This window comes from Aeromonas sp. s3 (genome assembly GCF_040907805.1).
Taxonomy (GTDB): domain Bacteria; phylum Pseudomonadota; class Gammaproteobacteria; order Enterobacterales; family Aeromonadaceae; genus Aeromonas; species Aeromonas dhakensis.
The window spans coordinates 1-115,343 of the sequence record NZ_JBFOCQ010000013.1; the positions used below are offsets into that span (position 1 = coordinate 1).

The window sequence follows — 115,343 nt, forward strand, 5'->3', positions numbered from 1 at the left end:
GGGGCCGGATTTGAACCGACGACCTTCGGGTTATGAGCCCGACGAGCTACCGAGCTGCTCCACCCCGCGTCCGAATTGTATTGCCACCACAAGAGACAGAGCAGTTGCCCCTTGCTGTCTTCGTCTCCACCGCAGAGCATTGCCTGCCATGGATACAAATAGTTGGTTGCGGGGGCCGGATTTGAACCGACGACCTTCGGGTTATGAGCCCGACGAGCTACCGAGCTGCTCCACCCCGCGTCCGTATTCTTTCGTTCAGGCTGAGCAGTAGCCTGTTCGAATTCTCTTGTTTATCAACACATTATGAAACAAGGCTGATGCAAGAACTCAGATGGTTGCGGGGGCCAGATTTGAACTGACGACCTTCGGGTTATGAGCCCGACGAGCTACCGGGCTGCTCCACCCCGCGTCTGAGGTCGCCAATAATAGGCGCCGGCGCTCAGATTGCAAGTAAATATCCTAAAAAAACTTCATTCGTAGATTAAACCGGCATAAATCGCAGGAATTTGCAACAGAGCGCGGTTTTTTCAGGCAAGCAGCTTGTGGGCCAAGCTGGCGCACTACACTCAGATGGTTTGTAACTCCTCGTTTTGGGTAGGTTTATCATGCGTATCTCCGCCGGTCATTGCCGTCAATTGGGGGCCACACCCGAGCACGACGGCGTCAACTTCGCCATCTGGGCCCGTCTTGCCAGTCGGGTCGAACTGCTGCTGTTTGCCAGCGCCGACGATGCCACGCCGGAAGTGATCCCCCTCTCCCCCCGCCTCAACCGCACCGCCTACTACTGGCACATCCATATAGAGGGGATCGGGCTGGGTCAGCGCTACGCCTATCACATCCAGGGCCCCTGGCGCCCCTACTACGGCACCCGCTTCGATGCCGACAAGGTGCTGCTGGACCCTTATGGCCGCAGCATCGAGCTGGGCGCCAACTACGATCGCTGGGCGGCGGCCCGCCCCGGCAGCAACCTGGCCTGCTGCGCCAAGAACCGGGTGGTGGATACCCGAAACTACGACTGGGAGGGGGACAAGCTGCCTGCCCACTCCCTCTCCCGCTCGGTGATCTACGAGCTGCACCTGGGGGGCTTTACCAAGTCGCCGGACTCGGGGGTCGACCCCGCCCTGCGTGGCACCTACCTCGGCCTTATCGAGAAGATCCCCTACCTGCAATCCCTCGGCGTCACCGCGGTCGAGCTGCTGCCGGTGTTCCAGTTCGATCCCCAGGATGCCCCCAGGGGGCTCTCCAACTACTGGGGCTACAGTCCCATGTCGTTCTTCGCCCCCCACGCCCAGTACGCCAGCGGCGATGATCCCCTCACCGAGTTTCGCGACATGGTCAAGGCGCTGCACCGCGCCAACATAGAAGTGATCCTGGACGTGGTCTACAACCACACCGCCGAGGGGGGCGATGATGGCCCCACCTTCTCCTTTCGCGGCATCGACAACGAGGCCTACTACATCCTCGATGCCAATCAGAAGGACACCAACTACTCGGGCTGCGGCAACACCTTCAACGGCGCCCACCCGGTGGTGCTGCGCATGATCATGGACAGCCTCCACTTCTGGCGACAGGAGATGCACGTGGACGGCTTTCGTTTCGACCTGGCGGCCATCCTGTCGCGGGACGAATCGGGCCAGCCCCAGGCCAATGCACCGACCCTGCGCACCATCGACACCGATCCCCGCATCGCCGACATCAAGCTCATCGCCGAGGCCTGGGATGCGGGGGGCCTCTATCAGGTGGGCAGCCTGGCCGGCGCCCGCTGGCGCGAGTGGAACGGCCAGTTCAGGGACGACGTGCGCCGCTTCCTGCGCGGGGATGACAACGCGGTGATGGCGTTCGTGGAGCGGCTGTGCGGCAGCCCGGACATCTACCACTACCACCACGCCGATCCGGAGAAGAGCATCAACTTCGTCACCTGCCACGACGGCTTCACCCTGTGGGACTGGACCAGCTACAACGGCAAGCACAACGAGGACAATGGCGAGCAGAACCGGGATGGCTGTGATCACAACTTCAGCTGGAACCACGGCCAGGAGGGGCCGAGCGAGGATCCCCAGATCAACGCCCTGCGCACTCGTCAGGCCAAGAACATGATGGTGGCCACCCTGCTCTCGGTGGGCTCCCCCATGCTGCTGATGGGGGATGAGGTGCTGCGCAGCCAGCACGGCAACAACAACGGCTACTGCCAGGACAACGCCACCTGCTGGATGCACTGGCAGCCCGATGCCAGGGGGCAGGAGATGTTCCGCTTCATGAAGGAGCTGATCCAGTATCGCAAGCACCTGTTCCAGCGCCCGGAGCAGGAGAGCATGCCGCTGTCGCTGACCGAGATCCTGCGCCACAGCGAGATCTGCTGGCACGGGGTCAACGCCGCCCAGCCGGACTTCGGCCCCCACTCCCACGCCATCGCCATGTCGGCCCTGTCGAGCGAAACCCGGCTGGCCCTCTACGTGCTGTTCAACGCCTACTGGGAGCCGCTCACCTTCAACCTGCCAAGCCCCCCCAAGGGGGTCGGTGGCTACTGGCGCCGGATCCTGGATACCGCCCTGCCCTCGCCCGAGGACATCAGCACCTTCGGCATGCCGCTCGAAGGGTTGACCCGGGAGTACCTGGCCCAGCCGCGCAGCAGCTGCCTCTTCATCTGCGGCGCCGACGACTTCTACTAGAGGCCGCACACCAGGGCCGCAAACAGCCAGCAAAAAGCCCACCCCGGTTGCCCGGGGTGGGCTTTTTCATGATGCCGGTCGGTCAGGCCAGCTGGTGCAGCACGCTGGTCGCCGCGATCTGGGCGATGATGAGGCCGCACAGGGCGGTGGAGACCACCACCGGCGCCGTCTCCTGCTGGCGATAGAGCGGGCTGAACCAGAGCAGCAGGGCGGCGATCAGCAGGGCCGCCTGGGTCAGTACGCCGGGGATCAGGGCGTCGAGGCCGGCGCCGCTCCCCTGCCAGCCCACCAGCACCGCCAGCCAGAGCAGGCTCAGGATGGCGGCCACCAGCCCGGCCAGCGGCAACAGGGTGTTGAACGCCTGCAGACGGTGACGGGCCCGCAGCAGCATCAGATGGGCGAAGGCCGCCCCCAGCAGCACCATCTGCAGCAGGCCGCCAAGCCAGCCCTGGATCTGCAGCAAGCCGATGCCATAGACCAACAGCGGCACCGCCGGCAGCCAGAACAGGGTGGCCGGGATGGCGCGCTTGCCCTCGAGCCGGGATTGGGCCAGTGACAACACCACTCCCAGGATCAGAGCGGCGCCGCCACTCCAGATCAGCCAGTCGGCCGCCTTGGCCTCCACTGCCAGCATCAGGGAGAGGCCGGTGATCACCCAGACCGAGAAGAGCTGGGTGGTGATCCGCGAGCGCTGGCCCGGGCAGAGATCACCGCGCCAGAGCACCAGGCCCAGGGCGATGAGGGCCCCCAGCGCCATCAGGCCGGTCAGGGGAAAGAGCCAAAAAGGGAGTTGGACGAACATGACGCCTCCAGCAGCAAGAATTCAGAACGCGCCGATGGCGCCGGATGAAGGGGCCGAGTATACCCAAAGCCGCCGTCATCCCCAATCCCTGCCGCGCATCAGCCTGCGACGAAGGGCTCAGCTCTGGCCGCGGGCCAGCGCCACCACCCGGGCGAACATCTGGCGCAGCACCGGCGGGATGTGCTCGCCGCCGAGCCGCTCCGCCTCCTCCACCACCGCCAGCGCCATGCCCGGCTTGCTGCGATGGTGAATCGCCTTGTTGATGATGCGCCCGGCGTTGAGGGTCGAGCGCCCCCCGACGCCAGCTTCACGCCGGAACACCGCCTCGAAGCCGTTGTGGTAGAGGTAGTGCTCTATGTCCGCCGCCGGCAACTGGGTCAGCCGGTCCCGCTCCCGCTCCCCCTTGAGCAGGGAGCGCGCCGAGGTAGCGTATTTGACCCCCGCCTCGTCGCCGTCGGTGAGCAGATGCCACTCGATGCCAAAGTCGCGCGCCACCTTGATAAGGGGTGACTGACCACACTGGGCGAACTCGATGATCCGTACCCCCTCCGCTCGCAGGCTGTAGCCGCAGATCTGGGCGAGCTCGGAGAGCAGCCAGATCTCGGTCTCCCCCTCCACCAGCAGCCAGCAGCGGGCAAACATCGACATGGGGCGGTTGATGCGCACGTGGAAGGCAATCTTGCGCAGATCGTCGCTGCTGTAGCGCTCGCCCCCCAATTGATGACAGAGAATGTCCTGCTGGCGGCGCACCAGCCGGCGGATCTGGTTGAGGGGCAGCGAGGAGAGCAGATCCCCCGAATTGGTGGTGAGCAGCTTCTGCCCCGGCAGCTGTTCCAGCAGGCCCCAGGCCAGCGCCAGCATGGTGGGGTGCAGGCGGCTCTCCGGATCTTCCAGGATCATGATGGGGCGCGCCCCCTGCTCCAGCTCCCGGTTGCCCCGCGCCTGCAGCAGGGTGGCCGCCATGCCCGCCATCGCCAGTTGCAGCGCCCGGTTGTCGGCATTGCGCAGCAGCGCCTGCAGATTGCCGGGATTGCGCAGGGTCATGGGGCGGTTGACGATCTCCCGCTGGCTGCGCGGCTTGTTCTTGATGGGGGCCAGCGCGTTGAAGTAGTGATCCATCAGCTGGCGTACCGCCTGCAGCGCCTCCTTGAGCTCGGGCTCGCCGATGCGCTGGGGCTCGTCGATCAGCTTGTCGGCCAGCTCGCTCAGCCGCAGCTCGGAGAGATCCCCCCACTGCAGGGTCTCCACCCCGTTGCGGGCGGTACGGGCATCTCGCAGCCGGAACACAGGGTTCATGGTGATGAGCAGGCAGACCAGCTCGTGGGCATTGTCGATGGCCAGGCTCTTGCCGATGCCATCGAGAAAGTCGTGGGTGGTGGTGACGGAGCCATCGCTCTGCAGCTCGGCACTGGCGCGGTAGTGAATGCGGTGAAACTTGTCCTTGTGCTTGATCCAAGCTGCGCCGAGGCGGGCCAATCGCTGGGAATGCAGGCACATCTGGGGCCTGTGCTCGCTGAAGGTGAGCACCAGTTGCAGGTGGCGGGCCGGCTCGAGCTCGGGATCTTCGGGCTGATGGAAGTCATCGCTGCTGAACTGGTAGGGCTCGGCATCCTGGCCCAGCAGACACCAGAGGGCGCGCAACAGGCTGGACTTGCCCCAGGCGTTCTCGCCGATGAGCACTGTGGTGTGGTCCAGCCCGAGCGAGAGGCGATTTATTCCGCGAAAACCTTTGACTTCAATGCGTTCCAGAAACATGCGGCCATATCCAGTCCATCCTGATGGCGCAATAGTGGCAAAGTTGTCGGGAAAATCCTATCGGGTCGTGGCGATTTTCAGCGGGAACTGTGAGGAACGAGCGGTTCGGGGACGGTGGCGCCGGCAAGTCGGCCCTGGGGGGCGTTCCAGTGGCTGAACCAGAGGTGGCGGGTGCGAGTCTGACGTTTGCGATGATTCAAGGGCATCTCCTGTGCGGGTTGAAGGAACGAGGCTCCCCCTCGTTGCCAACCAATCTGCCGCTTATCTGTGACAGGAGGATGACAGCTGGCTGCGCCACTGACCCGGGGTGAGGCCAAACGCTTCACGAAAGCGGTTGCCAAGGTGGGCCTGGGACGAGAAACCGCACTGGATGGCGATGCTGGCCAGGGAGTCGGCACCGGCCAGCAGCTGCTTGGCCCGCTTGAGCCGCAGCCCCAGCAGGTAGCGGTGAGGCGGGCAACCCAGGCTCTGGCCGAACATGCGGGCGAAGTGGTATTCGCTGAGACCCGCCTCCTGCGCCAGCTCGGCCAGGGTGACAGGCTCCGCCAGATGGGCCAGCAGGTACTCCTGCACCCGCCGGATCACCGCCGGTGCCAGCCCGCCGCGCACCTCGGGCAGCGGCGGCGCCTCCCGGGTGTGGTGGCGATAGGCGTGCAGCATCAGCATCCAGGCGCCGTGAGAGAGCGCCATCCTGTCCACCTGATGCTGCCAGTCCAGCTGCATCAGCTGGCCCTGCACCAGGCTGGCGGCCAGCGGATCGTCGATGAAGGTCTTGTCCTCCAGCAGCAGGTGGCGCCCCTCCTTGTCGCACACCTCTTCGGCGATGCGGGTCAGGTGGGCCGGGGTGAAGTAGAGGTGGAAGAAGCGAAACTCCTCGCGCACCAGCCACTCGGATCTGTGGTGATCCGGCATGATGCACACCTTGCCAGTGCCGCCGTGACCACCCGGGCCGTCCAGCCGCTCGGTCTGCTCGCCCCCCTGCAGGTAGACGCTCAGGGTATGGTGGCCCGGCTTGTGATAGCGGGTCTGATCGTAACAGTTGCGCCAGCTGGCGACGCCAAGGCCAGGCTCCAGCCAGCAGGCGTTCTCCAGTCGCGCGCCCGTGCTGACCAGTGCATCGAATACTCCCGCCGGCTTAGTCTGCAGCACCCGCTCTGTTCCTCTTGTTGCTTGCCTGATGGCCCCTGTGCGCCATCTTAACGCGGCGCGGCGGCAAAGGCTGCGGCTGCCCGTAAAAAACCGCAAGATGGTGTAAGCCCGCCGCCACCGCCCGCTGCATGCTGATCCCATGTCGTACTCATCTCACCGGATACCCCATGAACCTGATGCTCTATCTTGCCACCGTCCTTATCTGGGGCAGCACCTGGATCGCCATCGCCTGGCAGCTCGGCCCCATTCCCATCGAGGTCTCGGTGCTCTATCGTTTCGCCCTGGCGGCGCTGGCGCTGTTTGCCCTGCTCACGGTGAGCGGCAAGTTCCCGCGCCTGCCCTGGGCGGGCCAGCGTTACGCCGCCCTGCTCGGCGCCCTGCTCTTTTCCACCAACTTTCTCTGCTTCTACCACGCCACCCTCTATATCCCGAGCGGCATGTCAGCGGTGATCTTCGCCAGCGCCAGCATCTTCAACGGCCTCAACCTCTGGCTGTTCGAGGGTAAAAGACCCGGCCTGCGCTGGTTGCAAGGATCCTTGCTGGGGCTCGTCGGCACCCTGTTGCTGTTCTGGCCCGTGCTGGCGGATGCGCAACTGGGTGCAAACGGCTGGAAGGGGCTGCTGTTTGCCTGCGGTGGCACCCTCTGCTTCTCGCTCGGCAACCTGGTCTCGGCCCGCGGCCAGCGCCAGGGCTATCACGTGCTGCAGATGGTGCCCTGGGGCATGGTCTACGGCGTGGCGCTGCTGCTGGGCTGGGTCACCCTGCTCGGTCAGTCACTGACGTTGCCCACCGATCCGCGCTACCTGGCGGCCATGGTCTATCTGGCCATCTTCGGCTCCGTCATCGCCTTCACCGCCTACCTCACCCTGGTGGGGCGCATCGGCCCCAGCAAGGCGGCCTACGCCACCGTGCTGTTCCCTCTGGTGGCGCTGACCCTGTCCACCTTCTACGAGGGGTTCGTCTGGCAGCCGGTGTCGGTGGTCGGCGTGGTGGTGAGCCTCATCGGCAACCTGGTGATCTTCGCCCCACCCGTCAAGGCGTGGCGCTGGCCGCTGGCACGGGCTACAAACGGTACTTGCCCCTGATGCCACCAGCCCCTAAGGTAACCGCTTTCAACAGACGAGGACGGGAGAGAGCATGTTACTGGAAGGGCTGGAGACACTCTGCCTGCTGGCGAGCGAGGGCACCATGGCCAAGGTCGCAAGCCGCCTCTACATCAGCCAGTCGGCGGTCAGCAAGCGCATCGCCCAGCTGGAGCAGCGCCTTGGCAAGAAGCTCATCGAGCCGGATGGGCGCCACACCCGCCTCACCCCCCAGGCCAGGGAGCTGCTCACCCGGGTGGCCCCGAGCCTGGCCGAGATGAAGGGGGTGCTGACGGACAGCCAGATCCTCACCGACCAGACCCCCCTGCCCGTCGCCTGCTCGGAGACCCTGCTGGCGGGCTACCTCGCCCGCTTCATGCACGACTACCTTGGGTGCGATCCCCATATCGCCCTCTCCACCCACCACACTCCGGTCATTCTGGCCCGGGTGCGTGGCGGCGACGCCCTGCTCGGCATCTGTGCCGGGCGCCTGCCCCCCGGCCACGGCCTGTGCACCGAGCGACTGCTGGAGGAGCCCTTCTATCTGGTAGGGGACACGGCGTCCGAGCACCAAGAAGAGAGTGCCGATCGGCTGCAACCCATCCTCACCATGGACCTGGACAACCCCTCCAACCGCTACCTGCGCGAGCCGCTGGCGGCCCTTGGCCTTACCCCGGCCATGGAGCTCGACTCCTACCTGGCGCTGATCGAGCTGGCCAAGGCCGGCATCGGCCCCGTGCTGCTGCCGGCAGGTCTGCTGGCCCTGGTGGGCGAGCAAGGGGCGCAGGCCCGTCCCCTGCCGGGGCTGGGGCGCCCGCTCCACCTGGTCTACCGGCCAAACAGCCTCAAGCGTGAGCGCATTGCCCGCCTGGTGCAGGCCCTGCAGGCCCATTTCCGGCAGCTGACGGCTCAGAGCTGAAAAACAAGAGGGCCCGATCCAGCGGATCGAGCCCTCTCTATATCCCTTATCCCTGGTGCAAGGCGTCAGCCCAGCCAGGCAAAGAGCTCGGGATACTGGCTCCACACCAGCTTGACAGACATCAGCAGGGAGACGGTCACCAGCAGCGGCTTGATGAGCTTGACCCCCTTCTTGAGCACCAGCTTGGAGCCCATGCGGGCCCCGATGAACTGCCCCAGCGCCATGCACAGGCCAACGCTCCACACCACCTTGCCACCCAGGGTGAAGAACAGCAGGGAGGCGATGTTGGAGGTGAAGTTGAGCAGCTTGGTGTGAGCGGTAGCCCGCGCCATGCCAAAACCCGCCAGCGCCACGAAGCCGATGGCAAAGAACGAGCCTGTGCCCGGCCCGAAGAAGCCGTCATAGAAACCCACGCCACCGCCCACCAGCAGGGCGAACGCCATGGGAGTGAGGCGGCGCTGACTCTCCGCATCGCTCACCCGGGGGGAGAAGTAGAAGTAGCAGGCAAACGCCATCAGCAGGAAGGGCAGCAGCCGCTCCAGGATGGCGGCATCTATGGTCTGCACCGCCAGGGTGCCGATGGCCGCGCCGATGAAGGTGCAGATGACCGCCGGCCAGATGATGGCCCACTCCAGCAGCCCCTTGCGGGCATAAAACCAGGTGGCGGAGAAGGAGCCGAAACTGCTCTGCAGCTTGTTGGTGCCAAGCACCAGGGCCGGCGGCATGCCGGTGGCGAGCAGGGCGGGCACCGTCAGCAGGCCCCCGCCGCCGGCAATGGCATCGATGAAGCCGGCCACCAGGGCCACGCCAAACAGGGCAAGCAGGGTAAAGAGTTCCAGTTCCATCCATCGCCTCGCGAAATTGACCGGGGCCCGCAAGGGCCCGCACAGCGCAGGCTCGCCATGAGCCTGATAAACACCGCAGGTCGCTATCCTAATGGGGCTTGGCTCATGACGCCAACGAAACGGTGGCAGGCAATTGATTCCTGATTTTCATCAGTCAACCGCCCCATGGCGTGGCTGGCACGCGTGCGGTCCCCTCGCCCGCCTTGATCAGGCCGCGTCGGGCGCGCAGCAGGTCACTCCATCGGCCTTGAGGTCGGCCAGCGCCTGCTGCAGGTGAGCCTCATCCTCGCCGGGGGCCCGGCTGACCCGGCCCGCCATGTAGCGGCTGCTGAAGAGATTGAACCACAGCTGCAGCGCCTGCCCTGCCGCCAGCTCGCCGGCCACCTCCAGCACGCAGGCCGCCACCTCGGCGGTGCAGAGGTGCTCATCGCAGTGGGCCACTCGCATGCCATAGGTAGAGAGCGCATCCGGCTTGATGGAGAGCACTGGAAAACCGTCCAGATAGGGGCTCTTGTTGAACATCTTGCGCGCCTCGGGCCAGGTGCCGTCCAGCAGGATGAAGAGCGGCTTCTTGCCGGGAACCGGGGTCACCACCGAAGTGAGCCGGGCCGGCTCCTTCTCGCAGGCGGGAAACACCACGTAGGGTTGCCAGGCGGGATCCGCCAGCAGGGCCAGCAGCTCGGGATGGGGCTGGGTGCGCGACCAGAGAAACGCCCAGGTGGTCTGCGGCAGCACATCGGCGATGAGGCGCCCGGTATTGGAGGGCTTCATCGGTTCGCTGTCGTACATCAGCAGGCAGAAGCCGGCCTCCGCCTTGAGCTCGGGGCGCCACTCGCAGGCACACCAGTCGTGGCGCAGCTGACAGGCTTCGCAGCGCGGCACGCTGCCACCACGGGCGAGAAAGGGTCGGGTCGAGACGCTCTTGCGCCAGATGCGCAGGCGATTGACGGCGTGATCGGGGATTGGCTTCATGGAACGCGGCTCTGACGGTGCCTGTGGCAGGACAAAAGGGGGCAGATTGTAACGGCGCGCCCTCTGCGCAGCAAGGCCCCCCATCTGGGGCAAGCCGGGATGCCGCGCCTCTTTAATACTTGGTCGTCAGTCCATGCACCCACGCATGGGACACAGGAGGACGACGATGGCAGAACAAGACATTGCCCGCGAGCACGCCCTGGCCGAAGGCACTACCTTCACCTGGCACGAGCTCTATCTCCCCGATGCCGAGGCCGGGATCCGTTTCTACACCGAGGTGCTCGGCTGGGAGAGCCAGACCATGGCGATGGAAGGCGGCGACTACCCCATGCTGGTTGCCAATGGCAGGCCGATCGCCGGCGTGCAGTCTACCCGGGGCAATCCCGAGATGGCCGGCGTACCACCCCACTGGGCAACCTATATCGCGGTGGATGACGTAGATGCCAGGGTGCTCAGGGTCAACCAGCACGGCGGCACCGTGGTGGTGCCCGCCATGAACATCCCGGGGGTCGGGCGCATGGCCCTGATTGCGGATCCGCAAGGGGCGCACATCTGGCTGTTCACCCCCGACCCCATGTGACATCGCCAACCGCGACAACGACAGAGGGGCCCGCGGGCCCCTCTGTCAAGTTCAGCAAGCCGTCAGACCGCCTTGCGCAGGATCTGCTCCAGATAGTGCGCGAAGCTGTGGCCGTGATGCTCCAGCAGTTTCGGGAACATGGAGATGGAGGTCATGCCCGGGAAGGTGTTGATCTCGTTCAGCAGGATCTCGCCCTCTTCGGTCAGGAAGAAGTCGATGCGCGACAGGTGAGTCAGTTTGAGCTGACGGAACGCCTTGAGGGCGTACTCGTGGATGGCATCGGCCTGGTCCTGGGTCAGCCCCTCGGCACGCAGCGCGGTCTCGGTGTGGCTGGCGCTGCTGTACTTCTCTTCATAGGTGTAGAACTTGTCCTGCGGCACGCAGATCTCGCCCGGGTAGGTGGCCACCAGTTCGTCACCGTACTGGTAGACCGCCACTTCCAGCTCGCGCGGCTTGACCGCTTTTTCGATCAGTACCTGCTCGGAGTAACCGAAGGCATCGGCAATGCCCTTTACCAGATCCGCTTCGTTGCTGGCGGAGTAGCAGCCGACGGAAGAGCCCTGGGAGGCCGCCTTGATGAAGACCTTGCCCCACTTGGCCAGCGCCGCTTTCGCCTCGTTCAGCGCCGCCTCGCCCTGCTCGGTCAGGAACAGATAAGGGGTGTTGGGGATGCCAAGGGCGGTGAGCCACAGCTTGGTGGTGATCTTGTTGAAGCACACCTTGCTCGCCTCGGCGTCGCAGCCCAGATAAGGCAGGCCGGCCAGCTCGAGGAAGGATTGCAGATCGCCGGTCTCACCCGGGTAGCCGTGGATGCAGGGCACCACGTAATCCACCGGACGGGCCACGCTGTCGAACGAGAGCAGCTTGTCCAGCCCCAGCTTGCACTCGCGGCCGTCGGCGCTGAGCCAGCGGTCGGCAAACATCTCGACCCGGGTCACTTCCACGCCGGGCAGGAGAGAGAGCTGTTTTTCGAGGAAATTGGCACTGCGCAGCGAGACTTCGTGTTCGGAGCCACCGCCGCCACACAGCAGCAAGACATGGATGTTCTTCATTAGATGTGATCCCTTGGGAAAAGCGGCTTCGCCATCACCATTTAAAACCCAACCGCATTAAAACCGGACGAAGCCAGATACGAAGATAAGTGCGGGCCAGTGTAGCAAGGGAGATCGAGCCTTGTCAGCCGATGGGCGCCCCATCCGCCGACAAGAGCCATAAAAATTCCCGCCTGTGTCAGAAATTGGATGAAAAGAGCTCAGCGCGGCGGATCGAGCCGGCCATTGCCGCTGCCGTTGACCCGAAACCAGCCGGCGATGCTGTAACGCTCTTGGTTGGCGGGCAGCACCTCGTGGGGGAACTCTTCGGATAGAAACAGCACCAGTCGCCCGCCCCGGGGTGAGACGTCCATCAGAAACTGCTCGTCGTCACCGTACATGCGCAGCACCCCGCCCGCCTCTGGCTGCCAGTCGTTGTTCAAGTAAAACACCGAGGTGAGGCGGCGGTTGGAACGCCCGGCGAAAGCGTCACGATGGGTGGCATAGAAGTCACCGCTGCGGTAGCGGGCAAAGTGGGCCTCATAGTCGAACAACCCGAGCATCAGCATCCGGTTGGCGGCCAGGCGCAGCGCCTCCATGCGGGCCAGGTAGTCGGCCACCGGCGCGCCGAGGGAAGCGTCGAGCCAGTGGATCTGATCCCGGCGAATGTCGCGGTTGTCCTGATGCAGGGTATCGCGGCCGATCCCCGCCGGTCGCCACTCGTCCGGCAGACAGGCTCTGAGGGCATCCACCTCGGCGGCGGTTAAAAAATCATCCACTATCACCCATCCCCGGGTGTATATGGCGTCCATGACGGCTTGATAGTCCAAGATTGACTCGCAACAAGTGGAAAGAGGGCGCTTTTTAGCGACTTCCCGGCCAAGACACAAACCGGTTTGCTTCTCTTGAGAAGTCCCACCATCAATACGCCATCCGGGCCGCCAAGACCCCCATTATCTCGGCGCGATTGCCACTCTGTGATCCGGCGCACTCAATCTGCTCCCACCAAGGGAGCACTCCGGCTTGCTCCCCGCTGCCGCCCCCGTTAACGTGGTGCAATGTGCCCTGAATGGGCCCACTCAAAGGAGTCTTTTATGTCTTTGCCCGAACTCACCCTGCAACGCCTCGACGGCAGTGAACTGCCGCTCGCCTCCCTCGCGGGCCAGGTCATTCTGGTGGTCAACGTGGCCAGCCGCTGCGGCTTTACCCCTCAATACACGGGACTGGAGACACTCTATCGGGAGCTGGGGCCCGAGGGGCTGGTCATCCTGGGCTTCCCCTGCGATCAGTTCGGCCACCAGGAGCCGGGCGATGCCGAGGAGATCGCCCGTTTCTGCTCCCTCGACTATCCGGTCAGCTTCCCCATCATGGCCAAGTGCGAGGTCAACGGCGAACAGGCCCACCCCTTCTATCAGTGGCTCAAGAAGGAGAAGCCGGGTCTGCTGGGGCTGGAGAACGTCAAGTGGAACTTCACCAAGTTCCTGATCGACCGGGACGGCCAGGTGGTGGACCGCTTTGCCCCCACCACCAAACCGGAAAACCTGGTCGCCCCCATCCGCGATCTGCTCTGATTGCCTGAACCCGCCTAATTGAGCGGCCGGTGCGACAGCTACTGCGCAGCGGCCGCGCTTTTGCTATATTACGCCCCCGTTATCACTTTCATCCCGTGGCCGGCCCCGTGCGCCGGTCACCCGCTGAGCCCAAGGCTCACCAGAGGAGTCTCTCTCGAACATGTCATTCAACGAACTGGGTCTGTCCCCGCACATCCTGCGGGCCGTCAAGGAGCTGGGTTACGAACAGCCAACCCCCATCCAGCAGCAAGCCATTCCCGCCATTCTGGCCGGACAGGACGTGCTCGGCGGCGCCCAGACAGGCACAGGCAAGACGGCCGGCTTCACCCTGCCCATGCTGCAGCGGCTGCTGGCCAACCATGGCCGTGGCCGTCGTCAGGTGCGCGCCCTGGTGCTCACCCCGACCCGCGAGCTGGCCGCCCAGGTGGGCGAGAGCATCATCAAATATGCCCACCACCTGCCGTTTCGCACCCTGATCGCCTACGGCGGTGTCAGCATCAAACCCAATCTGGACGCCATCAAGCTCGGCATCGACATCCTGGTGGCCACCCCGGGCCGCTTGCTGGATCTGCTGACCCAGGGCGCCCTGACCCTGACCGAGCTGGAAGTGCTGGTGCTGGATGAGGCGGATCGCATGCTCGACATGGGCTTCATCCACGACATTCGCCGCATCATGAAGGCCCTGCCCACCGAGCGGCAGACCCTGCTCTTCTCCGCCACCTTCTCGGACGACATCAAGGCGCTGGCGGATGACCTGCTGAACGACCCGACCCTGATCGAGGTCGACCCCAGCAACACCGCCGCCGAGCAGGTGACCCAGCGCATCATCCAGGTCGACCGGGAACGTCGCCGCGAGCTGCTCTCCCACATGATTGGCCGCGGCAACTGGCAGCGGGTGCTGGTGTTTGTGCGCACCAAGCAGATTGCCGACAGGCTCGCCCAGCAGATGCAAAAGGATGGCCTGGATACCGTCGCCATTCACGGCGACAAGAGCCAGGGTGCCCGCAACCGGGCGCTGGCGGATTTTCGCGAGGGCAAGGTGCGAGTGCTGGTGGCGACCGACATCGCCGCCCGGGGTCTGGACATCGATCAGCTGCCCCACGTGATCAACTTCGAGCTGCCCCAGATGGCGGAGGATTACATCCACCGCATCGGCCGCACCGGCCGCGCCGGTCGTGGCGGCGAGGCCATCTCGCTGGTGAGCCAGGACGAGCTGGGTCAGCTCAAGGCCATCGAGGCGCTGATCGGCCAATCCCTCTCCGTCGAGATCCTGGACGGCTATGAGCCCAGCGGCAAACCGAGCCGGCAGACCCTGCCCGGCAGCAAGCCGGTACAAAATCCGCCGCGCGCCCGTGGCGCCGCCAATGCCAAGGGTGGCAAGGGCAAGCCCGCCGCCGGCAAAGGCAAGGGGGATGGTGCCAAGAAACCCGCCCCGGCGCGCAAGCGGGAAGTGGTGGGCGAGGATATCGGCTTTGCCCCCATGCGCCGCCTGCCCAAGGCCCAGCGCGGCGACTATCAGGACAACTCCAACGAGGAGTAAGACACAGTCCTGAACCCGTCATAACAAAAAACCGCCCGAGGGCGGTTTTTTTCATGATGGCGTCACTGGCCTGTCAGTGCCCTCTGTCGCAATGGACATGTGCAACAGCGGATAGGGCTTGCCCTGCCCGTCCAGCGCCGAGCGGCCCACCACCGCGAAGCCCAGATGGCGATAAAAGCCGAGCGCCGGTTCATTCTGCTCATTGACGTCCACCCGGGTCGCCCCCAGCCGGGCGATGGCATCGGCCACCAGCAGGCGGCCAACCCCGCCCCCGCGCAGGGCGGGGTCGATGAAGAGCATCTCGATATTGCCCTCGTGTACCCCGCAAAAGCCGGCGGTCCCCTGCTCACTGCGGGCGCAGGTGAGGGTCACTGCGTCAAAGTAATGTTCTAGAATGAGCTCGCGCAGGGTGGCTATCTCCTTCTCCGGCAAAAAGTGGTGAATGGCGCGCACCGACGCCTCCCACAGCGCGATCAGGACCTGATAATCCCCGCGCACGGCCTGCTCCAGTCTCATATCGTGCTCACTCAATCGCTTGATTGTTCGGGGCCTGTCCGGTCGTTGTCATGGCGTCGACCTGCTTGAGGACAAACCCTTTCTCGATGCCGGCCTTGAAGCCCAGCTTTTCATAGAGGCGGTGGGCTTCATCGCGCCCCTCCCCAGACAGCAGCATCACCTTGTAGCAATCCTGCTGCCAGGCAAGCTCAAGCGCATGGGTCAGCAACTGCCGGCTGATGCCCCGGCGCCGAAACGCAGAGGCCGTCACCACGTGCTCTATGATGCCAAACGGCCGGCCACCATTGGTCAGGGTCACGACCACGCCAAGCTGGCAGGTGGCCGCCAGCTGGCCATCCACCTCCGCCACCAGCAGGTGAAGATGCGGCTGGGTCAGCAGGGCCGTCAGCGCCGTGCGGGCAGCGTCCGGCGCAAGCGCGGGGTCATGGGGGCGCAACTCCCGATAGAGTGCCAGCAGGCCGGTCATATCCTGCAGGGTACAGCACCTTATGAGCGTCATCCTTCCTTCTCCTTGAACCATGGCGACACGTCGCCACCCTGGACGAGGGTCGCAAACCTCGGGGGCACCATACCTGCAAATCGGCAAACGCCCCTCAGCGGGTCTTGACCGCCTGCAGCAGCACCGACAGATCCGGCCCAAACTGACGGGTGCGAATGGCCTCACGGATATCACTTTCGCTATAACGGCTGGCCGGATAGAGCAGCACGCAGGCGGTGTCGCCGGGCTTCAGGAAGTGGGTCTCGCCAAACGGGGTATAGCGGGTGGCCCCGATGCTGATGAGGGCATGAGCCGGGCGCCCGGCCTGGGCCAGCAGCCCCTGGATGTGCTCGGCCGGCCCCTCGTCCTGCTGATGGTTGAACTTGTCGATGGCCCATGTCAGCAGCTGGCCGTGGAAGTAGCTGTAATCCACCGCCGCGCTGTCGACCCCGTAGGGGTGCAGCTCACCATCCCGCTCCAGATAGCAGGCGATGCGGTAGTCATCGAGCTCGCAGCCGGCGGCGAAGTGGGACAGGGGCAACAACGCGGGGGCCAGCCCCTTGCTCTCTTCACCCCAGTTTTTCTTCTCGCTGATCTTTTTGGCGTTGGGACGGCGGATGGAGCAGTCGTTGTAGGCACCAAAAGCGCGCGGATGGATGGCCACCACCTGCTCCCCCGCGTACTCCAGCTCGCACCAGAGCGCCACTTCCGGCTCTATCTGCACTTTCTCATCGCCGTTCACCGCCGCCTCCGGCAAAAAGATGGCGTCGCCGCTCAAGGGGAAGACGCCGAGCTGGCCGGGGTGGCCCGGCACGTAGAAGGGGAACAGCGCCTTGGGGGCGCTGGTGTCACGCACCACCACCGCCACGAAATCCGAGGCCTCGCCGGCCTGCTCCAGATGACCGGCGAAATTGCCCGCCACCCCGAGTCCGATAAACTTGCTCTCTGCTGTCACTTGCATCTTGCTCACCTGCATCTTGCCAAAGCGAAGGCAGCGGCCCGGCACGGGGCGGCTGCCGCAAACGTGGCGAGGATTAAAACACAGGGGTCTGCCCTCGCCCAGCCTGCACGCCCCATCCTGTGCGCCAGCGCGAACTTTTGCCGGCCGCTCGGCGAGCTTGTGAGCAACCGCCATGCCCAAACTCACTCGACCGTGTGTGGCGCCTGCCCTTGATCACGGCAACATGCGGCGCATTGATCAACCCTGCGCCCCGGAAACAGATCGTTTCCACATCCTGCCGCCTTGCCCCTTGGGCCGGCCCGCCAACTTTGCTAGGCTGCCCGCCATGCCAATCCGCACATTCAAGGATGCCTGTCGATGTCAGCACAGCACTTTCAGGGCCGCTTCGAGGTCGAGTTCAAATACAGGCTCGGCGATGTCGAGGCCTTCACCACGGCCCTCGCCGCCCTCAATCCTGAGGTGATGCTGGAGCGCAACCAGGAGCAGGACACCTACTTCGACACGCCGGACCGCAGCCTGAACGCGGCGGGCAAGAGCCTGCTGATCCGCGCCATGCACCCCTCCGGCATCCGGCTCTGGATCGTGAAGGGGCCCGAACCCGATCGCTGCGAGGCGGTCAACATCACCGACGCCGACAAGGCCATCAGCATGCTGCACACCCTGGGTTACCAGCCGATACTGACCCTTCGCAAAGTGCGCAGTATCTATTTCGTCGGCCCCTTCCACGTCACCCTGGATCACCTGGCGGGGCTCGGCGATTTTGCCGAGCTGGCCATCATGACCGATGACGAGGCCCTGCTGCCGGGCTATCGCCAGCAACTGCTGGCCCTGGCCGCCCAGCTCGGGCTGGACCCCGCACGGCTGGAAACCCGCTCCTACCGCACCCTGTGCGAACAAGCCACCACCCCATCACCAGAGAGACGTTCATGATCGACAAACTCGCCTGGCTGACCTTCAAGGATCAGCAACTGCTCTGCGCCCGCTCCCATGGCAAGCACATCTACTACATTCCCGGCGGCAAGCGCGAAGCGGGAGAGAGCGACGAGGCGGCGCTGATGCGCGAAATCGAGGAGGAGCTGGCCGTGGCCCTCAAGCCCGACACCCTGGCGTTTGCCTGCGAGTTCAGCGCCCAGGCCGACGGCAAGCCAGACGGGGTCAACGTCAAGCTGCGCTGCTACACCGGCGCGGCTGACGGCACGCCCGTCGCCTCGGCGGAGATCGCCGAGCTGCGCTGGCTCGACAGCCGCCATCTGGCCGAGATCTCCCCGGTTTCCCGGCTGCTGTTTGCCTGGCTGGTCGAACAGAAGCTTATACGCTAGGGGAAACTGCCCGGGTGGCGTGATCGGGCGCACCCGGCGAGTGGCAACGACTTGAAATTGGCGGCGGAAACGGCGAGTCTAGCCAGTCATCCTGCCGCCGGTTCCGTTGTCGGCAGGCGCCGCGGCAGACCGGGCCGGCGGCGTGAACTTCGTTGACAAGGACTCCTGATGGACATAGTTGAGGTTGATACCACCCAGGGCATCAAGCCTGCCCTCATCACTTTGCTGCAAGACAGCGTGGCCAGTGGCGCCTCGGTGGGCTTCCTGCCGCCGCTGACCGAAGAGCAGGGGCTCGTCTATTGGCAGGGCATAGAGACGGAGCTGGCCGCGGGCAGCCGCCGGCTCTGGGTCGCTTTTGAGCAACACCAGCTGGTCGGTGCCCTCCAGCTCTCGCTGTGCACCAAGGCCAATGGCCGTCACCGCGCCGAGGTGGAAAAACTGATGGTGCACAGTCTCCACCGTGGCCAGGGGGTCGGCCGTGCCCTGATGGCCAGCATGGAGCAAGGGGCCAAAGAGGCCGGCCGCAGCCTGCTGGTGCTCGACACCCGGGTGGGCGATGCCGCCTCCCGCCTCTATCGCCAGCTGGGCTACCAGGAAGCGGGCCAGATCCCCGCCTTTGCCCGCAGTGCCGACGGCACCCTGGCGGCCACCCTCTTCTTCTACAAGCAGCTCTGAGCCGCGCACCACACCTCCACTGAACTGCCGCGCCCTCCCCATGGAGGGCGCGTTGCGTTGCCCCACACCTTGCCCTTCAAAAACAATCAAACAGGTCAGATGGATTAATTTTGTTCCAATTGCAGCCCCATTTGAGCATTATTTCTCCTTCACCTCACGCCAGGCGAGGCGTATGGTGTGGCAGAAAGATCCGTTTGCATACCAATCGGGTACCGCTCACTGCCTTGAGGAATATTGCATGTCTATCCTGCCTCGTACCGTCACCTCCCCCAAAAAGTTCATCATCGGCCACGATCTGCTGCCCCAACTCCATGATCACGTCAAAGATTTCGGCGACAACGCCCTGCTCGTCAGCGACGAGTTCATTCTGGAGCGGGTGCGGGAAGAGGCGCTGGCCGGCCTGCTGCAGGCAGGCCTGAAGGGAGCGGTCGAGAAGTTCAACTACGAGTGCACCGACATCGAGATCCGCCGCCTGTGCGATCTGGCCGAACAACAGGGGGCCAACGTCATCGTCGGCATCGGCGGCGGCAAGACCCTGGACGTCGCCAAGGCGGTGGCCTTCTATCTGCGCCGCCCGGTGGTGCTGTTTCCCACCATCGCCTCCACCGATGCCCCCTGCACCGCCCTCGCGGTGATCTACAACCCGGCCGGCGAGTTCGAGCGCTATCTGTTCCTGCCACAAAACCCGGACGTGGTGATCGCCGATACCGCCATCATAGCGGCGGCTCCCGCCCGCTTCTTCGCCGCCGGCGTGGGCGATGCGCTGGCCACCTATTTCGAGGCCCGCGCCTGTTACCGGGCCGACGGCATCAATCTGGTGGGCAAGCGCCCCTCCCGCACCGGCCTCGGGCTGGCCCGGCTCTGCTACGAGCTGCTGGGGGAGAACATCGAGCTGGCGATGGACGCGGTACGCCATCACGTCACCACCCCGGCGCTGGAGCAGACCATCGAGGCCACCATCTATCTGAGTGGCGTAGGCGCCGAGGCGGGCGGCCTGGCGGCTGCCCATGCGGTCAACAACGGTATGTCGGTGGTGCCAGATCTGCACCGGGCCCAGCATGGTGAGAAAGTGGTGTTCGGCCTGCTCACCCAGCTGGTGCTCGAGCACGCCCCCCAGGCCGAGCTCGACGAGGTGATGCGCATCATCCAGCTGGCCGGCCTGCCCATGACCCTGCAGGAGATGGGGCTGAGCCAGTTCGTGGAGAGTGAGTGGCGTCAGGTGGCCAAGCTTGCCTGCGATCCCCTCGACACCATGGGCAACATGCCGATGAGCGTCAGCGAGCAGGATGTCTACCACGCCATGATCGCGGCCAATGCCATGGCCGAGCGCTACCGGGCCCGTCACCCACGCACCTGATCGGCACTCAAGTAATATCGTGATCAAACCGGCAAGGTCGGCCCCTGTGGCCGGCCTTGTCATTCCCCGTCCGACCTGCTGCAATGGCCCTTTTCCCCTTGGGACAAGGAGCCACCATGATATTGGAAGTCGCCCATCTGCAGGTCATCCCCGGTCAGGCTGCCGCCTTCGAGCAGGCATTTTCCCAGGCTCAACGGATCATCAGCACCATGCCGGGCTATGGCGGACACCAGCTCCAGCGCTCGCTGACCGACTCCCACCGCTATCTGCTGCTGGTCAACTGGCAGCGCCTCGAAGATCACACCCAGGGCTTTCGTGGCTCACCCCAGTACCAGCAGTGGAAGGCCCTGCTCCATCACTTCTACGAGCCCTTCCCCACGGTCGAGCACTACCGGCAGGTCACGCTGGATGAGGAAGAACTGCGGGAACAGGCACACGGTCAGAGCTGAAGCGGATGCCCGGTGTCAGGACCAAGAGGATGGCTGAGGCGGCATTGCCTCGTTCGGTGTGCAACCAGATAAGCGGCGTAGGGGTGTACTGTTAACTAAGAGATGAGAAAAGATGATCAGGGGGCCAAGCAGAACGTGGATCATCCGCGCCCAGACTTGGCCCCTGATGGGAAGATCAGGCCAGCCGCTCGGCCCGCGCTTTGATCTCGGGGGTGGCAAAGGCCTCCTGAGCCGCGATCAATTGCAGCTCATAGGCGTCGACCTGCCAGGTGTGCAGCAGTACCGTATCCACCGCCGCATTGGTGCGCTCGAACGCGCTGACGGCATCGTAACCCGCCTGCAGATTGGCCAGCATCAGCGCGCTGATAAGATCCCCCACGCCCACCGGCTGGCGAGCAAACTCGTAGAGCGGACGAGCAATCAGATAATCCCCCTCGGGGGTAGCCAGCAGCATCTCGAAGCGGCCCGGCTCGCGGGCGGCGCGTCCAAGATGCTTGACCAGCACCATCTTCACCCCGCGTGCCAGCAGACGATGGGCGGCGGCTCGGGTCTGCGCCAGATCCGTCAGATGAACGTCGCACAGGGTCTCCAGCTCCAGCAGATTGGGGGCCATGACATCGGCCACCGGCAGCGCCTTCTCGGTCAAAAAGCGGGTCACCCCAGGGGCGACTATGCATCCTTTCTCCGGGTGGCCCATCACGGGATCGCAAAAATAGATGGCGGCAGGATTGGCGGCCTTGACCGCGGCCACCACCGTCAGGATCTCGTCCCCCTGCTCCGCCGAGCCGAGATAACCGCTCAGCACCGCATCGCAGTGTCCCAGCACCCCGATGTCCGAGAGCCCCATGCACAGGGCGCTGATATGCCCTGCAGGCATGGCCATCCCCTGCCAACCGGCCGCATATTGGGTATGGTTGGAGAACTGCACCGTGTTGATGGGCCATACCTCCATACCGAGACGGCGCATGGGGAATACGGCAGCGCTGTTGCCGGCACAGCCGAACACCACGTGGGACTGGATAGAGAGAATGCGTTTCATCGACATCACCGCAGAGAAGAGTCAGGGGAAAGGCGCAATATATCGGATGAAGATATTGAACTTCCACCCTTGATCAGCACCAACTCTTATTTGGTCTACTAAAGCCTCGAGAAGACACGCGTTGTCACCCACATCCCTCCCCCCTCTTTACTGCCATGCCACAGTTCGAGACAGCGGATGCCACCGGTGTGGTCTGAAATGGTGATTAAACACTCTTGTTTGATGGCATATAAGCTGAATAAATCCGCTCTTTTTGTTGATCCGTGCGATGGCATGCGAGCGGACAGATGGCCGGGTGCAGCCCTGGCCTCAGCGAGACAGCAAGGCAGCAAGGCAGCAAGGCAGCAAGGCAGCAAGGCAGCAAGGCAGCAAGGCAGTGTAGTGAAAGGAAGAAACTACGTCAGCGCAAGTGAGGAGCTCACGGCCGACCAAAGGCAGGATCGGGCTGGTCGGCCCGATCCGGTTTATCAGGGGCGAGCGAAGTGGTAGACCCAGCCCTCGTCCAAAGCCATCTCGGCGGGCGGCGGCACCAGAGCAGGCAACAGGGAGACACTCCCCTTGGCGGCGTATTGCAACGCCATCAGAGCGCAGATGGCAGCATCGTAGCGATCGGTCCCCGCCGTCACATCGGCCGGCAGATGCGCCAGCAGCTCGGCGCGCACCGCCGATGCCTTCCCCCCCGTCTTGGCAAGGGCGGGATAGACCTCCAGCACAGCGCGATCGGCCTCTGCCTGCTGCTTGGGCACCAGTTGCAAGTCGGCCAACCTCGGCAGCATGGCAAGCGCCAGGGTTGCATTGTTGCCGAGCCTGTCGAAGGTGGCCGAGAGCGGCTTCTTGCCATATTGCTCATGGAGCCAGCGTTCGCAGTCCCGGTAGGCATAAGGGTTGTCTATCTCGCGCTGAGGCACGGCGCACTCGGTCGCCCTCCCCGCCAGCAGCTCGCCAAAGGCACGAGGAAACGCCAGCGGCGCGTCTATCCCCAGCGCCAGCTGCGGGCAGGCCTGCACCTGCAGCAGGTGGATCTCGTCGTGCAGCGCCGGGCGCAGCAAGGCATCCAGATCCGGCGCAACCCGTGAGCTCAACCGAAACAGGGGCGATACGCCAAACCAGTGCAGCCGCTGCTCACGCGCCTGCCACCCCACCACGGCCACGGCCTGGGCACTGCCCTGCCAGCCTCTTACGTCCCAGCCGATGCCGATGGCATCCATGTGTTCCATTGTCATGCCAGTGTCACCTCTGCACGCTATCAATGCTGCACAGGGTAATGGCTGGCGCCCCTAAAGCAAGGCTGGCGGCGCGGCTTAGAAGGATTTCTTGAAATTGATCAGCGGCAAGATGGGGAAAACCCCGTTCTCGGCGTAGTTGGCGAGGCCGATCTGCAGACCGTCCAGGTGCCTGGTGGCGTTGATGAAGCCCAGCTGGAAGGTGGTGCGCTCGGCATAGTTGACGAAGCCGACGTTGGCCAGGGCATTGCCCTTGGCGATGTTGACGGCCCCCCAGTTGAGGCCCTGTACATTGTTGGTCAGGTTGACGAAGCCAAGGTTGACCCCCTTGTCCTGACCCTCGTGCCAGTTGAGTGCGTTGATCGCCACCCCGCCAAACTGGTGGCGTACCCGGCCGGCACCGAAAAAGACGCCAAGCTGCAGACCGGTGAATTGATCCACGTCGGAGAGGGCGAAAACGGGCAGATCGATCCCCTTCACCTGACCGGTGCGACCATAGAGAACAGAGGCTCTGGCCCCCTCGACCTGGTGAGACGCAGGCAGATTGACGCCGGGCAGGGAGAGCTGGACAGGGGTACTGGCGTGGGCAATGCCGCCAAGGGCAACAGACCCCAGGGCAAGCAACAGGCGGGCAGGTTTCATCGATGCATTCCTCGAGGCTCAGGGAGTGCATCAGCCTACCAGCCCTGTGGCCCGCTAACGAGACCGAAGCGAGCGGGCTGCGTCACCCCTCGTCTGAATCCGGCCAATCAGACTGGACAGACCAGTGTCAACATTTCGCCAAAAATTAACATTTATATTATTTACATCAAGCCTCATTTGATAACACAATGCTTAAACGTACGTTTGAACAGAGCAAACGATACGCAACGACTTGAGGATGTAGTCGCACAGTTGTAACCCAACCCGGGCCATAGGCCCTTTTGCAATACCTTCTGCCAACCACGGAGACGCGCGATGAATATGGACGTAATCAAGACCTTTACCGAGCAGATGCAAGGCTTTGCCGCCCCCCTCACCCGTTACAACCAGCTGCTGGCCAGCAATATCGAGCAGTTGACTCGGCTGCAACTGGCCTCCGCCAACGCCTATGCCGAGCTGGGACTGAACCAGCTGCAGGCCGCCGGCAAGGTGCAGGATGCCCAGAGCCTGGCAGCCCTCGGCACCGTCCAGCTGGAGACCGCCAGCCAGCTCTCCCGCCAGATGCTGGACGACATCCAGAAGCTCAACGCCCTCGGCCAGCAGTTCAAGGACGATCTGGACGCCCTGACTGCCGACGGCATCAAAAAGAGCACGGGCAAGGCCTGATATCCCCCTGGCTGCCCGCTGCGGGCAGCCACATCTCCCCATGCTCCGTCACGACAGGCTCGCCCTGCGCCGGGGATGGGTGAAGGAGAGAACATGAGCCAATCATCTTACGGCCCGCTGTTCGAGGCCCTGGCCCACTACAACGACAAGCTGCTGGACATGGCCAAGGCGCAGACCGAGCGCACGGCCCAAGCCCTGCTGCAGACCAATCTCGACGATCTCGGCCAGGTGCTGGAACAGGGTAGCCAGCAGCCCTGGCAACTGATCAATGCCCAGATGAACTGGTGGCAGGATCAGCTCAAGCTGATGCAGCACACCCTGCTCAAGAGCGCAGGCCAGCAGAGCGAGCCGGTCATCGCCCCCGAGCGCAGCGATCGCCGCTTCAAGGCCGACGCCTGGAGCGAGCAGCCTATCTATGACTACCTCAAACAATCCTATCTGCTGACCGCCAGACACCTGCTGGACTCGGTGGATGCCCTCGAAGGGGTGCCCCAGAAGAGCCGGGAGCGGCTGCGTTTCTTTACCCGCCAGTACATCAACGCCATGGCCCCCAGCAACTTTCTGGCTACCAATCCGGAGCTGCTCAAGCTCACCCTGGAGTCAGACGGCCAGAATCTGGTGCGCGGGCTGACCCTGCTGGCCGAAGATCTCGAGCGCAGCGCCGATCACCTCAACATCCGCCTGACCGACGAATCCGCCTTCGAGCTGGGTCGTGATCTCGCACTGACCCCGGGCCGGGTGGTGCAACGCACCGAGCTCTATGAGCTCATCCAGTACAGCCCGACCACGGAGACGGTGGCCAGAACGCCGGTGCTGATCGTGCCGCCCTTCATCAACAAGTACTACATCATGGACATGCGGCCCCAGAACTCCCTGGTGGCCTGGCTGGTTGCCCAGGGCCAGACGGTGTTCATGATCTCCTGGCGCAACCCGGGGCCGGCCCAGGCCCACATCGATCTCGACGACTACGTGGTAGACGGCGTCATCGCCGCGCTGGATGGCGTGGAAGCGGCCACCGGCGAGCGGGAAGTGCACGGCATCGGTTACTGTATCGGCGGTACCGCCCTCTCCCTGGCCATGGGCTGGCTGGCCGCCCGGCGCCAGAAGCAGCGGGTTCGCTCCGCCACCCTGTTCACCACTTTGCTCGACTTCTCCCAGCCGGGAGAGCTTGGCATCTTCATCCACGAGCCCATCATTGCGGCGCTGGAGGCCCAGAACGAGGCCAAAGGCATCATGGATGGACGCCAGCTGGCGGTCTCCTTCAGCCTGCTGCGGGAGAACAGCCTCTACTGGAATTACTACATCGACAGCTATCTCAAGGGGCAGAGCCCGGTGGCGTTCGATCTGCTGCACTGGAACAGCGACAGCACCAACGTGGCGGGCAAGACCCACAACAGCCTGCTGCGCCGGCTCTATCTGGAAAACCAGCTGGTGAAGGGGGAGCTCAAGATCCGCCACACCCGCATCGATCTCGCCAAGGTGAAGACCCCGGTGCTGCTGGTGTCGGCCATGGACGATCACATCGCCCTCTGGCAGGGCACCTGGCAGGGCATGAAGCTGTTCGGTGGCGAGCAGCGCTTCATCCTGGCCGAATCGGGCCACATCGCCGGCATCATCAATCCGCCGGATGCCAACAAGTACGGCTTCTGGCAGAACGACAGAGAAGCCGCCAGCCCCGAGGCGTGGCTCGCCGGCGCGACCCACACCCCGGGTTCCTGGTGGCCGCAAATGGCAGCCTTCATCCAGAGCCGGGAAGAGGATCCCGCCCCCATCCCCGCCCGCATCCCGAGCGAAGGGCTGGAGGCGGCCCCCGGTGGCTACGTCAAGGTACGGCTCAACCCGATCTTTGCGCCGACTCCCGAGGAGGAGCCCGCATGAGCACGCTCCCCTTCGAGGTGGGCCAAAAGGCCAGCCTGACCAAGCGGTTCGGGGCGGCAGAGGTCGCGGCCTTTGCCGGGCTGTCGGAGGATTTCAATCCGCTGCACCTGGATCCCGCCTTCGCCGCCACCACGCCGTTCGAGCGCCCCATCGTGCATGGCATGCTGCTGGCCAGCCTCTTCTCGGGGCTGCTGGGCCAGCAGCTACCGGGCAAGGGCACCGTCTATCTCGGTCAAAGCCTCGCCTTCAAGCAGCCGGTGTTTGTGGGGGATGAGGTGACGGCAGAGGTGGAGATCATCGCCCTGCGCAGCGACAAGCCCATCATCACCCTGGCCACCCGCATCCTGACGGCAACCGGCGCCATCGCCGTCAGCGGGGAAGCCGTGGTGAAGTTTGGCTAAAAGCGGTTTGCCCCATGATCTCAGTCAGCCCGGCCAGTGCCGGGCTGACTGCTATGGCGCGTTCCCCCAAAATGCTTTTGCAAGCCACTATTGCCCGCAGACAGCGCCCTTGCCCTTTCCTTGACGGCCCGAACTGCCTAGAATAATCGCCCTGCTGTTTCAGCCATTTATCCACGAGAGGATTTTCCATGGAGACGTTTCTGCTCGAAGGGCACCCCTTTATTGCCCTGTGTGACCTTATCAAACATCAGGGGTGGGCTGATTGTGGCGGCGCAGCCAAGGCGCTGATCGCCGACGGTCTGGTCGAGGTAAACGGTCAGGTGGAGACCCGCAAGCGCTGCAAGATAGTGGCCGGCCAGGTAGTCAACTTCAACGGCATGAAGGTCGTAGTGAAAGAAGGCGTCAGCCCCGAGATCCTCTGACCTCGCTTGAATCTTGAATAAGGGCGCCGACGCGCCCTTTGGCATTCAGCTGGCCTTGATGGAGAGGGTCAGCACAAAGCGCGCCATCGCCTCATCTCCGTTCAGTGACGGACAGGTGGCCACCACCTGGATGGGGCGGTTGATGCGTTGACCGCTCGCCAGCGACTCGTCGATCATGGCGTCGATCTCCTCCCCGGCCGCGCAGTCAAACTGCACATCCCCCTCGGGCCGCTTCAGAAACTCCCCCTGCACATCCTTGAAGGCGAAGTGCACCTTCTTGCGCCGCTGCCGCCCCTTCTCCATCACCAGCAGACCGCCCACCAGATCGGCGCCGGTGGCCAGCGCGCCAAAGTACATGCTGCCCAGGTGGTTGCGGGTGCGCCAGCCGAGCGGAATGCGGATGCGCAGCGCCTTGGCGCTCATCTCTTCGATGACGGGGGCACAAAAACCGATGACGGGAATGTAGCGCCAGGCAAAGAGCCGCAGCGCCAGGTTGGCCTTCAAACGTTGCAAATCCATATGCGAACTGATCCGATGAGTTGATGTAAACAACATGTTGCCAGCATGGCTGGCGTTCGACAAGGGCGCGGATCACGCTGCCGCCATTTCTCCAGCCCAAAAAAAGAGGGAACCGCAATGGTTCCCTCTGCTCGTTTCTGTGGCTGTCAGGCCCGCTTCTCCTCGAGCCAGGCTCCCTGGCTCTGCATCTCGAACAGCTGGGCATAGTGGCCACCCAGCGCCATCAGCTCGCCATGGGTACCCCGCTCGTTCACCTGACCGCGGGAGAGCAGCAGGATCTCGTCTGCGTCGACGATGGTCGAGAGGCGGTGGGCGATGGCGATGGTAGTGCGACCACGGCGTGCCGCCGCCAGCGCCGAAGAGAGGGCCAGTTCGGTCTGGGAGTCCACGCTGGCGGTCGCCTCATCCAGAATGAGGATGCGCGGATCTCCCACCAGGGCGCGGGCAAAGGAGAGCAGCTGACGCTGACCGGCGGAGAGGTTCTTGCCCCCCTCCTCCATCAGGGTGTTCAGCCCCTCCGGCAGGCTCAGCACGAACTCGGCCAGCTGCACCTCGGTCAGCGCCTGCCACAGGCGCGCCTCGTCGATCCCGTCACGGCCGAGACGCAGGTTTTCGGCCAAGGTGCCGACGAAGATGAAGGGATCCTGCTGTACCAGGCCGATGCTGCGGCGCACCGCCGAGAGCGACAGGCTCGCCATCGGGTGATCATCGAAACGGACGGTGCCCTGATCCAGCGGGTAGAAGCCCATCAGCAGGCTGATGATGGTGGACTTGCCGCTGCCGGTGTGGCCCACCAGCGCCAGCATCTGGCCGGGACGGGCAGCAAAGCTCACATCCCGCAGCACCTGCTGCTCGCCATCGTAGGAGAAGCTCACCCGCTCGAAGCTCACCTGCCCCTTGAGTGGGTGCATCTCGCCCGTGGTGCTCTCGCGCGCTTCATCAAGCAGGGCAAAGACCCGCTCTCCGGCCACCATGGCTTGCTGCAACTGGTTGAGCTGGTTGGTCATCTCGATGAGCGGCTCGATCATCCGCCCCAGATAGCTGATGAAGGCGTAGAGCACCCCCACCTGGATGGCGCCCTCCGCACTCAGTCCCTCGCGGGCAAACAGCGCCAACAGGCCGATCAGCACCATCATGTAGAAGAGATCGATGAGCGGGCGCAGCAAAATACCGTTGATCTTGAGGCTCTTGAGGCGCGCCGCCCAGTGCTGCTGATTCACCTCGGCAAAGGCGTTGGCGAAGTGGCGCTCCTGTACCATGGCCTGAATGACCGGCATCCCCTGCAGCGACTCGTTGAGGCGGCTGTTGATGTCGGAGAGCAGGCTGCGGGTCGCCCGTACCACGGGCACGCTCAAGCGTTGATAGAGCCACATCACCCCGCCCACCGCCGGCAGCAGGCAGGCACACACCAGCATCAGCCGCAGATCCAGCAGCGCCATGGAGATGAGGATGCCGCACAGCAGCACCACCTTCTGCACCAAGAGCCCTATCACCTGCACATAGAGGTTCATGATCGCCTCGGTGTCGTTGGTGATGCGGGAGATGAGCGAGCCGGAGCGGTGCTGGTCAAAGTAGCGGGCCGGCAGCCGGATGGCGGTGGCAAATACCTGCTCGCGCAGGCGCTGCACCACCGCCTGGGCGATGCGGTTGAAGCGCAGGGACTGCAGGTAGAAACCGGCCGCAGACAATACCTGCAGACCGAGATAACCGGCGGCAATGGCCGCGATGGCGGGCCACACCAGCTGACGCGGCGCCAGATAGTCGTCGATGAACAGCTTGATGAGCAGGGGGCCGGCCACTTCGGCGCCGGTGGCCAGCAGCAGGCAGATCCCGGCCTGAATGAGCCAGCGCGGGTAACGGGCACAGTACCCGAGCAGTCGTTTGATGGTCGGGTTCACAGGCGCTCCTCCACGTCTTGTTTCAGCAGCTGATGACGAGGCACATGGCTGGCATACCTGCACTCAGGCTCAGCGCCACACCGAGTGAAGACGCGCTTGATGAGTGGACTCACAGGCTCTCCTCCACGTCTTGCTCGAGACGCTGATAACGGACCATATCCGCATACCAGCCGTTGTGGGCCATCAGGGTGCCGTGGCGACCCCGCTCACTGACATGGCCCTGCTCCAGCACCAGGATCTCGTCGGCCTGTTCCACCGCCGTCATCCGGTGGCTGACCAGGATCAGGGTCCGTTTGTGGGCCTTGAGGGCGTGCAGGATCTGCTGCTCGGTGTGGGCATCCACCGCCGAGAGCGCATCGTCCAGCACCAGGATGGGTGCCTCCAGCAGCAGGGCGCGGGCGATGGCGAGCCGCTGTTTCTGGCCGCCGGAGAGGGTCACCCCCTTCTCCCCCACTTCGGTCTCATAATCCTTGGGAAAGCGGCTGATGTCGTCGTGCACGCAGGCGATACGCGCCACCCGCTCAATCTCCTCCCGACTGGCATCGGGGCGGCCGAGGGCGATGTTGGCGGCGATGGTGGTGGAGAAGAGAAACGGCTCCTGCGGCACATAGGCAAACTGGCTGCGCAGCTCACCCAACGCCAGTTGCGAGATGGGAGTCTCCCCCATGCGGATCTCCCCCGCGGTGGGGTTGGCCAGCCGCATCAACAGCTTGAGCAGGGAACTCTTGCCCGCCCCGGTGCGCCCGACGATCCCCAGCATGCCGCCGGCTTGCAGGGTGAACTCCACATTGCGCAGCAGGGTGCGCTGCTCGAGCTGGTAGCTGAGCGCCACGGCGCGCAGCGGAAAGGCCGAGGCCAGCGCCACCGGGTGAACCGGCTCTTCGATGTCGCTGCGCTCGGCCAGCAGGCTCTCGATCCGCGAATAGGCGGCGCTGCCGCGCTCGATGATGTTGAACAGCCAGGCGATGGCAAACATGGGCCAGATCAGCTGACCGAGGTACATGGTGAAGCTGGTGAGCTCCCCCAGGGTCAGTTCGTCACGCAGCACCAGGGCGCTGCCGCCGGCCACTGCGAGGAAGTAGGAGCAGCCGATGCACAGGTAAATCACGGGGTCGAACTTGGCATCAATACGGGCCACCGCCATGTTGCAGGCGCCCGCCTCCCGGGTCAGCTCGGCAAAACCGCGATCTTCAAGCGACTCCACCGCGTAGGACTTGAGCACCCGCACGCCGGAGAGCGCCTCCTGGGTCTTGTTGTTGAGCCGGGAAAAGGCCCCCTGCGCCGCCTTGAACTCCTTGTAGATCTGGGTGCCGAAGCGGTTCATGAAGAACGCCATCACCGGCAGCGGCAACAGGGAGAGCAGGGTCAGCTGCCAGGAGTACTGGCTGCACATGATGGAGAGCACCAGGATCCCGACGATCATGGAGTCCACCAGGGTCAGCACCCCTTCCCCGGCGGTCATCTCCACCGCCTGGATGTCGTTGGTGGCGTGGGCCATCAGATCGCCGGTGCGGTGGCGCTGGTAAAAATCCGGGCTCATGCGGGTGAAGTGGCCAAAGAGCCGGTTGCGCAGCACATAGGCCAACCGGTAGGAGGCACCAAACAGCATGACCCGCCACACGTAGCGCAGCAGATAGATGAGCAGACCCAGGCCAAACAAGCCGGCCAGATAACCGGTCAGGATGGCGCTGTCCAGCGACCCTTTGGCGATGCCATCCACCACCCAGCCCACCACCTTGGGCGGGATCACGGTCAACAGGGCCACCATCATCAACAGCGAGATGGCGACCAGATAACGCTGCCACTGCTCCTTGAAGAACCAGCCCAGCCTTGCAAATACGCTCACGTAGATATCCTTTGTCGCGGCAGGCCGAGGCTGCCGCCCGTCATGGAAAGCCCAATGCAATCGCCCCCGGCTGGGGGCGATACGAGGAGGTCATGATAGCCTGAAGCAGAAGGCTTGAGAATTATTGCTATTTCACTTGTTACAACAAACGATCATCGCGCTGTTCAAAGGCACCATACGATGCTTCATGCTGCTCTCCGGTCAGCAGGAAGTGAGACACCTCCTCCCGGGTCAGACTGAAGACCTGCTGCAACTGCTCCAGATCCTGCTCGGTGAGCTCTTCCTGCTGGCGCAGTCGCCACTCCAGCTCGCCGGCGAGGATCTGCAGGCGGGAGGCGGAGATGTTGGCGGAAACCCCCTTGAGGGTATGCAGCAACCGGCAGGCGATGTCGGGCTGCTGGCGACGCAGGGCGGAGCGGATCTCCCACAGGTCGTCCTTGTGCTCCGACATGAACAGCTTGAACAGGATCTGCAGCGCCTCCTTGTCCTGCTCCAGCCGTCTGAGGGCATCTTCCAGATCCAGCACCCCCATCAGGTCGGGCGGCTTCACCTCCAGCGGCACCAGCCGCTCGCCGCTGGCGCTCTTCACCCACTGCAACAGGTTGTTGTAGAGATCGAGCTTGCTGACCGGCTTGGTGACATAGCCATTCATCCCCACGCCGAGGCAGCGTTCCCTGTCTCCCGGCATGGCGCTGGCCGTCAGGGCGATGATGGGCACATCGTGCTTGTCGACCATCTTGCGGATTTGACGGGTGGCATCCAGCCCGTCCAGCACCGGCATCTGCAAGTCCATCAGGATCACGTCGAACGGCTGCTCGGCCACCCGCTCGACCGCCTCCCGGCCGTTGCCCACCACGGTCACCAGGGCATCGACCCGGCGCAGATATTCGATGATGAGCTGCTGGTTGACCCGGTTGTCCTCCGCCAGCAGCACCCGGATGCCTTGCAGCAGCTCGCGAAAATGCTGCTGGTCGCCCTGCACCTCGGCCTGGCGGAACTGCTGATCGTGTGAACTGCCGTTGAGCAGCTCGTCCACCTTGGCCAGCAGGGCATTTTCGGTCATCGGCTTGGGCAGGAAGTGGGTCAGCCCCATGCTCTCCATCCGCCCGTGCAGTCCCTCCTTGGCCCAGGCACTGGTCATCAGGATGGGCAGCCGGCGCCACTGGCTGTGCTGATACATCTCGAGCGCCAGATCCAGTCCATCCTCCTGCCCCATGCGCCAGTCCAGAATGGCCAGTCGGACGTTCTGCCCCTCTTCCCGCAGCACCTGACGCGCCCGCGAGAGGCTGTTGACCGCCATCACCCTGGCCCCTGCCCGGCCCAGGATATCCTTGGCCAGGTCAAGCACCAGCTCGTTGTCATCCATCACCAGCACCAGCGGCTGATTTTCGAAGAAGACCCGCCGTCCGGAGACGCCATACACCGCCTTGGTCATGGGGATCTCGAACTGGAACACCGAGCCCGCACCCGGTTTGCTCTGCACCGTGATCCGTCCTCCCATCAGCTCCACCAGCCGCTGGGAGATGTTGAGGCCAAGCCCGGAGCCGCCATATTTGCGAGTGTTGCCCGCCTCCAGCTGGGTGAAGGGCTGGAACAGCTGGGCCTGCTTCTCCTCGGCAATGCCGATGCCGGTGTCGCGCACGCTGAAACGCACCTGCATGGGATGGGGGTTGACCAGGGTGATGGACACCTCCACCTCGCCCCGCTCGGTAAACTTGATAGCGTTGTTGACCAGATTGACCAGCACCTGACCGAGGCGCAGCGGGTCGCCACGCAGAAAGTCGGGCACCGCCGGCGACTTGTTGATGATGACCTCAACATGCTTGCGCTCGGCCAGATCGGCGAACATGCCCGCCAGCGAGTCGATCTGCTCGCTGAGATCGAAGTCGATCTCCTCCAGCGTCAGCTTGCCGGACTCCACCTTGGTCAGATCCAGAATGTCGTTGATGAGCAGCAGCAAGGTATCCGATGAGGATTTGATCTTGCTGAGATAATCGCGCTGCTGTTGATCCAGCTCGGTCTGCAGTGCCAGCGAGCTGAAGCCGATGATGGCGTTCATGGGGGTGCGGATCTCGTGGCTCATGTTGGCCAGAAAGTCGCTCTTGGCCTGGGCCAGCAAACCAGTCTGACGCGACAGTTCGCTCAGCTTCTGGTTGCGCCGCCACAGGGTCACCGCCACCAGACCGAAGCAGAGCATGGCGCCCCCCAGCACCATCAGGTAGAAGCGGCTCTTGAGAGAGGAGGCCTGCTCCATCTTGCTCTGTTTCCAGCGCGACAGCCCCTCCAGCTCGTGCATGTCGATGACCTGGTTGCGCAGCACGTGATATGCCACGACCTGATGGCTGACATCCTCGCCCAGCTGGGCCAACCCGACTACCTCGGGATAAGCGGGATAGGCTGTCTTGAGACGGCGCTGCAGGGCCTGCAACTGCTGTTGCTCCCCCTTGTCCCAGCTGCGTTTGAGGTAATTGCTGAGCTGGGCCAGCTCGGTCAGATCGATGGCCAGCGGAGCGTCCGCCGGCAGGGTTGCCAGCAAGCCGTTCAGCTGCTTTTGAAAGGGCTGCTCTATGTACTCGATCGCCATCTCCATGGAGTAGAGCTTGGCGAGATCAAGCAGATAGCTGTCGATATCGTGCAACAGCGATTGAGAGTGTGGATTGTCGGCCGAGTCGGGGTCGTTGCGCACCTGGCGTACGAAACTGTCGAGGTTGCTCGACAGCTGATTGAGACGCTGCTGTACATTGCCGTCGTTGGCCTTCTCGCGCCCCAGCAGATAGACGGTATCGGTATTGACCCGGTTGAGGATCAACTCCGCCGCCACGCTGAGCTCCGAGGCTTTCTGCTGCTGGCTGAGCAGTTGCCAGCAATAGCCGGAAAACGCCAGCAGCGATACGATGATCAGGCTAAGTACAACACGATTGACCCGTGTCACATTATTCATCCCGTCTCGATTCTCATGTCATGGCCATGCATCCACCGACATCACGTCGCTACGGGATCACTGGCTGTGAAAGATAATTGACTGCTATGTTACCGTTACTCTGCCCTGACAGTGCAATAAAGATGTTGCAGGGCTTATGCATACAGGAATCAATTATGTCATTTATCACTACCTATTGTAGCCATTGCTTCACCAGGAACCGCCTGCCCGAGGAGAAGGTGGATTCAAATGCGAAGTGTGGTCGCTGCAAGAGCGGACTGTTCGCCACCACCCCGGTCACCGGCCAGGAGCAGCAGTTCGATACCCTGATCCAGTCCGACATCCCGGTCGTGGTCGACTTCTGGGCCAGCTGGTGTGGACCATGCCTTCAATTTTCACCTGTTTTTCAACAAGTTGCCAGTGAACTTGAGCCAAAAATCCGCTTCGTCAAGGTCGATACCGAGCAACAGGCCGCCATCGCGGCCCGCTACGCCATTCGCAGCATCCCCACCCTGATGGTATTCAAGCAGGGCAAGATGCTGGCTCAGCGCAGCGGCTCCCTGCCCCCCAGTCTGTTCAAGGAGTGGCTTGCCTCCTTCCTGAACAGCCACAAATGATACCAACTTGTTTAATTTATGTTTTCTTTATGTTTTAACTTGTCTTGACTCTGTGAGTCTCGGCATGCTTTGACCAGATCCCCCTGTTTCAAACGGGGGGATAAATGTAATCTCGGCAACACAACAACAACCATAAATTAACCGAGAGAACGATATGCACACATCTGCAGTACCCTCTACTACCCCATCACGCTGGCTGGACGTCAAATCCGGGATCGTCATCCTGGATGTCCTGCTGCTCTGTGCCATGCTCGCCTGGCTACCGTTTGACCCCAACGTCAACAAGGGGCTGGGGATCCTGGTCTTCATCGCCATTCTCTGGCTGACCGAAGCAGTCAACATCACCATCACGGCCCTCTCCATCCCGGTACTTGCCACCCTGCTCGGGGTGTTTGACATGAGCAAGTCCCTGACGGATTTCGCCAACCCGGTGCTGTTTCTGTTCTTCGGCGGCTTCGCACTGGCTGCAGCCCTCTCCAAACAAGGGCTGGATACCCAGATCGCCGCCAAGGTGATGCAGCTTGCCAAGGGTCACCTTGGCTGGGCCGCCATCGTGCTCTTCACCATCACGGCCGCCCTCTCCATGTGGATCAGCAACACCGCCACCGCCGCCATGATGATGCCGCTGGCCCTCGGTATGCTCAAAGGCATCGACGCCCACAAGGAGCGCCGCACCCTGGTCTTCGTCCTGCTGGGGGTCGCCTACAGCGCCAGCATCGGCGGCATCGGCACCCTGGTGGGCAGCCCGCCCAACGCCATCGCGGCCGCCCAGATGGGGCTGGGTTTCACCGACTGGATGAAGTTCGGCATCCCTGTGGTGCTCATCTTCATGCCGGTGGGCATCGGCCTGCTGTATCTGGTGACGCGCCCCGACCTCTCCCATCAGGTCAGCACCGAGAAGGTGACCATCCAGTGGACCGGTCAACGCAAGATCACCCTGCTCATCTTCCTGACCACGGTACTGCTGTGGATCGGCTCCCAACCCATCGCCAAGGCAATGGGGGGCATTCCCCAGTTCGATACCCTGATCGCCATGGGCGCCATCGTGGCCATTGCCATCAGCCGGGTGGCCAGCTGGGATGACATCAACCAGAACACCGACTGGGGCGTGCTGATGCTGTTCGGCGGTGGCCTCACCTTAAGCGCCATCCTGAAGCAGACCGGCGCCAACGCCTTCCTGGCGGAACACCTCTCCAACGGTCTGGCCACCATGCCTATCTTCATCATCCTGCTCTGCCTGGCCGCATTCGTGGTGTTCCTGACCGAACTGGTCTCCAACACCGCCACCGCCGCCCTGCTGGTGCCGCTGTTTGCCGGGGTCGCCGAGGCGCTGGGGGTCTCCCCCATCGTCGTTTCCGTGCTGATCGCCGTCGGCGCCTCCTGCGCCTTCATGCTGCCGGTGGCCACCCCGCCCAACGCCATCGTGTTCGCCAGCGGTTACATCAAACAACGTGAGATGATGCGAGCCGGCCTGGTGCTGAACCTGGTCTTCACCGTCATTCTGACCATGCTCGCCTACTTCATGGGCGACATACTGCACTGACAAGCCAGATACCAAGGCCCCTGACGGGGCCTTTTTTATTGACTCTCTCGCCTGCCGACACTCGAGTGCGCACCTTTTTCTCCCGTCCTCAGCCCCCTCATTCGACGTCACACGTCCTCAAATAGCAGAACTGTATGCAGAGGGTGGCAATGGGCAGTCGGGCAGTCGGGCAGTCGGGCAGTCGGGCAGTCGGGCAGTCGGGCAGTCGGGCAGTCGGGCAGTCGGGCAGTCGGGCAGTCGGGCAGTCTACTTTTCTCCCGAGTTCACACAACCAACACCGCCCACACCCAATAAAAAACCCCCGCATGGCGGGGGTTTGGGTTTGCTCTCTTGTCAGCCGATGCTGCAGGGCTTCAGGTTCCAGATCCGATCTACATAGTCCTGGATGGAACGGTCGGAGTTGAACTTGCCCATGGTGGCCGAGTTGATGATGGTCTTCTTGGCCCACAGTGCCGGATCCCGATACCAGGTATCGATCAGCTTGTGTGCTTCCGAGTAGGAAGCAAAATCGGCCAGCGTCAGGTAGGGATCCCCCCCTTCCAGCAAGGAGCGCTTGATGGAGGAGAGCTCGCCCGGACGACCCGGTGTGAAGTAGTCGGTATCAAACCAGTCCAGCACGGCTTTGAGCTCGGAGTTGGCGTAGTAGAAGTCATACGGGTTGTAACCACGCCCCTTCAGTGCCTTCACCTCGTCCACATTCAGACCGAAGATGGCGCAGTTCTCGGCCCCCGCCTCTTCGGCGATCTCGATGTTGGCGCCGTCCAGGGTACCTATGGTGATGGCACCGTTCAGGGCCATCTTCATGTTGCCGGTACCAGAGGCTTCATAACCGGCAGTGGAGATCTGCTCGGAGACGTCGGCCGCCGGGATCAGCTTCTCGGCCAGGCTCACCCGGTAGTTCGGCATGAACACCACTTTCAGCTTGCCCTGAATGCGGGTGTCATTGTTGACCCGCTCCGCCAGCTTGTTGATGGCGTAGATGATGTCCTTGGCCAGCTTGTAACCGGGCGCCGCCTTGGAGCCGAAGATGAACACCCGCGGATGCATGTCGTAGTCGGGGTTGGCCAGCAGACGACGATAGAGCGCCATGATGTGGATGAGGTTCAGTTGCTGGCGCTTGTACTCGTGCAGACGCTTGATCTGGACGTCGAAGATCGCCTCGGCACTGACCTCGATACCGGTTTCCGCCTTGATGACCTTGACCAGCTTCTCCTTGTTGTGGCGCTTGATGGTCATGAACTGCTTCTGGAAGGCCTTGTCGTCGGCAAACTTGGTGACGCTGCGCAGCTTGTCCAGTTGCAGCGGCCACTCCTTGCCCACCACTTCGTTGTAGAGCTCGGCCAGTTCCGGGTTGCAGGCCAGCAGCCAGCGACGCGGGGTCACGCCGTTGGTGACGTTGCACATCTTCTCGGGCCACAGCTCGGCATACTCGGGGAAGAGATCTTCCTTCACCAGCTTGGAGTGGATCTCGGCCACGCCGTTCACCTTGGAGGAGCCGATGACACACAGGTTGCCCATGCGCACCTTGCGCACCGCTCCCTCTTCGATAATGGAGAGCTTGGCCTTGATGGCGTCGTTGCCCGGCCACTTGGGCTCCACCAGCTCGCCCAGGAAACGGGCGTTGATTTCGTAAATGATTTCCAGATGGCGCGGCAGCACCTTCTCGAACAGGCTGACCGACCACTTCTCCAGCGCTTCCGGCAGCAGGGTGTGGTTGGTGTAGGAGAACACCTGGTAGCTGATGGCCCAGGCCGCTTCCCAGGTCAGCCCCTCTTCGTCCACCAGCACCCGCATCAGTTCGGGGATGGCGACGGTGGGGTGGGTATCGTTGAGCTGAATGGCGATCTGGGCGGCAAAGTTGCTGAAATCGGCGCCATGCACCCGCTTGTAGCGACGCATGATGTCCTTGATGGAGCAGGCACAGAAGAAGTACTGCTGGATCAGGCGCAGCTCTTTGCCCGCGTCGGTCTCGTCGTTCGGATAGAGCACCTTGGAGATGGTCTCTGCCTGGGCTTTTTCCGCCTGGGAGTCGATATAACCACCAGCGTTGAACACGTCCCAGTCAAAAAACTCGGAGGCGCGAGACTCCCACAGGCGCAGGATGTTGACGGTATGACCGCCAAAACCGACTACCGGAATATCCCAGGGCACCCCTTTGATCTTGCGACCGGCGTGCCACACCTTCTTGAGGCCGCCGTTGTCACCAAAGACGGTCTCCACGTAACCGTAGAGCGGGATCTCCTGCACCGATTCCGGGCGGCAGATCTCCCAGGGGTTGCCATATTCGCGCCAGGAGTCCGGACGCTCAATCTGACGGCCATCCTGAATTTCCTGACGGAACAGACCGTGCTCGTAGTGGATGCCATAGCCGACCGCCGGGTAGTTCAGGGTCGCCAGCGAATCGATGAAGCAGGCGGCCAGACGGCCCAGGCCGCCGTTGCCGAGTGCCATGTCGGGCTCTTGTTCACACAGATCGGTCAGTTCCAGACCGAGTTCGCCCAACGCCTCTTCGCAAATCTTGTACAGGGAGAGGTTGTGCAGGTTGTTGGAGGTCAGGCGCCCCATCAGGAATTCAGCAGAGAGATAGTGAATTGCACGAGTATCTTTCTTGAAGTGAGTCTGCTGAGTGCGGGTCAGGCGCTCGTACACCTGTTCGTTGACGGCGGCTGCGGTCGCTTTCCACCACGCTTCTGGCGAGGCTTTCTGTTCGCTTGTACCCAAGGTAGAACGCAGGTGACGCACGATACTCGCCTTGAGCTGATCTTTATCCAGTTGGAGATCCTGGTCTGTCTTCTTCTTGGTAGCCATAAACCATTTCCTTCGTTACAGAATAATAAATTGTTATCCCATCAGGGACCGGTGCTGTTGTTATCTGAGAATATGTTCCGGCGTGGGCATACTAGCTAAAGCCGCAGCTTGAAAAGTTAACGCAAGTCACACTTTAACGTATAAAAATGACAGTTCAAGTTTGAAAACCCTTTCCTGAAACCTGCAAATGCAAACCCATCATTTCCTTTAAAATCAAAACCTTAAGCCCATATCGCAAATATAAATTTATGAATAGGTTTTCAACGATTGCCAAGCGCTGAAAATCCATGAAAATAACTGAAAATTCAGCGCACATTGAAAACGATTTCAATGTGCGCCATTCATGAAAAAATAGAACAGTGCCATTCGGGGAGTGTTCGCCGCTCAACCGTGAGCCTTGAACTGGTTGCTCATGGGATCGTAGTGGTAGCCAATCTGCAACAGGCGGGTGGCAAGCTGGTCTTCCGTCATGTCGTAATAGGCCAGCAATTCCTCCAGCCCGTCGCACTCCAGCCGCAGCTTCTCATTGATGATCCCGAGCAGGATATTGGCATCCAGTCGTTGCAAGGTGCTGACGTCCATCCTCATCTCTCCTCTGTACAGGACATACTGTATAACCATGGGCGCCCCTGCCCGCTTTGTCCATAGCCTGAAAAACACCCACCTCAAGATTGAAGTTTATATACTTTAAAATCAATTAGTTAACTTATTTCATTACCGTTCAAATCACATTTTTGGCCACAAACGGCTTGTCACTGCTGCGAACAACAACTACTGTATGCACATACAGCATGGTTATTCATACAGGAAAGCATATGAGCCAGCCAATGAGCCACACCCTTGTCTCCGTCGCCAGCATGAGCAGCCCCTGGCCCACCCGCCATCAGGGCAAGCAGGACGAATATCGCCACTCTGCGAGCTTCACCCGGGAGCCGCCGCTGCTCGATGAGCTGGTGCGCTTGAGCCAGGGTGACACGGGCTGGATCCTGCTCATTGCGCCACCCGGTCTGCCCGTGGCCAAGCAGTTGCAGGCACAGGGGATCAATCCGGCTCGGGTACTGGTGGTACACAGCCCCAAGATCAAGAATTGGCAATCCACGCTGGAGCAGAGTCTGGGCAACGGCCGCTGCGCCGCCGTGCTGACCTGGCTGCCGGAACAGGTCACGCTGGATCGGGCCAAGCTGAGCAAGCTGGGGCAACGCTGTGGCGTATTGACCCGTTTCTTCGAGCCAGTCGCCTCCTCTCCCGCTCATGGTGGCTCACTGGTCTATGGCGGACAGGATGTCTATCTCAATCACTGACCCCCAACCGAGTGAGGAGATGGGTTGTTCAACTAGATTGATGATGACTTTTTAATTGGGTGATGAATCGTTTGCCCATCACAGAGTAAAAAGAGCCCTTGCCGCCAGACAACAGTGGCAAGGGTGAAGAGACGCCAGCCGACTGACGGACGTGGGATCCAGCGTTGACAGCCTTGTGCACCACGCACAGAGAGCGTCAGTTGGCAGTTGGCAGTTGGCAGTTGGCAGTTGGCAGTTGGCAGTTAAAATTCGCACGACAGACACGCAGACGAAAAGAAAAGGCGACCCTGGGGTCGCCTTCGTTTTGTTTGTTATGGCTGAGGCTGCATGACGGCCACATCCATGGCAGTCGCGCATCGCGCCCATGCACTCAGGGCATAATGACCCGGCTCCATACCGTAGGTGAACAGCCCTCAGGCATCTTCAACTCACGCCAGCTTGCCATCGAGCTCGGCAATCTTGGCAGACCAGTAGGCCGGCCCGGTCTCGTGGATATTGTTGCCCTGGGAGTCGACCGCCACGGTCACCGGCATGTCCTCGACTTCGAACTCATAGATGGCTTCCATGCCCAGATCGGCGAAGGCCACCACCCGCGCCTTCTTGATGGCCTTCGCCACCAGATAGGCGGCACCACCGACGGCCATCAGATAGACGGCCTGGTGCTGTTTGATGCTCTCGACCGTCTTGGGGCCCCGCTCGGACTTGCCGATCATGCCGATGAGGCCGGTTTCCCCCAGCATCATGTCGGTAAACTTGTCCATCCGGGTGGAGGTGGTCGGGCCGGCCGGGCCGACCACCTCGTCACGCACGGCATCGACCGGGCCCACGTAATAGATGAAGCGGTTGGTGAAATCGACCCCTTCCGGCAGCCCCTCACCTTTTTTCAACATGTCGGCAATGCGCTTGTGAGCGGCATCGCGACCGGTGAGGATCTTGCCGGAGAGCAGCACGGTATCCCCGCTCTTCCAGCTGGCAAGCTCTGCCTTGGTGATGCCGTCGACATTGACCCGGCGCACGTTGCCGCCGGCCGAGCGGGTGATCTCCGGCCAATCTTCCAGTTTCGGCGGGGTCAGCTCGGCCGGGCCGGAACCATCCAGCTCGAAATGGACATGGCGGGTGGCCGCGCAGTTGGGGATCATCACCACCGGCTTGGAGGCGGCATGGGTCGGCGCAGATTTCACCTTCACGTCCAGCACGGTCGTGAGGCCACCGAGGCCCTGGGCACCGATGCCGAGCTTGTTGACCTTGTCGTAGAGCTCGACCCGCAGCTTCTCCTCTGTGGTCTCGGGACCACGGGCGATCAGCTCCTGGATGTCGATGTGCTCCATCAGCGCTTCCTTGGCCAGCACCGCCGCTTTTTCGGCGGTACCACCGATGCCGATGCCCAGCATGCCGGGCGGACACCAGCCGGCCCCCATGGTCGGCACTGTCTTGAGCACCCACTCGACGACGTCGTCGGAGGGGTTGAGCATCACCATCTTGGATTTGTTCTCGGAGCCGCCGCCCTTGGCCGCGATGCTCACTTCCACCTTGTTGCCCGGGATCATGTCGATGTGTACCACGGCCGGGGCGTTGTCTTTGGTGTTCTTGCGGCTGCCGGCGGGGTCGGCCAGCACGGAGGCGCGCAGCGGGTTGTCCGGATTGGTGTAGGCGCGGCGCGTCCCTTCATCCACCATCTCCTGCACCGTCATGTCGCTGTCCCACTGCACCTGCATGCCGATCTTGACGAAGCAGGTGACGATGCCGGTATCCTGGCAGAGCGGACGATGGCCTTCGGCGGACATGCGGGAGTTGATCAGGATCTGGGCCAGGGCATCCTTGGCGGCCGGGTTGATCTCCCGGTCATAGGCGGCCTTGGCGGCATGCACGAAATCGAGGGGGTGGTAGTAGGAGATGTACTGCAGGGCGTCGGCGATGGAATCGATAAAATCCTGTTTTTTAATGATGCTCATATCATCCTCACTGGTCCTTGTCTCCCGTGTTGGTTGGAGCAAGGGCTTCCATATGAGCCGTGCTTCGGTGGGGTGGTGCCAGGCGGTCTGCCTGTCTGCCCGATAAGACAACGGCGCGTTTTTTCTAAAAATTCCGGCGCCTATGATACGCTTGCCACCCCCGTACCGGCTAGGGAGCAGGCTGCAAACTGTTGCCTGTGTAACAAAAAATGAAACCAACGCTGCATATCCACCATTTTGAACACCAGATGGCGCTCCATGCGCTGTTCGCCCGCCTTCACCACCTGCCCTGGGCCATGTTGCTGGGATCCGCCGGCCCGCTGGGTGCGGATAACCGCTTTGATATCATCACCGCCGATCCGCTGGCCACCCTGCAGACCGACGGGGCACTGACCCGCATCGAGCAGGGAGGTCAACACGAGTCCAGTGAAGATGATCCGCTGACCCTGCTGGCCCGGTGCCAGCGCGACCTGCTGGGAGAGATCGCCAGTCAAGCGACCCCCCTGCCCTTCATCGGCGGGGCGCTCGGCCTGTTTGGCTATGATCTGGGCCGTCGCTTCGAGCGTCTGCCGAACCTGGCCGCCCGCGACGTCACCATCCCTGACATGGCGGTCGGCATCTATGACTGGGCCCTGCTGCGGGAGGTGGCAACGGGCAAATGGCAGCTGGTGCACTGGGGCGACGAGGCCGGCCTTACCCGCCGGCTGCAGTGGCTGGAGGCGCAGCACGAGCTTGCCGCAGACCCCTTCGCCCTTGCTGGCGCCTGGCGCAGCAACATGAGCCGCGCCGAATATGGCGACAAATTTGCCCGGGTGCAGGCCTATCTGGCGGCAGGGGATTGCTATCAAATCAACCTGACCCAGCGTTTCAGCGCCCCCTATCGGGGTGACGAGTGGCAGGCCTACCAGGCGTTGTCACGGGCCAACCGCGCCCCCTTCTCGGCCTTCCTGCGCTTGCCGCAAGGGGCCATCCTGAGCCTCTCCCCCGAGCGTTTCCTGCTGCTCGACCAGCGCCACATCGAGACCAAGCCCATCAAGGGCACTCGCCCGCGGCTGGCCGACCCTGCGCTGGATCAAGCCAGTGCCCGCGAGCTGGCGGAGGCCGACAAGGACAGATCGGAAAATCTGATGATCGTGGATCTGCTGCGCAACGACATCGGCCGAGTTAGCCGGCCCGGTTCGGTCAGCGTGCCCAGCCTGTTTGCGGTGGAATCCTTTCCGGCGGTGCACCACCTGGTTTCCACCATTCACGGCGAACTGGATGCCCGCTGGCAGGGCGTGGATCTGCTGCGCGCCTGCTTCCCCGGCGGCTCCATCACAGGCGCCCCCAAGATCCGGGCCATGGAGATCATCGAGGAGCTGGAGCCCCAGCGGCGCAACGCCTACTGCGGCAGCATCGGCTACCTCAGCCAGCACGGCCGGATGGACACCAGCATCTGTATCCGCACCCTGATCGCCGCACAGGGCCAGCTCCACTGCTGGGCTGGCGGTGGCGTCATCGCCGACTCCGACGTGGACGACGAATATCAGGAAACCTATGACAAGGTGGCCCGCATCCTGCCGCTGCTGGACGCACTGCGTTGAAAACCTGACAAAATAATCTCAGCGACTTGAAGGAGTGAAGAAGAATCGAGATGGAACGAGCCGAACTGCTGACCCGCTTTCTGTTGCAACGCCCCGCCCCCGCCCACCGGCTGACGGTGGCCGGGCTCAAGCCCGCCGCCGTGCTGCTGCCGCTGGTTGAACGGGCCGACGGCCTGCAATTGCTGCTGACCCGGCGCAGTCCGCACCTGCGCCACCACGCGGGACAGATAAGCTTCCCCGGTGGCAGGCAGGATCCCGACGACCGGGACCTGATCCACACGGCGCTGCGGGAAACCCAGGAAGAGCTCGGCATAGTCCCGGCCCAGATAGAGGTGCTTGGTACCCTCGCGCCCCTCAACACCGTCTCGCAATATGACGTGCTGCCGGTGCTGGGACTGGTGGCGGCCGACTATCAGCTCACCCTGAGCCGGGACGAGGTCGACCAGGCCTTCGAAGTGCCGCTCAACCACCTGCTGGATCCGCGCCACCATATCGCCCTGACCATTCCCAGAGCCGATCACCTGCACACCATCTACTGGATCCCCTGGCAGGATCATTTTATCTGGGGTGCAACCGCCAGCATGATCCGCCAGCTGTCACGGCAACTCTCCAGATAACATATTACCAACAAATGCCTGTGCAATATTCATGCGTTAACACTAAAATAACGTGGTGTTTTATAAAAAATAATTGATTAATTCTTCTTTCGATCACATTTCCATAAAAGAGTGCGGTTTTCAGTCCCATAAAGGTGAATTTGATCAACATTTTTGATTAAAAAACCCGTATCCTTGCGCCGATCCTATAAAAACCACAATTCAGGGGTGAGACACATGTCTAATACTGTCACCGGCGCACAGGATGTTGCGACCTCACAGGAGCAAGGAATCCGCTCAGTCCAATCGCGTGGTTGGACCAAACAAGACACTCGCTGGGTAATCAGCCTGTTCGGCACCGCCGTCGGCGCCGGCATCCTGTTCCTGCCCATCAACGCCGGCATGGGCGGCTTCTGGCCGCTGGTGGTCATGGCGCTGCTGGTCGGCCCCATGACCTATCTGGCACACCGCGGCCTCGCCCGCTTCGTGCTCTCGTCAAGCAAACCCAATGCAGACATCACGGAAGTGGTGGAAGAGCACTTCGGCGTGGGTGCCGGCAAATTAATCACCCTGCTCTACTTCTTCGCCATCTACCCCATCGTGCTGATCTACGGGGTGGGCATCACCAATACCGTGGAAAGCTTCATGGTCAACCAGCTGCAGATGACGGCGCCGCCGCGCTGGATCCTCTCCATCGTGCTGATCATGGGCATGATGTCGGTGATGCTGGCTGGCGAGAAGCTGATGCTCAAAGTGACCGAGTTCCTGGTCTACCCGCTCATCGCCATCCTGGTGGGGATCTCCTTCTACCTGATCCCGGACTGGACCGGTGCCGCCCTCTCCCAGGTGCCGTCCGGCAAGGACTTTGCCATTACCCTGTGGCTGACCATCCCGGTGCTGGTGTTCTCCTTCAACCACAGCCCGGCCATCTCCAGCTTCTCCCTGGCCCAGCGTCGCGATCACGGCGAGCAGGCGGTCGAGAAGTCTGACGCCATCCTCAAGCGCACCGCGACCATCCTGCTCGGTTTCGTGATGTTCTTCGTCTTCTCCTGCGTGATGAGCCTGACCCCGGCACAGCTGGCCGAGGCCAAGTCCCAGAACATTGCCGTGCTCTCCTACCTGGCCAACCAGCACTCAAGCCCCATCATCTCCTACTTCGGTCCGCTGGTGGCGTTCGTGGCCATCGTCTCCTCCTTCTTCGGCCACTACCTGGGTGCCCGTGAAGGCCTGAAGGGGATGATCGTCCAGAACCTGCGCAAGTCAGGCAAGGAGCCGAACCACAAGAAGGTCGAGATCTTCATCATCGCCTTCTTCATCCTGACCCTGTGGGGCACAGCTGTGATCAACCCCTCCATCCTCGGCATGATCGAGTCGATGGGCGGCCCCATCATCGCCACCATCCTGTTCATCATGCCGATGTACGCCATCAAGCGCGTGCCGGCCATGGCGAAGTATCAGGGCCACATCAGCAACGTCTTCGTGGCCCTGATGGGAATGACCGCCATCTCCGCCATTCTCTACCAGCTGATCGGCTGACACTGACAGAGACCAGCAACAATGCCAGCCGGGTAACCGGCTGGCATTTTTTATGGTGCAGGGCTGATTGCAGATCTTCGCGAGGCAAAAAGAGAGGACCCCTTGAGAGCGAGTTGGCTGGCAAGCCACAACAAACCGGTAATGCCCGCTCACGTTTTCGCTCTGACGACCCACCCTGCTCAAGCTGGTGTATCGAGCCACCGTCAAGCCGATCAACTCCTGCCCGCATCACCCGAGACGGCAAAGCCCTCCCTCTTCCACGCTCGCACACCCCTTCATCCCGACCCAGTGACGGCTGCCGGGTTTCAGGTCGTGAAGCCTTCTTCTCTGTTTGCCGGGAGGGTTGCCAGGAGTCACGACAGCTACCCGCCCCATCCGAACAGCAATAAAAAACGCCCTCAAATGAGGGCGTTGTCGTTGTGATAGGAAGATACGGCTATCAGGCTTCGCTGTTTGGCACCGGCGAGATGTCCAGCAGGGTCTCATCTTCGGCCATGCAGGCCGCGGCGGTGAACAGCACGTCGGTGGAGCTGTTGAGAGCCGTCTCTGCGGAGTCCTGCAGCACGCCGATGATGAAGCCGACCGCCACCACCTGCATGGCGATGTCGTTGCTGATGCCAAACAGGCTGCACGCCAACGGGATCAGCAGCAGGGAGCCGCCGGCCACACCGGAGGCGCCGCAGGCACTGACGGTCGCAACCACGGAGAGCAGAATGGCCGTTGCCGGATCCACGTTCATCCCCAGGGTGTGGACCGCCGCCATGGAGAGCACGGTAATGGTGATGGCCGCACCGGCCATGTTGATGGTGGCGCCCAGCGGGATGGAGACCGCGTAGGTATCCTCCGGCAGACGCAGTTTTTCGCACAGCGTCATGTTGACCGGGATGTTGGCGGCGGAGCTGCGGGTGAAGAAGGCGGTGACGCCGCTCTCTTTCAGGCAGGTCAGCACCAGCGGATAGGGATTGCGGCGGATCTTCCAGAACACGATGAGCGGGTTGACCACGAAGGCGATGAACAGCATGCAGCCGATCAGCACCACCAGCAGTTGGGCATAGCCAAACAGGGCCTCAAAACCGGTTTCCGCCAGGGTGGAGGCTACCAGACCCAGAATGCCGAGCGGTGCGCAGCGGATCACCGCTTTCACGATGGTGGAGACACCGTGGGACAGGTCGGTGATCACCGCTTTGGTCCCCTCGTTGGCATGGCGCATGGCGATGCCAAGGCCGATGGCCCAGGCCAGAATGCCGATGTAGTTGGCGTCCAGCAGCGCCTTGACCGGGTTGGTCACCACGTTGAACAGCAGGGTCTGCAGTACCTCGGTGATGCCGCCCGGCGGGGTGATCTCGGCACTGTTCGCCACCAGGTGCAGGTTGGTGGGGAACAGGAAGCTTGCAACCACGGCCACCGCAGCCGCCAGGAAAGTTCCCAGCAGATAGAGCAGCAGGATCGGCTTCATGTTGGTTTTTTGACCCTGCTTGTGGCCGATGATCGCCGCCATCACCAGTACGAAGACCAGCAGCGGCGCCACCGCCTTCAAGGCGCCGACGAACAGGCTGCCGAGCAGACCCGCCGCTTTGGCCCATTCCGGCATGAACATGGCAAGGAGGATACCGAAGACCAGACCGACCAGGATCTGGCTAACCAGGCTGGTGCTGTTGACCAGTCTTATGAGGGGGTGTTGTTGTGTCATCAAATAGTCCCTGAGCACCTAAGTGCGTGAATCATTAGTCCTGTTGGCAACCGCTACACCAGGCGACACCCATGTCACGGGCTGGCGTCGTCTGCCCCGGCAAGCCTTCTGTCGAGCCTGTCCGGAAACACACGGGGTTGCGGACAAGGAATATCCCATCTGCAGCCGCTTTTTTCCACAGAATCACTGAAAAATATCCGCTTCGCCTCACAAAAAATCTACAACACAGAGATAACACAATATCAACAACGCTCAAATGGATGCCATTTTCCCCCCGATTGCCCGCCAGCCTCCACCCGGCGGTGGTATCATGACGGTTTTGCCGCGGAGACTTTGCCATGATCTCATCCCTGTTGACCCGTCACTTTGGCTTCGATCGGTTGAGGCCGGGACAGGAAGAGGTGATCAGCCGGCTGCTGGCGGGCAAGAACGCCGCAGCCATCTTCCCCACCGGCTCCGGCAAATCTCTCTGCTATCAGTTGCCGGCACTGGCCCTGCCCCATCTGACCCTGGTGATCTCCCCCCTGATCGCACTGATGCACGATCAGCTCGCCTTTTTGCGCAGCAAGGGGATCGCCGCCGCCACCCTCGACTCCAGCCTGACAGCGGAGGAGAGCCGCCGGGTGATGCAGCAGGCCAACGACGGCCAGCTCAAGATCCTGATGATCTCGGTGGAGCGCCTCAAGAACGAGCGCTTTCGTCGCTTCATCCAGCAGGTGCCGCTGTCAATGCTGGTGGTGGACGAGGCCCACTGCATTTCGGAATGGGGCCACAACTTTCGCCCCGACTACCTCAAGCTGCCTGACTATCGCCGCGAACTGGCCATTCCCCAGGTGCTGCTGCTGACGGCCACCGCCACCCCGGCCGTGATGGCCGACATGCAGGCCAAATTCGACATCGAGGATGACGGGCTCATCGTCACCGGCTTTTATCGCGCCAACCTGGACCTGGCCGTCGTTCCCCTGCCCGCCGAGGCGCGCGATGGCTGGCTGCATGGGGAACTGGCGCGCGATCCCGCCGCCCCCACCATCATCTACGTCACCCTGCAACACACTGCCGAAACCTGTGCCGCCCAGCTGCAGCAGCGCGGGATCAGGGCCCGAGCCTATCATGCCGGGCTCGACGCCACCTTGCGCAGCCAGATCCAGCACGACTTCATGACCGGCAAGCTGGATTGCATCGTGGCCACCATCGCCTTTGGCATGGGCATCGACAAGGCCGATATTCGCCGGGTGATCCATTACGATCTGCCCAAGTCCATCGAAAACTACAGCCAGGAGATAGGCCGTGCCGGCCGCGACGGCCAGCCTTCCCGCTGCATCGTGCTGGCCAATCGCAGCCAGTTGCCGGTGCTGGAGAATTTCGTCTATGGCGACACTCCGGATCGCTCGGCCATCGTCGCGCTGCTCGAGATCCTGCTGCAAAGCGGCAGCGAGTGGGAATTCAGCCTGCTGCGTCTGTCCAATGAAACCAACATCCGCCAACTGCCTCTCAAGACCCTGCTGGTCTATCTGGAGATGGCGGGCATCATAGCCCCGGCCTACAGCTACTTTGCCGAGTACCGTTTCAAGTTCGTGCTGGAGAAAGCGGAGATCCTGGCCCGCTTCAATCCGGAGCGACGCCTGTTCCTGGAGCAGCTGTTCGCCTGCGCCCCGCAGGCCCGCAGCTGGTGCACCATGGACTTCGATGCGCTCTGGCAAGGCTATCAGGGGGAGCGGCACCGCGCGGCGGCGGCCTTGGACTACCTGCAGCAGCAGGGCTGGATCGAACTGGAAAGCAAGCAGATGACCGAGGTTTACCGGGTGCTGCGCCAGGAGATTGACGTAACTACCCTGGCCGATGAGCTGCACAACTTGTTTGAAAAGAAGGAACAAAGCGAGCTGGCCCGTCTGCAGGCATTGCTGGGTTTCTTCACCTCAAGCAGTTGCCTGAGCCATGAACTGGCACGCTACTTTGCCGATCAGGCTGCGCCCACTCATTGCGGGCACTGCTCTGTCTGTCGGGGCGAGGTGGCAGAGCTCCCTCCCTTGCCTGGCCGAACACTCCCCAATGAACAGGGACTAAAAGCCTGGTGCGATCCCCTGGTGGCCCTGTGTCACACCCGGCATCCACGCGTCCTGACCCGCTTTCTGTGCGGCATCGCCACGCCGCTCACCACCCGGGTCAAGGCGAAAAGCCTGGCCGGATTTGGCCAGCTGGCATCCCACCCCTTCGCCGATGTGCTGGCGGCGGTTTCCCGCATTTATCCGCTCCACCACGATCACTAGCTCACCAGACAGCGCCGATTGCGCTGAAAAAATAAGACCCTCGCATTTGCGAGGGTCAAGCCAACGGAAACGTGCTTAAACAGAGCTTTGTATCGGCAACCAGCCACTCTCTTGCTAAAGCGCTGACTGCCCGACACAGGGCCAATCTAGAGCAGTCGCAATGTAGCGTCAATGTAAAAATTAGAGCTAAAACACCAAACAATCCGCTTTACGCGCACGTAAACGTAATGCCATTTCTACTGCGTGGCGCGCTCTCCCTTGCCCTGACTGCGCTTGCGGCAGCCGGCCAGGAACAATGCGGTGCAGTTTCCATTTTTTGACAAACATTTATTTTTTATGTCTTTGACATTTGCCTCACTATCATGGCAAAAATAATTTAACAGTCAGTAACATAGGTGTGTCACTGATTGCGCCTTCCCGCATCGGGTCGGGAAGTACCCTTGCAAATTTAAACCAATAGTTGGTGATGGATTACTGGGGGCTGTTGACTAGGCTTAATGAGGTAAACAGAACAAAAGTAGTGATCCACTCTTTTCAGGGTAAGCGACTATAACGAGGGCAAAGTTATGGGCATCTTCGAGCATTATCAACAGCGATATGAGAAAGCCAGGGAAGAGGAATACAGCATCCAGGAGTTCCTGGATATGTGTAAACAGGACAAGTCCTGCTACGCCTCTGCCGCCGAACGTCTGCTGACCGCCATCGGTGAGCCTGAGATGGTCGACACCTCTGCCAATCCCAGACTCAGTCGTCTTTTTTCCAACCGCGTCGTGGCACGCTATCCCGCCTTCAAAGACTTCTACGGCATGGAAGAGGCCATCGAACAGATCGTCTCCTATCTCAAACACTCCGCCCAGGGGCTGGAAGAGAAGAAACAGATCCTCTATCTGCTGGGCCCGGTCGGCGGTGGTAAATCCTCGCTGGCAGAAAAACTCAAATCCCTGATGCAGAAGGTGCCTATCTATCGCATCAAGGGGTCACCGGTCAACGATCACCCCTTCTGCCTGTTCGACATCGAAGAAGATGGCGAGCTGCTGGAAAAAGAGTACGGCATCCCGCGCCGCTACCTGCGCCCTATCATGTCCCCCTGGGTCGCCAAGCGGCTGCACGAGTTTGGTGGCGACATCACCAAGTTCAAGGTGGAGAAGGTCAACCCCTCCATCCTCGACCAGATTGCCATCGCCAAGACCGAACCGGGCGATGACAACAACCAGGACATCTCCTCCCTGGTCGGCAAGGTGGACATCCGCATGCTGGAGCACTTCGCCCAGGATGACGCCGACGCTTACTCCTACTCGGGCGCGCTGTGCAAGGCGAACCAGGGGATCATGGAGTTCGTCGAGATGTTCAAGGCGCCCATCAAGGTGCTGCACCCGCTGCTGACCGCCACCCAGGAGGGCAACTACAACGGTACCGAGGGGCTCTCCGCCCTTCCCTTCGACGGCATCCTGCTGGCTCACTCCAACGAATCCGAGTGGCAGCAGTTCCGCAACAACAAGAACAACGAGGCGTTCCTCGACCGGGTCTACATCGTCAAGGTGCCTTACTGCCTGCGGGTGTCGGAAGAGGTGAAGATCTACGAGAAGCTGCTGGTCAACAGTGAGCTGACCGATGCCAAGTGCGCCCCGGGAACCCTGGAGCTGCTGGGCCAGTTCTCCGTGCTGTCGCGCCTCAAGGAGCCGGAAAACTCCAGCATCTACTCCAAGATGCGGGTCTATGACGGCGAGAGTCTCAAAGACACCGATCCCAAGGCGAAGAGTTATCAGGAGTACCGCGATTACGCCGGTGTCGACGAGGGGATGAATGGCCTCTCCACCCGCTTTGCGTTCAAGATCCTCTCCCGCGTCTTCAACTTCGACCACGCGGAAGTGGCGGCCAACCCGGTACACCTCTTCTATGTGCTGGAGCAGCAGATCGAGCGCGAGCAGTTCCCGCAGGAGCTGCATGACCGCTACCTTGAATTCATCAAGGGCTATCTGACCCCGCGCTACGTGGAGTTCATCGGCAAGGAGATCCAGACCGCCTACCTCGAGTCCTACTCCGAGTACGGTCAGAACATCTTCGACCGCTATGTCACCTACGCCGACTTCTGGATCCAGGATCAGGAGTACCGTGACCCTGAAACCGGCCAGCTGTTTGACCGCGCCTCTCTCAACAGCGAGCTGGAGAAAATTGAAAAACCCGCCGGGATCAGCAATCCGAAGGATTTCCGCAACGAAATCGTCAACTTCGTGCTGCGTGCCCGCGCCAACAATGCAGGCCGTAACCCTAACTGGACCAGTTACGAGAAGCTGCGCACCGTGATCGAGAAGAAGATGTTCTCCAACACGGAAGAGCTGCTGCCGGTTATCTCCTTCAACAGCAAAACCTCGGCCGAGGAGCAGAAGAAGCACGATAACTTTGTCGAACGGATGATGGAGAAAGGCTACACCCGCAAACAGGTGCGTCTGCTCTCCGAGTGGTATCTCAGGGTACGCAAGTCATCCTGACCCTGACTGTTCAAGGGGGAGTTATGGCGCATTTTATCGACCGCAGGCTCAACGGCAAAAACAAAAGCGCTGTCAATCGGCAGCGCTTCATCCGCCGCTACAAGAAGCAGATCAAACAAGCGGTCTCTGATGCTGTATCCAAACGCAGCATTCAGGACGTGGATACCGGCGAGAGCATCAGCATCCCGACCAAGGACATTGGCGAGCCCCATTTCCATCAGGGGCAAGGCGGTAAACGGGAGATGGTACACCCCGGCAACGACCAGTTCGTCTCCGGCGACAAGATTGACCGCCCCAAGGGAGGAGGTGGCGGTCAGGGCTCCGGTGAGGGGCAGGCATCCAATCAGGGAGAAGGAGCGGACGACTTCGTCTTCCAAATCTCCAAGGATGAGTATCTGGACCTGCTGTTTGAAGATCTGGAGCTGCCGAGGCTGCAGAAAACCCAGCTCAATCAGCTGATGGAAGTCAAAACCTACCGGGCGGGTTACACCTCCAACGGGGTGCCCGCCAACATCAACGTGGTGCGTTCACTGCAAAACTCGCTGGCCCGCCGCATGGCGCTGCAGGCAGGCAAGAAACGCCAACTGCACGAACTGGAGGATCGTCTCGCCCTGTTGGCCGCCGATCCCACCGAACACTTTGCGGAGATGGCCCAGCTCGAAAAAGAGATCCGTGAGCTGAAGAGACGGATCGATGCGGTGCCCTTTATCGACACCTTCGATCTCAAGTTCAACAACTTCGTCAAACGGCCCGTGCCTTCCAGCCAGGCGGTGATGTTCTGCCTGATGGACGTGTCAGGCTCCATGGATCAGGCCACCAAGGAGATGGCCAAGCGTTTCTATATCCTGCTCTATCTGTTCCTGAGCCGGACCTACAAGAACGTCGAAGTGGTCTACATCCGTCACCACACCCAGGCCAAGGAAGTGGACGAGCACGAATTTTTCTACTCCCAGGAGACGGGCGGCACCATAGTCTCCAGTGCGCTCAAGATGATGAACGACATCATCAACGAACGTTACCCCGCCAACCAGTGGAACATCTACGCAGCACAAGCGTCAGATGGTGACAACTGGGCCGACGACTCGCCGCAGTGCCGGGAGATCCTGGTGCGGGACATCATGCCGCGGGTGCGGTACTACTCCTACATCGAGATCACCACCCGCGCCCACCAGACCCTGTGGCACGAGTATGAGTCGGTCGCCAGCCAGTTCCCCCACTTCGCGATGGAGCATATTCGCAAGGTCGAGGATATCTATCCGGTATTCCGGGAGCTGTTCAAGAAGCAAGCGGCTTGAGGGAGGTCATATGGTAGAAACCGCAAGAAAAGTAGCGCCGCTGGACGATGGCCCGGACTGGAACTTCGACCTGCTGGACATTTACCATCAAGAAATAGCCCGGGTCGCCAAATTCTATAGACTGGACACCTACCCCAACCAGATAGAGGTGATCACGGCGGAGCAGATGATGGATGCCTACTCCAGCGTCGGCATGCCCATCGGTTATCAGCACTGGTCATTCGGCAAGCGCTTCATCCACACCGAGCGCAACTACAAGCGTGGCCAGATGGGGCTGGCCTACGAGATCGTCATCAACTCGGATCCCTGCATCGCCTATCTGATGGAGGAGAACACCATGCCGATGCAGGCCTTGGTGATGGCCCACGCCTGCTACGGCCACAACTCCTTCTTCAAGAACAACTATCTGTTCAAGGCTTGGACCGATGCCTCTTCCATCATCGACTATCTGCTCTTTGCCAAGAACTACATCACCGAATGCGAAGAGAAGCACGGCATCGACGCGGTGGAGAAACTGCTCGACTCCTGCCATGCGCTGATGAACTTCGGGGTGGATCGTTACAAGCGGCCCCAGAAAATTTCCATGGCCGAAGAGAAGCGACGCCAGAAGGCACGGGAAGACTATCTGCAAACCCAGGTCAACGAGCTGTGGCGCACCCTGCCCAAACAGCACAAGGCCTCCGGGGTGGAAGACCGGCGCTACCCTGCCGAGCCACAGGAGAACATTCTCTATTTCATCGAGAAGAATGCCCCCCTGCTGGAGCCCTGGCAGCGCGAGATCGTACGTATCGTGCGCAAGATCAGCCAGTACTTCTACCCGCAGAAACAGACCCAGGTGATGAACGAAGGGTGGGCCACCTTCTGGCACTACACCATCCTCAATCACCTCTATGACGAGGGCAAGATAAGCGATCGCTTCATGATCGAGGTGCTGCACAGCCACACCAACGTGGTCTATCAGCCCCCCTACAACAGTCGCTACTACTCGGGGATCAACCCCTACGCCCTCGGTTTTGCCATGTTCACCGATCTGCGCCGCATCTGCGAGCACCCGACCGAGGAGGACAGATACTGGTTCCCCGACTACGCGGGCAGCAACTGGGTAGAGACGCTGCATTTCGCCATGCAGAACTTCAAGGACGAGAGCTTCATCAGCCAGTTCCTGAGTCCCAAGGTGATGCGCGACATGAAGCTGTTTGCCATCGATGACGACGACCTGAAGAACTACCTGAAGGTCTCGGCCATCCACAATGACGAAGGCTATCGTCAGGTGCGCAACACCCTGTCAGCCCAGTACAACCTGAGCAATCTGGAGCCCAACATCCAGGTCTACAACGTGGCGGTGAAGGGGGATCGCTCCCTCACCCTGCGCTATGTGCCACACAACCGGATCCCGCTAGGAGACTCCCGTCACGAGGTGCTCAAGCATCTGCACCAGCTGTGGGGTTTCGACGTGATACTGGAGCAGGACAATGGCGAACTGCCTCCCGACATCATAGGGCGCTGCCCGGAGAAGAAACCGGTCTGATCCCCTCACCTTGCAGCCATAAAAAAACGCGCCAATCGGCGCGTTTTTCTTGCATCAGAACAGGCTCAGTTGTCGCAGAGATTGCTCGGCATGTCCTGGCGCAAACGGGTCCAGAGTTTACCGGACTCGATGCCGTATTGACGCACCGTCATGAACACGGCCTCGTGATTCTTGGTCTCGGCCAGGTTAAGCAGGGTCTTGTAGTAGGCATCCGCGGTTTCACGCGCCTGCTTGTCGGAGAAGTAGTAGCGGCCAACCCGGCTGTACAGCCCTTTGAAACCGTTCAGGATCAAGGCGTAGATGGGGTTGCCGGAGGCGAACGACAGCTGATGGTGCAACCGGTAGTCGAAGTCCGCATAAGCTTCGGCTGTGTTCTCCACCTCGGCGGCGCCGCGCAGGATCTCAGCGGCCTGCTCCGGATTGTTGCGGATCGCACCACGAATGAAGATGGTGCAGATGTTGGTACGCGCCGACAGCAGCTGAGCCACCAGATCCGGTACCTTGTCCTGATCGAGACGAGCCAGGGTCTCCAGAATGTTGAGTCCCGAGGTCTCCCAGAAGTTGTTCACCTTGGTCGGTTTGCCATGCTGGATGGTGAGCCAGCCATCGCGGGCCAGACGCTGCAGCACTTCACGCAAGGTGGTTCGGGTCACCCCAATCAGCTCGGACAGCTCGCGCTCGGCCGGCAAGATGGATCCTGGAGGAAAGCGATTGTTCCAGATGGACTCGATGATGTATTCCTCGGCAAACCCTGCGGGGCTCTGCGCTTTTATGACCATGTAGTGACTCTGTTGTAGTACGTAAAAAAGGCTCACGAATAATAGCAAAGCAGGGAGGGCTGGCAAGCAGAAGGTCAGTCCTCTGCTCACATCGCCGGGTGATTTTGTTAAAAAAATGTATTTCAGTCGGCGATGGGTGCCAGCCAACCCCTGGATTGCCCATAAAACCACCATACTCATGGGCAAGGGCGACTATGTTATTTATAGTTAATGCTCTTTTTGATTAAAATCATGAGGAATCAATCTGATAAGGGACAACATCCGGATGTTCTGGTCGAGCCTGTCTTGACTGCATAGACGCAGATACCAACCACAAAACAGAGACCCATTATTATGCCAATCAGCTTAGGGCAAGCCTTTGCCAGGAACTTTCTGGGCAACGCCCCCCAGTGGTACAAGGCCGCTATTCTTCTATTCCTGCTGATCAACCCGATCGCCTTTTATCTCGATCCCTTCATGGCCGGCTGGCTGCTGGTCGTCGAGTTCATTTTCACCCTGGCCATGGCCCTCAAGTGCTATCCGCTGCAACCCGGCGGCCTACTGGCCATCGAGGCAGTGCTGATCGGCATGACCTCGGCACAGCAGGTCAAACATGAACTGGTCGCCAATATCGAAGTGCTGCTGCTGCTGGTGTTCATGGTGGCCGGCATCTACTTCATGAAGCAACTGCTGCTCTACGTGTTCACCAAGCTGCTGATCCGGATCCGCTCCAAAACGATGCTATCCCTGGCGTTTTGTCTGGTCTCCGCCTTCCTGTCAGCCTTCCTCGATGCCCTCACCGTGATTGCCGTGGTGATCAGCGTCGCCACCGGCTTCTACGCCATCTATCACAAGGTCTCCTCCGGCAAGGAGTTTGGCCACTCCCACGATTACACCGATGATGGCACCGTCAACGAGCTCAATCGTCAGCACCTGGATGACTTTCGTGCCTTCCTGCGCAGCCTGATGATGCATGCAGCCATCGGTACTGCCCTCGGTGGCGTCTGCACCCTGGTGGGAGAGCCGCAGAACCTGATCATCGGTGAACAGGCCGGCTGGAACTTCGTCGAATTCGCCATTCGCATGTCTCCGGTCACGGTTCCGGTGTTTATCTGCGGTCTGCTGACCTGCGTCCTGGTCGAAAAGTGTCGCTGGTTTGGCTATGGCGCCAAATTGCCGGACGCGGTACGTCGCATCATGGAGGATTACAACCGTTATGAAGAGGCCGAGCGCACCGCTCAGGACAAGGCCAAGCTGATCGTGCAGGCGGTGATCGCCCTCTGGCTCATTCTGGGGCTTGCTCTGCACCTGGCGGCGGTGGGCCTCATCGGCCTGTCAGTCATCGTGCTGGCCACCTCCCTCACCGGCATCACCGAAGAGCACTCCCTCGGCAAGGCATTCCAGGAGGCACTGCCCTTTACCGCCCTGCTGGCCGTCTTCTTCAGCGTGGTCGCCGTCATCATCGATCAGCAGCTGTTCAAGCCGGTGATCCAGTGGGTGCTGGCGGCCGAACCCGACGCCCAGCTCGCGCTCTTCTACCTGGCCAACGGCCTGCTCTCCATGGTCAGTGACAACGTCTTCGTCGGCACCGTCTACATCAACGAGGTGAAGACCGCCCTGCTCAACAATGCCATCAGCCGCGAGCAGTTTGAGCTGCTGGCGGTGGCCATCAACACCGGTACCAACCTGCCGTCGGTAGCCACCCCCAACGGCCAGGCCGCCTTCCTGTTCATGCTGACGTCGGCACTGGCGCCGCTGCTGCGCCTCTCCTACGGCCGGATGGTGTGGATGGCGCTGCCCTATACCCTGGTGCTGGGTCTGGTGGGTTTCTTCTCGGTGGAGTTTCTGCTCGGCCCGCTTACCGACTGGTACTATCAGGCCGGCTGGCTGACGCTCGACAACGCCGCGCCTGCGGTACTGTCCGCACTCTACTGAGTGCCATGAGGGCCCGCCTGGGCCCTTTCTTTTTGGCCCCTGCTCTGCTCTAATTCAGCCACTGTTTTTTCTGTGAGATCAACCAGATGATTGAGTTTCTGCGCCGTATAGCCGCCCATCGCCTGGCATGGGGCCTGCTTGCAGCCTCCGCCCTGTTCCTCGAGTTGAGCGCCCTCTTCTTCCAGCACGTGCTGGGTCTGCATCCCTGCGTCATGTGCATCTATGAGCGGCTCGCCACTCTCGGGGTCCTCATGGCGGCGCTGCTCGGCATGGTGGCTCCGCAGAAATGGTATGTGCGCTGGAGCGCCCTGCTGATGTGGGGCGCCAGTGCCTTCTGGGGCCTGAAGCTGGCGCTCAAGCATGTGGACTATCAGGTGAACCCCTCTCCCTTCAATGTCTGCGAAGGGTTTGTCGACTTCCCGAGCTGGGCACCGCTGGATCAGTGGATCCCCTGGATGTTCTTCCCGGATGGCGACTGCAGCGAGGTCAGCTGGCAGTTCCTGAGCTTCTCCATGCCCCAGTGGCTGGTGGCCATCTTCGCCGCCTACTTGCTGGTGTTCGTTGTGGTGGCCATCGGCAACCTGGTCAAGGGGCGCTGCTGCAACTAGGTCGGATCAACATCATCCGTCGCGAAAAGGGAGCCAGTGGCTCCCTTTTTCATGAAGACTGCGGGCGGCGTCTTGAGCTCTGATATCGCTCTTCAACGTCTCGCTCCCCTGCCAGCCATCCTGGTGACTGCCTGCTTGCTCGCCGATTGGCCTTTCCTCCAGGCTCATCAGTGAGCAATCAGTAATCAGCACCATGCTCAAACAAAAAAGGGAGCCTGCGGCTCCCTCTCATGACACGGCCAACAAGGCTGACTCAGGAAGCCACCTTGCCGGCGTTGAGCTTGGCTTTCACCATGCCGATCACCATGGGCAGCAGCGAGATACCGATGATGCCGAAGATGAGCAGGGTAAAGTTCTGACGCACCACCGGCAGGTTGCCGAAAAAGTGGCCGGCGTAGACAAAGGAGATCACCCACAAGAGCCCTCCCACCAGATTGAACGCCAGGAAGCGCGGATAGGTCATGGCCCCCATGCCCGCCACGAAGGGGGCGAAGGTGCGCACTATGGGCAGGAAGCGGGTGATGATGATGGTCTTGCCGCCGTGTCTGGCGTAGAAGGCGTGGGTCTTGTCCAGATAGTCCCGCCGGAAGATCTTGGAGTCCGGGTTGCGAAACAGCTGCTCGCCGAAGAAGTGACCTATGGTGTAGTTCACCACGTTGCCGAGCACGGCAGCGATGATCAACACGACCGCCAGGGTGTGCACGTCCAGCACGCTGCCCACGGTGAGGGCACCGGCGGCAAACAGCAGGGAGTCACCCGGCAGGAAGGGGGTGACCACCAGTCCGGTCTCGCAGAAGATGATGAGAAACAGGATGGCGTAAACCCAGATACCGTAGTTTTCAAACAGCTCTTTCAGATGCACGTCAACGTGCAGGATAAAGTCGATTGCAAAGAGGATCAGATCCATTTTTCCATACTCATGATGTGAACGGCCTGGAGTCTACGCCAATGCCAGGCAGGCCACAATCGCTGTGGAGTGCCTCCTGTGCTCGCCGCCAGGCGTCGCTCGAATGAAACCCTTTATCCCGCCTCAGCCTCCCCCCGATATCGCAAACCTGTCGTGCCCTGACCGCTCAGGAGGCGCCGGCAGACAGCGCTCCCAGCCCCACAGGAGGAGCAACAGCAGGGTGGCATCATCGAGCCAGCCGACCAGCGGCACCAGGTCGGGCACCAGATCCACCGGGCTGATGCCGTAGAGCAGCACCAGGATCACCAACCCCCTGGCCCACCAGGGGGTGGCAGGATGGCGAAAGCCCTGATAGAGGCGACGCAAGCGCCGCCAGATGAGCCAGCGTCGGGCGCTCATGACTCGATCAGCTCGCCGCGCAGCCGCTGGATCTGATCCCGCAGCGCCGCCGCCTGCTCGAACTCCAGATCTCGCGCATGCTGGAACATCTGCTCCTCCATTCGTTTGATCTCCTTGGCGATCTCGCTGGCGGAGCGGGCGTGGTACTCCCCTTGCGGCTCGGCGGCCTTGCGGCTCCCCTTGCCGGCCTTGCCCGCGGTGCGGCTGCCCCCCATGTCCATCACATCGCCGACGGACTTGTTGAGCCCCTTCGGCGTGATGCCGTGCTCCAGGTTATGGGCGTACTGCAGGGCGCGGCGCCGCTCGGTCTCTTCAATGGCGACCTTCATGGAGTTGGTGATGGTATCCCCGTAGAGGATCACCTTGCCGTTGAGGTTGCGCGCCGCCCGACCTATGGTCTGGATAAGTGAACGGGTGGAGCGCAGGAAGCCCTCTTTATCAGCATCCAGGATGGCCACCAGGGAGACCTCCGGCATGTCGAGGCCTTCGCGCAGCAGGTTGATGCCCACCAGCACGTCGAATTTGCCAAGGCGCAGGTCGCGGATGATCTCCACCCGCTCCACGGTATCGATGTCGGAGTGCAGATAGCGCACCCGCACCTCGTGATCCGCCAGGTATTCGGTCAAGTCCTCCGCCATCCGCTTGGTGAGGGTGGTGACCAGCACCCGCTCCTCCACCGCCACCCGCTTGCGGATCTCGGAGAGCAGATCGTCCACCTGGGTGCTGACCGGCCGCACTTCCACTTCGGGGTCAAGCAGACCGGTGGGGCGCACTACCTGCTGCACCACATCGCCGCCGGATTTGTCCAGCTCGTAGGGGCCCGGGGTCGCCGAGACGAACACCGTCTGCGGCATCAGCGCCTCGAACTCGTCGAACTTGAGCGGCCGGTTGTCCAGCGCCGACGGCAGCCGGAAGCCGTACTCCACCAGAGTCTCCTTGCGGGATCTGTCCCCTTTGAACATGGCGCCGATCTGCGGCACCGTGACGTGGGATTCGTCGATGATGAGCAGGCCGTCCCCCGGCAGGTAGTCAAACAGGGTGGGCGGCGGCTCTCCCGGCGCGCGGCCGGAGAGGTAGCGGCTGTAGTTCTCGATACCGGAGCAGTAGCCCAGCTCCTGCATCATCTCCATGTCGAACTGGGTGCGCTGGCTGATGCGCTGCTCTTCCACCAGCTTGTTGAGGGACAACAGCTGCTCGCGCCGCCCTTTGAGCTCCTCCTTGATGTGCTCGATGGCCCCCAGTATGGTCTCCCGTGGGGTGGCGTAGTGGGTCTTGGGGTAGATGGTGTAGCGCACCACCGTCTGCTCGATGGCGCCGGTCAGCGGATCGAACAGGGAGAGCCGCTCCACCTCTTCGTCAAACAGCTCTACCCGCAGGGCCAGCTTGTCCGACTCGGCGGGATAGATGTCCATCACCTCCCCCCTTACCCGGAAGGTGCCGCGCTGGAAGGCCATGTCGTTGCGGGTGTACTGCAGCTCGGCGAGGCGGCGCAATATGTCCCGCTGGTTGATCACATCCCCCACTTTGAGGTGCAGCATCATGCTGAGGTAGGCCTGCGGATCCCCCAGGCCGTAGATGGCCGACACCGAGGCGACGATCACCACGTCGCGCCGCTCCAGCAGCGCCTTGGTGGCCGACAGCCGCATCTGCTCGATGTGATCGTTGATGGAGGCATCCTTCTCGATGAAGGTATCGGTGGTCGGCACATAGGCCTCGGGCTGGTAGTAGTCGTAATAAGAGACGAAATACTCCACCGCGTTGTCGGGGAAGAACTCCTTCATCTCCCCATAGAGCTGGGCCGCCAGGGTCTTGTTGGGAGCCAGGATCATGGTGGGACGGTTGAGGGTCGCGATGACGTTGGCCATGGTGAAGGTCTTGCCCGAGCCGGTCACCCCGAGCAGGGTCTGATGGGCGAGGCCAGACTCGATGCCGTCGAGCAGCTGGGCGATGGCCCTTGGCTGATCCCCGGCGGGTTGAAACTGGCTGGCCAGCTTGAATAACTTGCTCATGACGACTCCCGGCAAAAATACGCAAGAGCAGAAGTGTACTCCGAGATGGGGTGGCCTGGGTATCCACTCTGGCAGCAGAAGCGGCTATTGACCTCGAAATGCGACCTCTGTATGATGCTCCTCCTTGCCTGATGTTCCCCCGTAGTTCAGTCGGTAGAACGGCGGACTGTTAATCCGTATGTCACTGGTTCAAGTCCAGTCGGGGGAGCCAATTCCTCACCATCTCGGTGCAAGTTATCCACTTTAGTGCTTTCCTCTACCAATTTTAATGCACAAGCCGCACCCTGCGGTGACCTCTCTCTTTTTTCCCCCATCCGCCTCGACAGCGTTTTGTTCTGCTGCGCGTAACTATTTGATTTTTATAGAAACAATCTTTATCTGGTATTTTTTGAACAGCCCTTGCAGCCCAGTATTGGCGCGGGCTACAGCCTGATCACCAAGTTTCATAAACAGGGTTATCCACAGTTTCTGTGGGTAAGTAGGCCAAAGCCAATGACGGCCTAGGCTGGCAGGCCATTGCCGGCAAGGCCGGCACGTTTGACTCGCCAACCTCATTTTCTGCTGTTTTTGCCGCGCCCCCCGAATGGGTCGCCAGTGCCCGCATCAGATGCTTTTTACAGATATCTTTTCGCCATCCCGCCACAGATGGGTCACCCTGCACGGGCGGGCCGCGACCAATCGCCAGACTCATCCCATCCCCATCAGTCAAAAATGCTGCCAGAGAGCCAAATCGACCAACCAAACAGCAGAGCGTAAAATTTCAAGCGGCCCCCAAAGACGAGGATCACAGATAGCAGGAATCACTAATTGACAGCGGGGCTGGCAGAGAGAAATAGAGGTCATTGCCGCAGGTGCCCCCCAGTTACCCTCATGACCCCGAGGGCGGTGGCGGGTTAGTACCGATTAATGCGCCTTTGACGCTTCTTTATTGGTGAGGGATCCGGCACAATGTCGGCCCCACTTTTTTCCTCGGTTTTTCCGGGCATGACCATAGATTTCGTGACACTGCTACATCAAAGCGACTCCCTGCTGCTGTTCGTGGTACTGGCTTTCGGCCTGCTGCTCGGCAAAGTCAGGGTTGGCAACTTCCAGATAGGCAACACCATAGGCGTGTTGTTCACCGCCCTGCTGTTCGGCCAGATGGGCTTCGAATTCAGCACCACCACGGAGAACGTCGGCTTCATGCTGTTCATCTTCTGCGTGGGGATCGAAGCGGGGCCGCACTTCTTCAGCGTCTTCCTGCGCGACGGCATCCACTACATCACCCTGACCCTAGTGATCCTGCTGACCGCCCTCTTCCTCACCGTGGGACTGGCCAAGTTCTTCAACCTGGGGCCGGGCATGGCCGCCGGCATCCTGGCCGGTTCGCTCACCTCGACCCCGGCGCTGGTGGGGGCCCAGGATGCCCTGCGCAGCGGCCTGCTCAACCTCCCCCATCAAACCGACATGCAGTCGGTGCTCGACAACATGGGCATCGGCTATGCCCTGACTTACCTGGTGGGACTGGTGGGCCTGATGATGGTGGTGCGCTACCTCCCCTCGCTGGCACGGCTCGACCTCAACACCGAGGCGCAGAAGATCGCTCGCGAGCGCGGTCTCTCCGACAACGAGAGCCGCAAGACCTACCTGCCCATCATCCGCGCCTACCGGGTCGGCCCCGAGCTGGCGGCCTGGATCGGTGGTCGCACCCTGCGCGAGACCGGCATCTATCCTCACACCGGCTGCTACGTGGAGCGGATCCGCCGCAACGGCATCCTGGCGAGTCCGGATGGTGACGCCGTCATCCAGGAAGGGGACGAGATCGCCCTGGTAGGCTACCCCGAGAGTCACGAGAAGCTTGACGTCAACTACCGCAACGGCAAGGAGGTGTTCGACCGCAACCTGCTTGACCTGCAGATCGTCACCGAAGAGATAGTGGTGAAAAACGACGCTGTGGTGGGTCGCCACCTGGTGGAGCTCAACCTCACCGAGAAGGGCTGCTTCCTCAACCGGGTGGTGCGCTCCCAGATCGAGATGCCGTTCGATCGCAACATCATGCTGCAAAAGGGCGACGTGCTGCAGATCAGCGGCGAGAAGCAGCGGGTCAAGCTGCTGGCCAACAAGATCGGCTTCATCAGCATTCACAGCCAGACCACGGATCTGGTGGCCTTCACCACCTTCTTCGTGCTGGGCTTGCTGATTGGCTCCGTCTCCCTGGTGTTCGGCCAGCTGGAGTTTGGCCTCGGCAACGCCGTCGGCCTGCTGCTGGCGGGGATCCTGATGGGCTACCTGCGCGCCAACCACCCCACGGTGGGTTATGTGCCGCCGGGCGCCCTGCGTCTGGCCAAGGATCTCGGCCTTGCCGTCTTCATGGTGAGCACCGGCCTCAAAGCCGGTGGCGGCATCCTGGATCACCTGAGCGAAGTGGGGATGGTGGTGCTCTTCTCCGGCATGCTGGTGACCACCTTGCCGGTGCTGGTGGGCTACCTGTTCGGCGTCTGGGTGCTGAAGATGAACCCGGCCCTGCTGCTCGGCGCCATCACCGGGGCCCGTACCTGCGCCCCGGCCATGGACGTGGTGAACGAGGCGGCCAACAGCTCCATCCCGGCGCTCGGCTATGCCGGCACCTATGCGGTGGCCAACGTCATGCTGACCCTGGCGGGCTCCTTCATCATCGGCTTCTGGTTCTAGCGCCGACCAAGTGTCGTCAAAGGGGAGCCACTGAGGCTCCCCTTTTTATTCTCTGCTCTGTTCCCCACTTCCCCGCTCGCCTGCCCCTTCATCGGATAGGGCCTATGGTGCTATCCACCCCCCGCCGAGCAAACCCAATGAGCTAAAGCGCCCGCCCCATGCCGCTTACACTCAATGAAAAACATGAGGGCAGTATCATGACGCGGTTATGGATCCTCCTCCTGTGCGGACTGCTGTGCGGCCCGCTGCAGGCCGCAACGCCAGCGCAGGCCGACGCCGAGCCGGCCGCACTGACGTTCAACAGCGACCAGCTGGCCCAGCCCCAGCTTGGCGATCTCGATGCCATGCTGGCACGGCGCTCCATCCGGGTGCTCACCACCTACAACAAGACAGGTTACTTCATCGACAAGGGGATACAGCGGGGCGTCACCTATGACGCCTTCATGTTGCTGGAGAAGCGGCTCAACGAGCAGTTGCGCAAGCAAAAGAACCTCAAGCGCCATCTCAAGCTGCACCTGATCTTCATCCCGGTGGCACGCGAAGCCCTGTTGGATGCCCTCATCGCGGGCAAGGGTGACATCGCCGCCGCCAACCTCACTATCACGGACAAGCGCAAGGAGCAGGGCGTGGCATTCACCGCTCCCCTGCTCGACAACGTGCAGGAGCTACTCATCTCCGGCCCCCTCTCCCCCAAGGTGGAAAGTGCCGCCGACCTGGCCGGCCAGCGCATCTACGTGCGCCCCTCCTCCAGCTACTTCGAGAGCCTCATGGCCTACAACCAGGCACGCAAGGCGGCGGGAGAGCCGCTCATCGACATTCAACCGGCCCCCGAGGCACTGGAGGACGAAGATCTGGTAGAGATGGTCAACGCCGGCCTGCTCCCTTTCATCGTCATGGACGAGCACAAGGCGCGCTTCTGGCAGAAGATCTTTCCCGCCATCCGGATCCATGAACAGCCGGTGTTCCGGCAAGGGGGTGTCATCGCCTGGGCGGTGCGCAAGGAGAGCCCGCAACTGCTGGCCATGCTCAACAAACAGATCAAGGCGCTGCGCGGCAAGGCAACCGGGGACGAGCTCCTCGCCCGTTATCTCAAGCAGAACAAGTTCGTCAAGAGCGCCGCCGCCGAGGCCGAGCGCAAGAAGTTTCTGCAGGTGGTGGATCTGTTTCGCGCGTATGGCGAGAAATACGAGGTGGACTGGCTGCTGATGGCAGCCCAGGGTTATCAGGAGTCGGCCCTCAACCATCAGGCGCGCAGCCACGTCGGCGCCATCGGCATCATGCAGATCATGCCCGCCACCGGCAAGGGCCTGAAGGTGGGCGACATCCGCCAGCTTGAGCCCAACATCCATGGCGGCGTCAAATACATGCGCTGGATGATCGACCACTACTATGCGGACGAGCCCATGACCGCCCTCGACAAGGCGCTCTTCTCGTTCGCCTCCTACAATGCCGGCCCCGCCCGGGTGGCACGGCTGCGCACCGAGGCCAAGAAACGGGGGCTGGATCCCAACGTCTGGTTTCACAACGTCGAGTACGTGGCGGCGGAGAAGATAGGGCCCGAGACCGTCACCTACGTGGGCAACATCTACAAGTACTACATCGCCTACAAGCTGGTGGTGGAGCAGTTGCAGCGCAAGCAGCAGGCGAACGAGGCCATCAAGCAGCAGGGTGCCAGCGGCGACCAGGTCTCCGCCGCCCCCACATCATAGGGATAAGTCAGCTCCCTCTTTCGCGAGGCTCCCCTTCTGACGGGGGAGCCTCGCGCCTTTTCAGCCGGCGGCGCAGTGCAGCCTGCCCCCCTTCCGGCCTGTCAGAGCGAGCAGTTCTCCCTGTCGTGACCAGAATGAACAAAATAGCCATTACGGTCAGATTGTTTTCCAGCCAGACATGATTAATTAACCTTCCCGCAACAATCACAAGGAGAGCACCATGTTGCAAGGAACCTTCAAGCGCACCCTGATCGGTAGCCTGCTCGCACTGAGCTTCGGCGCCCACGCCCAGATCAACGAAGTCCACTTCCTGATCCCGGGCGGTGCCGGCGGCGGCTGGGATACCACGGCCCGCGGCACCGGTGAAGTGCTGGCCAAGTCCGGTCTGGTCAAGACCGTCTCCTATCAGAACATGTCCGCCGGTGGCGGCGCCAAGGCCATCGCCCATCTCATCGAGACCTCGGCCCAGTCCGACAAGACCCTGATGGTCAACTCCACCCCCATCATCGTCAAATCCCTCTCCAAGGAGCTGCCCCAGTCCTTCCGTGACCTGACGCCGGTGGCCGCCATCATCGCCGACTACCAGGCGCTGGCGGTGAAGGCGGACTCCCCTTATCAGAACTGGGCCCAACTGCTGGCCGCCTACGAGGAGAACCCGGCCAAGGTGAAGATCGCCGGTGGCTCAGCCCGTGGCAGCCTGGATCACCTGGTCGCCGCCCTGACCTTCAAGAATGCCGGTGCCGACGCCAGCAAGCTGCGCTACGTCGCCTACGATGCTGGCGGCAGCGCCATGGCCGCCGTGCTGGCCGGGGAGACCCAGGCCATCTCCACCGGCTTTGGCGAGGCGATGGAAGCGGTCAAGTCGGGCCAGATGCGGATCCTCGGGGTCACTTCCGACAAGCGCCTACCGGGGGCGGAGCAGATCCCCACCTTCAGCGAGCAGAACAATCCCACCGTCTTCGCCAACTGGCGCGGTTACTTCGCCTCCCCCACCATCAGCCCGGAGAAATCCGCCGAGTTTGCCGCCCTGCTCAAGCAGATGTACGACAAGCCGGAGTGGGAAGTGGTCCGCAGCCGCAACAGCTGGACCAACCTCTACAAGTCCGGTCCCGAGTTCACCGCCTTCCTCGACGACCAGGAGCAGCAGATCGGCGGCCTGATGCGCGAGCTCGGCTTCATCAAGTAACCCTCGTTGTCACATCGCAGGCGGGCGCAGGCCCGCCGCTCATGTTGGAGTCAAGAGATGAACATCACCAAGGAGCGACTGGGGGGCCTGCTGTTTCTGCTGCTCTCCCTCGCCTATGGCTATTACGCCACCGAGATACCGGGCTACCCCGGCGACGAATACGAACCCTTCACCGCCAGTACCCTGCCCTATGCCCTGGCCGGGATCGGGGCGCTGCTCTCCCTGCTGCTGGTGCTCTTTCCCGGGGGTGAGCCTCTGCGCCGGGAAGAGGGGGACTGGCGCCGGGTCTTCATCCTGCTCGGGCTCATGGTCATTTACGGACTGGGGCTCACCTGGTTTGGCTTCGTGCTCTCGACCATCGCCTTCCTGAGCGTGGGCATCCGGGTACTGGGTGAGCCCAGCCTGCGCTACGGCCTGATGATCAGCGTCCCCTTCTCCATCAGTTTCTGGGCCCTGCTCACCAAGGGGCTCAACGTCTATCTGGAGCCGGGTCGCCTGTTCACCCTGCTCGGTTTCTAAGGAGTCACCATGTTAGACGGAATCTTGCAAGGACTCGGCACCGCACTGCTGCCGGTCAACCTGATGATGGTGGTGCTTGGCTGCTTCATCGGCACCTTTATCGGCATGCTGCCGGGCCTGGGCCCGGTCACCGCCATCGCCCTGATGATCCCCATCACCTATGGCCTGGATCCCTCCTCCGGCATCATCCTGATGGCCGGCGTCTATTACGGCGCCATCTTCGGGGGCTCCACCTCCTCCATCCTGATCAACGCCCCCGGCTGCTCCGCCACCGTGGTCACCGCTTTCGACGGCTATCCGCTGGCCTGCAAGGGACAGGCTGGCAAGGCGCTGGCCATCGCCGCCTACGCCTCCTTCACCGGCGGCACCCTCTCCGCCATCATGCTGATGGTGGCGGCGCCGCTGCTGGCCAAGGTCTCCCTCTCCTTCCAGTCGGCGGACTACTTCGCCCTCATGGTGCTGGGGCTCTCCGCCGTGGCGGCCTTTGCCGGCAAGGGGCAGGTGCTCAAGGCGCTGATCATGGCGCTGTTTGGTATCATGATCTCCACCATCGGCATCGACCGCAGCGTCGGGGTGGACAGGTTCACCTTCGGCCTGCCGGACCTGCGTGACGGCTTCTCCTTCCTGCTGCTGGCCATGGCCACCTTTGCTCTGGCGGAGATCCTGATGGCGGTGCTGCGCCCCGGCAAGGACAACAGCGAGGAAGAAGCCAGGCAGATGCAGCAGCTCGGCAGCCTCAAGCTGAGCAAGGAGGAGGTCAGGGAGATAGCGCCCCCCATCGCCCGCTCCTCGGTGCTAGGCTTTCTCATCGGCGTGCTGCCGGGGGCCGGCGCCACCATCGCCGCCTTCATGGCCTACGGCGCCGAGCGCAACATCGCCGGCAAGCAGCGCCAGGAGCAATTCGGCCAGGGCAGCCTGCGCGGTCTGGCCGCGCCGGAAGCGGCCAACAATGCCGCCTCCACCGGCTCCTTCGTGCCCCTGCTGACCCTGGGGATCCCGGGATCCGGCACCACGGCCCTCATCCTGGGCGCCCTGGTGGCCTACGGCATCCAGCCGGGCCCGCGCCTCTTCATGGAGCATCCGGACGTCTTCTGGTCGGTGATCATCTCCATGTACCTGGGCAACGTGGTGCTGTTGATCCTGAACCTCCCCCTCATCCCCTATCTGGCCAAGGTACTGGCGGTGCCGCGCCCCGTGCTGATCCCCATGGTGCTGCTGTTCTCCCTGACCGGGGTCTATCTGGTCTCCTTCAACACCATGGACATCCACGTGATGACCCTGGTGGCACTGATCGCCATCGGCCTGCGCCTGCTCACCTTCCCCATGGCCCCCATGCTGCTCGGCTTTATCCTGGGGGGCATGCTGGAGGACAACCTGCGCCGGGCCCTGGTGATCAACGACGGCTCCCTGAGCTTCCTGTGGGAGCGCCCCATCACCCTGGCCTTCACGGTGATCACCCTGACCATGCTGCTGTTGCCGCTGTGGCAGTGGTGGCAGGCGCGCCGCGCACCGGCCGCCACACTGCAATCCGAGCCAAGCTGAGTTGGCGGATCCCACACAGCAAAAGAGCGCCGACAGGCGCTCTTTTTATTGGCAAAAGTGGATGGGGAGTTACGCCAGTCAGGGCTGGCGATAACGCCGCTCCGGCCGGCCAACGGTGCCGTACTCCAGCTCCGGACTCGCCAGTTGCTGGCCCACCAGAAACTCCAGATAGCGGCGCGCCGTGGTGCGGCTCACCCCGACCCGGCCGCCGATCTCCTCGGCGCTGGCTCCTTGCTGGGTCAAGGCAGCCAGCACCCGCTGCAGGGTGAGGCCGTCGATCCCCTTGGGCAGGCCACCCGCCGCCACCTGCTGCAACGGCGTGCCAAACAGGGCGTCCACCGCCTGCTGATCGATGTCCGCCAGGGCCGCCAGGGCGGCGCGACTCTGGCAATATTTGTCGAGGGTGTCGCGCAGCCGCTCGAATACCACGGGCTTCAAAATGAAATCCACCACCCCGAGCCGCATCGCCTCCTGCAGGGCTGCGGCCTCCCGCGCCGCGGTGAGCAGGATGACGTCCAGACTGGCCCCGGCCTGGCGCAGCTCGCGCAACAGGGCAAAGCCCTCGCCATCGGGCAGCCAGACATCCAGCAGCACCAGATCGGGCTTGAGGATGGCGATCTGCTCCCTGGCATCAAACAGGGTGAGCGCCACTCCCAATACTTCGAAACCTGCCAGCCGCTGCACGAAGCGGCGGTGGATCTCGGCGATAGCCGGATCGTCCTCGACGATCAGGATCTTGATCACTCACACCTCCTTGGGAATGTAACAGACAACGCAACTTCCCTGCGCCGTGGCTTCGATGGTGATCTGCCCCTGCAGGGCATCCAGGGTCTTGCGCACCAGAGAGAGGCCGATGCCGTGATCCGGCTCCGCCTTGCTGCTCACCCCCCGCTCAAACAGCCGATCTGCCAGCGCAGGATCGATGCCACCGGCCCCGTCTTCCACCTCCAGAATGAGATCCTGGCCGAGATCGCTCAGGGCCACCCGCACCGGCTGGTAGGGGGCGCCGTGGCGGCGGGTCGCCTCGAAGGCATTGTCGATGAGGTTGCCCAGTACCGTCACCAGCTGGGAGCCGCTGACGCGAAGGGGAATGTCGTGCAGGCGAGAATCCGGGTCCACCTCCAGCACCAGCCCCAGCTCGTGGGCCCTGTGGTACTTGCCGAGCAGCAGGCCGGCCACCTTGGGTTTGGCGATGGCCGTCATCAGGAAGTTGAGCAGGCTCTGCTCGGTGGCCGCCTCCCGTCCGATGAAGGCGAGCGCCTCGCCGGTGGCACCCAGCTCAATGAGCCCGGCGATGGTGCCGAGCTGGTTGTGGTGCTCGTGGGTCTGCACCCGCAGCAGATCGCTGTAGGCCTGCACCTGGGAGAGCTGGGCACTGAGCTCTTCCAGCTCGTCCTTGCGCCGAAAGCTCGACACCGCGCCGATCAGTTTGCCCTCGCGCACCAGCGGCAGCCGGTTGACGATGAGGGACTGGCCGTTGAGCACTATCTCCTCGTCAAACTGGGGGCGCGGATCCTGAATGAGGGAGAGCATGCGACTTTCCGGCAGCAGCCGGGTGACCGGCTGGCCGATGGCGGCCCGGGCGATGGCCTCGTCCAGACGCAGCAAGCGGATGCCATTGGGGTTGAGGGAGGTGAGCCGCCCCTGCTCGTCGATGGTGAGGATCCCCTCACGCACGGTGCGCAGGGTGCAGTCGAGCTCGGTGTAGAGACGCCCCATCTGCTCGGGCTCGAAGCCGAGCAGCGCCCGTTTGTAACGGCGGGCCAGCCAGGTGGCGGCCAGGCTGTTGAGCAGCACGATGAGCAGGGTCATGGCGAGACCGAAATGCAGAAAACCCTGCAGATCCGCCTCGATATCCCGCACCAGATAACCGACCGAGACCACCCCGATGACCTGACCGAGCTCATCGCGGATGGGGCTCTTGCCACGCACCGAGACCCCGAGGGATCCTTGAGCGCGGGAGATGTAGGACTCCCCCAGCAAGGCACGTTGCGGGTCATCCCCCATCATGGGCTGGCCGATGCGATCCGCATTGGGGTGCACCAGCCGGCGCGCCTCCTTATCGCCAACGACGATGTAGCTGGCGCCGACCTCGGCGCGGATCCGCTCCACCAGCACATTGAGGCGGGCGGTGTCGGCCCGTTTCACCCCGGCGATGACGCCGGACTCTCGCGCCACCAGCCGCGCCACGTCGAGGGCCTGATCCCCCACCTCGCGGTAGCGCTGCTCGGACACATAGTAGTAACTGGCCCCGCTCAGCAGCACCAGCTGCAGCAGACTGACCAGACAGAGCATGAGCAGGATGCGTCCTTGCAACCCCAGCCTCATGCCTCCTTGTCGCCTCGCAACAAGTCGAGCAGCAGGCTGCCGTCGCGCAGGGCCTTGTGCACCTGCACCGAGGTGGGCTTGGTGGGATCTTCATAGAAGTGGGTGGACTCGATCTGCAGGCGCACCAGGTACTCGGCCGGCAATTGGCTGGCCAGCGACTGGTGCAGCATGGGGAACAGCAGCCGATCGGCGCGGGTGATCTCCCCCCCCAGCAGCAACTTACCCGGATTGAGCAGACAGATGAGGTTGGAGAGCACCCGGGAGAGGCGCCCCGCCGCCTGATGGAGAATGTCCTGACAGAGGCTGTTGCCCGCCAGCGCCAGCTCGCACAGCTCGCGAATGGTGACGCTCTCGGGCAGATCGTGCTCCTGCATCCGCTCGCGCAGATCCCGATACTGGGCTTCGAGCGCCTGATTGGTCACCAGGGTGCAGGCACAGCCGAAGCCGCCGCAGTAGCAGCGCTGGCCATAGGGTTCGAGCTGCAGATGGCTGAGATCGCCGAGCAGCGCGTTCTCGCTCTCGATGAGCTGGCCGTTGACCACCATGCCGACCCCGATGTCGTTGTGCACGAACACCAGCACCGCATCGGCGCAGTTCTTGGCGGCTCCCCACTCACGCTCGGCCTGGATCCAGGTGCGCACGTCGCCGCTCACCAGCACCGGCACCGCGAAGGCCTCCTGCAGGGTCGGACCGAGCGGCCAGTTGCGCAGATCGTAGAAGGGGAAGTGCTTGACCATGCCGGAGTGGCGCTCCACCTGCCCGGGCAGGCAGAGGGCGATGCAGGCCAGACGCAGCGCTTTTTTGGGCAAGAAGCCCTCGATGGCCCGCACCAGGCTGGCCAGCAGGTCGGCGCGCTCCCCTTCGCTGAACACGTGACGATGGCGGGCGAGGGAGCGGCCTGCCAGGTCGAACAGCGCCATGTCCACATAACCGCGGCCAAGGCGCATGGAGAGAAACTGGAAGCGGCGCTCGTTGATGCGCAGCAGGGTCTGGCGGCGACCGCGCCCCACCGAGCTCTCGCCGCAGGTGACCACCAGACCGCCGTCGAGCAGCTCGCGGGTGATCTTGGTGATGCTGGCAGGCGAGAGACCAGTCAGGCGGGAGAGATCGGTACGGGACAGCTCCTTGTGCTCCTCCAGGCTGGCGTAGACCAGGCCATAGTTGAGCTGACGGATCAAATCGATACTGCCTTTCACGATCTCATTCATAGGGTAAGGGGCAACAGCTGACACAGAGGGCGACAATTTTCACACATTATTGATCAATCCCCAAATAAAGTGCGGCCTGAACCGGGGGCCAGGCCGCATCTTGTGAGGGATATCCCCTCTTGTCACCCCATCAGTAGCGGAACTGGGAGACCAGCTTGCGCAGCTTGTCCCCGGTGCTGGCGAGATCGCGGGTGGTGCTGTTGGACTCGACCGCCGCATCGGTCAGCTCGCTGACGATCTGCTGAATGGCCACCAGGTTCTTGTTGATCTCCTCGGAGACCGCATGCTGCTCCTCGGCGGCGGTGGCGATCTGGATGTTCATGTCGTTGATGGTGCTGACCGCCATCACCATGCTGTCGAGGGAGGTGGCGATGTGGCTCGCCTCCTGCACCGTCTCCTGGCTGCGATCCTCGCTCGCCTGCATCACGTCAACCGCCTGTTTCACCCCGCCCTGCAGACGCTGCAGCATCTCGTTGATCTCCTTGGTGCTCTGCTGGGTGCGACCGGCCAGCGAACGGACTTCATCCGCCACCACCGCGAAGCCGCGTCCCTGCTCGCCGGCCCGGGCCGCCTCGATGGCGGCGTTGAGCGCCAGCAGGTTGGTCTGCTCGGCAATGCCGCGAATGACCTCAACCACGGATCCTATCTTGGCGGTCTCCTGCGCCAGCTGCTCGATGACGCCGGAGGCGGTGTGCACCTCGCCCACCAGCCGGTTGATGCTGTTGATGGCGGTGCCCACCACACCGCGGGCGGCATCGGATTCGCGCGCCGCATCGCTGGTGGCGGTGGCGGCGTTGGAGGCGCTGGCCGCCACTTCCTGGGCGGTGGAACTCATCTCGGTCACCGCGGTAACCACCTGATCCGTCTCCCGGCTGTGGCCGTGCATCTGATGGTCATAGTGCTCGCTCAGGTGGTGCAGCTTCTCCACCGCGCTGAACAGATGGTTGCTGGTCTCTCCCACCTGGCTCACCACCGACTGGATCCGTGCCACGAAACGGTTGAAGGCGGTGGCCAGCTGACCAATCTCGTCGTGGCTCTGTACCTTGAGGCGCTGGGTCAGATCCCCCTCCCCGTCGGCGATGTCGTTGAGAGCCGATACCGCGTCCGCCAGCGGCCGGGTAACCCGGTTGCCGATCACCACGGTGGCGGCCAGGGTCACCCCCAGAATGACCAGGATCAGCAGCACGCTGCTCTGCAGCGAGTCACGCATGTTGCTCTCGCGTACGGTGCGCAGCGCCGCCAGCTCGTTGTCGATGTCGTCGATATAAAAACCGGTGCCGATGATCCACTGGTACTTGTCGAGTACCAGGTTGAAGGAGAGCTTGGGGGCGTCCCGACCGATGGAGGGCTTGGCTGTCCAGTATTCGGAGAAACCATCCCCCTGGCGCGCCGCCTTGACGATCTCTTGGATCAGCAGCTTGCCCTTGGCATCCTTGTCCTGCCAGCGGTTCTTGCCCTCCATCTCGGGACGGGGGGGCAGGAGTATCGCCGTGCCCTGAAAGTCGTAGACGAAGAAGTAGCCGTCGCTGCTGTAGCGAAGCGGACGCAGCATCTCGATCACCTGCTTGCGCACCGCCGGGCTGTCCGGCTGGCTGTAGACGGCATCGATGGCCGTCTTGGCCAGCATCAGATAGCTGCTGAGCAGTTCCTTGCGATCCTTGATCGCATTCTCCCGCGCCACCACCAGATCGGCTTCCAGATCACTCTTTGCAATCATGTAGTTGCTGAGATTGACCACCAGGGCCATCAGGAGCACGGGGACGGCTCCCAACAACAGGATTTTCTGCTTTAGCGTCATCTTTTACATCCTTGCAGCTGTTTTTATGAGTGTTCCGTTCCTACCAGACCAGTATAGGATGCTGGTCGACGGGGACCCGCTTTCGCTACAATCCCCGCCTCTATCTCTATCGACTCAGATGGCCAGTCACATGAACAAATGCCCTTGCGGTTCAACTCTTTCTCTCGATTTGTGCTGTGGATCACTGCACCAGGGGGCCGCCCCCCAGACCCCGGAGCAGCTGATGCGCTCGCGTTACAGCGCCTTCGTGCTGGGATTGGGGGAGTACCTGGTGCACAGCTGGCACCCTGACTATCTGAACGGACTGACCGCGGAGCAGCTCTCCCGGACCGACACCCAATGGGACGGGCTCGAGATCATCACCAGCCAGGGCGGCCCCGCTGACACCCTTGGCATGGTGGAGTTCAAGGCCTGGTTCATGGAGGGTGAAGAGCGCCACTGCCTCCATGAGCGATCCCGTTTCGTGCGCCATCAGGGGCGCTGGGTCTACACCGACGGCGAGCAGGATCCGGCGCCGCTGCGGGTGGGACGCAACGACCCCTGTCCCTGTGGCAGCGGCAAGAAGTTCAAGAAGTGCTGCGGCTGAATGCCATGTTGACAGAGGGGGCCCAGCGGCCCCCTCTACTGTTATTAGGGTGTGACAACAATCACGATTTGCTCATTAACACCCCCACCAATGAGCGTTTGCGAACATTAACTTGGCCCATATCAAACATTTCTGCCCAGAGACAGGCCACACTGGCACCATCTGGAAGAGATGAGACGGGCAAGAATGAAAAGAATAACCACACAAGTCGTCATCATAGGGGGTGGCGCCACCGGAGCCGGCATCATGCGCGATTGCGCACTGCGCGGCATCGACTGCATCCTGCTTGAGCGGGACGATATCGCCGCCGGCACCACGGGCCGCAACCATGGCCTGCTTCACTCCGGCGCCCGCTACGCGGTGACGGATCAGGAGTCCGCCCGCGAGTGCATTCAGGAGAACCGCATCCTCAAGCGGATCGCCAGCCACTGCGTCGAGGACACCGGTGGCCTCTTCATCACCCTGCCGGAAGATGACATCCATTTTCAAACTACCTTCATGGACGCCTGCGCCCTGGCGGGCATCGACGCCCGCCAGCTGGATCCCGCCGATGCGCTGCGCCTCGAACCCAACGTCAACCCGGCGCTGATCGGTGCCATCCAGGTGCCGGACGGCACGGTGGACCCCTTCCGCCTGGCCGCCGCCAACGTGCTGGATGCCAAGGAGCACGGCGCCCGCATCTTCACCCACAGCAAGGTGCTTGGGCTCTTGCGCACCCAGGATAGGGTGCACGGGGTCAAGGCCATCAACACCCGCACAGGTGAAGCATTCGAGGTGGAGTGCCAGGAGGTGATCAACGCCGCCGGCATCTGGGGCCAGCAGATCTGCGAATACGCCGATCTCGGCATCCGCATGTTCCCGGCCAAGGGTTCCCTGCTCATCATGGATTACCGCATCAACCAGCTGGTGCTCAACCGCTGCCGCAAACCGGCGGATGCGGATATCCTGGTGCCGGGCGATACCATCTCCCTCATCGGCACCACCTCGAGCCGCATCGATTACCACAAGATTGACCAGCTCACCGTCGAGCCCGAAGAGGTGGAGGTGCTGCTGCGCGAAGGGATAAAACTGGCCCCCATCATGGCCCGCACCCGATTGCTGCGCGCCTATGCCGGCGTTCGCCCGCTGGTGGCGGTGGATGGCGACGAGTCGGGCCGCAACATCAGCCGCGGCATAGTGCTGCTGGATCACGCCGAGCGGGACGGGCTCAAGGGTTTCAACACCATCACCGGCGGCAAGCTGATGACCTACCGGCTGATGGCCGAATGGGCCACCGATCTGCTGGCCAGGAAGCTTGGCAACAGCAAACCCTGCCGCACCGCCGAGCTGAGCCTGCCCGGCTCGCGGGATCCGGAGAAGGTCTCCGCCCCCGGCCTCTCGGTCCCGGCCGAAGGCTCGGCCCAGTACCGTCACGGCGAGCGGGTCATCGCCTTTTTCCGCGACAATCCCAAGGCCAACGCCCTCATCTGCGAGTGCGAGATGGTGACCGCGGGTGAAATCGAATACGCCCTGCGCGAGCTCGACGTGGACAACCTGGTGGATCTGCGCCGCCGCACTCGTCTGGGCATGGGCCCCTGTCAGGGGGAGCTGTGCGCCTATCGCGCCGCCGGCCTGATGCAGGAGTACGGCAAGGCCGACGGCCGCCAGGCTTGCGTCATGCTGCGCCAGTTCCTGGAGGAGCGCTACAAGGGCACCCGCCCCGTGCTGTGGGGCGATGCCCTGCGCGAAGCTGAATTTACCTACTGGATCTACGAGGGGCTGTTCGGCCTTGGCGAGTGGACGGCCCCCCACCTGGTGGCCGAGCCGCCCTTCCCGCAAGACGCCAGCACCGCCAATCCCACCAAGGAGCGCAGCCATGAAATTTGACAGCATCGTTATCGGCGGCGGCATGGCGGGCCTCTCCGCGGCCCTGCGTCTGGCCGAGGCCGGCCAGAAGACCCTGCTGATGGCCTCCGGCCAGAGCGCCCTGCACTTCTCCTCCGGCTCGGTGGATCTGCTGGAGAGCGAGGGAGATCCCCGCACCGCCCTGCCCGCCTTTATGGCAGCCAACCCCGAACACCCCTACAGCAAGGTGGGGCTGGCCCATATCGCGGCCAGCCTCGATGATCTGCAGCGTCACTGCGCCGCCCAGGGCTTGCCGCTGTTTCGCCAGGAGCGCAATCACCAGCGGCTGACCCCCATCGGCACCCTCAAAGCCACCTGGCTCTCCCCCGACACCTGCGCCTGCGTGACCGATGCTCCGGCCCCCGACGCCATCCTGCTGGCCACCCTGGAGGGATTTCGCGACTTTCACCCCGAGCTCGCGGCCGCCAACTTGACGACCCACGCGCGCTTCGCCCACTGCCGCATCCTGACCGGGGAAATTCGCCTGCCCCAGCTGGCCGAGTTCAGCCGCAATCCCCACGAGTTTCGCTCCGCCGACATCGCCCGCCTGTTTGACAAGCAGGGCAATGCCCAGCATGACCTGCTGACGGATCTGGCCCGCGAGATCAGCCGCATGGTGCAGGAGAGCGGCGAGCCGCGCTGCCGCCACCTGGTGCTGCCCGCCTGCCTGTCACTGGGGCTGGTCGGCCCGCGCCTGACGGAGCTGGAGCAGCGCACCGGCTGCATCATCAAGGAGGTGGCCACCATGCCGCCGTCGCTTATCGGCATGCGGATGCAGGAGGCCCTCAAGCGCCGCTTCATGGCCCTTGGCGGCACCTTCCTCACCAGCGAGCGGGTGCTGGGCGCCCGTTACGACGGCGATCGGGTCATCGGCGTGCACAGCCAGAATGGCGACGATCAACTCTTTGAAGCGGACAACTTCGTGCTCGCCTCCGGCAGCTTCTTCAGCCGCGGGCTGGAGTCGCGCCTGCGCGGCATTCGCGAGCCCATCTTTGATGCCGACGTATTGAGCCTCGAAGAGCGCGACACCTGGGCCGGTCGCCGACTGTTTGACCACCATCCCTTCATGGGCTTCGGGGTCAAGACCGACGAAATGTTGCGGGTACTGCGCGGCGGCAAGCCGCTCGCCAACCTCTATGGGGCGGGCAGCGTACTGGCGCACTATGACCCCATCAAGGAGGGGTCAGGTTCAGGTGTCGCGGTTGCCACCGGCTGGCAAGCCGCCGGCCACATTTTGAGTTCAGCCCAATGATGATTTCGCCCCATATCCCGTGCCTTCAATATCGACGGGAGGAGAACTGACATGCTACTGGATCACGCCAACCAAACTTTCGATCAGTGCATCAAATGCACCGTCTGTACCGCCTACTGTCCGGTGGCCAAGGCCAACCCGGCCTACCCGGGCCCCAAGCAGGCGGGGCCGGATGGGGAGCGGCTGCGGATCAAGAGCCCCGAGCTCTTTGACAGCGCCCTCAAGTACTGCACCAACTGCAAACGCTGCGAGGTGGCCTGCCCGAGCGGCGTGCGCATCGGCGACATCATCGCCAAGGCCAAGCATCAATACAGCGGCTTCAAACCCGGGATCCGCGAGTTCGTGCTCTCCCACACCGATCTGATGGGCAGCATGTCCACCCTGATGGCCCCAGTCGTCAACTTCACCACCGGCCTCAAGCCGATGAAGCTGGTGCTGGACAAAGCGCTCGGGGTCTCCTCCCACCGTTCCTTGCCCAAATACTCCCAGGGTACCTTCCGCGGCTGGTACAAGAAGCAGAAGGAGACCCAGGCCAGCTTTGCGCGCCAGGTCGCCTACTTCCACGGCTGCTACGTGAACTACAACCACCCTCAGCTCGGCAAGGAGCTGGTGCAGGTGCTCAACGCCATGAATATCGGCGTGCAACTGCTCGAGCGAGAGAAGTGCTGCGGCGTGCCGCTGATTGCCAACGGCTTCATGGACAAGGCCAAGCAGCAGGCGGCCTTCAACATCCAGCAGTTGGAGAACACCCTGCTCGGCAACGAGATGCCGCTGCTGGCCACCTCCTCCACCTGCGGCTTCACCCTGCGCGACGAATATCCCCACCTGCTGGAGCAGGACAACCACAAGGTGCGCGATCGCATCTCGCTGGTGACCCGCTTCCTGTGGAACGAGTTCTACCAGGGCAACAAGCCGGCGATGAAGCCGCTCAATCTGCACATCGCCTACCACACCCCCTGCCACATGGAGAAGATGGGGGGCGTCATCTATACCCTCGAGCTGCTACGGGCCATCCCCGGCGTCAAGGTGACCGTGCTGGACTCCCAGTGCTGCGGCATCGCCGGCACCTACGGCTTCAAGTCGGAGAACTACCAGACCAGTCAGGCCATCGGCGAGGGGCTGTTTGATCAGATAAACCGGCTCAAGCCCGATCTGGTGATCACCGACTGCGAAACCTGCAAATGGCAGATCGAGATGAGCACGGCGTTCCGCTGCGAACACCCCATCCACCTGCTGGCCCAGGCACTGGCCTGATCCCTACGCCCGACCGGGCAAGCTGTTCAGCAAAGAGGACAACGAGTAAAAATCAGATAAAAACAGAGCCGGCAATTGCCGGCTCCTCTTATTGGATAATTCTATTGGGTCATCACCCGAATGAGCCATGCCCTCAATAGGCAACCCATTGATTGAATCCGGCTACCGACGGCCACATCGCCTCCCCTTTAGCACCACCCACCTAGCATATTTATTCATATTAATTTTATTATCCCCAAATAGATAGAAAACCGGCCGCATTGCGGACGTCTCCTTGCCGGACGCGGGCTGGCGGGCAACTGAGCCCACTGTCGCCAGACAGCAGCGTTAACAATGGTGCAATAAGTTGAGTTTCCTCATAATTTAACCGGGATCTCATTTCCGCTTGTTGCCGGCTCCGCCAATTGATCTAGCGCAATCCCGCCCCCGATAAATCATCATTCGTTTTACCCATTTGGTAATATCCAGCTCGAGCAATCGCATAAATACATGGGTTTTATTCACTAATAACAATTAATCGGCCTGCCTGCTCCTGCCTTGCGCGGGGGCTGACGCCCAGCTCCAGGATGGAACGGTCAGGCTTGGCAATGAGATCGATTTGGGAGTGATGATCGTGAGTTCACACAACAGACAGACCAGGCTGGGCCTCGCCGCCCTGCTGCTTACCACCTGCCTTGGCACCAGCGGCTGGGCACAGGCGGCCGACGAGGCACAAATCAAGGGCAAGGTAGAGGCGCGCAGCGAGCTGTTCGCCAAGGATCACGCCGATCAGTTCAGCAGCTGGAAGGCGACCGGCGAGAGCCGCGAGCGCACCGATGCCCTGGCCGAGGACCCCAACATGGTGGTGCTCTGGGCCGGCTACGCCTTCGCCAAGGATTACAACAAGCCGCGTGGCCACTTCTATGCGCTGACCGACGTGCGGGAAACCCTGCGCACCGGCGCCCCCAAGAGCGCCGAGGATGGCCCCCTGCCCATGGCCTGCTGGAGCTGCAAAGGCCCGGACGTGGCCCGCGTCATCGACGAGAAGGGTGAGGATGGCTACTTCAAGGGGATGTGGGCAAAAGGTGGACCCGAGATCGTCAACACCATCGGCTGCGCCGACTGCCACGACACCGCCTCGAAAGAGTTCAAGGAGGGCAAACCCGCCCTGCACCTCTCCCGTCCCTATGCCGATCGCGCCATGACCGCCATTGGCAAGCCGTTCAAGGCGCAGGGGCGCTTCGATCAGCAGTCCCAGGTGTGTGGCCAGTGCCACGTGGAGTACTACTTCACCGGCCCCACCAAGGCGGTGAAATTCCCCTGGGACAAGGGCACCACAGTGGAGCAGATGGAGCAGTACTACGACGAGATAGGCTTCGCCGACTGGACCCATGCCCTCTCCAAGACCCCCATGCTCAAAGCCCAGCACCCCGAGTACGAGACCTGGCGCGCCGGCATTCACGGCCAGAACAACGTCGCCTGCGTCGACTGCCACATGCCCAAGGTGCAGAACGAACAGGGCAAGGTCTACACCGATCACAAGGTGGGCAACCCCTTCGATCGCTTCGACCAGACCTGCCGAAACTGCCACACCCAGAGCAAGGAGATGCTGCAAGGGGTGGTCAAGCAGCGCAAGGATGCCATTCACGATCTCAAGATCAGAGTCGAGAAGCAGCTGGTGCACGCCCACTTTGAAGCCAAGGCCGCCTGGGATGCCGGCGCCACCGAGGCCGAGATGAAGGACATTCTGCAGGACATCCGTCACGCCCAGTGGCGCTGGGATTTCTCCATCGCCTCCCACGGGGTGCAGATGCACGCCCCGGAAGTGGCGCTGCGCATGCTGGGGACCGCCCTGGACAAGGCCGCCGATGCCCGCACCAAGCTGGCACGCCTGCTGGCCGCCAAGGGGCTCAGCCAGGAGATCGCCATTCCTGACATCTCCAGCAAGGAGAAGGCCCAGGCCGCTCTTGGCATGGACATGAAGCAGATGAACAGCGACAAGGCCCAGTTCCTCAAGACCACTGTCCCCGCCTGGGATGCCGAGGCCAAAGCGGCCGGACGGCTCGCACAATGACGAGGCAGGCGGGCCCGCAGTGTCGGGCCTGCCGCCGGAAGGAGGCTTCCTATGGGTGATTTAACGATGGATTTCTTACGACTGATGCTGATGGCAGCCATGCTGCTGACCAGCCTGCAGGGCCAGGCCGCCGATGCGGCAACCGCCCCGGCACCGACTACACATGAAGTGGAATTTCTGCGCAGTGCCGACAAGGCCTGTACCGACTGCCACAAGGAACAGGAGTACGGCATGCACGGCATGCACGGTCAGGCGACCAACCCCAACAACCTGGCGCCGGTCACCTGCACCAACTGCCATGGTCAGCCCTCCCCCAAGCACAGGGAAGGGGTCAAGGACGTGATGCGCTTTAGCGACAGCTTCAACAACAAACAGAGTACCGAGAGCTACCCCATCGCCGAGCAGAACGGGGTCTGCATGAGCTGTCACGAGCCCAAAGTGCTGCGCGAAGCGCTCTGGGCCCACGACGTGCACGCCACCAAGCTCACCTGCACCAGCTGCCACCAGCTGCACCCGGCCAAGGAGCCCATGGTGGCGATTCCGGAGAAGTCCCGCATCAAGCTCTGCGTCGACTGCCACAGCAAGCAGCATGAGGCCGTCAAGGCGGCCAAGGCGAACACCACCTCGGGCAAGGAGGCACAATGAGCTGCTCTCGCCGTCACTTCATGGCGGGGATGGGCGCGGGGGCCCTCATCATGATGACGGGCCCCGTGCGCGCCGGCGCCACCACCCTCGCCCACAGCCAGACCATCGACGGGGTACGCTTTGGCATGATCCACGACGAGACGGCCTGCATCGGCTGTACTGCCTGCATGGATGCCTGCCGGGAGGTGAATCAGGTGCCAGAGGGGGTCTCGCGCCTCGAGATCATCCGCTCCGGCCCCATCGGCACCTTCCCCGATGCCGAGTACCACTTCTTTCGCAAGTCCTGCCAGCACTGCGACAATGCCCCCTGCGTACACGTCTGCCCGACCGGTGCCTCCCATATCCGCAAGGAGGATGGCATCGTCGACGTCAACCCGGATCTCTGCGTCGGCTGCATGTACTGTCTGGCCGCCTGCCCCTATCAGGTGCGCTTTATCAACCCTGTGACCAAGGTTGCCGACAAGTGCGACTTTTGCCGCAAGACCAACCTGGCGGCGGGCAAGGAGCCGGCCTGCGTGGAATCCTGCCCCACCAAGGCGCTGGTGTTCGGCAATCTGGATGACCCGGACAGTCCCATCGCCAAACGGCTGGTGAAGGAGACCACCTATCGCTACAAGCAGGCACTCGGCACCTCGCCCAAGATGTACCGCGTGCCCAAAGGGGAGATAAAGTCATGACCATGCAAGCGGCGTTTCACTTCCCTTCACTTGTCTGGGGATGTGACCCATCGCCATCTACCACGGCAATAACCGATGGAGGGAATGACCATGTGGCATGACGCATTTCACTTCCCCTCTCTGGTGTGGGACTGGCCGATCGCTATCTATCTGTTCCTGCTCGGCATCTCCGCCGGGGCCACCACCCTCTCGGTGCTGTTGCGCCGCAAGGGGGCCGGCAGCGAGAGCGGCATCATCAAGGCGACCGCCATCCTGGCGCCGGTGAGCGTGGTGCTGGGGTTACTGATCCTCATCTTCCACCTGGCCCGCCCCTGGACCTTCTGGAAGCTGATGTTCCACTACCAGTTCGACTCCGTGATGTCGATGGGGGTCATGCTGTTTCAGGTCTACATGGCGGTGCTGTTCGCCTGGCTGGCGGTGGTGTTTCGCTCCGAGATCGAGACCTTGCGCAGGCACCTGCTGCAAGAGAAGTTCGCCTTTGTGGATGATCTCATCGCTTGGCTCGCCCGCTTCGAGCAGCTGCTGGCGCCGCTCTTGCTGCTGCTTGCCGTGCTGTTGGGGGCCTACACCGGCTTTCTGCTGTCGGCGCTCAAGACCTATCCGCTGTTGAACAACCCGGTACTGCCGGTGCTGTTCCTCATCTCCGGCGTCAGCTCTGGCATCGCCTCCACCATCTTGCTGGCGGTCACCCTGTTCAAGGAGAACCATCACAGCCAGGGGGTGAGCTTTGTCCATCGCTTCGAGCGGCCGGTGCTGGCGGTGGAGGTGTTGCTGCTGGTCTGCTTCTTTACCGGCCTCTACTTCGGTGGCGGCCAGAAGGAGGCAGCCATGTGGGCCGCCATCGGCAGCGGCTTCTGGGCTCAGGTATTCTGGCTCGGGGTGGTGGGCATCGGTATGCTGCTGCCCCAGTTGCTGGCCCTGCTGGCCCCCGCACCGCTGCGGGCCAAAAACGGCTATCTGGTGCTGGTCTGCAGTCTGACCCTGGTGGGGATCCTGCTGCTGCGCTACTTCGTGCTATACGCCGGCCAGATGACAGTAGTTTAAAAAACCGTTCACGCTCCTGCTGCGAGGCCGTGATCAAGGCTCATGTGCTGCTCGCGTGTTTGCAACTAAGAGCGCTCATGTATTCACATACACTCCGGTTCCTGCGCTGCTCTTTACCTTGCTGACAACCTCTCGCGACGGATCGTGAACCGGTTATTGAAAGCTGGAGATAAGCGCCAGCCACCCTAGGGTGACTGGCGCTTATTTGTTGCGATGAGTTGTTGCGATTGATTGTTGCCAGAAATGTGGATGTTATCCCCCAGCGCCGGTACGGTGCAGACGCTGCGGCATAACATAGACGAATGATTGACTGGAGGTTGTGTGCTGGCGGAGCTCGGCTATCTCTCACTGTTGCTGGCGACCGGGCTCGCCCTGCTGCAAGGGCTGCTGCCCTGGCTGGGGCTGCGGCTCGCCTCACGCCCGCTGCTCGGCTGCGCAACACCGCTGGCCCTTCTGGTCGCGCTCCTGCTCGGGGCCGCCCTGCTGCTGCTTGCCAGCTGTTTTGGCCAGGATGACTTCACCCTGGTCTATGTGGCCCAGCACGCCAACAGCGCCCTGCCTCTGGGCTTCAAGCTGGCAGCCGTGTGGGGCGGCCACGAGGGCTCCATGCTGTTCTTCGTCTTTGCGCTGGGGCTGTGGGGCGCTTTGGTAGCTCTTTGCTCCAAGCGGGTCGATCCGCTGATCCGCACCCGGGTATTGGCCATCATGGGGCTGATCGTCGGGCTGTTCGGCCTCTATACCCTGATCTTCTCCAGCCCGTTTGACCGCCAGTTCCCGGGGCCGCTGGAGGGGCGCGATCTCAACCCCATGCTGCAGGATATCGGCCTTATCATCCACCCCCCCCTGCTCTATCTCGGTTACGTCGGTTTTGCGGTCAACTTCGCCTTCGCCATGGCGGCGCTGCATTCGGGTCGGCTTGATGGCGCCGTGGCCCACTGGAGCCGCCCCTGGGCGCTCGGCTCCTGGGTCTTTCTCACCGCCGGCATCGTGCTGGGTTCCTGGTGGGCCTATTACGAGCTCGGCTGGGGCGGCTGGTGGTTCTGGGATCCGGTAGAAAACGCCTCCCTCTTACCCTGGCTGCTCGGCACCGCCCTGCTGCACGCCCTGGTGGTGTGCGAGAAGCGCGGCGCTTACGGCCACGCCGTGTTGCTGCTCTCCATCTTTACCTTCTCCTTGAGCCTGCTCGGCACCTTCGTGGTGCGCTCCGGGGTGCTCACCTCGGTACACGCCTTTGCGGTGGACCCCAGCCGCGGCCTCACCCTGCTGTTGCTGCTCGGCTTGCTATTGACCTGCGCCCTCACCCTGTTTGCCCTGCGGGCGGACATTCGCGCCCCCTATGCCCGCTTTGGCCTGCTGTCAAAAGAGGGGCTGCTCGGCGCCGCCATCCTGCTGCTCAGCGTGGCCTGCGCCAGCGTGCTGCTCGGCACCTTCTACCCCATGGTGTTCCAGTCACTCCATCTGGGTTCACTCTCGGTGGGCGCCCCCTATTTCAATACCATCTTCGTGCCGCTGGCCCTCTGCCTGATGGCGCTGATGACCCAGCTGCCGCGCCTGCGCTGGCAACATCTAGCAGCCCAGCGCCGCATCAAGGTGCTGCTCCCATGCCTGCTCGGCCTGCTGGGGGGCACCTTGCTGAGCCTCGCCTATCCCGAGCCGCTGCGGGCAAGCTGGCTGGGGCTTGCGGCCAACGTGCTGAGCCTCTGGCTGATGGCCAGCCTGCTGCTCCCTCTCTTGCAACCGAGGTCGCTGCGTGAGCTCACCCTCAATCGGCTCGGCAGCCTGCTGGCCCACCTCGGGGTGGCGGTGTGCGCCCTCGGCATTGCGCAGGTGAGTCACCACAGTCAGGAGGGGGGCGCCGTGCTCGCCGCAGGCCAGCCCTATCGGCTCGGCGCCTTCGAGTTTCGCTATGAGGGGAGCGAGCCCATCATCGGCCCCAACTACACCGCCGAACGCATCACTCTCAGCGTGCATAAGAACGGTAAAGAGGTGGCGCGGCTGACGCCGGAGCGGCGTCACTACAGCGTACGCACCATGAACATGAACGAGCCCGGCATCGCGTGGGGAATGCTCGGTGATCTCTACGTGGTGCTTGGCGAGAAGATGGGGCCCGGCGCCTATGCCATGCGGCTGCACTACAAGCCGCTGGTGCGCTGGATCTGGCTCGGCGGCCTGTTGATGATGGCGGGCGGCACCCTGCGCCTGCTCGCCCGCCGGCCGCTGCTGGCTAGCCATCCTGCGCCAGCTACCGCCCCCTACCCCCGACTTGAACAGGAGTCCTTATGAACGCCCGTCTGCGCCTGTTCGTACCGCTCGTGCTCACCCTGGGGCTCGGTGCCCTGCTCTGGCTCGGCCTTGGCAACAACCCCTACAGCCAGGATGAGGCAGTCGCCGGGCGCACCCTGCCTGCCTGGCAGAGTGACGATCTGCTTGGTGGCCCCTCCATCCACACTGCGGCGCTCAAGGGGGAGCCCTTCGTGCTCAACGTCTGGGCCAGCTGGTGCCCCAACTGCCGCGCCGAGCATCCGCTACTGGGTGAGCTGGCCAGTACCGTGCCCCTCTATGGCCTCAACTATCGGGACAAGGGAGACGCTGCTCGCGCCTGGCTCACCGAGGCGGGCAACCCCTATCGCGCCGTGCTGGCCGACCCCGACGGCCGACTCGCGCTGGAGCTCGGCGTCTACGGCACGCCGGAGACCTATCTCTTCGCCAGTAACGGCACCCTGCTGACCCGCCATACCGGCCTGCTCACCCGGGAGATCTGGCAACGCCAGTTTGCCCCCCTGCTTGCAAAGGCCCGCAGCAACACCGCCAGCCAGCCCGAAGTGGAGAGAGAAGTGGAGAGAGAAGTGCAGGAGAGCAAGCAATGAGCCGTCTCGTCCACGCCCTGATCGCGCCGCTCTTGCTGGCCTTGAGCCTCGGGGCCCTTGCCAGCGGGGTCGACACCTATCAGTTTCGCCACCCCGAGCGGCAGACCCGCGCTCAGGAATTGGCCCGCGCCCTGCGCTGCCCCCAGTGTCAGAACCAGAACCTGGTGGAGTCCAACTCCCCCATCGCCCGGGATCTGCGGCTCGAGGTCTATCGCTGGGTGGACGAGGGACAGTCTGATGAGCAGGTGATCGCTCGCATGACGGAGCGCTTCGGCGATTTCGTGCGCTACGATCCCCCCTTCAAAGCCAGCACGGCGCTGCTGTGGGGCGGCCCCGCCCTCTTGCTGTTGCTGGCGCTCCATCGCCTGCGCAGGAGCCTGCATCGCCGGCAACCGGCGCGGGTGCCGCTTGTCGGCGACAGAGCCGAGGGGATGCTCGCCCACGACCCCAGGGCCGAGCTGAACCGGCTGATCATGGCCGAGCAGCAGGCGGGGCTGGCCCCCCACAGTCGCCTCTACCGGGAGCTGGAGCTGGCCCGTCTCGCCAACGCCACCCCAACCGCCGAGCAAACTCTGCGCGACCGGCTGACCAGGGACCGCACCGCTCGTCCGCAGCCTAGGCTGCGGTCATGGATACTGCTTGGGGCCCTGTTGCTGGCGCTGATAGCCGGCATTTATGCCGGCACCGGCCGCTATCAGGCGTGGCAGGCTTATCAGTCGCGCCCCGATCCGCTGGCGGGATTGAGCCCGCGGGATCTGCAGGACAAGGAGCTGGGCGCCCTGCATCAGCGCCTGCAAGCCAACCCCGCCGATCTCGACGGCTGGGCGGCGCTCGGCCAGCTCTATCTCTATCGGGACGAGTACGCCAACGCCCTGCTCGCCTACCAGCGCCTCGCCCTGCTGGAGGGCGGCGCCAGCGCGGCGACCCAGGCCGCCCAGGCCACCGTGCTCTACTACCAGGCGGGTCAACAGCTGACCCCGGAGGCGCTGCGCCTGCTCGATAGCGCGCTCAAGCAGGACAAGGGTGAGGTGAGCGCCCTGATGCTGCTCGCCTCCGATCACTTCCTGCACGGCCGCTACTCCCAGGCCATCGCCCTCTGGCAACAATTGCTCGATGAAGAGCGACCCCGCATCAACCGGGCCGCGCTGATCGAAGCGATCCAGACCGCCCGCATGATGGGAGGCTGACCGCACGCGTGACAGGGGCTGAATGCCCCTGTCACGTTTGGCCCGCACAGGCGCCGCCGGCAGGGAAATCACTTGCCAACCTCCCGTCGGTGGCCGAACAATAGGCGTCCATTGAACCTGTTTCTGGAGCCACTCCCATGATCCCCATTCGCTGTAAAACCGTCTCCGGTGTCGCCCTCTCAACGATTGATGGTGAAAAAAAGCTGCTGGTGATGAAGCGCGTAAAGGGTGGTTTCTGGTGCCATGTGGCGGGCACGGTCGAGGCGGGGGAAACCGGCTGGCAGACCATTATTCGCGAGTTTGGCGAGGAGACGGGTATCAGGGTTTGCGAGTTATACACAGCCCATTATCTGGAACAATTTTATGAAAGCGTGTCAAATACGGTGGAGGTAGTGCCGGTCTTTGTGGTCTATTGCCCGCCTAATCAGCTGGTCACCCTCAATCACGAGCATACCGAATATCGCTGGTGCACCTTGGCCGAGGCCAAGGCACTGGTGAGTTTCCCCGGCCAGCAGGCACTCTACGATCATCTCTGGCACTACTTTGTCGAAAACAGCCCCTCGGCGCTGATGCGGGTGGCCATGACGCCATAGCGTGCAAATGCCAGGAGCCCTCTCGTTATCTTCTTGATCCTGCGGTGATCCGCTGCCGGCCATGGCCGCCATCAGCACATGTTGCCGCCCCTGATCAGGCCGTTTTCAACAGAGATGATCACCAGGAATGAGTGAAGATAGTGACGCAGGCAGCAGAGACAGCTAAAAGATCGATCATCTGACGGCAAGAGGGCGCCACCAGCCGCACACTGCAGCCATGTTTCTCACGCCGACCAACCCTATCATTACTCGTATGAGGCCGCTCATAGCGCTCATTACCGTTATTTCAAGGTGCGCCATCCCATAAAATTGAAATATCGGGCCATTAGACGTTGTGAAGCGTCAATTACCGTCATATAACTTAGCCAAATATCCCTGTCAGCCGTACGGTAGCGTCAAATCATGATTACTCGCCCTTTTCTTACCCTGTTGCTCGGTGCCTTCCTCGTTCCCGTCAGCATGGAGAGCGCCCAGGCCAATCCGTTTTCAGCCCAGTCCCACTCCCCCAACAGCTTTCTGGAGCAGCGCAACGATCTGGCGCTGAGCTCCGCCGCCTTCGTGGTGGCCAACCCGCGCACCGGTGAAGTGTTCTCCGAGCGCAACGCCAACCGGGTGATGCCGATAGCCTCCATCACCAAGCTGATGACGGCGCTGGTGGTGCTCGATGCCAACCAGCGTCTCTCCGAGATGCTGACCGTTACCATGGCCGACGTGGACAGGCTCAAGGGCACCGGGTCGCGGCTGGCGGTGGGCTCGCGCCTGAGCCGGGCCGACATGCTGCACATCGCCCTGATGTCGTCGGAAAACCGCGCCGCCTCGGCCTTGGCCAGAAACTACCCAGGTGGCCAGCGCGCCTTCATCGAGGCGATGAATGCCAAGGCCCGCATGCTCGGCATGTGGAGCACCCAGTTCTCCGACAGTACCGGCCTCACCCCTCGCAACGTCTCCAGCGCCCACGATCTGGCCAAACTGGTGGCGGCGGCATCCACCTATCCGCTTATTCGCCAATACTCCTCCACCGAGGAGCGCATGGTGCGCAACGGCAAGCGTCAGCTGCACTACCTCAACTCCAACCGGCTGGTGCGCGAAGGGAGCTGGCCCATCTCCCTCTCCAAGACCGGCTACATCCGCGAGGCGGGGCGCTGCCTGGTGATGGCCACCCAGATCAACCGCGAGCCGGTGATCATGGTGCTGCTCAACGCCGACACCCCCAACGCCCGGGTGGCCGATGCCAAACGGATCAAATCCTGGCTGGAGACTTCCGGTCGCATGAGCCTGACCGCCCAGTCCAGCCCCCGGACCAAGCTGTTCAGCAGCCAGTAAGGCTCCCGGCAATGATCGCCAAAAAAGCCCCCGCACCAAGGTGCGGGGGCTTTTGTTGTTGAGCCTTGTGGCCAAGCCTGCTGGCTACGGCGCCGACGTGCAGGCGATCAGAGTGGCTTGAGCCGCGCGGTAAAGTGGCGCAGCAGCGGCGGCTCGTAGTCAAAGGTGAGCCCGCGAATGTCGCTGGCCCGCGCTTTCACCGCGATCAGGCAGTCGGCCACATAGTCCATGTGATCCCGGGTGTAGACCCGGCGCGGAATGGTGAGCCGCAACAGCTCAAAATCCGCCGCCTCCTGCTTGCCGGTGACGGGATCGCGCCCGAGCAGCAGGGAGCCTATCTCAACCCCGCGCACGCCCCCTTCCAGATAGAGTGCGCAAGCGAGCGCATGGGCCGGGAACTGCTCGGCCGGAATATGGGGCAACAGCTTCTTGGCATCGACAAACACCGCATGGCCGCCAGTGGGGGTCTGGATGGGGATCCCCGCCTCGGCCAGCCGCTCACCCAGATAAGCCACCAGACTGATGCGATAGGTGAGATACTCCTCATCCATCCCCTCGCGCAGGCCGATGGCGAGCGCCGCCATGTCCCGTCCGGCGAGGCCGCCATAGGTGACAAAGCCCTCCATCGCCACGCAGCGCACCTGCACCGCGCGAAACAGCTCGAGATCCTCTTTGAAACAACAGAGCCCGCCGATATTGACCAACCCGTCCTTCTTGGCCGACATGGTGAAGATATCCCCCAGCGCGAACATCTGGCGCACTATCTCCTGGATGCTGCGCTTGGCATAGGCCGGGTCCCGCGTCTTGATAAACCAGGCGTTCTCGGCAAAGCGGGCGGCGTCGATCACCACCGGAATATGGTGGCGACGGGCCAGCGCGGAGACCGCCTTCATATTGGCCATGGAGACCGGCTGGCCGCCTGCGCTGTTGCAGGTCACCGTGATGATGATGCCGGCCACGTTGGCGGCCCCCAGGGTTTCGATGGTGTCGCTCAGGCGAGGGAGATCAAAATCCCCCTTCCAGGGGTAAGGGGCCGTGGTGTCGAGGGCTTTCGGGGTGAGCAGGTTGATGGCCCGCGCACCGGCCAACTCCACGTGGGCCTTGGTGGTATCGAAGTGGTAGTTGGAGATGAAGACCGGCGCCTTGCCCTGGCAGCGCTTGACCAGCTCGGGGAAGAGGATCTGCTCGGCCCCGCGCCCCTGGTGGGTGGGCATCACATGCTGGTAACCAAAGATCTCGCGCACCGTGCGCTCCAGCTCGACGAAGTTACGGCTGCCCGCATAGGCCTCGTCCCCCATCATGATGCCGGCCCACTGACGGTCGGACATGGCACCTGTGCCGCTGTCGGTCAGCAGATCGATGTAGACATCTTCGGCCAGCAGCAGGAAGGGGTTCCAGCCAGCGGCCTCGAGGGCGGCGCGGCGCTCGGCGCCAGTGGTCTGTTTGATGGGCTCGACCATCTTGATACGAAACGGTTCGGGTATACGACGCATAAAAGACTCCTCACCGGCGCAACGCCAGTGTGTTTGAAATTGGAATTGGCAAAGAGGCCGTGGCGATCAGGGTCGTCCGGCTGACAAATTCAAACGGCGGGTACCGCCAATCAGCGGTGAGGAAAGTCGAGGGTCAGAATGGGATCCCGGGTGTACCAGTGGGCGAGCAGGCAGGCTGCCCGGGGCGTAGCTGTCACGATTGGCATCACTCCCCTCCATGTCGGTTGTAACCAGTCGGTGGCCAATAAGATCCATTGATGGGTGCTGCCAGCAGGCAGCCTCGCCAAGTTAACAACTGGTTGCCATGCAAACAATCTGAGTGTCAACGGGTTGTGCGTCTGCTCACAAAGCGCCCATTCAGCGGACTCGATACAGGCGACAGTGATCCCCCCAGCACCCCGCTTCGTTAAGCTGTTATCCCGGTGACTTGACCCTGTTCACGCCGCCCCTTGCCACTCATCGGAAGACCCATGCATCGCAAACCCCATCTGCCCGAGAAGACCTGCCCCGTCTGCCAACGCCCCTTCAGCTGGCGGCGCAAGTGGGCACGCAGTTGGGAGGAGGTTCGCTACTGTAGCGAGCGCTGTCGACACGCTCGTCTCCGTAGCCATCAACATAATGAGGAGCCAGCCTGATGGAGCTACGCCTAGTACTCGGCGATCAGCTGAACGCCAGTCACAGCTGGTTTCGCACGCCGGACCCGGCGGTCTGCTACCTGATGGCAGAGCTGCGCCAGGAGACCGACTACTGCCTCCACCATCGCCAGAAGGTGCTGGCCTTCTTTGCCGCCATGCGCGCCTTCGCGGCGGCCTTAAGAAAAGCTGGCCACCGCGTCTGTTACCTGACCCTCGATGAGAGCGCCCGCTGGCCCGACTTGCCCGGTCTGCTGACGGCCCAGCTCGAAGCGCATCAGGCTGACAGCTTCGCCTGGCAGAGCCCGGATGAGTGGCGCCTCGCCAGCCAGTTGCAAGCATGGGCGGCTGGCCTCGCCATCCCTGCCACCGAGGTGGATGGCGAACATTTTCTCACTCCCCGCGATGGCTGGCAGCGCTATCCCCACAGCCGGATGGAGTTCTTCTACCGCGCCCTGCGCAAGCAATACCGGGTGCTGCTCGATGAGCACGGCCAACCCCTTGGCGGGCGCTGGAACTTTGATGATGAGAACCGCGCCAAATTGCCAGCGAGCCAGCCGCTCCCGGCGCCCCTCACCTTTGCCAACGAGGTGAGCGACATCGATGCCATGCTGACCCGTCACGGGGTCAGCACCATCGGCGAGGCGGATGCCAGCAAACTGCCCTGGCCCATCAGCCGGCGTCAGAGCCGCGAGCTGCTTGCCCATTTTCTGGCGCACTGCCTGCCACACTTTGGCCGCTATCAGGATGCCCTGAGCGAGCGAGGCTGGAGCCTGTTTCACTGCCGCCTGTCATTTTCCCTCAACAGCAAGATGCTCCACCCGCTCGAGGTGATCCGCGCCGCCGAAGCCCACTGGCAGGCCAATCAGGCCACCATCACCCTGGCGCAAGTGGAGGGCTTTATCCGCCAGATCCTCGGCTGGCGCGAGTTTGTGCGTGCCCTCTACTGGGAGCAGATGCCCGACTATCGGCGCAGCAATTTTCTCGGGGCCGAGCGGCCGCTGCCCGGTTTCTTCTGGAACGGCGAAACAAACATGGCCTGCATGCGTCACGCCATTGGCCAGTCTCTGGATCACGCCTACGCCCACCATATCCAGCGGCTGATGGTGACCGGCAACTTTGCCCTGCTGGCGGGGATCCATCCTGACGAGGTGGATGCCTGGTATCTCGGCATCTATGTGGATGCCATCGAGTGGGTGGAGCTGCCCAACACCCGCGGCATGAGCCAGTTTGCCGATGGCGGCCTGATGGGCAGCAAGCCCTACGCCAGCAGCGGCGCCTATCTCGAGCGGATGGGCCACTACTGCAAGGGATGCCACTACCAGGTGAAGGCCCGCAGCGGCGACGGGAGTTGCCCCTTCAACAGCCTCTACTGGCATTTTTTATGGCGCAACCGGGACAAACTTGGCAGCAATCCTCGCCTCGCCCTGCCCTATGCCAACTGGGATGGCCAGGCCGCCGAACAGCAGCAAGCTATTCTGGCGACGGCGGAGCAGTACCTGATCCGGCTGGAGCAGCTCTGACTGCCACAGCTAATACCAACAAGTCCACACTTTTCAACATTGAAAACCAGTTAAATAAATGTAAATAGATATATATCCCAATTATATCTACACCAGTTGAATATCCTGTGGCGGCTGATTAAGGTGAGGGCCCCAGTCAAGGAGAGACAAGATGGACATAGTGGTACTCGGTGGTGGCGTGGTCGGCGTGACCAGCGCCTGGTATCTGGCCAAGGCGGGTCACAAGGTGACGCTGCTGGAACGGCGTGACGGAGTGGCCCTTGAAACCAGCCACGCCAATGCCGGCCAGATCTCCCCCGGTTACGCGGCCCCCTGGGCGGCCCCCGGCATTCCCCTCAAGGCCGCCAAGTGGCTGCTGCAAAAGCATGCCCCCTTCACGGTGCGACCGACCTCGGATCCCTTCCAGCTGCGCTGGATGCTGAAGATGTTTGCCAACTGTACCCCGGCGGCCTATGCGGTCAACAAAGGGCGCATGGTGCGTCTGGCCGAATACAGCCGCGACTGCATGAAGCTGCTGCGCGACGAGCTGAGCATCGATTATGAAGGGCGCCAGCTCGGCACCCTGCAGCTGTTTCGCAGTCAGGCCCAGCTCGATGCCAGCAAACGCGATATCGAGGTGCTGGAAGAGTACGGCGTGCCCTATCAGTCCCTTGATGCCGCTGGCTGTGAAGGGGCAGAACCGGCACTGGCCCGGGTACGCGGCAAGATAGTGGGCGGTCTGCGCCTGCCGGGGGACGAGACCGGCGACTGCTTCCGCTTCACCAAGGCCATGGCAGCAGAAGCGCAGCGACTGGGGGTCAAGTTCGTGTTCAACTGCGCCATCGACGAGATCGAGCTGGCACAGGGACGCGCCGTGGCGGTGCGGGCCGGCGAGCAGCGCTTCAAGGCCGACGCCATCGTCTGTGCCCTCGGCAGCTATGCCACCGGCTTCCTGCGCCCGCTCGGGCTGGAGCTGCCGGTCTACCCGGTCAAGGGCTACTCCCTCACCCTGCCGATGATCAACCCAGATGCCGCACCGCGCAGTACCGTGCTCGACGAGACCTACAAGGTGGCCATCACCCGTTTTGACGAGCGGATCCGGGTCGGCGGCATGGCGGAGCTGTCAGGCTACAACCTGGCCCTCAACCCGAAACGGCACGATACCCTGGCCATGGTGGTCGGCGATCTCTTCCCCGAGGGGGGCGACATCAGCCGCGCCGACTTCTGGACCGGGCTGCGCCCCATGACGCCGGACGGCACCCCGCTGGTGGGCCCAAGCCCCATCCCTGGGCTCTGGCTCAATACCGGCCACGGCACCCTGGGCTGGACCATGGCGGCCGGTTCGGGTCAGCTGTTGTGCGATCTGATCAGCGGCAGCGACACCGCCATCAGCGATGAAGGGCTCACCCTGGCCCGCTACGGCTGAGCCTTGTCCTCCGTCTCTCTTATCCCAACGAGGGAGTGCCTGACACTCCCTCTTGTTTTGACCTTGTTCGGTTTGTCCAGCCATGCAGTGCCAAGGTACAGACAACAAAAAGGCCCCGTGAGGAGCCTTTCTTATGAACTGACCGATGCACCGGTTTCACCCTGCGCCGGGTGCAGCGCCAGGTTGAACAGCGCCGCCACCATGTCCGACTGGGTCAGGATCCCCACCAGCTGCTCGCCATCCACCACCGGCATGTGGTGCAGGCCGCCATCAGAGAAGGCACCCACCAGATCGTAGAGCGGCTGATCGTGGCGGGCGGTCGACACGTTGCGGGTCATCAGGTCTGCGACCCTTAGCTCAGCCAGATCCGCGGCGCCTCGCGGCTGTTGTAGTGCCCGGTCGATCATCAGGTCGTGCAGGGTGATGATGCCGCTCAGCCGGCCGGCCTCGTCCACCACCGGCAGCGCCTTGACCTGATGGTGAGAGAGCCGTTGCCAGGCCGCCATGGCCGGCTGTTGCGCCTCAATCAGGATCAGATCCCGCGACATCACCTCCTGCACCCGCACCGTGCCCACCCGTCCTCGCAGCGCGTGCAGCTGGGCCTCCTGCAGCAGCGCCTGCAGATCCTGGCGGCTGATGTCGAGCAGCTCGCCGTGCTTCTCCAGCGCAAAGTCGATGTCCGCCGCCTGGGTCGCCACCCGCTCGCTCGGCTGGGGATCGGCGGTCTGATGGCGGTTGGGCCGGGCCTGACCGCTGTTGGGGTAACGGCGCCCCAGCAGCCGGTTGTAGCAGAGCGCCAGTAGCAGCAACAACAGCGAATTGAGCAGCACCGGCAGCAGCACATAGCCCACCCCGAGCTGGCGGATCCCCTCGCCGCCGATGACCGCGGTCAAGGCCACGGCGCCGCCAGGGGGATGCAGGCTGCGGGTGAGCAACATGGCGGCGATGGCCAGCATCACGGCAAGGGCCGCCGCCAGCGCCGGATCCGCCACCAGGCTGGCACTCAGCACCCCCATCAGCGCTGATACCCCATTTCCCACCAGAATGGACCAGGGCTGGGCCAACGGGCTGGCTGGCGCCGCAAACAGCAGCACGGCGGAGGCCCCCATGGGGGCGATCAGCCAATGGACCTCAAGCCCCAGCCCCCCACGGCACAAGAGGGCGGTTCCCAATAGCCCGACGAAGGCGCCCAAGGCGCCGTAACAACTCTCTTTGAGACTGGTATTGGTGGATACCGGAAAGAAATCCCTGAACTGCATGGGGCTCCTGCGAGGATAACATTCATTTCAAATGCGCGATTTTAACGACATACCGCGGGCAAATACCACCAGGAGATGCGATCTACTCCGCTCAGCCATCCCGCACCAGGAAAACAGGAATCATACGGAAACGACCCTGTTCCATCCGAGCACTCTGAAACTGTGACTCAGCAACAAATTCTTACAAAAAATGGCGTACCCCCCTCATTTTTCTCTTTTCTTAACCTCGGCTTAAGAAATGTCGTGTCACCTTGAGGCCATATTCATGCACGGAGCCACTACTTATGAGCACTATCAGAGATGCCCTGCGCCGCTTCGACGGTCAGCGCCGCTGCTGGACCGCCGGGCTGGAGCGGGCCGCCCTCGCCTGGCTCGCGCGTCAAGGCCGACTGCCGGCAGTCAGCCAGCCTCCCCAGCGGATCCTGGTCATTCGCAGCACCTGCCGCATCGGCAACAACCTGTTTCTGCTGCCCTTCTTGCAAAAGGTACGCAGTGCCCACCCCCATGCCGAGATAGAGCTGGTGTGCATCGGCGGCCAGCTGCTCCCCTTCCTGGCCGATCTGCAGCTGCAGCGCATTCACCCGGTCAGATTGCAGGGCAAGCGGCTGCTGGCCTCCCTGTCGGTGCTGTGGCAACTGCGCCGTCAGCATTACGATCGGGTCTATGTGCCCTTTGCCTCCAGCACCGATCACCTCATCGCCGGCTGGGTAAAGGCCCGCGAGAAGCTGGGCTTTGACGATGCCAAGGGGGATGCCCTGTTCCCCCAGCCCCTCACTCCCAACGACCACTGTCACTACGCCCACCAGCCGCTGCAACTGCTCGGCATGCACGGTCATCTCGCCGATAAGATTGAACTCGGCAGCTTGTTGCACAGCGCCAGCCCACGGCTGCTGGCGCTCAGGCAGGACTACCCGGAACGGCCGCTCATCGGCTTTTTCACCGGTGCCCGCAAGGGCAAGGGGCTCTCCCTGCCCCAGTGGCAACGGCTGCTCGGGGATCTGCGCCGCCACTATCCCAGCGCCCTGCTGATCCAGCTCGAGGATCCCGCCGATCCCCAGCCCCAGCTCGGCGACGTGCAGGTCTCCCTCTCCAGCCTGAGCGAGCTGGCCCGCTTTGCCGGCGGCCTCTCCCTCTTCGTCAGCGGTGACACCGGGCCATTGCACCTGGCTGCCGCCAGCGGCGTGCCCTGCCTCGGTCTCTTTACCCAGACCGATCCCGCCCGTTACGGCTGCCTCGGTGCCCAGCACCTCAATCAGGTGATCGGCGATCGCAATGCCATCCCCCTCGATCACCACTGGCTGGCCGGGGTCATGGCACGCACCCCGCTCAATCAGGAGAGGTTACCAGCGCCAACTCCGGCCCCTTGCTTGCCATGTGCGCCCTTGCCGCTCCCTGCTGCGGGCTGATCCAGCCAGCGCCCACACCGGCAGAGCGATTCAACCCGCCCTGCCGGTCCACTCCTCAGCATGGGGCTCAGCGATAGCGAGCCTCCATCCTGGCCAGCTCGCCACTTTGCCGCAATCGCGCCAAGATGCGAGTCAACTCGTCCACCCTGGCGGCGAAGGGGGATGAGTTGGCAATACAGAGGTGGAGCGGCGTCAGCTCCAGTTGCAGGGGGACTTCCGTGATCGTCCCCGCCAATCCCAGCTGAGCCAGCTTGAAGCGCGCCACCAGAGGATCCGTGATCATCAGATCCCCCCGACCGGCCGCCAGCAACTTGAAGACATTGTCCACATTGCTGGTGAGATGCACCTTGAAACCGACCAGATTCTCCTTGCCCCAGCCATTGCCGATGTAGTCGAGAATGGTGAACGCCTTGAGATCGCTCAAGGCGCGGGCCTGGTTGAGACGAGCCAGGGCCGGATGCCCGGTTTGCGTGAACAGGGTCAAAGGTGAAAAGGCCACCGGGGCCTCAACCACCCGGGTATAGGCTCGCCGCTCCCGGGTCGGCACGGTGACGAAGCCGTCGGCTTGACCGGCACGGACCAGTTTCTGCGCCCGCAACCAGGGATATCCCTCATGATGCACCTGAACCCCAAGCTCGAGCCCGACCCTGTCCATCACATCCACCATGAGGCCGCGCATCTTGCCCTCCTCGTCACGCCATGAGTAGGGGGCAAAATCATCGAAATAGACCATGTTGAGCGAGGAGATGGCAACCGCCTGGGGAGATGCCGCCAACAGCAGCCCCCATAAACACCCGAACCAGAGACCCGCTTTCATCATGTCAGCCCCGCCGTCATCACCCTGCCCTGAGCCTAGCGCAAGCGCATCGAATGCAAAAATGGGCGAGGCCTCGCCGGCGCAGGCGGGGTGATATCGTCAAGCTGCCACGCTTGCCGGCCTAGGATCCAGCCTTGCAAAACAGGGGGAACATGGCGGGGGTTATGGGGGCTGCGTCCAGTATTCCGGGACCGACGTGCCACCCGGCCTGCCCGCGCCGTCATTGCTACAACCCCTCCCCAGGCCAACATCAACGGTTGATCCGGCATAAAAAGAGAGGGAAGGCTTGCGCCTTCCCTCGTTCGTTATGCCCGTACTCTCTTGTTGTTTGCAGATGTTCTTCAGGCCAGCTCGGCGCGCAGCGCCTTGGTGGCATCGACCATCACCTTGAGGGCGGCCTCGGTCTCTTCCCAGCCGCGGGTCTTGAGGCCGCAGTCCGGGTTGATCCAGAGCCGCTCTGCCGGGATCTGCTTGGCGGCCTTGCGGATCAGATCCTCAATCCAGCCCTGGCTCGGCACGTTCGGCGAGTGGATGTCGTAGACGCCCGGGCCGATTTCGTTGGGGTAGTTGAAGCGCTCGAACGCTCCCAGCAGCTGCATCTGGCTACGGCTGGTCTCGATGGTGATGACGTCCGCATCGAGCGCCGCCACCGCCTCGATGATGAGGTTGAAGTCGCTGTAACACATGTGGGTGTGGATCTGGGTGCTGTCCACTACCGGGCTCGCGCTCAGGCGGAAGGCGCGCACCGCCCAGTCGAGATACGCCTGATGATCCTGTTTGCGCAGGGGCAGCCCTTCACGGATCGCCGGTTCGTCGATCTGGATGATCTTGATACCGGCGGCTTCCAGGTCTGCCACCTCGTCGCGAATGGCCAGGCCAATCTGCAGGGCGGACTGTTCGCGGCTCACGTCTTCGCGCGGGAAGGACCAGCAGAGGATGGTCACCGGGCCAGTCAGCATGCCCTTGACCGGCTTGTCGGTCAGGCTCTGGGCAAACCGGGTCCACGCCAGGGTCATGGGGGTCGGCCGGTCGATGTCGCGGGTGATCACCGGCGGCTTGACGCAGCGGGAGCCATAGCTCTGTACCCAGCCGAAGCGGGTGATGGCAAAGCCGTCCAGCAGCTCACCGAAGTACTCCACCATGTCGTTGCGCTCGGCTTCGCCGTGCACCAGCACGTCCAGCCCGATGGCCTCCTGGCGCAGGATGGCATCCTTGATCTGGGCCTGAATGCCCGCCTCGTAGGCACTGTCGTCGATACGACCGGCTCGCCAATCCTGGCGCAGCACCCGAATTTCCGAGGTCTGCGGGAAGGAGCCGATGGTGGTGGTCGGCAGCAGCGGCAACTTGAGATCCGCGCGCTGTGCCTCGGCCCGCACCGGGTAGGCGCTGTGGCGCTCGAAATCGCTGTTGGTGAGGCTGGCGAGGCGCGACTGCACCGCCTTCTTGTGTACCCGGCTGTCAGATTCCCGATCCACGATGGGCTGGCTGTAAGCGGTGATCTTGTCCAGCTCCCCGCCATTGAGATGGTCGGCCAGCAGCCCCAGCTCGTAGCATTTTTGCAGGGCAAAGGCGAACCAGCTGCGGGTCTGGGGATCCAGCTCGTGCTCCAGGGTCAAGTCCACCGGGCTGTGCAGCAAGGAGCAGGAGGAGGCCACCCAGAGCCGCTCGCCAAGCTTGGCTTTCAGTGCTTTCAGGGTCGGTACCAGCTTGGCCAGATTGGCACGCCAGACGTTGCGACCGTTGATGACCCCGGCCGAGATGACCCACTGGGCCGGCAGGTGCGGGACCAGGGTCTCCAACTGCTCGGGGGCCGCCACCAGATCCAGGTGCAGGCCATCCACCTTCAGGCTGGTGATGATGTCGCGCTGATGGGCCACCGAACCGAAGTAGGTGGTGAGCAGCAGCTTGCAGGGTCCGGCCAGACGCTCATAGGCGTTGAGATAGGCGAGGCGCCACTCGTCCGGCAGGTCCAGCGCCAGCGCCGGCTCGTCGATCTGCACCCACTCCACCCCCTGGGCGGCCAGTTTCGCCAGGATCTCCTGATAGACGATGAGCAGGCGATCGAGCAGCTCGAGGCGGGAGAAGCCGTTCTCTTTCTCTTTGCCAAGCCACAGGTAGGAGACGGGGCCCAGCAGCACCGCCTTGACCGGCAACCCCAGCGCCTTGGCCTCTTCCACTTCGTCAAACAGCTGGCTCCAGCCCAGTTTGAAGCGCTGGTCGCGGCTGAACTCGGGCACCAGGTAGTGATAGTTGGTGTTGAACCACTTGGTCATCTCGGCGGCGGCAGCGGCCGGGCCGGTCGGCGCACGGCCACGGGCGACCCGGAACAGGGTATCGAGATCGGTGTCGCCATGGCGGTGGCGGGCGGGGATGGCATCCACCAGCAGGCTGGTGCCGAGCACCTGATCGTACCAGGCGAAGTCGCCCACCGGCAGCAGGGTCACGCCGGCCTGCTGCTGGGCCTGCCAGTGACGCTCACGCAGGCTCTTGCCGGTGGCGATGAGTTCGGCCTGGCTGGTTTCGCCGCGCCAGTAGGATTCGAGGGCAAATTTCAGCTCGCGCTTGGCGCCGATACGGGGAAAGCCCAGGGTGTGTGCGCAGGTCATAGGTTCCATTCCTTATGCTCATTCATCTGATGGTGAACTGGATGACTTAGCCATCCAGATGTTTACACATCCAAAATGACAAGATAAGGTGGCGTTGGCTATTGAATCCTTTTCAACTGGCTCTCAAGAAATTCTCAAGGCGGACAACAAACCGCCGCCCAGGCACAACAAGGAGGGATACCATGGCGGTGTCAAGCAACCCGGGGATCGACATCAAGCACCTGAAGACGGTGAGCGCGCTGGCCGAGCAGGGCTCGCTGGCCGGGGCGGCACTGACCCTCAACCTCACCCAGTCCGCCCTCTCCCACCAGCTCAAGGAGCTGGAGACCCGCCTCAATCTGGAGCTCTATCTGCGCAAGAGCCGGCCACTGGTGCTGACTGCGGCCGGCAACCAGCTGCTGGGGCTGGCCCGCCAGGTGCTGCCGGCGCTGGCCCAGACCGAGAAACAGCTGCAGGCCCTGCACAGCGGCGACGCCGGTCGCCTTCACCTGGCGCTCGATTGCCACAGTTGCATCCAGTGGCTGCTGCCGCTGCTGCCCGATTTTCGCCGTCAGTGGCCGGGGGTGGATCTGGAGGTGGAGTCGGTGCAGGGCTTTGATGCCATCAGCGCCCTGCTCGGCGGCCAGCTCGACCTTCTGCTCACCTCGGATGTGCAGGCGCGCGGCGATCTCCACTTCGAGCCGCTGTTCGCCTTCGAGCTGGTGCTGGTGATGGCGCCGGACCACCCCCTCTGTGGCCAGCAGACCATCAAGCCTGAGGATCTGCGCCCCGAGGTGCTGCTGGTCTACCCGGTGGAGCGGGCGCGGATGGACGTGTTCAGCCGCTTCCTGCAGCCGGCCGGCATCGAGCCCGCCCGCTGCAAGCCGGTGGACAACACCTCAGTGATGCTGCAGATGGCCGCCGCCGGCCTTGGCGTCGCCGCCCTGCCGCGCTGGGCCTGCGAGGAGTTCGTGCGCCAGGGGCTGCTCGAGGCGCGCCCGCTCGCCGAGGGGGTGCGCCGCCACATGTATGGCGCGGTGCGCGCCGCCGACCGGGATCAAGCCTGTCTGCAGAGCCTGTTTGAGCGGATTCGCAGCAAGATGGGCGACGTAAGAGCACAGTAATCCATACGGCAAGGCGCAGTAAAAGCCGCCTGAGGGCGGCTTGTCATCACGCAGGGCTTCTCTGTTCAACCACCCTCTTCACAGCTCGCCGCCCCCTGCCGCCGCGGGCAGTTGGCGCAGAGCTCACCATCACGGCGCTTGTAGTGCAGGCAGCAGCGCTGGCGCACATAACCGACCAAGCCGGCCGCTGGCGGCCAGGGCGCCGGCTGCCAGCCCGCCAGATGCTCGGCCGGCAGGCCGCAGGCGGCAAGCCAGTGCGGTGCATGGGCCGCCAACTCGGCGAGGCTTATCTCGTCAAAGAACTCCGGCACCCGCACCAGTGCCGCCAGCAGATCGTCCGCCAAGAGTGGCCGCACGAAGCCGGGTCGCAGCCGCTGCACCTGCCCCAGCGCTGCGAACAGCGCCTGCCAATGGGCCTGCAGCCGCTCGCCCGCCGTCTTGATCAAGAGCTCCAGCTCTCCCTTGATCATGGGTTCGGCCGGCAGGGTAAAGCCCGATACCAGTCCATCCTGATAACTCTGACCCAGCCTCTCCAGCGCCGGCACGGCCCGCAACCGATAGACGGCCACCATGGCCAGATAGATGGATTGCCAGCAGAGCATGCCCCAGCTGCGGGTGAGCCAGTAGGCGGGGCCCGCCTCCGGATGGGCCAGTCGCCAATGCTCGTGCAGCGTAGCCGCCACCTCGGCCGGCGTGGCCTGCTTGGTCGCCGTCAGCAGCGCCTCAGCCTCGCCGGCAGCCACCAGCCGCCCCTTGAGGGACGGGATAAGCCCGGCGGCGGCCGCAAACAGGGCGCTGTGATCCGCCAATGCCTGCAGATCCGGCTCGCGCTGCGCCACCGAAGTGCGGGCACGACGGCCGGCGCCGCTCATGGGGTGAGAGAGTCCCGGGCGCGGCCCGGGACGCAGGGTCAGAATGCGTATTTGAGTCGCGCCTCCACGCTGCGCTCTGCGCCGAACCAGCAGTTGTTCTGGTCGTAGCAGGAGTAGTAGGTCTTGTTGAACAGGTTGCTGGCACTGAGTGACACCTCCACCCCTTGCAGGCGCTGGCTGAGCCGGGCCAGATCGTAGGAGGCAGCCATGTCCATCAGCAGGTAATCCGGCACTGTGTCGGTGTTGGCGGCATCAAGCTGGGCCTCCCCCACGTAGCGCAGGCCAGCCCCCAGGCGTGCCCCTTCCAGCGGACCGGCCGGCAGGTAGTTGCTCCACAGCGAAGCCATTTGCTTGGGCACCCAGACCGGGGTCTTGCCCTGCAGGCTGGTGGTGTCGCGGGTGATCTCCATCTCCTGACGGGTATAGCTCAGCGCCAGATCCCAGCGGCTGGTGAGATCGAGTCGCCCCTCCAGCTCGATCCCCTTGGAGACCATCTCGCCGGTCTGCAGCTTGGGCCCGTAGACGTTGTCCGGATCCGTCACCAGAGCATTTTGCTTGGTGATGTGGAAGACCGAAGTGGTAAAGGTCTTGCTCATGTCCTCAGAGTGGAACTTGAGCCCCCCCTCCCACTGCCGGCCGGTGGCCGGTTTGAACGCCTGGCCCTGCTTGTCCGCCCCCGCCACCGGTTCGAAACTCTCGGCATAGCTCACATAGGGCGAGAGGCCGTGATCCAGCTCGTAGAGGGCGCCGAGGCGCAGCGAGAGGTTGTCCTGATCAATCTGGGCCAGGGTATTGCTCGCCGCCCCCTGATAGAGGGTCCGGCTGTCGGTGTCCATCCGGTAGCGGTCGTAGCGGGCGCCGCCGATGGCCACCAGCCGATCGAGGCGCACCTGATCCTGCAGGTAGAGGCCACTCTGATACTGGCGGATGGTGCGGTTGTCCTGATAGTTGAAGGCCAGAACTGCCGGCACTATCTGCTGGTGATTCGGGTTGAAAATGTCGATGGCCGGGGCAGAGTAGTCGAGGGTATCCCGGTAGAGAATGCGCGCATCCAGATACTGGTAATCGACCCCCAGCAACAGGTTGTGCTGGGCCTTGCCCGTCTGCACCTTGCCCGCCAGCTGGTTGTCGATGACAAAGCCGCGGGACTCTTCATCGGTCAGGTAGGCGTTGCGGGCCAGGGTGCGGTTATCGGCCGCCAAGGCCGCGTTGTAGGTGTTCTGCTGGTTGGCCGAAGCATCCATGTAGCGGGCGTTTTGCAGCAGCTGCCAGTTGGCGTTGAAGTCGTGGCTCAGCTTGTAGCCGAGCAGGGTGACCTCCCGGCTGTAGTGGTTCCAGTTTTCATCGCCAAGGAAGGTGTCGCTGCCAAGCTGGCCCAGCGGATTGGACTTGACCGAGCCGCTGGCCGGCACCGTGGTGTAAATGCCGGCAGCGGGGTCTTTCTGGTAGTAGAGGTTGAGGTTCAGCAGGGTGCGCTCACTCAACTGCCAGTCGAGAGAGGGCGCCAGCACGTAGCGCTCCTCCTCTGAGGTCACCGCCTGGCCCTCTTTCTGGCGGGCCAGCCCCACCAGCCGATAGGCAAACTGATCGTTGAGGACGCCGGTGCTGTCGAGGGTCAGCTCCTTGAGATTACCGGTGCCACTCGCCAGGCTCACGCTGTGGCTGGCCTCCCGCTGGGGGCGCTTGGCGATGAGGTTCACCATGCCGCCGGGGGGCATGCTGCCGTAAAGCACGGAGGTGGGCCCCTTGAACACCTCCAGCTGCTCGATGGCCACCGGATCGATCTGGGGCTGCAGGTTCCAGTCGTTGTACTGCAGCAGCAGGCCGTCGTAGAAGTTCTGGTAGTTGTCAAAGCCGCGGATGTTGAACAGATCCAGCCGGTTGACCGCCCCGCCCCGCAGCTCGGTGTTGACGCCGGGCACGTAGCGCAGCGCCTCGCTCACTGAGCTGACGCCGCGCTGTTCCAGGGTGTCCCCCTCCACCACCGAGATGGCCTGGGGCGTCTCCAGGGGGTCGAGCCGGGTCTTGGTCGCGGTGTTGCGATAGGTCTCGCCGAGCACGGTCAGGGTCTCGTCGGCCCGGGTCTGTGTCGGGCGCTCGGTGGCGGCTGCCTGCACAGGGCCAGCCAACAGGGCGGAGAGGGTCGCGGCGACCAGGGTCAAAGGGGGGTGAGTGGCGTACATCTGATCCTCGAATGCAATGATTGAATAGTAACAAATCTCATTTGCATTTTATTGGGTCATTTTGCCCTTGAATTAACAATTTGGGGCATGTTGGCGCGAAAGAGGGAGAAAATGCGGCCACTTTGGCCCCATCCGGCAACCTCAACTGACGGCAGACACGCAGGCGATGTCGAGTGGATAGCAAGGCCTGGCGCAGTCAAAAGGGAAAGAGGGATAGCAGCGCGGCATCCGCCGGGCAAGGGAATAGCCGTGTCAGAGGGGGGTGACGGGTAGCCAGTACTCCATACGGGCATCCGGCTGGTTGCCGTCAAAATCGGGGGCGTAACGCTCCAGCTCGAAGCCGTCCACCCCGCGATAGCCGGAACTCGGCAACCAGTGCAGGATAAACCAGTTGAGGGTCTGCCCCAGCTGGCTGACGGGGCCCACGTGACTCAGCACTGCGTAGGTCTGGGCCGGCACCGGGAGGCGCGCCAGACCGTCTGGCAGGCTGGCCCCCTCCTCCATCACGCAGCCCGCCCAGTAGGGGAGCGACTCGCCAACGCCAGAAACATCCACCACCCCCACCCGCTCCTGCCCGGGTGGCAAACCGCCCGCCGTGCGCAGGGCATGCCAGATGGCGGGCACCGTCTGCTGAAAGTCGGGGACAGCGGCAAACAGCCCGCGGATCTGCCCCGTCACCCCTTGCAGGACAAAGCCCGGCTGGCTCTCGATCCGCACCTGTACCAGCCTGGCAGGCATGGGTTGCGGCAGGGTAGCCCGCACCAGGGGGGTACGCAGCCCCAGCCGCAGACCGCGTTTGCGATAGGCCAGCGGCGAGCAGCCGAACTGCTGTTTGAAGGCGCGGCTGAAGCTCACCTCGGAGCCAAAACCGTAACAGAGCGCCAGATCCAGCACCCGCTGGCGACCAGAGAGCAGCGCCTCTGCCGCCTGGCTCAGCTTGAGCTCGCGCACATAGTGGGCCACCGTCAGTCCCGTCTCATGGAGGAATACCCGCTGCAACTGCCAGCGCGACCAGCAGCTCTGCTCCGCCAGCTCGGCCAGCGCCAGCGGCAGATCCAGGTTGGCGTGGATGTAGTCGAGCACCCGCTCGATGCGGGTCAGCTGGCTGTGCGGCTGGGGCACGGCGTCGGGGATGGTGGGCAAGATGGTCATGACGAGATCGGATCTGGGCTGTCGGCAAGGCGCTGCGCGCAAGGGCCCCATTAAACATGGCCGCCACCTTGGCGGCAAGGGCTGGCGATATGGTCACGTCCGCCCTCTTGCCAGGTGGCTCGAGTGCTGGTCCGTCAAGCCAGCTTGGCAGGCTGTCACAAAAGTGACGCGTTTGCCTGTCAGATTGTTTGAAAACAAATATATCAATTACCCCAAAAAGCCCATAAAGTCCTCGTTCGAATCTTTTATGCAGGGAGAGCCTAGATGAAGAAAGTTGCCTTGATCACCGGAGCCCGTGGCGGCATCGGATCCGCCATCACCACCGCCTTGCTGGCCCAGGGGTATCGCATCATCGCCACCCACTCCAGCGCCAACGGGGCGGCGGCGCACGACTGGTATGCAGAGCAGGGTTTTCGGCCGGATCAGGTGCGGCTGCTGGCGCTGGACGTGGCCGACACCGCCATGTGCCGCGAGGCCCTGGGCCGCCTGCTGCAGGATGAAGGGCGGGTGGACGTGCTGGTCAACAATGCCGGCATCACCCGGGACGGGGCCTTCAAGCGGATGACCCCGGAGCAGTGGTTCGAGGTGATCCACACCAACCTGTGCAGCCTCTACAACGTGACCCAGCCGCTGTTTGACGCCATGTGCGAGCAGCGCGATGCCCGCATCATCAACATCTCCTCGGTCAATGGCCAGAAGGGGCAGTTCGGCCAGGTCAACTACTCGGCCGCCAAGGCGGGCATGCTGGGCTTCACCAAGGCACTGGCGGCGGAAGGGGCCCGCTTCGGGGTGACGGTCAACGCCATCGCCCCCGGCTACACCGCCACCCCCATGGTGGAGGCGATCCGCACCGACATCCTCGACAGCATCAAGGCCGACATCCCCATGCGCCGACTGGCCAAGCCGGAGGAGATCGCCGCCGCCGTGGTGTTTCTTGCCAGCGAGGCGGGTGCCTATATCACCGGCGAGACCCTGGCCATCAACGGCGGCCTCTATATGAAGTGAGGCCTGGCCTTATCTAATCGACATAGCACATCGACAGAGGGCAGCCCGCGGGCTGCCCTCTCTGTTTGATCCTTGTTTGCGCCGGCCAACCGGAACGACCTTCTTCCTTGCCCGGACTACGGACGTGTCGCCGCGGCCCCCACCGGCTCGGCGAAGTGGCTGCGCAGGGCGGCGATCACCCGGCGCACCTTCTCCGGGATCTCCCGCTGCGGGGTGATGGCGTGGATCTCCATGGGCGGCACCCGAAAGCCCGGCAACAGTTCCAGCAGGCGACCCGAGGCGAGATCGTCGGCGATCTCCCCCTCCGGCTGCAGCGACACCCCCTGCCCCGCCAGGGTGAACTGGCGCAGCGGCAGCACGTTGTTGCACACCACCCGCGGCTTGGGCTTGACCCTGTGCCCCTGCCCCTTCTCGTCGAAGAAGGTCAGGCCGCCGCTCAGCATGTCGGCGGCCAGCCAGTCGTGTTCCAGCAGCGCCTCCGGGCTGCGCGGGGTGCCCTTGCGCGCCAGATAGGCGGGCGAGGCGCACAGCAGCATCCGGGTCTGGCCCAGCTTGCGCGCCACCAGGGTGGAGTCTTCGAGCGTGCCGACCCGCAGCGCCACGTCGATACGCTCCTTGATGAGATCCCGCTTCTCGTCGTCGGCGATGATCTGGATGCACAGGCCGGGGTGGGCCTGCAGCAGCGGCGAGAGCGCCCGCGCCAGCGGCTGGCCGGCCATCCCCACCGGGGCGGTGATCCGCACCTCCCCCAGCAGGCTGTCACGTACCTCAGAGAGGCGCAACTCGGTCTGGTTGAGGGTTTGCTGCAGGGACTGGCACCCCTGCCACACCACCTCCCCCGCCTCGGTCAGGTTGAGACGGCGGGTGGAGCGGTGCAGCAGGGTGAGGCCGAGCAGGCTCTCCAGCTGGCTGATATGCTGACTGACGGCGGAGGGTGTCATGCCGAGAGCCTTGGCGGCGCCGGTCATGCTGCCCGCCTCGACCACGGCGGCGAAGATGGCGTAACGCTTGAGCTGTTCCATTATTAAATCCAGCTTATAAGTGAATGCAATTTACAACGGATTATTAAATCACATTCGGGGGCGTAGGATAGCCCCATTCCAACAGTGAAGGAGAATCTCCCATGAAAATTGCCCTGATCGGTGCCAGCGGTTTTGTCGGTACAGCCATCCTCAACGAAGCCGTCAGCCGCGGCCATCACGTCACCGCCATCGTGCGTGACGTGAGCAAGGTCGCCGCTCACCCGCAGGTCACCGCCGTGGCGGTGGATGCCCAGGACAGCCAGGCGCTGGCCAAGGTGCTCAAGGGGCACGATCGGGTGATCAGCGCCTACAACCCGGGCTGGACCACCCCGGACATCTACGACCAGTATCTCAAGGGGGCCAGCGCCATCGTGGCCGCCGCCGTCGCGGCCAACAGCTGGCTGCTGGTGGTCGGCGGTGCCGGCAGTCTGGAAATTGCCCCGGGCGTGCAACTGGTGGATACCCCGGAGTTCCCGGCCGAGTGGAAACAGGGGGCCCTGGCCGCCCGCGACGGCCTCACCGCCCTGCGCCGTGAAACTGCCCTCGACTGGCGTTTCGTCTCCCCGCCCGTGTTCCTGGAACCCGGCGAGAAGCGCGGCGGCTACCGGCTCGGTGCCGATCAGGTGCTGTTCAGCGGTGAACAACCGGCCGGGATCACGGTCGGCGATCTGGCCGATGGCGTGCTCAACGAAGCGGAAAAACCGGCCCACCTGCGCCAGCGCTTCACCCTGGGTTACTGAACCTGAGCCAGGCATCACACAGGGCCGCAGCGCCCGTTACACAAAGGGAGGCATCAGCCTCCCTTTTTACATCTCTGCGTTTTGCACATCTCTGCACAACCAGCGATCCTTGCCTCTTTTTGGCTCAAGTCGCGCTCCCATGGCGCTCAAGCCGGCACATGCCGAGTCAGGCCAACATGGGTGCCAAGTGCGCCGGTATATTGCCATTATCGCCGTTCAATCGGCAGCCACCCGGATGGGTGGCGAATTCTATTTCGATTTTTGTATATAACTAAGAATAATTTGTTGTTTCCGTCTTATAACTCCGAACAGTAGCATCTCCCTCAATCCAAATGGCGCCATCCCTGGCAACAGGGCGGTGGCCGGTTCATCGGTCAGGGCGTCGTCATTTTCATGTCAGGTGTGCGGGTAGCCTCCCGCCCCTGGCCAGTGAGGAGGTGCACATGGAACATTCACCACTGCCGATCATCGATCTCGCCGCCCTCGATGGCGCCCCCGAGACCCGTCGCCAGATGCTGGCCACCCTTGGCCGGGCGGCCCGTGAGGTGGGCTTTTTCTATCTGGTCGGCCATGGCCTGAGCGAGCAAGAGCAGCAGGAAACCCTGGCGCTGGCGGCCCGCTTCTTCGCCCTGCCACAGCAGGAGAAGCTGGCGGTGCAGATGGTGCACTCCCCCCACTTTCGCGGCTACAACCAGGTGGGGGCCGAGCTCACCCGGGCGCGGCCGGATCTGCGCGAACAGTTCGATATCATGAACGAGGCGCAGGCCCTGCCTTCGGCGCAGATCCGTGAACCCTGGCAGCGGCTTATCGGCCCCAACCAGTGGCCTGCCGCCCTGCCCGAGATGAAATCTCACCTGCTGGCGTGGCAGGAAAAGTTGAGCGCCATCAGCCTCACCCTGCTGGCCGCCTTCGCCGAGGTGCTGGAGCAACCAGCCGGGGTGTTTGACGAGAGCATTCGCGGCGCCCCCTATCAGCACATGAAGCTCATTCACTACCCGGGGCAAGCCGAGGGTGGCAGCGGTCAAGGAGTGGGTGCCCACAAGGATCCCGGCTACCTGACTCTGGTGATGCAGGATCATCACTCTGGGCTCGAGGTGGAGACAGCTAGTGGCTGGATCTCGGCGCCGCCCCTGCCGGGTGCCCTGGTGGTCAACATCGGCGAACTGCTGGAACTCGCCTCCAACGGCTACCTCAAGGCTACGCTGCACCGGGTGGCAAGCCCGCCGCCCGGAGTATCTCGCCTCTCCTGTGCCTTCTTCATGGCGGCGCGGCTGGATGCAACCGTGCCGCTGCTCAGCCTCTCCCCCGCGCTGGCAGCCCAGGCGCTGGGGCCCGAGAGCGACCCGACCAACCCGCTCTTTTATCAGGTGGGGGAGAACGTACTCAAAGGGAGGCTGCGCTCCCACCCGGATGTGGCGGTCCGCCACTATGGCGTCGCCCCGCCGTCGGCCAATCCGCAGATGACAAACGGGCAAACTACAAAGCGCGATCGGCGCGAGCCACAACTCGCCTGACGCTGCCATACCTAATAAACGGGGGCGCCGCGACGCCCCCTTCAGACGACACAAGCAGTTGGGCCACAGCCTGGCAATGACGGAGCAATACAATGAAATTCAAAACCATGAGCGTGCACAGCGGCCAGCGGATCGATCCCCAGACCGGTGCCCTCACCACCCCGCTCTACCAGAGCAGCACCTTCAGCTACTTCAACGCCCAGGCGGGCAAGGAGCGCTTCGCAGGTCAAGCCCCCGGCTTCATCTACAGCCGCTTTGGCAACCCCACCACCGCCGAGCTGGAGCAGAAGCTGGCGGCGCTGGAAGGGGCCGACGAGGCGCTGGTGGTGGCGAGCGGCATGGCGGCGGTGAGCGCCATCATGTATGCCCTGGCCGACAGCGGCGATGAAGTGGCCTATATCGGCCCGCTCTACGGCGGCACCGATGCGTTTCTCAAGCAGACCTTCAGCCGCGCCGGCATCAAGGTCACCGCCTACGAGAGCGATCAGGATCTGCTGACCAACATCCGCCCCGCCACCAAGGTGGTACTGTTCGAAACCCTGACCAACCCCACCCTCAAGGTGGTAGATCCGCGGGTGGTCGTGGAAGCGGCCCGCAAGGTGGGCGCCATTACGGTGTGTGACAACACCTTCCTCACCCCCTATCTGCTGCGCCCGCTCGAGCTTGGCATCGACATCGTCATGCACAGCGGCACCAAATACCTGGGCGGTCACGGCGACATCATCGCCGGGGTGGTGGCGGGCTCTCACACGCTGATGAAGTCGATCCGTACCGTGGCCCTCAAGCACATCGGCTCCCCCATAGGCCCGCAGGAGGCCTACCTGCTGCAGCGCGGGGTCAAGACCCTGCCCCTGCGCATGGATGCCCACCTGCACAATGCCCAGCAGGTGGCCGACTTCCTGGCCGCCCATCCGGCGGTGAAGAAGGTGATCTACCCGGGACTTGCCAACCATCCGGGCCACGATGCCCTCGGCGCCTTCGCCAGCGGTTTTGGTGGCATGGTGAGCATCGAGCTGGAAGGTGGGTTTGAACGCTGCGCCACCCTGCTCGACAACCTGCAGCTGTTCGTGCAGGCGGTGAGTCTGGGGGATCTCGAGAGCCTGGCCTGCCATCCGGCCAGCACCACCCACGCCGCCATGGACGAGGCGAGCCGCCTTGCCGCCGGGGTCAATGACGCTCTCATCCGCTTCAGCATCGGGGTGGAGGACGCCGACGATCTGATCGCCGATCTGGCCGCCGCCCTGGCCCTTATCTGACCGTTTGCCTCTTTTTAGCGCAAAAAAACAGCCCGCCCCCTGCCAGGGGGCGGGCTGTTTTGCTTGCGGCTGTCGCCCAATAGGGCAACCCGCTAGGGTGTGACGGAGAGGCGCTGCACCGGCCAGCCCAGTGCGGCCAGCTCGGGGGCCAGCGTCTTGGCATCCCCCACCACCAGGATCACCATGTCGTCGGGATCGAGCCAGCGGCGGGCCAGCTCGCGCAGGGTAAAGGGGGAGAGCTGGCTCACCTGCTGCACCTGCTGCTCCACATAATCCTGCGGCCACCCTTTGAGCAGGATGGGTTGCATGTAGGCCACCTCCTGCGGCAGCGTCTCGTAGTCGAGCGCCTGGCCATTGAGCACCCGATCCCGCAGGGTACGCACCTCCAGCCGGGTCGGCCCCAGCCGCTGATACTTGTCGAGCTCCTGCAGGATCTGCCGCAGCGCCGCCCCGGTCACTGCGCTGCGCACGCTGCTTTGCAGCAGGAAATAACCCGCATCGACGTTGCCCTCGAAGGTGGCGCCGATAAAGTAGGTGTAACCCAGCTCCTCACGCAGCCGGATGTTCAACCGCTCGGCGAGGGAGACATTCATCAGCCGGGTCAGGTACTGCTCGCCGAAGGCATCCTCCGCCATGGCGCGCCGTCCCACCCGGATCTGGCTGAGCGCAGCCCCGGGATTGTCCAGCAGATAGATGGCCCGTTTGGCCTGCTGCCCACGCCACTCCAGAGAGCGCAGGGCCGCCGGCTGACCCGTTGGCTCGACCAGAAAGCCGAGGGCTTTCATCACCCGCTCCTGGGCCAGATCCCCGCTCACCACCACTTGGGCTTCCCCGCTGCGATGGACCGACTGATAAAAATGGCGCACATCGTCCAGGGTCAGCGCCCGCAGGCTGGCCACGGGATCCAGCGGCTTGTTCCCCTTGAGCAGGGCGCCGAACTGCCAATCCGCCTGCCACTGGGGATCGCGAGCCAGCTGTTGCAGCCACTGGCTGTAGTCAAACTGGCTACGTTCGAAATCGGCGCTGCGCATGGCGGGCTGCAGCACCAATTCCCGTACCAGCGCCAGCACCTCCTCGAAATGGGAGGTGAGCCCCTGGACCTCGATGGAGCTGCGCTCCTCACCATGTTCGAATCTGATGCTGGCCCCCAGCTGGCGCGCCCGCTCCTCGATGCTCGCCTCCTGCAGCTGTTCGCTGCCCAGGGAGAGCATGGCGTCAGTCAGGGTGGCGACCCCGCCCTTGCCCTCCGGCTCGGCTCGCTCACCGCCCGGCCAGTTGATGCTCATGGCAAAGGCCGGCACTTCATCGCTGTAGTGACCGAGCAGAGAGACCCGCTCACCCAGCTTGGCATGCCACAGGGTCGGCATGGGCACCGGCAAGGCCCCGCCACTGGCCGGCTCCTGGCGTCGATCCAGGGTCTCCTTGATCTGCCTGGGAGCCAGCGTCTGCTGCGGCCGGGCCAGCGGCAAGGGGGGCGGCTCGACGAAGTTGGGGTTGCCCGCCTGCCACTCGGGATGCTCAGCCGGTACCACGCTCAGCACCACCCTGGGCTTGTTCAACACATAGCGCGTCAATGCCCGCTGCAGATCGGCCGGCGTCACCCGGGCAAGGCGCTTGAGGTTGCGGTACTGGAAGTTGGGATCCTGAAACAGGGTATAACCTGTACCCAGCTGCTCCACCTTGCCGGCCACGCTGTCCAGCGGCCAAATCCGTTTGGCGCGCAGGGCATTGACCGAGTGGGCCAGCTGCTCGCGGGAGACCCCGTCGCTGGCGAGCTGGCCGATGACCCGATCGATCTCCGCCTTGATGGGGCCAAGCTCGGCCCCTCTGGCCAGATTGGGAATGGCATGGATCATCAACTTGCATGCCAGCACATTGCATTCATGGCTGGCAAAGACGGAGACCAGCCTGCCGCTTTGCTGCAGTTGTCGCTGCAACAGGCCGCTGGCCGAGCCCCCCAGCTGATCCGCCAGCAGATCGAGGGCCTCGACCCCGGGATCACTGGCAGAGACGGTCGGATAGGCCAGCACCAGCAGGGGTTCGGCCACCCGATCGGTCAGGGTGCGATAGCGGCTCTTCTTCAGCGTCACCGGCCGCACCAGCGGCCGAGTCTGGGCCGGGGTGGCGGGCAAGGCCCCGAAATAGCGCTCGACCCAGGCCAGGGTCTGGGCCGGCTGAATGTCACCGCCGATCACCAGGGTGGCGTTGTTGGGCCCATACCAGCGCAGGAAGAATTGGCGCACGTCCTCCAGGGTGAGGCGATCCAGATCCGCAGCCCGGCCAAACGGCGTGTTGAAGTAGGGGTGATTTGGCGGGTAAAGCGTGCGATTCAGCGCCTCATAGAAGCGCCCATAGGGTTGATCTTCGACCAGGTTGGCGCGCTCGTTCTTGATGATGTCGCGCTGCACGTCCAGCTTCTGCTGATAGAGGGTATCGAGCAGAAACCCCATGCGATCTGCCTCCAGCCAGAGCACCTTCTCCAGCTGATTGGCCGGCAGGGTCTGGAAATAGCGGGTCTGATCCTCCTGGGTCCAGCCGTTTACATCTTTTGATCCCATCTGTTGCAGCAGGCGGTTATGGCCCTCCTCCCCCACGTGAGCCGAGCCCTGAAACATCATGTGCTCAAACAGGTGGGCCAGCCCGGATTGGCCCGGCGCCTCTTCTTCCAGCCCCACCCGGTAGTGGACCGCCACGTGCACCAGGGGATCGGAGTGATCCTGGCTCAGGATCACCGTCAGGCCATTGTCGAGCCGATATTGCTGATAGGGCACGATCAGCGGATCGGCCACTTTTTTCTGCTCCTTGACCAACACGGGGCCAGCCACGGCCAAGACACTGAAGAAATAGAGCAAACTCCACACGACTCTCATGTAATTTCCCAATTCTCGAACCTGAACATTATTATGGGTCACCGCTGCTGCCCTTCATTGGTCTCGCAGCAAGGGGAAAACGGCGACGGCACGCCATGGGCGTAACGCGCACTATTGAGCATATAAATATTATTTTCGCCCCCCACAGGGTTGCCGCGAGCCGGCCGCCACGCCGCGTCGGATCACCTGCTGCCGCGGCCTCGTGGTATCGGCCT

94 protein-coding genes and 3 tRNA genes are annotated in these 115,343 nt (G+C 62.8%); 55 read left to right on the plus strand and 42 right to left on the minus strand.

Translation table 11 applies throughout. The annotated features are described in order from the left end of the window. Positions 1–163 precede the first annotated feature (163 nt). Positions 164–240: transfer RNA gene (locus tag AB5Y98_RS06955), tRNA-Met, on the minus strand. 92 nt (positions 241–332) lie between these two features. Then, positions 333–409, minus strand: a tRNA-Met gene (locus AB5Y98_RS06960). 196 nt (positions 410–605) lie between these two features. Between AB5Y98_RS06960 and glgX the strand changes: the two genes are divergently transcribed. Beyond that, entirely contained in the window at positions 606–2,669 is a 2,064-nt protein-coding gene (gene glgX, locus AB5Y98_RS06965) for a glycogen debranching protein GlgX (protein ID WP_368231591.1), read from the plus strand. Between the two features lie 82 nt (positions 2,670–2,751). Here glgX and AB5Y98_RS06970 read toward each other — a convergent pair whose 3' ends face one another. From AB5Y98_RS06970 to AB5Y98_RS06985, 4 genes are all read right to left on the minus strand, one after another. After that, positions 2,752–3,471 (minus strand): hypothetical protein, encoded by a 720-nt coding sequence (locus AB5Y98_RS06970; protein ID WP_017780170.1) that lies wholly within the window; start codon positions 3,469–3,471, stop codon positions 2,752–2,754. Between the two features lie 117 nt (positions 3,472–3,588). Next, the gene (locus tag AB5Y98_RS06975) at positions 3,589–5,226 is read right to left on the minus strand and encodes an ATP-dependent endonuclease (RefSeq protein ID WP_017780171.1); all 1,638 of its coding nucleotides are present in this window, start codon (positions 5,224–5,226) and stop codon (positions 3,589–3,591) included. 77 nt (positions 5,227–5,303) lie between these two features. After that, on the minus strand, positions 5,304–5,426 hold the full coding sequence (locus AB5Y98_RS06980; protein WP_257619520.1) for a hypothetical protein: 123 nt from the start codon (positions 5,424–5,426) through the stop codon (positions 5,304–5,306). Between the two features lie 61 nt (positions 5,427–5,487). Continuing rightward, positions 5,488–6,375, minus strand: a complete 888-nt coding sequence (locus AB5Y98_RS06985; protein ID WP_017780172.1) for a helix-turn-helix domain-containing protein — start codon at positions 6,373–6,375, stop codon at positions 5,488–5,490. Positions 6,376–6,542: 167 nt separating this feature from the next. On the opposite strand from AB5Y98_RS06985, the gene AB5Y98_RS06990 reads away from it, so the two are divergent. After that, positions 6,543–7,460: a DMT family transporter gene (locus AB5Y98_RS06990; RefSeq protein ID WP_026139174.1), complete on the plus strand. Its 918-nt coding sequence runs from the start codon at positions 6,543–6,545 to the stop codon at positions 7,458–7,460. A 52-nt stretch (positions 7,461–7,512) separates the two neighbouring features. Beyond that, on the plus strand, positions 7,513–8,376 hold the full coding sequence (locus tag AB5Y98_RS06995) for a LysR family transcriptional regulator (RefSeq protein WP_368231592.1): 864 nt from the start codon (positions 7,513–7,515) through the stop codon (positions 8,374–8,376). 65 nt (positions 8,377–8,441) lie between these two features. Here the strand turns inward: AB5Y98_RS06995 and AB5Y98_RS07000 are convergent, their stop codons facing one another. Together AB5Y98_RS07000 and AB5Y98_RS07005 are read right to left on the minus strand one after the other, a co-directional pair. Continuing rightward, the gene (locus AB5Y98_RS07000) at positions 8,442–9,221 is read right to left on the minus strand and encodes a TSUP family transporter (RefSeq protein WP_010634092.1); all 780 of its coding nucleotides are present in this window, start codon (positions 9,219–9,221) and stop codon (positions 8,442–8,444) included. A 207-nt stretch (positions 9,222–9,428) separates the two neighbouring features. Then, positions 9,429–10,193 (minus strand): tRNA-uridine aminocarboxypropyltransferase, encoded by a 765-nt coding sequence (locus tag AB5Y98_RS07005; RefSeq protein WP_017783975.1) that lies wholly within the window; start codon positions 10,191–10,193, stop codon positions 9,429–9,431. Positions 10,194–10,359: 166 nt separating this feature from the next. Between AB5Y98_RS07005 and AB5Y98_RS07010 the strand changes: the two genes are divergently transcribed. Next, on the plus strand, positions 10,360–10,773 hold the full coding sequence (locus AB5Y98_RS07010; protein WP_124250978.1) for a VOC family protein: 414 nt from the start codon (positions 10,360–10,362) through the stop codon (positions 10,771–10,773). Positions 10,774–10,835: 62 nt separating this feature from the next. On the opposite strand, the gene AB5Y98_RS07015 is transcribed toward AB5Y98_RS07010, so the two are convergent. Both AB5Y98_RS07015 and AB5Y98_RS07020 read right to left on the minus strand, forming a co-directional pair. Next, a complete protein-coding gene (locus tag AB5Y98_RS07015; protein WP_368231593.1) occupies positions 10,836–11,825 on the minus strand; it encodes a D-alanine--D-alanine ligase in 990 nt (329 codons plus the stop codon). 200 nt (positions 11,826–12,025) lie between these two features. Further along, positions 12,026–12,634: a 2OG-Fe(II) oxygenase gene (locus AB5Y98_RS07020; RefSeq protein WP_019838799.1), complete on the minus strand. Its 609-nt coding sequence runs from the start codon at positions 12,632–12,634 to the stop codon at positions 12,026–12,028. A 264-nt stretch (positions 12,635–12,898) separates the two neighbouring features. Between AB5Y98_RS07020 and AB5Y98_RS07025 the strand changes: the two genes are divergently transcribed. Beyond that, a complete protein-coding gene (locus AB5Y98_RS07025) occupies positions 12,899–13,375 on the plus strand; it encodes a glutathione peroxidase (RefSeq protein ID WP_368231594.1) in 477 nt (158 codons plus the stop codon). A 160-nt stretch (positions 13,376–13,535) separates the two neighbouring features. After that, positions 13,536–14,915, plus strand: a complete 1,380-nt coding sequence (locus AB5Y98_RS07030) for a DEAD/DEAH box helicase (RefSeq protein WP_368231595.1) — start codon at positions 13,536–13,538, stop codon at positions 14,913–14,915. 51 nt (positions 14,916–14,966) lie between these two features. On the opposite strand, the gene AB5Y98_RS07035 is transcribed toward AB5Y98_RS07030, so the two are convergent. The 3 genes from AB5Y98_RS07035 to AB5Y98_RS07045 all read right to left on the minus strand — a co-directional run bounded on the left by AB5Y98_RS07035 (position 14,967) and on the right by AB5Y98_RS07045 (position 16,870). Further along, positions 14,967–15,431: a GNAT family N-acetyltransferase gene (locus AB5Y98_RS07035; RefSeq protein ID WP_368231596.1), complete on the minus strand. Its 465-nt coding sequence runs from the start codon at positions 15,429–15,431 to the stop codon at positions 14,967–14,969. Positions 15,432–15,438: 7 nt separating this feature from the next. Further along, positions 15,439–15,930, minus strand: a complete 492-nt coding sequence (locus AB5Y98_RS07040) for a GNAT family N-acetyltransferase (RefSeq protein ID WP_368231597.1) — start codon at positions 15,928–15,930, stop codon at positions 15,439–15,441. A 94-nt stretch (positions 15,931–16,024) separates the two neighbouring features. Next, positions 16,025–16,870: a DUF5718 family protein gene (locus AB5Y98_RS07045; protein WP_139430787.1), complete on the minus strand. Its 846-nt coding sequence runs from the start codon at positions 16,868–16,870 to the stop codon at positions 16,025–16,027. Between the two features lie 357 nt (positions 16,871–17,227). Between AB5Y98_RS07045 and AB5Y98_RS07050 the strand changes: the two genes are divergently transcribed. The 5 genes from AB5Y98_RS07050 to AB5Y98_RS07070 all read left to right on the plus strand — a co-directional run bounded on the left by AB5Y98_RS07050 (position 17,228) and on the right by AB5Y98_RS07070 (position 20,670). Further along, positions 17,228–17,800 carry a class IV adenylate cyclase gene (locus AB5Y98_RS07050; RefSeq protein ID WP_368231598.1) on the plus strand — a complete coding sequence of 191 codons (573 nt, stop codon included), beginning with the start codon at positions 17,228–17,230 and terminating at the stop codon, positions 17,798–17,800. Next, complete coding sequence (locus AB5Y98_RS07055; protein WP_124250986.1) at positions 17,797–18,189, plus strand: NUDIX domain-containing protein; 393 nt, start codon at positions 17,797–17,799, stop codon at positions 18,187–18,189. Before AB5Y98_RS07050 ends, AB5Y98_RS07055 begins: the two co-directional genes overlap by 4 nt. Before the next feature lie 168 nt (positions 18,190–18,357). Further along, positions 18,358–18,864: a GNAT family N-acetyltransferase gene (locus AB5Y98_RS07060; RefSeq protein ID WP_123246067.1), complete on the plus strand. Its 507-nt coding sequence runs from the start codon at positions 18,358–18,360 to the stop codon at positions 18,862–18,864. Positions 18,865–19,102: 238 nt separating this feature from the next. Beyond that, positions 19,103–20,221 (plus strand): glycerol dehydrogenase, encoded by a 1,119-nt coding sequence (locus AB5Y98_RS07065; protein ID WP_019838808.1) that lies wholly within the window; start codon positions 19,103–19,105, stop codon positions 20,219–20,221. A gap of 116 nt (positions 20,222–20,337) precedes the next feature. Further along, the gene (locus AB5Y98_RS07070) at positions 20,338–20,670 is read left to right on the plus strand and encodes an antibiotic biosynthesis monooxygenase (protein ID WP_368231599.1); all 333 of its coding nucleotides are present in this window, start codon (positions 20,338–20,340) and stop codon (positions 20,668–20,670) included. Between the two features lie 175 nt (positions 20,671–20,845). Here the strand turns inward: AB5Y98_RS07070 and pdxY are convergent, their stop codons facing one another. The 3 genes from pdxY to AB5Y98_RS07085 all read right to left on the minus strand — a co-directional run bounded on the left by pdxY (position 20,846) and on the right by AB5Y98_RS07085 (position 23,574). Further along, positions 20,846–21,709, minus strand: a complete 864-nt coding sequence (pdxY, locus tag AB5Y98_RS07075) for a pyridoxal kinase PdxY (RefSeq protein ID WP_201891589.1) — start codon at positions 21,707–21,709, stop codon at positions 20,846–20,848. A 467-nt stretch (positions 21,710–22,176) separates the two neighbouring features. Beyond that, positions 22,177–22,932, minus strand: a complete 756-nt coding sequence (locus AB5Y98_RS07080) for a DUF429 domain-containing protein (protein WP_368231600.1) — start codon at positions 22,930–22,932, stop codon at positions 22,177–22,179. Between the two features lie 78 nt (positions 22,933–23,010). Next, on the minus strand, positions 23,011–23,574 hold the full coding sequence (locus AB5Y98_RS07085) for a phaC PHA synthase (RefSeq protein ID WP_195879113.1): 564 nt from the start codon (positions 23,572–23,574) through the stop codon (positions 23,011–23,013). Between the two features lie 315 nt (positions 23,575–23,889). Between AB5Y98_RS07085 and AB5Y98_RS07090 the strand changes: the two genes are divergently transcribed. The 4 genes from AB5Y98_RS07090 (at position 23,890) to ybcJ (ending at position 26,941) form a co-directional block, all read left to right on the plus strand. After that, on the plus strand, positions 23,890–24,240 hold the full coding sequence (locus AB5Y98_RS07090) for a phasin family protein (RefSeq protein WP_005300428.1): 351 nt from the start codon (positions 23,890–23,892) through the stop codon (positions 24,238–24,240). A 93-nt stretch (positions 24,241–24,333) separates the two neighbouring features. Further along, the gene (locus AB5Y98_RS07095) at positions 24,334–26,118 is read left to right on the plus strand and encodes a class I poly(R)-hydroxyalkanoic acid synthase (protein ID WP_368231601.1); all 1,785 of its coding nucleotides are present in this window, start codon (positions 24,334–24,336) and stop codon (positions 26,116–26,118) included. Continuing rightward, complete coding sequence (locus AB5Y98_RS07100) at positions 26,115–26,519, plus strand: MaoC family dehydratase (RefSeq protein WP_017782647.1); 405 nt, start codon at positions 26,115–26,117, stop codon at positions 26,517–26,519. Before AB5Y98_RS07095 ends, AB5Y98_RS07100 begins: the two co-directional genes overlap by 4 nt. Before the next feature lie 188 nt (positions 26,520–26,707). Continuing rightward, complete coding sequence (ybcJ, locus tag AB5Y98_RS07105; RefSeq protein ID WP_005300419.1) at positions 26,708–26,941, plus strand: ribosome-associated protein YbcJ; 234 nt, start codon at positions 26,708–26,710, stop codon at positions 26,939–26,941. Between the two features lie 45 nt (positions 26,942–26,986). Here the strand turns inward: ybcJ and AB5Y98_RS07110 are convergent, their stop codons facing one another. The 4 genes from AB5Y98_RS07110 to AB5Y98_RS07125 form a co-directional block, all read right to left on the minus strand. Beyond that, complete coding sequence (locus AB5Y98_RS07110) at positions 26,987–27,460, minus strand: DUF4442 domain-containing protein (RefSeq protein WP_005300417.1); 474 nt, start codon at positions 27,458–27,460, stop codon at positions 26,987–26,989. 146 nt (positions 27,461–27,606) lie between these two features. Further along, complete coding sequence (locus AB5Y98_RS07115; RefSeq protein WP_206219962.1) at positions 27,607–29,358, minus strand: ABC transporter transmembrane domain-containing protein; 1,752 nt, start codon at positions 29,356–29,358, stop codon at positions 27,607–27,609. A 109-nt stretch (positions 29,359–29,467) separates the two neighbouring features. Then, positions 29,468–31,204 carry an ABC transporter transmembrane domain-containing protein gene (locus AB5Y98_RS07120; protein ID WP_368231602.1) on the minus strand — a complete coding sequence of 579 codons (1,737 nt, stop codon included), beginning with the start codon at positions 31,202–31,204 and terminating at the stop codon, positions 29,468–29,470. A 139-nt stretch (positions 31,205–31,343) separates the two neighbouring features. Continuing rightward, positions 31,344–34,145, minus strand: a complete 2,802-nt coding sequence (locus AB5Y98_RS07125) for a response regulator (RefSeq protein ID WP_368231603.1) — start codon at positions 34,143–34,145, stop codon at positions 31,344–31,346. 155 nt (positions 34,146–34,300) lie between these two features. Between AB5Y98_RS07125 and trxC the strand changes: the two genes are divergently transcribed. Together trxC and AB5Y98_RS07135 are read left to right on the plus strand one after the other, a co-directional pair. Beyond that, positions 34,301–34,741, plus strand: a complete 441-nt coding sequence (gene trxC / locus AB5Y98_RS07130) for a thioredoxin TrxC (RefSeq protein WP_017782654.1) — start codon at positions 34,301–34,303, stop codon at positions 34,739–34,741. 154 nt (positions 34,742–34,895) lie between these two features. Further along, on the plus strand, positions 34,896–36,284 hold the full coding sequence (locus AB5Y98_RS07135; RefSeq protein WP_005300397.1) for a DASS family sodium-coupled anion symporter: 1,389 nt from the start codon (positions 34,896–34,898) through the stop codon (positions 36,282–36,284). A gap of 333 nt (positions 36,285–36,617) precedes the next feature. Here AB5Y98_RS07135 and AB5Y98_RS07140 read toward each other — a convergent pair whose 3' ends face one another. Beyond that, on the minus strand, positions 36,618–39,092 hold the full coding sequence (locus AB5Y98_RS07140; protein ID WP_368231604.1) for a glycogen/starch/alpha-glucan phosphorylase: 2,475 nt from the start codon (positions 39,090–39,092) through the stop codon (positions 36,618–36,620). 384 nt (positions 39,093–39,476) lie between these two features. Then, a complete protein-coding gene (locus AB5Y98_RS07145) occupies positions 39,477–39,674 on the minus strand; it encodes a DUF4250 domain-containing protein (protein WP_005300391.1) in 198 nt (65 codons plus the stop codon). 233 nt (positions 39,675–39,907) lie between these two features. Here AB5Y98_RS07145 and AB5Y98_RS07150 point away from each other — a divergent pair, with 233 nt between their 5' ends. Beyond that, on the plus strand, positions 39,908–40,393 hold the full coding sequence (locus AB5Y98_RS07150) for a hypothetical protein (protein ID WP_019838720.1): 486 nt from the start codon (positions 39,908–39,910) through the stop codon (positions 40,391–40,393). Between the two features lie 428 nt (positions 40,394–40,821). Here the strand turns inward: AB5Y98_RS07150 and AB5Y98_RS07155 are convergent, their stop codons facing one another. Then, positions 40,822–42,345, minus strand: a complete 1,524-nt coding sequence (locus tag AB5Y98_RS07155; protein ID WP_010634118.1) for a fumarate hydratase — start codon at positions 42,343–42,345, stop codon at positions 40,822–40,824. Between the two features lie 248 nt (positions 42,346–42,593). Here AB5Y98_RS07155 and pabB point away from each other — a divergent pair, with 248 nt between their 5' ends. The 3 genes from pabB to AB5Y98_RS07170 all read left to right on the plus strand — a co-directional run bounded on the left by pabB (position 42,594) and on the right by AB5Y98_RS07170 (position 46,060). After that, a complete protein-coding gene (gene pabB / locus AB5Y98_RS07160) occupies positions 42,594–43,928 on the plus strand; it encodes an aminodeoxychorismate synthase component 1 (RefSeq protein ID WP_368231651.1) in 1,335 nt (444 codons plus the stop codon). A gap of 50 nt (positions 43,929–43,978) precedes the next feature. Then, a complete protein-coding gene (locus AB5Y98_RS07165) occupies positions 43,979–44,545 on the plus strand; it encodes a CoA pyrophosphatase (protein WP_005300376.1) in 567 nt (188 codons plus the stop codon). Between the two features lie 216 nt (positions 44,546–44,761). Further along, positions 44,762–46,060 (plus strand): serine/threonine transporter, encoded by a 1,299-nt coding sequence (locus AB5Y98_RS07170; RefSeq protein WP_017785451.1) that lies wholly within the window; start codon positions 44,762–44,764, stop codon positions 46,058–46,060. 439 nt (positions 46,061–46,499) lie between these two features. Here AB5Y98_RS07170 and sstT read toward each other — a convergent pair whose 3' ends face one another. Further along, on the minus strand, positions 46,500–47,750 hold the full coding sequence (gene sstT, locus AB5Y98_RS07175) for a serine/threonine transporter SstT (RefSeq protein ID WP_368231605.1): 1,251 nt from the start codon (positions 47,748–47,750) through the stop codon (positions 46,500–46,502). A 338-nt stretch (positions 47,751–48,088) separates the two neighbouring features. Here sstT and AB5Y98_RS07180 point away from each other — a divergent pair, with 338 nt between their 5' ends. The 4 genes from AB5Y98_RS07180 to AB5Y98_RS07195 all read left to right on the plus strand — a co-directional run bounded on the left by AB5Y98_RS07180 (position 48,089) and on the right by AB5Y98_RS07195 (position 55,329). Then, complete coding sequence (locus AB5Y98_RS07180) at positions 48,089–50,017, plus strand: ATP-dependent DNA helicase RecQ (protein WP_368231606.1); 1,929 nt, start codon at positions 48,089–48,091, stop codon at positions 50,015–50,017. Positions 50,018–50,583: 566 nt separating this feature from the next. After that, entirely contained in the window at positions 50,584–52,506 is a 1,923-nt protein-coding gene (locus AB5Y98_RS07185) for a PrkA family serine protein kinase (RefSeq protein WP_005300364.1), read from the plus strand. 23 nt (positions 52,507–52,529) lie between these two features. Then, entirely contained in the window at positions 52,530–53,801 is a 1,272-nt protein-coding gene (locus AB5Y98_RS07190; protein ID WP_010634123.1) for a YeaH/YhbH family protein, read from the plus strand. 10 nt (positions 53,802–53,811) lie between these two features. Continuing rightward, positions 53,812–55,329, plus strand: coding sequence for a SpoVR family protein (locus AB5Y98_RS07195; RefSeq protein ID WP_005300359.1), 1,518 nt, complete (start codon positions 53,812–53,814; stop codon positions 55,327–55,329). Positions 55,330–55,394: 65 nt separating this feature from the next. Here the strand turns inward: AB5Y98_RS07195 and fadR are convergent, their stop codons facing one another. Further along, complete coding sequence (fadR, locus tag AB5Y98_RS07200; RefSeq protein ID WP_017780097.1) at positions 55,395–56,108, minus strand: fatty acid metabolism transcriptional regulator FadR; 714 nt, start codon at positions 56,106–56,108, stop codon at positions 55,395–55,397. 333 nt (positions 56,109–56,441) lie between these two features. On the opposite strand from fadR, the gene nhaB reads away from it, so the two are divergent. Together nhaB and dsbB are read left to right on the plus strand one after the other, a co-directional pair. Further along, positions 56,442–58,022, plus strand: a complete 1,581-nt coding sequence (nhaB, locus tag AB5Y98_RS07205; protein WP_005300353.1) for a Na(+)/H(+) antiporter NhaB — start codon at positions 56,442–56,444, stop codon at positions 58,020–58,022. Between the two features lie 86 nt (positions 58,023–58,108). After that, complete coding sequence (gene dsbB, locus AB5Y98_RS07210; protein ID WP_005300350.1) at positions 58,109–58,630, plus strand: disulfide bond formation protein DsbB; 522 nt, start codon at positions 58,109–58,111, stop codon at positions 58,628–58,630. Positions 58,631–58,883: 253 nt separating this feature from the next. Here dsbB and AB5Y98_RS07215 read toward each other — a convergent pair whose 3' ends face one another. From AB5Y98_RS07215 to uvrB, 3 genes are all read right to left on the minus strand, one after another. Beyond that, positions 58,884–59,537, minus strand: coding sequence for a DedA family protein (locus AB5Y98_RS07215; RefSeq protein ID WP_065017709.1), 654 nt, complete (start codon positions 59,535–59,537; stop codon positions 58,884–58,886). A gap of 123 nt (positions 59,538–59,660) precedes the next feature. Then, on the minus strand, positions 59,661–59,936 hold the full coding sequence (locus AB5Y98_RS07220; RefSeq protein WP_368231607.1) for a YkvA family protein: 276 nt from the start codon (positions 59,934–59,936) through the stop codon (positions 59,661–59,663). After that, a complete protein-coding gene (gene uvrB, locus AB5Y98_RS07225) occupies positions 59,933–61,945 on the minus strand; it encodes an excinuclease ABC subunit UvrB (RefSeq protein WP_362796560.1) in 2,013 nt (670 codons plus the stop codon). Before uvrB ends, AB5Y98_RS07220 begins: the two co-directional genes overlap by 4 nt. A 135-nt stretch (positions 61,946–62,080) precedes the next feature. Here uvrB and AB5Y98_RS07230 point away from each other — a divergent pair. Further along, positions 62,081–62,156, plus strand: a tRNA-Asn gene (locus tag AB5Y98_RS07230). 222 nt (positions 62,157–62,378) lie between these two features. Here AB5Y98_RS07230 and AB5Y98_RS07235 read toward each other — a convergent pair. Then, positions 62,379–62,636 carry a hypothetical protein gene (locus AB5Y98_RS07235; RefSeq protein WP_368231608.1) on the minus strand — a complete coding sequence of 86 codons (258 nt, stop codon included), beginning with the start codon at positions 62,634–62,636 and terminating at the stop codon, positions 62,379–62,381. 293 nt (positions 62,637–62,929) lie between these two features. Between AB5Y98_RS07235 and AB5Y98_RS07240 the strand changes: the two genes are divergently transcribed. The 5 genes from AB5Y98_RS07240 (at position 62,930) to AB5Y98_RS07260 (ending at position 69,571) form a co-directional block, all read left to right on the plus strand. Further along, positions 62,930–64,615 (plus strand): aspartate:alanine antiporter, encoded by a 1,686-nt coding sequence (locus tag AB5Y98_RS07240; RefSeq protein ID WP_010634129.1) that lies wholly within the window; start codon positions 62,930–62,932, stop codon positions 64,613–64,615. Between the two features lie 197 nt (positions 64,616–64,812). Then, the gene (locus AB5Y98_RS07245) at positions 64,813–66,324 is read left to right on the plus strand and encodes a transporter substrate-binding domain-containing protein (protein WP_368231609.1); all 1,512 of its coding nucleotides are present in this window, start codon (positions 64,813–64,815) and stop codon (positions 66,322–66,324) included. A gap of 220 nt (positions 66,325–66,544) precedes the next feature. Beyond that, on the plus strand, positions 66,545–67,510 hold the full coding sequence (locus tag AB5Y98_RS07250) for a tripartite tricarboxylate transporter substrate binding protein (RefSeq protein WP_368231610.1): 966 nt from the start codon (positions 66,545–66,547) through the stop codon (positions 67,508–67,510). Positions 67,511–67,567: 57 nt separating this feature from the next. Continuing rightward, positions 67,568–68,029, plus strand: coding sequence for a tripartite tricarboxylate transporter TctB family protein (locus AB5Y98_RS07255; RefSeq protein ID WP_368231611.1), 462 nt, complete (start codon positions 67,568–67,570; stop codon positions 68,027–68,029). A gap of 9 nt (positions 68,030–68,038) precedes the next feature. Then, positions 68,039–69,571: a tripartite tricarboxylate transporter permease gene (locus AB5Y98_RS07260; RefSeq protein ID WP_017765438.1), complete on the plus strand. Its 1,533-nt coding sequence runs from the start codon at positions 68,039–68,041 to the stop codon at positions 69,569–69,571. Between the two features lie 78 nt (positions 69,572–69,649). Here the strand turns inward: AB5Y98_RS07260 and AB5Y98_RS07265 are convergent, their stop codons facing one another. The 4 genes from AB5Y98_RS07265 to AB5Y98_RS07280 form a co-directional block, all read right to left on the minus strand. Next, positions 69,650–70,315 (minus strand): response regulator, encoded by a 666-nt coding sequence (locus tag AB5Y98_RS07265; RefSeq protein WP_042049372.1) that lies wholly within the window; start codon positions 70,313–70,315, stop codon positions 69,650–69,652. Continuing rightward, positions 70,316–71,899, minus strand: a complete 1,584-nt coding sequence (locus AB5Y98_RS07270; protein WP_368231612.1) for an ATP-binding protein — start codon at positions 71,897–71,899, stop codon at positions 70,316–70,318. Then, the gene (locus AB5Y98_RS07275) at positions 71,896–73,107 is read right to left on the minus strand and encodes an ROK family transcriptional regulator (RefSeq protein WP_005300317.1); all 1,212 of its coding nucleotides are present in this window, start codon (positions 73,105–73,107) and stop codon (positions 71,896–71,898) included. The genes AB5Y98_RS07270 and AB5Y98_RS07275 overlap by 4 nt, the downstream gene beginning before the upstream one ends. A gap of 130 nt (positions 73,108–73,237) precedes the next feature. After that, entirely contained in the window at positions 73,238–74,905 is a 1,668-nt protein-coding gene (locus tag AB5Y98_RS07280; protein WP_005300314.1) for a methyl-accepting chemotaxis protein, read from the minus strand. Between the two features lie 130 nt (positions 74,906–75,035). Between AB5Y98_RS07280 and AB5Y98_RS07285 the strand changes: the two genes are divergently transcribed. From AB5Y98_RS07285 to pbpG, 13 genes are all read left to right on the plus strand, one after another. Then, a complete protein-coding gene (locus AB5Y98_RS07285) occupies positions 75,036–75,491 on the plus strand; it encodes a YchJ family protein (RefSeq protein ID WP_336291396.1) in 456 nt (151 codons plus the stop codon). 186 nt (positions 75,492–75,677) lie between these two features. Continuing rightward, positions 75,678–77,357 carry an anaerobic glycerol-3-phosphate dehydrogenase subunit A gene (gene glpA, locus AB5Y98_RS07290; protein ID WP_368159873.1) on the plus strand — a complete coding sequence of 560 codons (1,680 nt, stop codon included), beginning with the start codon at positions 75,678–75,680 and terminating at the stop codon, positions 77,355–77,357. Further along, entirely contained in the window at positions 77,347–78,627 is a 1,281-nt protein-coding gene (gene glpB, locus AB5Y98_RS07295) for a glycerol-3-phosphate dehydrogenase subunit GlpB (protein ID WP_368231613.1), read from the plus strand. Before glpA ends, glpB begins: the two co-directional genes overlap by 11 nt. Positions 78,628–78,678: 51 nt before the next feature. Then, positions 78,679–79,881 carry an anaerobic glycerol-3-phosphate dehydrogenase subunit GlpC gene (gene glpC / locus AB5Y98_RS07300; RefSeq protein ID WP_368231614.1) on the plus strand — a complete coding sequence of 401 codons (1,203 nt, stop codon included), beginning with the start codon at positions 78,679–78,681 and terminating at the stop codon, positions 79,879–79,881. Positions 79,882–80,488: 607 nt separating this feature from the next. Next, the gene (gene nrfA, locus AB5Y98_RS07305; protein ID WP_368231652.1) at positions 80,489–81,934 is read left to right on the plus strand and encodes an ammonia-forming nitrite reductase cytochrome c552 subunit; all 1,446 of its coding nucleotides are present in this window, start codon (positions 80,489–80,491) and stop codon (positions 81,932–81,934) included. Positions 81,935–81,985: 51 nt separating this feature from the next. Continuing rightward, positions 81,986–82,579, plus strand: coding sequence for a cytochrome c nitrite reductase pentaheme subunit (gene nrfB / locus AB5Y98_RS07310; protein WP_368231615.1), 594 nt, complete (start codon positions 81,986–81,988; stop codon positions 82,577–82,579). Beyond that, positions 82,576–83,256: a cytochrome c nitrite reductase Fe-S protein gene (gene nrfC / locus AB5Y98_RS07315; protein ID WP_043170753.1), complete on the plus strand. Its 681-nt coding sequence runs from the start codon at positions 82,576–82,578 to the stop codon at positions 83,254–83,256. Before nrfB ends, nrfC begins: the two co-directional genes overlap by 4 nt. A gap of 90 nt (positions 83,257–83,346) precedes the next feature. Continuing rightward, positions 83,347–84,300, plus strand: a complete 954-nt coding sequence (gene nrfD, locus AB5Y98_RS07320) for a cytochrome c nitrite reductase subunit NrfD (RefSeq protein WP_368231616.1) — start codon at positions 83,347–83,349, stop codon at positions 84,298–84,300. A gap of 321 nt (positions 84,301–84,621) precedes the next feature. Beyond that, on the plus strand, positions 84,622–86,583 hold the full coding sequence (gene nrfE, locus AB5Y98_RS07325) for a heme lyase NrfEFG subunit NrfE (RefSeq protein ID WP_368231617.1): 1,962 nt from the start codon (positions 84,622–84,624) through the stop codon (positions 86,581–86,583). Further along, complete coding sequence (locus tag AB5Y98_RS07330; protein WP_368231618.1) at positions 86,580–87,167, plus strand: DsbE family thiol:disulfide interchange protein; 588 nt, start codon at positions 86,580–86,582, stop codon at positions 87,165–87,167. Before nrfE ends, AB5Y98_RS07330 begins: the two co-directional genes overlap by 4 nt. Beyond that, complete coding sequence (gene nrfF, locus AB5Y98_RS07335; RefSeq protein WP_368231619.1) at positions 87,164–88,354, plus strand: heme lyase NrfEFG subunit NrfF; 1,191 nt, start codon at positions 87,164–87,166, stop codon at positions 88,352–88,354. The genes AB5Y98_RS07330 and nrfF overlap by 4 nt, the downstream gene beginning before the upstream one ends. A gap of 137 nt (positions 88,355–88,491) precedes the next feature. Next, entirely contained in the window at positions 88,492–88,947 is a 456-nt protein-coding gene (locus AB5Y98_RS07340; RefSeq protein WP_368231620.1) for an NUDIX pyrophosphatase, read from the plus strand. A 402-nt stretch (positions 88,948–89,349) separates the two neighbouring features. Then, positions 89,350–90,270, plus strand: a complete 921-nt coding sequence (gene pbpG, locus AB5Y98_RS07345; protein ID WP_017787192.1) for a D-alanyl-D-alanine endopeptidase — start codon at positions 89,350–89,352, stop codon at positions 90,268–90,270. 107 nt (positions 90,271–90,377) lie between these two features. Here pbpG and AB5Y98_RS07350 read toward each other — a convergent pair whose 3' ends face one another. Beyond that, a complete protein-coding gene (locus AB5Y98_RS07350; RefSeq protein ID WP_368231621.1) occupies positions 90,378–91,763 on the minus strand; it encodes a tryptophanase in 1,386 nt (461 codons plus the stop codon). Positions 91,764–92,233: 470 nt separating this feature from the next. Here AB5Y98_RS07350 and AB5Y98_RS07355 point away from each other — a divergent pair, with 470 nt between their 5' ends. The 3 genes from AB5Y98_RS07355 to AB5Y98_RS07365 all read left to right on the plus strand — a co-directional run bounded on the left by AB5Y98_RS07355 (position 92,234) and on the right by AB5Y98_RS07365 (position 95,323). After that, on the plus strand, positions 92,234–92,398 hold the full coding sequence (locus tag AB5Y98_RS07355) for a DUF2256 domain-containing protein (RefSeq protein WP_368231622.1): 165 nt from the start codon (positions 92,234–92,236) through the stop codon (positions 92,396–92,398). Then, positions 92,398–93,918, plus strand: a complete 1,521-nt coding sequence (locus AB5Y98_RS07360) for a cryptochrome/photolyase family protein (protein WP_368231624.1) — start codon at positions 92,398–92,400, stop codon at positions 93,916–93,918. The genes AB5Y98_RS07355 and AB5Y98_RS07360 overlap by 1 nt, the downstream gene beginning before the upstream one ends. Positions 93,919–94,069: 151 nt before the next feature. Next, positions 94,070–95,323, plus strand: coding sequence for a D-amino acid dehydrogenase (locus tag AB5Y98_RS07365; protein ID WP_368231625.1), 1,254 nt, complete (start codon positions 94,070–94,072; stop codon positions 95,321–95,323). A gap of 131 nt (positions 95,324–95,454) precedes the next feature. On the opposite strand, the gene AB5Y98_RS07370 is transcribed toward AB5Y98_RS07365, so the two are convergent. Continuing rightward, entirely contained in the window at positions 95,455–96,582 is a 1,128-nt protein-coding gene (locus AB5Y98_RS07370; protein WP_368231626.1) for an HPP family protein, read from the minus strand. Positions 96,583–96,866: 284 nt separating this feature from the next. Between AB5Y98_RS07370 and AB5Y98_RS07375 the strand changes: the two genes are divergently transcribed. Next, positions 96,867–97,988 carry a glycosyltransferase family 9 protein gene (locus AB5Y98_RS07375; protein ID WP_368231627.1) on the plus strand — a complete coding sequence of 374 codons (1,122 nt, stop codon included), beginning with the start codon at positions 96,867–96,869 and terminating at the stop codon, positions 97,986–97,988. 67 nt (positions 97,989–98,055) lie between these two features. Here the strand turns inward: AB5Y98_RS07375 and AB5Y98_RS07380 are convergent, their stop codons facing one another. Continuing rightward, positions 98,056–98,721 carry an ABC transporter substrate-binding protein gene (locus tag AB5Y98_RS07380; RefSeq protein ID WP_017780069.1) on the minus strand — a complete coding sequence of 222 codons (666 nt, stop codon included), beginning with the start codon at positions 98,719–98,721 and terminating at the stop codon, positions 98,056–98,058. A 425-nt stretch (positions 98,722–99,146) separates the two neighbouring features. After that, positions 99,147–101,411: a 5-methyltetrahydropteroyltriglutamate--homocysteine S-methyltransferase gene (gene metE, locus AB5Y98_RS07385; protein WP_368231628.1), complete on the minus strand. Its 2,265-nt coding sequence runs from the start codon at positions 101,409–101,411 to the stop codon at positions 99,147–99,149. 182 nt (positions 101,412–101,593) lie between these two features. Between metE and AB5Y98_RS07390 the strand changes: the two genes are divergently transcribed. Then, complete coding sequence (locus AB5Y98_RS07390) at positions 101,594–102,514, plus strand: LysR substrate-binding domain-containing protein (RefSeq protein WP_368231629.1); 921 nt, start codon at positions 101,594–101,596, stop codon at positions 102,512–102,514. 65 nt (positions 102,515–102,579) lie between these two features. Here AB5Y98_RS07390 and AB5Y98_RS07395 read toward each other — a convergent pair whose 3' ends face one another. The 3 genes from AB5Y98_RS07395 to AB5Y98_RS07405 form a co-directional block, all read right to left on the minus strand. After that, a complete protein-coding gene (locus tag AB5Y98_RS07395; protein ID WP_208200017.1) occupies positions 102,580–103,386 on the minus strand; it encodes a siderophore ferric iron reductase in 807 nt (268 codons plus the stop codon). Between the two features lie 38 nt (positions 103,387–103,424). After that, positions 103,425–105,569 carry a TonB-dependent siderophore receptor gene (locus AB5Y98_RS07400; protein ID WP_368231630.1) on the minus strand — a complete coding sequence of 715 codons (2,145 nt, stop codon included), beginning with the start codon at positions 105,567–105,569 and terminating at the stop codon, positions 103,425–103,427. A 252-nt stretch (positions 105,570–105,821) separates the two neighbouring features. Then, complete coding sequence (locus AB5Y98_RS07405; RefSeq protein WP_368231631.1) at positions 105,822–106,799, minus strand: helix-turn-helix domain-containing protein; 978 nt, start codon at positions 106,797–106,799, stop codon at positions 105,822–105,824. A gap of 186 nt (positions 106,800–106,985) precedes the next feature. Here AB5Y98_RS07405 and AB5Y98_RS07410 point away from each other — a divergent pair, with 186 nt between their 5' ends. Next, positions 106,986–107,726, plus strand: coding sequence for an SDR family oxidoreductase (locus tag AB5Y98_RS07410; RefSeq protein WP_010634159.1), 741 nt, complete (start codon positions 106,986–106,988; stop codon positions 107,724–107,726). 116 nt (positions 107,727–107,842) lie between these two features. On the opposite strand, the gene AB5Y98_RS07415 is transcribed toward AB5Y98_RS07410, so the two are convergent. Continuing rightward, entirely contained in the window at positions 107,843–108,748 is a 906-nt protein-coding gene (locus AB5Y98_RS07415) for a LysR family transcriptional regulator (RefSeq protein ID WP_368231632.1), read from the minus strand. A gap of 101 nt (positions 108,749–108,849) precedes the next feature. Between AB5Y98_RS07415 and AB5Y98_RS07420 the strand changes: the two genes are divergently transcribed. From AB5Y98_RS07420 to AB5Y98_RS07430, 3 genes are all read left to right on the plus strand, one after another. Beyond that, positions 108,850–109,488 (plus strand): NAD(P)-dependent oxidoreductase, encoded by a 639-nt coding sequence (locus AB5Y98_RS07420; protein WP_065017736.1) that lies wholly within the window; start codon positions 108,850–108,852, stop codon positions 109,486–109,488. 443 nt (positions 109,489–109,931) lie between these two features. Continuing rightward, positions 109,932–111,002 (plus strand): isopenicillin N synthase family oxygenase, encoded by a 1,071-nt coding sequence (locus AB5Y98_RS07425; protein WP_123246033.1) that lies wholly within the window; start codon positions 109,932–109,934, stop codon positions 111,000–111,002. A gap of 92 nt (positions 111,003–111,094) precedes the next feature. Beyond that, positions 111,095–112,258, plus strand: a complete 1,164-nt coding sequence (locus tag AB5Y98_RS07430; RefSeq protein ID WP_368231633.1) for a PLP-dependent aspartate aminotransferase family protein — start codon at positions 111,095–111,097, stop codon at positions 112,256–112,258. Positions 112,259–112,350: 92 nt separating this feature from the next. On the opposite strand, the gene AB5Y98_RS07435 is transcribed toward AB5Y98_RS07430, so the two are convergent. Continuing rightward, entirely contained in the window at positions 112,351–115,128 is a 2,778-nt protein-coding gene (locus tag AB5Y98_RS07435; protein ID WP_368231634.1) for a M16 family metallopeptidase, read from the minus strand. Positions 115,129–115,343 lie beyond the last annotated feature (215 nt).

Excerpts from the sequence above, each read along its gene's own strand:
- AB5Y98_RS07145 (WP_005300391.1), bottom strand. The coding sequence starts at position 39,674 with ATGGACGTCAGCACCTTGCAACGACTGGATGCCAATATCCTGCTCGGG.
- glpA (WP_368159873.1), top strand. The coding sequence starts at position 75,678 with ATGAAAAGAATAACCACACAAGTCGTCATCATAGGGGGTGGCGCCACC.
- AB5Y98_RS07095 (WP_368231601.1), top strand. The coding sequence starts at position 24,334 with ATGAGCCAATCATCTTACGGCCCGCTGTTCGAGGCCCTGGCCCACTAC.
- AB5Y98_RS07005 (WP_017783975.1), bottom strand. The coding sequence starts at position 10,193 with ATGAAGCCAATCCCCGATCACGCCGTCAATCGCCTGCGCATCTGGCGC.
- nhaB (WP_005300353.1), top strand. The coding sequence starts at position 56,442 with ATGCCAATCAGCTTAGGGCAAGCCTTTGCCAGGAACTTTCTGGGCAAC.
- AB5Y98_RS07080 (WP_368231600.1), bottom strand. The coding sequence starts at position 22,932 with ATGACAATGGAACACATGGATGCCATCGGCATCGGCTGGGACGTAAGA.
- AB5Y98_RS07170 (WP_017785451.1), top strand. The coding sequence starts at position 44,762 with ATGTCTAATACTGTCACCGGCGCACAGGATGTTGCGACCTCACAGGAG.
- AB5Y98_RS07355 (WP_368231622.1), top strand. The coding sequence starts at position 92,234 with ATGCATCGCAAACCCCATCTGCCCGAGAAGACCTGCCCCGTCTGCCAA.
- sstT (WP_368231605.1), bottom strand. The coding sequence starts at position 47,750 with ATGACACAACAACACCCCCTCATAAGACTGGTCAACAGCACCAGCCTG.
- AB5Y98_RS07235 (WP_368231608.1), bottom strand. The coding sequence starts at position 62,636 with ATGAGTCTGGCGATTGGTCGCGGCCCGCCCGTGCAGGGTGACCCATCT.
- AB5Y98_RS07085 (WP_195879113.1), bottom strand. The coding sequence starts at position 23,574 with ATGAAACCTGCCCGCCTGTTGCTTGCCCTGGGGTCTGTTGCCCTTGGC.
- ybcJ (WP_005300419.1), top strand. The coding sequence starts at position 26,708 with ATGGAGACGTTTCTGCTCGAAGGGCACCCCTTTATTGCCCTGTGTGAC.
- AB5Y98_RS06995 (WP_368231592.1), top strand. The coding sequence starts at position 7,513 with ATGTTACTGGAAGGGCTGGAGACACTCTGCCTGCTGGCGAGCGAGGGC.
- AB5Y98_RS07030 (WP_368231595.1), top strand. The coding sequence starts at position 13,536 with ATGTCATTCAACGAACTGGGTCTGTCCCCGCACATCCTGCGGGCCGTC.
- AB5Y98_RS07370 (WP_368231626.1), bottom strand. The coding sequence starts at position 96,582 with ATGCAGTTCAGGGATTTCTTTCCGGTATCCACCAATACCAGTCTCAAA.
- AB5Y98_RS07270 (WP_368231612.1), bottom strand. The coding sequence starts at position 71,899 with ATGAGGCTGGGGTTGCAAGGACGCATCCTGCTCATGCTCTGTCTGGTC.
- uvrB (WP_362796560.1), bottom strand. The coding sequence starts at position 61,945 with ATGAGCAAGTTATTCAAGCTGGCCAGCCAGTTTCAACCCGCCGGGGAT.
- pabB (WP_368231651.1), top strand. The coding sequence starts at position 42,594 with ATGGCGCTCCATGCGCTGTTCGCCCGCCTTCACCACCTGCCCTGGGCC.
- AB5Y98_RS07010 (WP_124250978.1), top strand. The coding sequence starts at position 10,360 with ATGGCAGAACAAGACATTGCCCGCGAGCACGCCCTGGCCGAAGGCACT.
- pbpG (WP_017787192.1), top strand. The coding sequence starts at position 89,350 with ATGATTACTCGCCCTTTTCTTACCCTGTTGCTCGGTGCCTTCCTCGTT.
- AB5Y98_RS07420 (WP_065017736.1), top strand. The coding sequence starts at position 108,850 with ATGAAAATTGCCCTGATCGGTGCCAGCGGTTTTGTCGGTACAGCCATC.
- AB5Y98_RS07100 (WP_017782647.1), top strand. The coding sequence starts at position 26,115 with ATGAGCACGCTCCCCTTCGAGGTGGGCCAAAAGGCCAGCCTGACCAAG.
- AB5Y98_RS07000 (WP_010634092.1), bottom strand. The coding sequence starts at position 9,221 with ATGGAACTGGAACTCTTTACCCTGCTTGCCCTGTTTGGCGTGGCCCTG.
- AB5Y98_RS07190 (WP_010634123.1), top strand. The coding sequence starts at position 52,530 with ATGGCGCATTTTATCGACCGCAGGCTCAACGGCAAAAACAAAAGCGCT.
- AB5Y98_RS07400 (WP_368231630.1), bottom strand. The coding sequence starts at position 105,569 with ATGTACGCCACTCACCCCCCTTTGACCCTGGTCGCCGCGACCCTCTCC.
- AB5Y98_RS07240 (WP_010634129.1), top strand. The coding sequence starts at position 62,930 with ATGACCATAGATTTCGTGACACTGCTACATCAAAGCGACTCCCTGCTG.
- AB5Y98_RS07220 (WP_368231607.1), bottom strand. The coding sequence starts at position 59,936 with ATGAGCGCCCGACGCTGGCTCATCTGGCGGCGCTTGCGTCGCCTCTAT.
- AB5Y98_RS07040 (WP_368231597.1), bottom strand. The coding sequence starts at position 15,930 with ATGACGCTCATAAGGTGCTGTACCCTGCAGGATATGACCGGCCTGCTG.
- fadR (WP_017780097.1), bottom strand. The coding sequence starts at position 56,108 with ATGGTCATAAAAGCGCAGAGCCCCGCAGGGTTTGCCGAGGAATACATC.
- AB5Y98_RS07155 (WP_010634118.1), bottom strand. The coding sequence starts at position 42,345 with ATGAGCATCATTAAAAAACAGGATTTTATCGATTCCATCGCCGACGCC.
- AB5Y98_RS07390 (WP_368231629.1), top strand. The coding sequence starts at position 101,594 with ATGGCGGTGTCAAGCAACCCGGGGATCGACATCAAGCACCTGAAGACG.
- AB5Y98_RS07125 (WP_368231603.1), bottom strand. The coding sequence starts at position 34,145 with ATGAATAATGTGACACGGGTCAATCGTGTTGTACTTAGCCTGATCATC.
- nrfD (WP_368231616.1), top strand. The coding sequence starts at position 83,347 with ATGTGGCATGACGCATTTCACTTCCCCTCTCTGGTGTGGGACTGGCCG.
- AB5Y98_RS06975 (WP_017780171.1), bottom strand. The coding sequence starts at position 5,226 with ATGTTTCTGGAACGCATTGAAGTCAAAGGTTTTCGCGGAATAAATCGC.
- AB5Y98_RS07065 (WP_019838808.1), top strand. The coding sequence starts at position 19,103 with ATGTCTATCCTGCCTCGTACCGTCACCTCCCCCAAAAAGTTCATCATC.
- nrfC (WP_043170753.1), top strand. The coding sequence starts at position 82,576 with ATGAGCTGCTCTCGCCGTCACTTCATGGCGGGGATGGGCGCGGGGGCC.
- AB5Y98_RS07060 (WP_123246067.1), top strand. The coding sequence starts at position 18,358 with ATGGACATAGTTGAGGTTGATACCACCCAGGGCATCAAGCCTGCCCTC.
- AB5Y98_RS07150 (WP_019838720.1), top strand. The coding sequence starts at position 39,908 with ATGAGCCAGCCAATGAGCCACACCCTTGTCTCCGTCGCCAGCATGAGC.
- dsbB (WP_005300350.1), top strand. The coding sequence starts at position 58,109 with ATGATTGAGTTTCTGCGCCGTATAGCCGCCCATCGCCTGGCATGGGGC.
- AB5Y98_RS07185 (WP_005300364.1), top strand. The coding sequence starts at position 50,584 with ATGGGCATCTTCGAGCATTATCAACAGCGATATGAGAAAGCCAGGGAA.
- glpB (WP_368231613.1), top strand. The coding sequence starts at position 77,347 with ATGAAATTTGACAGCATCGTTATCGGCGGCGGCATGGCGGGCCTCTCC.
- AB5Y98_RS07215 (WP_065017709.1), bottom strand. The coding sequence starts at position 59,537 with ATGGATCTGATCCTCTTTGCAATCGACTTTATCCTGCACGTTGACGTG.
- AB5Y98_RS07045 (WP_139430787.1), bottom strand. The coding sequence starts at position 16,870 with ATGCAAGTGACAGCAGAGAGCAAGTTTATCGGACTCGGGGTGGCGGGC.
- AB5Y98_RS07415 (WP_368231632.1), bottom strand. The coding sequence starts at position 108,748 with ATGGAACAGCTCAAGCGTTACGCCATCTTCGCCGCCGTGGTCGAGGCG.
- nrfB (WP_368231615.1), top strand. The coding sequence starts at position 81,986 with ATGGGTGATTTAACGATGGATTTCTTACGACTGATGCTGATGGCAGCC.
- AB5Y98_RS07260 (WP_017765438.1), top strand. The coding sequence starts at position 68,039 with ATGTTAGACGGAATCTTGCAAGGACTCGGCACCGCACTGCTGCCGGTC.
- AB5Y98_RS07360 (WP_368231624.1), top strand. The coding sequence starts at position 92,398 with ATGGAGCTACGCCTAGTACTCGGCGATCAGCTGAACGCCAGTCACAGC.
- pdxY (WP_201891589.1), bottom strand. The coding sequence starts at position 21,709 with ATGAAACGCATTCTCTCTATCCAGTCCCACGTGGTGTTCGGCTGTGCC.
- glpC (WP_368231614.1), top strand. The coding sequence starts at position 78,679 with ATGCTACTGGATCACGCCAACCAAACTTTCGATCAGTGCATCAAATGC.
- AB5Y98_RS07285 (WP_336291396.1), top strand. The coding sequence starts at position 75,036 with ATGAACAAATGCCCTTGCGGTTCAACTCTTTCTCTCGATTTGTGCTGT.
- nrfF (WP_368231619.1), top strand. The coding sequence starts at position 87,164 with ATGAGCCGTCTCGTCCACGCCCTGATCGCGCCGCTCTTGCTGGCCTTG.
- AB5Y98_RS07180 (WP_368231606.1), top strand. The coding sequence starts at position 48,089 with ATGATCTCATCCCTGTTGACCCGTCACTTTGGCTTCGATCGGTTGAGG.
- glgX (WP_368231591.1), top strand. The coding sequence starts at position 606 with ATGCGTATCTCCGCCGGTCATTGCCGTCAATTGGGGGCCACACCCGAG.
- AB5Y98_RS07395 (WP_208200017.1), bottom strand. The coding sequence starts at position 103,386 with ATGAGCGGCGCCGGCCGTCGTGCCCGCACTTCGGTGGCGCAGCGCGAG.
- AB5Y98_RS07165 (WP_005300376.1), top strand. The coding sequence starts at position 43,979 with ATGGAACGAGCCGAACTGCTGACCCGCTTTCTGTTGCAACGCCCCGCC.
- AB5Y98_RS07245 (WP_368231609.1), top strand. The coding sequence starts at position 64,813 with ATGACGCGGTTATGGATCCTCCTCCTGTGCGGACTGCTGTGCGGCCCG.
- AB5Y98_RS07090 (WP_005300428.1), top strand. The coding sequence starts at position 23,890 with ATGAATATGGACGTAATCAAGACCTTTACCGAGCAGATGCAAGGCTTT.
- AB5Y98_RS07425 (WP_123246033.1), top strand. The coding sequence starts at position 109,932 with ATGGAACATTCACCACTGCCGATCATCGATCTCGCCGCCCTCGATGGC.
- AB5Y98_RS06990 (WP_026139174.1), top strand. The coding sequence starts at position 6,543 with ATGAACCTGATGCTCTATCTTGCCACCGTCCTTATCTGGGGCAGCACC.
- AB5Y98_RS07340 (WP_368231620.1), top strand. The coding sequence starts at position 88,492 with ATGATCCCCATTCGCTGTAAAACCGTCTCCGGTGTCGCCCTCTCAACG.
- AB5Y98_RS07350 (WP_368231621.1), bottom strand. The coding sequence starts at position 91,763 with ATGCGTCGTATACCCGAACCGTTTCGTATCAAGATGGTCGAGCCCATC.
- AB5Y98_RS07195 (WP_005300359.1), top strand. The coding sequence starts at position 53,812 with ATGGTAGAAACCGCAAGAAAAGTAGCGCCGCTGGACGATGGCCCGGAC.
- AB5Y98_RS07430 (WP_368231633.1), top strand. The coding sequence starts at position 111,095 with ATGAAATTCAAAACCATGAGCGTGCACAGCGGCCAGCGGATCGATCCC.
- AB5Y98_RS07330 (WP_368231618.1), top strand. The coding sequence starts at position 86,580 with ATGAACGCCCGTCTGCGCCTGTTCGTACCGCTCGTGCTCACCCTGGGG.
- AB5Y98_RS07380 (WP_017780069.1), bottom strand. The coding sequence starts at position 98,721 with ATGGTCTATTTCGATGATTTTGCCCCCTACTCATGGCGTGACGAGGAG.
- metE (WP_368231628.1), bottom strand. The coding sequence starts at position 101,411 with ATGACCTGCGCACACACCCTGGGCTTTCCCCGTATCGGCGCCAAGCGC.
- AB5Y98_RS07110 (WP_005300417.1), bottom strand. The coding sequence starts at position 27,460 with ATGGATTTGCAACGTTTGAAGGCCAACCTGGCGCTGCGGCTCTTTGCC.
- AB5Y98_RS07255 (WP_368231611.1), top strand. The coding sequence starts at position 67,568 with ATGAACATCACCAAGGAGCGACTGGGGGGCCTGCTGTTTCTGCTGCTC.
- AB5Y98_RS07050 (WP_368231598.1), top strand. The coding sequence starts at position 17,228 with ATGTCAGCACAGCACTTTCAGGGCCGCTTCGAGGTCGAGTTCAAATAC.
- AB5Y98_RS07435 (WP_368231634.1), bottom strand. The coding sequence starts at position 115,128 with ATGAGAGTCGTGTGGAGTTTGCTCTATTTCTTCAGTGTCTTGGCCGTG.
- AB5Y98_RS07410 (WP_010634159.1), top strand. The coding sequence starts at position 106,986 with ATGAAGAAAGTTGCCTTGATCACCGGAGCCCGTGGCGGCATCGGATCC.
- AB5Y98_RS07025 (WP_368231594.1), top strand. The coding sequence starts at position 12,899 with ATGTCTTTGCCCGAACTCACCCTGCAACGCCTCGACGGCAGTGAACTG.
- AB5Y98_RS07135 (WP_005300397.1), top strand. The coding sequence starts at position 34,896 with ATGCACACATCTGCAGTACCCTCTACTACCCCATCACGCTGGCTGGAC.
- AB5Y98_RS07015 (WP_368231593.1), bottom strand. The coding sequence starts at position 11,825 with ATGAAGAACATCCATGTCTTGCTGCTGTGTGGCGGCGGTGGCTCCGAA.
- AB5Y98_RS07250 (WP_368231610.1), top strand. The coding sequence starts at position 66,545 with ATGTTGCAAGGAACCTTCAAGCGCACCCTGATCGGTAGCCTGCTCGCA.
- AB5Y98_RS07070 (WP_368231599.1), top strand. The coding sequence starts at position 20,338 with ATGATATTGGAAGTCGCCCATCTGCAGGTCATCCCCGGTCAGGCTGCC.
- trxC (WP_017782654.1), top strand. The coding sequence starts at position 34,301 with ATGTCATTTATCACTACCTATTGTAGCCATTGCTTCACCAGGAACCGC.
- AB5Y98_RS07140 (WP_368231604.1), bottom strand. The coding sequence starts at position 39,092 with ATGGCTACCAAGAAGAAGACAGACCAGGATCTCCAACTGGATAAAGAT.
- AB5Y98_RS07375 (WP_368231627.1), top strand. The coding sequence starts at position 96,867 with ATGAGCACTATCAGAGATGCCCTGCGCCGCTTCGACGGTCAGCGCCGC.
- nrfA (WP_368231652.1), top strand. The coding sequence starts at position 80,489 with ATGATCGTGAGTTCACACAACAGACAGACCAGGCTGGGCCTCGCCGCC.
- AB5Y98_RS07035 (WP_368231596.1), bottom strand. The coding sequence starts at position 15,431 with ATGAGACTGGAGCAGGCCGTGCGCGGGGATTATCAGGTCCTGATCGCG.
- AB5Y98_RS07055 (WP_124250986.1), top strand. The coding sequence starts at position 17,797 with ATGATCGACAAACTCGCCTGGCTGACCTTCAAGGATCAGCAACTGCTC.
- AB5Y98_RS07365 (WP_368231625.1), top strand. The coding sequence starts at position 94,070 with ATGGACATAGTGGTACTCGGTGGTGGCGTGGTCGGCGTGACCAGCGCC.
- AB5Y98_RS07275 (WP_005300317.1), bottom strand. The coding sequence starts at position 73,107 with ATGAATGAGATCGTGAAAGGCAGTATCGATTTGATCCGTCAGCTCAAC.
- AB5Y98_RS07280 (WP_005300314.1), bottom strand. The coding sequence starts at position 74,905 with ATGACGCTAAAGCAGAAAATCCTGTTGTTGGGAGCCGTCCCCGTGCTC.
- AB5Y98_RS06970 (WP_017780170.1), bottom strand. The coding sequence starts at position 3,471 with ATGTTCGTCCAACTCCCTTTTTGGCTCTTTCCCCTGACCGGCCTGATG.